The following is a 109,894-nucleotide window of genomic DNA, read 5'->3' as shown; positions in this document are numbered from 1 at the left end:
CGCCTACCGGCGACTCAGCCTGCCCAACGAGAAGCAGCTGATGGGCTCGGGCCTCTACTACGGCGCTGGCGCCAGCGAGGCGCCACTGGCGCGCGGGCAGCACGTGTTCATCGTCGGCGGTGGCAACTCGGCCGGCCAGGCAGCGATGCATTTCGCGCCGCACGCGAGCCGCGTCAGTATGGTGATCCGGGACGCATCGCTGAAGGGCACCCTGTCGCGCTACCTGATCGACCGCATCACAGCCAGTCCCAACATCGAGGTCCTTGCGCGCACGGAGGTGAGTGCGCTGCACGGCAACACCGGGCTGCGCGAGATCACGCTGCGCGACCTCGCCACCGGCGCCGAACGTCGCGTCCCAGCGCAATGGCTCTTCGTTTGCATCGGCGGCGAGCCGCAGACCCATTGGGCGGAATCGATCGGCATGGTGCGCGACGAGGCTGGCTATATCGTCACGGGTCCCGATTTGCTGCGACGCGGACAGCACCCGCCGCGGTGGCCGCTGGACCGCGACCCGTATTTCCTCGAGACCAGCATCCCGGGCGTGTTCGCTGCCGGCGACGTCCGGCACAACGCGGTGCGCCGCTGCGCATCGGCGGTAGGCGAAGGGGCGATGGCCGTGGCCTTCGTGCACCGCTTTCTCGACGCCGGCTGAGCGGCGCCTGTTCAGGGGCGGTCGGGATCCCTTGGCTCACGCGCATCGATGTCATCGTGCGCATCGGGCGATTCGATCCTGTCGTCGCGCTCGCGCAGCAGCCAGTACACGATGCCCAGCACCAGGGTCGCGCCGGCCAGTGCGGCTACCGTCTCCGGCTCGGTGGACTTCGTGTCGAGGATGATGAACTTGCGGCTGAGCGCCAGCAGGGCGATCAGCACCACCGTCTTGACCTGAACGATGCCGTTGTGTCGCAGCGCGACGCGGACGATCGAGTGGTTGAACTCCAGCGCGATCAGGAGTGTCATCACCATCCCGAACAGGCTCTGGAACACCTCGTGGTCCAACGGATCGAGTGCGCCGGTCAGAAGCAGCGGCACCACGTGCACCAGCAGCTGGACCAGCGCCAGCGCGACCAGCACCGCGATGATGAATCCGAGCGCGAAGGCGACGAGGTGCTCGAAACGCTCGTTGATTGTCATCAGCGGCCAATAGCGCCGTGTCTCGCGCAGGAACCAGGGCTTGCGTCGCGATGCCATCGGGGACCTCCTCGCTGCTGAGTGCAGGCGATTGTGCCGTGCCGGCGCCGCCCGCGTGGGCCCGCAGCTGCCTTCACCCCAGAAGCAGGACACGAACCGCAGGCCTCAGGAAGACGCGGCGCAGCTTCAGTTCCTATGCTCGACCCATCACATCCCCAACCTGCACTCTCAAGGAGGCCCCATGATGAAGATACTTCCCCTCGTCGTCGCGCTCGCTCTCGCCGCGTGCGCACAGACCGATACCAGCACCTCATCGATGGACACGGCCGATGTGCCCGCTATCCTCACGGGCGCCATGGAAGTTCCCCCGGTGCAGACGACGTCCACCGGCCGGGCGCTGATCCTCGTCGCCGACGACGGCACCGTTAGCGGCATCGTCGAAGCACCTGGCATGGACGGCGCGACGGCCCTCATCGAAGACGACGCGGACGCCGCCGTACCAGTGGTCGTCATGCTGATGCCGGTGGCCGACGGTCGCTGGGAGGTTCCCGCCAACACGCGCCTCACGCCGGCGCAGATATCGCACCACAAGGCCGGCAAGCTCCACGCCAACGTGCGCTCCAAGGCGCACCCGAAGGGCGAGGTCCGCGCGCAGCTCAAGAGCAAGCCCGCCGCCGGCGCGACCAGCGCGGCCACAAAGTGAGCAGCAGCGGCCAGGAGCAATGACATGGACGGCTATCAATCCATTCTGGTTCACATGGACGCCTCGCCGCGCTGCGCGGAGCGGCTCGCGATGGCGCGCAGGATCGCGCCGGCCCACGGTGCTGCGGCGACCCTCGTCGCGCTGCTGGCGATCGAGCCGCGCATGCTGCCCTTGCCGCTGCGCGTCGATATCGAGGCCCTGACCGTGCCGATCGTGCCCCAGATCGACCCCGAGCATCGCGAGGCCGCCCGCACCCTGTTCGACGAGGCCCTGGCCTCCGGCGATCCGGCGATGACCTGGGCCGAGGTGCCGGGCGATCCGCCCGTCTGGGGCACCGCGCAGGCCTCGCTCTATGTCGATCTGATGGTGCTGGGCCAGCATGACCCCGAAGACCCGCGAACGCAGGACGTGCCGAGGGACTTCGTGGAATCGGTGGTGATGGAAAGCGGCAAGCCGGCCCTGGTGATCCCCTATGCCGGGCGTTATCCGGCCGTCGGCCAGAACGTGCTGATCGCATGGAAGCCCACGCGCGAATGCGCCCGCGCCGTCGCCGGCGCGCTGCCGCTGATGCGGCGCGCCAAACGCGTGCACGTGGTGTCCTGGGGACCGGACAACTACGGCCCGGCGGAAACCACCTTCGGCATCGTGCGCGCGCTGCGCTGGCACGGTATCGAGGCATCCGCGAACCGGTACCCCGACGAGCCGGACAAGCTGGGCGAGATGCTGCTGTCACATGCCGCGGACCAGGCCAGCGATCTGCTGGTGATGGGCTGCTACGGCCACCACCGCATCCACGAACTGCTGCTCGGCGGCGTGACGCGGACCGTGCTGCGCTCGATGACGCTGCCGGTGTTGATGGCGCATTGAAGGCAGGAGGCCATATGTCAGCAGTGATCCATGCAGGCGAACGCGATTTCGAATCGGCGCTCGCCGCGCAACAGCAGCCGGTGCTGGTTGATTTTTCGGCCTCCTGGTGCGGACCGTGCAAAGCCATGGCGCCGGCGCTGGAGTCCTTCGCCGAGCGCCGGCGTCAGGATCTGGCCGTCGTCAAGGTCGACATCGACGAGGCGCCGTCCATTGCGGCGAAGTATGCGATCCGCTCGGTGCCCACGCTGATGCTGTTCCATCAGGGCCAGAAGCTGGCCATGCAGCCCGGGATGATGAGCGAGGCGCAGCTCGCGGACTTCGTGGACCGGCATCTGCCCCGTAAAACTTCGGTGGTGCGACAGGATCCGACGCGCCCGCAGATCGACCTGGACTGGTGACAAACCTGCGGCGCCGCGTGGCGGGCCGTCAGGACGCTTCCTTGCGCGCACGAAGTTCGCTGAGGAATTGTTCCGCAGGTGTGAAGAATGGGTTCTCGTGCAGTACGCCACCGAGGATGACGACGGGGTGCGTGCGCAGGACGTCTGCCATCAGCGCCGCACCGGTCTTCGAAAGGTCGTACATGCACACCACGGTGTCGCGCCCTTCCGGCACGACGTCGTTGAGGCGGGCTTCGTACTCGAGGAAGTCTTCCACGCCCGGCCAGTCGTCGCCGGCCCATTCGGCGTGTCCGGTGATGCGCGAGATCGGGGTCTGCAGATCACCGGAGATATGCTGCTGGACGAAGCTGAGCATGCGGGCCACGTCGAAGTGCCCGTCGCGCAGGTACATGTCGAACACCGAGTGGACCTCGAGTTTCCCCTCGCGCTCCTTCTGCGCGACGTCGATGCCGGCTGCGTAGAGCTGCTGCAGGTGTTCATCGCGAAGCGACTGGTCGACAATCTGGCAGGCCCGATCGCCACGCTCGAGCCCATCCTTGATGAAGGGCATCATGATGCGGTTTTCCTCCTCGGCGTTGCGGAAGAAGGCACAGATGTGGCGGTACTTGCCCAGTGTCGAGCCTGCGATTTCGATGGCGACCTGTTCGCCCTGACTGGGCGACGCAGCCACGAGGCCTGTGAAGCTTGAATCCATGATGTCTTGTCCAGGTTGCTTCGACACTGCCAACGTACGCCAAATGGGGCGCCGGCGCGAGCGGTCGCGCGCGCATCCTCGAAATCCTTTAGCAAGATTCTGTAAAAGAAGTGCAATTGCTGACTGTCGATCCGTGCCACGCTCGCTGCTTGCCTTCGACTCGTAGACCATGGATGAAACTGCCGTCGAAATCCGCCGCCTTCGGGACTGCATCAGCGGGCTGATGAGCCTATTCGCGCTGCCGTCCCTATGGGACAGCCGCGATCCGATGGCGGTCCTCCGGACGGTGCTCGAAATCCTGGCGCGCATGCTGGACCTGGACTTGGCGTACGCGCGGCTGGACGAGGGTGCAGTGCTGCCGGCGCTGGAGTTGGCTCGCAGTGAGCATCTGCCCGACATTGCACGACGCGCAGACGAGGTCGGTGCAGTCATAGAGCCGTGGCTACTGGCACAGCACCCCGGCGTGCCCTATGCCGTGCCGAATCCGTTCCAGCAAGGCGAACTCCGCGTCACGCACCTGTGGCTCGGCGTGAGGAAAGAGTTCGGGCTGGTGCTGGCCGCTTCCCGGCGTCCCGAATTCCCGAGCTCGACCGAAACGCTGCTGCTGCGAGTGGCCGTGAACCAGGCGGTCGTCGAACTTCAGCGCGCACAGCTGGCCACCACCCGACAGCGCGCCGAGGCCGCGGAACGGCTCAACGACGAGATCAAGGCGCACAACGCCTACCTGCGCCAGGAAACCGAAGAGCCTTGGGGCGAGATCGTCGGTCGCAGCAAGTCCCTCGCGCAGGCACTGACGCTGGTGGCGCGCGTTGCACCGACGAATGCATGCGTCCTCGTCCAGGGCGAGACGGGGACCGGCAAGGAGCTGATCGCGCATGCCATCCACCGGCTCAGCCGCCGCCGGCAATACCCCTTCGTCCGGCTCAACTGCGCCGCCATCCCCACCGGGCTGATCGAAGCCGAATTGTTCGGACATGAAAAAGGCGCCTTCACCGGAGCCGTCAGCAAGCGCATCGGGCGCTTCGAACTGGCCGACAAGGGCACCATCTTCCTCGACGAAGTCGGCGAGATTCCGCTCGAGCTGCAGGCCAAGCTGTTGCGCGTGCTGCAGGAGCACGAATTCGAACGTCTGGGAAGCACCCACACGCAGAAGACCGACGTGCGTCTGATCGCGGCGTCCAACCGCGACCTCGCGCAGATGGTCGCCGCCCGCACCTTCCGCGACGATCTCTACTACCGCTTGAAGGTATTCCCGATCGAGACGCCGCCATTGCGCCATCGCGTGGACGACATCCCCGTGCTTGCCAAGCACTTTCTGCAGGTTCACGCGCGTGCCAACAACCGCTCGATCACGACCATCGCCCCGGAAAGCCTCGCGGCCCTCAGCCGGTATTCCTGGCCGGGCAACGTGCGTGAACTGTCGAACTTCATTGAGCGCTGCGTGATCCTCACGCAAGGCGCCACGCTGGAAGTCCCGGTCGGCGAATTGAAGCCTCGCCCCGATGCGGAAGATGCCTCGGACGAAAGTCTCGAACGCATGGAGCGCCAGCACATCCTGCGGGCCCTGGAAGAATGCAACGGAGTCATCGCCGGCCCCGCCGGTGCAGCCGCCAGGCTGGGCATGAAGCGCACCTCGCTGCAATACAGGATGCAGAAGCTCGGTATCGCGCGCCGTTGACCGCGCTGCCGGAAGGCCGGCAGCGGTGACGGAGGGCCGGCAGCCACGTGCCGGCACGCGAGTCGCGCGAGCGCGGCCCGGCTCGCCCAAACCCTTGTCACGCCTCGTGATTCTGCAAGGCGGCAATTCGTTCGCCCGCCGTCGCGGCACCGGCACGCCCTATGCAAATGAACAGCATGCCTGCCGCCCGGCAGCGCAAGCAAGCTGATGCAGAAAGGCGCCCCCCATGCTTACAGGAACCCATGCCGGAAGCGACGGTTTGTCGAGCGTCCATGCGCCGATGCGACCGTCTTTACCATCTCCAGGAAGCCGGAGCGATCCGGTCATGCGCATCGCCTATCTAGGCACAGCGGACCTCGGCAGCGTGCGCACACGCGATTCTCTCGACATCCTCGTGCCGAAGGAAACCGCGAATCTGTTCACCACCCATCGCATGGAGGCCGCGCGCGACCGAACCGCTTACGTCCGTGCGCCGCTGGTCACTATTGTTCCGCCGGCGCTCCCTCATGCGCTCGCAGACAGGCCCGGCCCCAACACGCTCATCCTCAGCATCGCAGAGCCCTTCTTCAGCGAGACGGCCCGTGCCGCGCTGGGCAGCGACGAGCCGAGCTTTGTCGAACCCCATGCAGCGGCCGATTCGCTGATCCGCGAAGTCGCAGACGCCGTCGTCCGGGAGTTCCCGAGCCTGGACCGGCTGACGGCGAGCTTCCTGAACGCATTGGCCGCCCTGCTGGCTGCGCACGTCGCCAGGAACTACTTGGCCGCGGCACCTGTAAAGGCCATGTCCAACGGCGGATTGGCGGCCCACAAGATGCGCTGCGTCCGCAACTTCATTGCCGAGCATCTGGGCGAGACGATCCGCGTCGAACAGCTGGCCGCTGCAGTGCATCTGAGCCCCTTTCATTTCGCGCGGATGTTCAAGCAAGCGACGGGACAGTCGCCGCACCTGCATCTCCTTCTGCAGCGCATCGAGCGCGCCAAGGAGCTCCTGGCCGGCACCGACTCGCCGATCATCGAAGTGGCTGCCGATGTGGGCTTTCGCACCCAAGGCCACTTCACCGACGTCTTTCATCGCTACACCGGGTTCACGCCGAAGGTATTCCGGCTGAACGCGCGCGAGGCGTCGAGCCGGGCCCATTGATCCATCAGGAGACAGCCATGACCAATGAGACTTCCATGCACGAAGCCGTCGCGTTCGAGCTCCGCTTCCGGTCGCTGTACCAGCAGGGCCGCGCGCTCGCGTTTCCCTGCGATTGCGAGGGCCATGTCGACCTCGATCGTTTCAGCGAGCGCGTCAGGAACAACTATCTGTACGCAAGGGCAATGCTCGGGCGGGAGTACGCGTGGCCGCGGGTCGCGCTTTGCGATTCGGAGAGCCGGTGCAGAAGTTGAAGTACTTCGACTCGCGACGGCACCGAGGCGTCATGGCTTGCGCAGCTTTGGCTCCATGCCCATAACGATTGCGCATGCGCCCATCCCTCCCAACGGATGGCGCCGCTGCGGGCTCAATCCTAAGATCGTCTCCGCCTTTTGCACTTAGGAGACCGAATGAAAGAGTACCGCATGCGGATCGACGACTACACGCCCGAGCAGATGGACAAGCGCGTGGCGCGCTTCGACAAGCTCAAGTATCCGCCGACCCGCTATCACGACAGCCAGTTGCCGGGACACGCGCGCAAGAACTATCTCGTAGTGGGCACCGGCCTGATCGCCGAAGGCGCCACCGACCCGTGGTCGGCCATTCCGGTTGCGGAGGGTTTCCAGATGTCGTACATCAAGGCGGTGCCCGGCAACGGCCCCATGCTGCACAACCACGACACCAATGAAACATTCATCTGCCTGGAAGGCAAGTGGAAGGTGATCTGGGGCCGCCACCAGGAAAACTCGGTGCTGCTGGACAAGTACGACGTCTGCTCGGTGCCGCCCTTCGTGCCGCGCCGCTTCGAATGCGTCGAGCCGCAGGCAGGCCATGAGGAAGGATTGCTGCAGTCCATCCAGTCGGGCGACCGCGCGGAAGTCGAGTGGGTCTGACCCGACCGTCCTAACCGGCCGTCGCGATACCGCCCGCCGCGGCCAGTTCCTCCGCCACCGATCGCACGAGCTGGCGCAGCCACTGGTGCGGCGGGTTCTGCTGCATCCGCTCGTGCCAGTACATGCCGATGCGGACGTCGTCCAGCGGCACCGGCGGCGGCAGCATCTTCAATCCCAACAGAGGCGCGAACACCCGCGCGATCCCCTCCGGCACGGTGGCCAGGAAGTCGGTGCGCGACACCACCGCCGGCACCGCGATGGCCGAGGGCAGCCAGACGCCGACGCTGCGCTGCCGCTTCACCGCTTCGAGCGCCGCCTCCACGGCCGCCTCGATCGACGAGCCGCCCCGTCCGAGCTTGTGGCATGCATGGGGCCAGTGCAGGAAGTCCTCCAGCGTCAGCTTGTCGCCCACGGGATGCGACCCCGACGCGATCACGGTCAGCTTCTGGCTCCATAGCGCACTCGAGCGCAGCCCTTCGGGGGCCGTGCGCGTGAAGCTGAGGAGCAGGTCGATCTCGCCTTCCTCGAGGGCCTGGCGCGCCCGCAACAGGTCGGGGATCCGAACGCGCAACTGAACGCCGGGCGCGATCCGCCGTACGGCGGAGATCAGCCGCGGCAGCAGCATGAAGGAGACGGATTCGCTGGCCGCGACTTCGAAGGCGAGCTCGGCGCTCGCCGGGTCGAAGGGCTGCTCGGCGGCCAACGCCCGGTCGATGAGGTCGACGGCCGTTCGCATCGACTCCGCGAGCTCGCGCGCGCGGTCTGTAGGCACCATGCCCTTCTCGGTGCGCACCAGCAGGGGGTCGTTGAAGATATCGCGCAGCCGGCGCAGCACCGAGCTCATGGCCGGCTGCGTCGATCCCATTCGCTCCGCCGCCTTGGTGACATGCGCCTCCTCGACCAGCGCCCGCAGGCAGCGCAGCAGGTAGATGTCGAGGTGTTTGTCGGGCATGGCAGGGTCGAGGCGCGCCACGGTCATCGACCGCTGCTGGCGGCCGGCGATTCTAGCTGTCATGCTTGCGCGGCCCGTGCGGGTCGCGCCGCCCCGCTCAGGACGCTGGCGCCCAGGGATCGGGGGCTCGGCAGAGAAAGTCGGTCGCCACGTCGACCACCGTCAGCCGGGTCGCACTCATCGCATCCTGCAGCGCCCCCTGCAGCTGTCCCGGCTCGGTCACGCGCACGCCGTTGGCGCCGAAGGAGCGCGCGATCGCCGCGAAATCGGTGGGCTCGAAGGCGGCGAGGGCGCGCACCTGCTCGATCGGCATGCCCTTGGCCACCATGTTGCAGGCGTCCTGGCCGAAACCCGAATTGTTGTTGATCACCACGGTGATCGGCAGGTCGTAGCGCAGGGCCGTTTCGATCTCGGCCATGTGATAGTAGAACGCGCCATCGCCGTTGAAGCACACGACCTTGCGGTCGGGCGCCGCGCACTTGGCGCCCAGCGCCGCGGGGAAGGACCAGCCCAGAGAACCGGCCGCGCGCAGGTAGGTCTGGCGGGCCTTGTACTCGATGTGCGTGCAGCTCCAGATCGCCGAGTAGCCGGTGTCGGCCACCAGGATGCCGTCGTCGGGCAGCACGTCGCCGATCTCGGCGCACAGCCGTTCCACGCGGATCGGTGTCTCGCCGCTGGTCTGCATCGCAGACACTTCGCGGCGCCAGGCCTGCATGGCCAGCTCGGCCTGCCGTGCGAAGCCTTCGTCCGAGCGGTAATTCTCGAGCAGCGGCGCGAGCGCCTCCACGGCGAGGCGCGGGTCGCCGATCACCGGCACCGCGTTCGGATAGACGCGCCCGGCTTCGGTGGCATCGGCATCGATTTGCACCAGGCCCTGGCGGGCGGCCGGGATGCGCCAGGCATGCGTGTTCTGGTCGCTGAGCTGAGCGCCCACCACCAACACCAGATCGGCTTCGTGCACCACGCGGTTGGTGACAGCCATGCCGTAGCTGCCGACCGTCCCGATGGCCAGCGGGTGCGTCGTCGCAATGATGGCGCGTGCGCCCACCGTGGTCGCCACCGGCGCGCCCAGCTGGCTTGCCAGCGCCAGGATGGCAGGGCCGGCGCCGGCCGCGAGCGCATCGCTGCCGGCGACGATGACCACCTTGCGCGCACCGCGGATCGCCGCTGCCGCTCTTTCGAGCTGATGGGCCGCGGCGGCTTGCACCGGCCGTGTGATGCCCTTGAGAAGATCGGCCGGGACGTTGGCATCGTCCAGCAACGACGGCTCCAGGTATTCGGCCATCAGGCCTGCCACGTCCAGGTGCACGGGGCGCGGCACGCCGGCCAGCGCAGTGCGCCAGGCATTCGCCAGCAGACGGGGCAGATCCTCTGCGCGGGTGACGTTGCCCGAATGACGGGTGACCGCGGAGAACGCCTTGGCGTGGTCGATCTCCTGGTAGGGGTTGCGGTCCTGGTCCGCCACCGGTTTGCGGCCGGTTATCGCGATCAGCGGCGTGCGTGCGAGCCACGCGTCCTGCAGGCCGGCGGCCAGGTTGGCCGCGCCCACCGACTGCGCCCAGCACAGGCCCGGCTTGCCCGCCACGCGGGCGTAGCCGTCGGCCATGTACGCCGCGGCCTTTTCCGTGTGCGGCAGGATGGTCCGCACGCCCATGCGGCGCAGCTCGTTGAGCGTGTCGCGCAGGATGGCTTCAAGGAAGAAGACGTGGCTGACGCCGGCGTTGGCGATCTGTTCGGCCATCCACGTCGAGGCTTTCTTGCCTGGCGTGGCGGCGTTCTGCGGTACTTGGACCTGTGATGGGTTTGTCATGGCTTGCTTTGCTTGGGTGTGCGGTAGTCCACGCCCGGCAGGCGAGCTGCGTGGGCGGCATGCGGGAGGGCGGAGGGTGCGCGGCTCAAGGGCGCGCGCAGGGAGCGGAAGCGGCGGCTACTCCGCCTTGATGTTGGCGGAGGTGATCAGCTTGCCCCACTTCTGGGCGTCCTTCTTCACCATCGCCTCGAAGTCCTGGCCGTTGCCGGAGAGCGGCACCATGCCGCGGGCGGTGACCTGCTTGCGGAAAGCCGGGTTCTCCATCACTTCGCGCAAGGCCTTGGTCAGCTTGTCGGCGATGGCCGGCGGCAGGCCCGCCGGCGCGACGATACCGGCCCAGGACGAGGCCTCGAAGCCTTGAACGCCCTGCTCCGCGATGGTTGGGGTCTTGGCCTCCGTTTCCAGCCGTGTCAGCTCGGACACGCCGAGACCGATGACCTTGCCGCTGTTGACGTATTCGAGGATCGAGGGACCGGAACCGAAGGTGAAGGTGACCTCGCCCGAAAGCACCGCCACGGCAGCCGGGCCCGTGCCCCGATAGGCGACGTGCGTCATCTGGGTGCCGGTGGCATGAGCGAGCAGAGCGCCGGCCAGGTGCGTGCTGTTGCCGATGCCGGCCGAGCTGTAGGTGACGTGGCCGGGTTGCGCCTTGGCCTTGGCGATCAGCTCCGGCAGGGTCTTCACGCCTGCAGAGGAAGAGACCGCGAGGAACAGCGGGAACTTCACCATCGGGCCGATATACGTGAAGTCCTTGGCCGGATCGTAGGGAACGCTTCCCATCAGCGTGGGATTCACGTCGAAGGGGCCGGACGGCACGGTGCCGAGGGTGTAGCCGTCGGGCTTGGCCTGCTTCAGCAGGTTCATGCCGATCGTGCCGTTGGCGCCGCCCTTGTTGTCCACCACCACGCTGACCTTGAGCTTTTCCTCCAGCTGCTTGGCCACCAGGCGGCTGATGCTGTCGTTGCCGCCGCCGGGCGCGTAGGGAACGATCAGGCGGATCGGCTGCGACGGCCAGTTGGCGGCGGCGAGCGTGCTCGCGAACGCGAGGGCAAGGGCCGTGACGGTCTTCTTGGTTTGCATGGGTTTGTCTTCCGGACTCGGGCAAAAAAGGGGCTCGGCGGCCGGCGGGAGTGGGCTGCGCCGGGCGCATCGGGTGGGGCCGAAGTATCAGAGCTTCATTCGGCTTTCGCCATGTCTGCGCGCTTATGCGCACATGGGGTCAGAACATGTCGAATCCCATCGCTGGGGCTCAACAATCGGAGCATGACAGCCTCTCAAGCAACTGCCCCTCATTCCGAAGCCGTCGAACAGCGGCGCTGGATCGATGTCGCCGACCGGCGGGTCCCCGCCGTGGTTTGGACGCCCACGCAGCACGCCGGCCGCCGGCCGCTGGTCCTGATGGGCCATGGTGGCAGCGGCCACAAGACTTCGCAGCTGGTGCTCGATGCGGCGTTGCCGCTGGTGCGCCTGCACGGCTTCGTGGTCGCCGCAATCGACGGACCGGTGCACGGGGAACGCCGGGCCAGCCCGGCCGATGGCGAACAGGTCCGCAGTGAATTCCGGGCGCTCTGGGCCGAGGGGGGCTCCGTGGAACCCATGGTCGCCGACTGGCGCGCTACGTTGGACGAACTGTGCCGCATGCCCGAGGTCGATCCCGCTGCGATCGGCTGGTACGGGATTTCGATGGGCACGGCGTACGGGCTTCCCTTCGTGGCGGCCGAGCCCCGCATCCGGGCCGCGGTGCTGGGCATGTGGGGCACCAGCCGGATCAACAGCCGGCGTCTGGTGGACGACGCCCGCCGCGTGTCGATTCCGGTACTGTTCCAGCAGAAGCAGGACGACGAGTTCTTCACGCCCGAAGGACAGGTGGAGATCTACGAAGCGCTGGCGAGCCCGGAGAAACAGCTGGCCGTGTACCAGGGCGGGCACGTCGACCCATCGGGGTTGCAGCTGTTCGACTTGATCGAGTTCCTCGCGACGCGACTGCAGCATCCGCATGGGCGACAGCAACCATTCCCAGTCGTATACGGCAACTCCCCGCAGGGCAGTCCACGCTGAGCGCCGGCAGCTTCTCATCGAAACAGTGCCCGCCTTGAAGGGCTTGCGTGCCAAAATCGTCCGGCGCCTTCTGCACATGGAGCAGCCTGGTTGGGTGACTCCGCTTCAGGCGGAGCCATGAAGCTATACGAACGCTGTGCGAACGAAATTGCCGAACTGATCCGCACCGGCATGCTGCGGCCCGGCGACCGCCTGCCCTCCGTGCGGGCCACGAGCGCCGCGCGCGGCCTCAGCCGCAGCACTGTCTTCGAGGCTTACTACCTGCTGGAAGCGCGCGGCCTGATCGAGGCGCGCCCCCGCTCCGGGTATTACGTGAAGCCAGGCCTCGCCCCCGCCAAGCTGCAGGCGCCGGCGGATTCGAGGTCCGATGGAAGAGCCAGGAGCGTGGACATCGGCCAGCTCGTCTTCGAGCTGCTGGGTCCCATGGCGCGCCGCGAATTCGCTCCGCTCGGCTCGGCCTTCCTGAGTCCATCGCTGTGCCCGCTCACGCGACTCGCGCGGCACCTCTGGACCGAGATGCGCGACTTCGATCCTTGGCGCCTGATCGAGGACCTGGCGCACGGCAACGAGGCGCTGCGCCGCCACATTGGGCTGCGGTACGCGATGGACGGCATCGCCGTCGAGGCCACGGAGCTGGTGCTGACCAATGGCGGTTTGGAAGGAATGAACTTGAGCCTGCAGGCAGTCACGCAGCCCGGGGACGTCGTCGTGGTGGAGTCGCCCACCTTCTACGCGGCGCTGCAGGCGCTCGAGCGCCTGCATCTGCGCTCGCTTGAGGTTGCGACCTCGCCGTCCCAGGGCATCGACATCGACGCGCTGGCCGCGGCACTCGAACGCCAGCGCGTCGCGGCTTGCTGGCTCATGACCAGCTTCCAGAATCCTCTGGGCAGTTCGATGCCCGAGGATCGCAAGAAAGCGCTGGTCGCCCTGCTCGCGAAGCATGCGATTCCGCTGATCGAGGACGACGTCTATGCTGAACTCTATTTCGGCGCGAAGAAGCCACTGCCGGCCAAGGCCTTCGACACCGAAGGCCTGGTAATGAATTGCGGTTCCTTCTCCAAGTGTCTGGCGCCCGGCTACCGCGTCGGCTGGGTGGCGGGCGGACGCTTTGCAGCGAAGATCGAGCAGATGCGTCTTATGTACACGCTCTCGCCGGCCATCCCTGCGGAGGCCGCCATCGCGGCCTACCTCGACCAGGGCGGCTACGACCGGCACCTGCGGCGCATGCGCAAGGCGCTAGCCGGCTACCTGGCCGTGGCCATTGAGGCCGTGCAGACGCACTTCCCCGCCGGCACGCGCATGACGGTGCCGGATGGCGGCTATTTCTTATGGCTCGAACTGCCCATCGCCGTTGACACGATCGAACTGCACGCGCTCGCGAGAGAACGCGGTATCAGCCTGTCGCCGGGGCCGCTGTTTTCTGCCGCCAGGCGCTTCAAGAACTGCGTGCGGCTGAATTACGGCCATGGCGGCGACCCGCGCTTTGTGCCCGCATTGAAGACCGTCGGCGCACTCGCGACGCAGTGTGTGGCGAGTTGTGATGCGTTGGCAGACGGACGGCACTGAAGCAAAAACTCCATTCTCCGATCGGCGCCCTCCTCGTCATCGACTTGATCCGCTCGTCCGGAATGCCCAACTCGCGTGCCGCTGGGCTCTGCCTTCCCGAGCCCCTTGCCGCGGGCGACGCTGGCCGGCTACAAGGCTGCCGCGATGGACGCCGTCCGCGAGTGCTTCTCGCGAGCGACGCGCGCCTCCAGCCCGGAAGGCGGCTATTTCCTGTGGCTTCAGCTGCCGAGAAGCGTTGACGCGCTGGCGCTGCATCGGCTCGCGCTCGCATGCAACATCACCCTGGCACCGGGACAGATCTTCTCGACCGACCGGTGCTTCACGCATTGCGTACGCATCAACTTTGGCGATGGCGCGGACCCACGCTTCGCTTCGGCACTGCGTACTGTCGGCGAATTGGTGACTCAACTTTCCACAAACTGATTCGTAGTCCTGACGCTGCATCGTGGCCCGGTCAAGTTCGCACGAACTGACACTGTTCGGCGCAGATTGGACTGCCGACAATCGATCTCATTGACCCGGGCCGACTGAGCGCATTTGTGCGGCACGTGGCCGCTACGACAGTCGCGGGTATGGAAGTTCCAAATGAAAACATCCGAGATGCTCGAGATCGAACGGGCTCTTCACGCGATCGAACTGATACTCGATGGGCGCTACGGCGACCATGAGTTCGCCCCATGGTCTGGCCCCACTAATCTTGGTGAATTGCCAGCGCCGGCGAAGGAGACGGCAATCCGCAGGGTCGAGGAAGCCAATAACGCGTCACGGGAGCGCTCAGCGATACACTTTTGCCTGACGTCCTCGGCCATGCTGCTGAAGGTGACGCAGCGCCTCATGCACGAGCCGGCCTACCTCTCGCCAAAGGATCGCGCGCAGCGCCTGCGCCTGCTGGTCGATGAAATCCGTGCCGCAGCGGGGGCTGCGTACCGCGCTGCGCTGATATTGGTCGGCGAGGATCCAAGCTTGCCGTGGCGCATAGATGGCGAGATCCCGACCGCGTAAGCGAGAAAGGCTGAAGCGAGGGGCGAATCGGCGTTCACAAGCCAGCGAAGCTGGCTGGCAAGCTGCTGCTCCATCCGATCGGAATCGACCACGTCCACAGGCCGTTCCCTCCACGATCAAGAATTTGTTGAGGTGCGAGCGTGCCGGTCCAAGAAGGCTCCAACCATGCAGCCGGATGGAGACGTCCCGAGCCATTGACGCCCATCGCGCCTCGCAAGGAGCCCAAGAAGGTAGCCGATCGCGCCCAGACCGCAAAGGATCCGTGGCCGTGAGGATAGAACGAGCAGGACCTGTCTTTCTTCGTCGCACACGCCCAAGCTGCGCCGAAGCTCGCGGCGCCGGCGTGATCCGTTGGCCACGATCTTGAGACGAGGGATCTCCAAACCCGTCGTCATGACGCGACGAAAGTGCACCGCGCGTTCAGGATACTCACAAGTCAAAGGCCGTTTCCACATGGCCTCGGCCTACAGCGGACGCCCTGAATCATTCCAACAATTCCAGCCTCGCGACGCGTCTATGCTCCGTTCCAGCTGACCGTGACCTGTGAGAGGTCCCCTTCAGGGACCGGTCGCCATCCCAGCCACCCCAACTGTGCCTGACTTGCCCCGTTTCCACGGACGGTTTTATGGCTTGAATCTCAAGCGTGGATTATTGATGCCGTGGGATTGCCCACGGCGTCGGTCGGCGCTTGCGCGGCCGGCGGTACCTGCGCAAGAACTAGAACATGGGCAAAACCATGGGCAGCCGCGGTCCGCGTTCTACCGGCGGGCAGGAACCCAAACAAAAAGCCCCTGTGGCAGGGGCTGCTACAGGGGCTTGTGTTTGGCGGAGTGGACGGGACTCGAACCCGCGACCCCCGGCGTGACAGGCCGGTATTCTAACCAACTGAACTACCACTCCTGGTAGGCTGCGTTCGCTCGGATAGAGCCAAGTGCTGCCGACTTGTGCCTTCTTCACTTGCGTGAAAACTGGCGACCCTACGGGGATTCGAACCCCGGTAGCCACCGTGAAAGGGTGGTGTCCTAGGCCTCTAGACGATAGGGTCGTAAACCTAAGAACCGCGTTGCGATCAACGCTTGGTTGTCTCGACTTCCAGATGGTGGAGGTAAGCGGGATCGAACCGCTGACCTCTTGCATGCCATGCAAGCGCTCTCCCAGCTGAGCTATACCCCCTGTGGGCGTCGAGCCTCGAATTATAGCGTCGAAATTTCATGCCTCTGTAGCCGCTTCAAAATTTCTTCACGAGAGAAGAGTGCGAGCACGGCATCGAGCGACGGCGTCTGCGCCGTGCCCATCACGAGCACGCGCACGGGCATGGCCAGCGCTGGCATCTTGAGGCCCTGCGCAGCCAGCACTTCCTTGATCGCCGCGGTGATCGATGCCTTGTCCCACGCCACGGTGGCGAGCTTGTCGGCCAGCGCGGCAATCGCGGGGCGAACGGCATCGGTCAGATGCTGCGCACGATCGGCGTCGCTGGGCTGCACGTCCGCGTAGAAGGCGGCCGCCCAATTGGCCAAGGTCACCGTCGTGTCGCAGCGGTCTTTGAACAGCGCGCAGATCGCCGCAAGCCTGTCGTCGGACTCGATGCCGCGCTTGTGCAATTGCGCGGCAACGAGCAGCGCAAGCTCCGCATCAGGCTTGGCCTTGATGTACTGCGCGTTCACCCATGCGAGCTTGGCTGCATCCCACTGCGCGGGGCTCTTCGACAGATGCGTGCCGTCGAACCACGCCACCATCTGCTCGCGCGTGAACAGCTCTTCGTCGCCATGACTCCAGCCCAGCCGTGCGAGGTAGTTGAGCATCGCCTCGGGCAGGTAGCCGCCCTCCTCGTAGGCCGTGACGCTGACGGCACCGCGGCGCTTCGAGAGCTTTTGCCCGTCCTCGCCGAGGATCACGGGCACATGGCCGAACTGCGGCAACGGCGCGCCGAGCGCGCGGAAGATGTTGATTTGCCAGGGCGTGTTGTTGATGTGCTCGTCGCCGCGGAACACATGCGAGATGCCCATGTCCCAGTCGTCCACCACCACCGCGAAGTTGTACGTCGGCACACCGTCGGCGCGCACGATGATGAGGTCGTCGATTTCCCGGTTGTTGATGGTGATCGGGCCCTTGACGAGGTCGTCCCAGCTCACGTCGCCATCTGGCGGATTGCAGAAGCGGATCACCGGCGGCACGCCTTCCGGAACAGGCGGCAGTACCTTGCCCTGCGCAGGGCGCCAGCGGCCGTCGTAGAGCGCCTTCTCGCCGCGCGCGCGCTGCGCCTCCTTCATGGCGTCGAGCTCGGCGGGCGTGCAGTAGCAGCGGTAGGCCGTGCCGGCGGCCAGCATCTGCTCGACGACTTCGCGGTATCTGTCGAGCCGCTGCATCTGGTAGACCGGACCCTCGTCATAGTCCAGCCCCAGCCAGTGCATGGAGGCGAGGATCTGCTCGACCGACTCCTGCGTGGAGCGGGCGACGTCGGTGTCCTCGATGCGCAGCACGAACTGGCCGCCGTGGTGGCGCGCATAGGCCCACGAGTAGAGCGCGGTGCGAGCCGTGCCGAGGTGGAGGAAGCCCGTGGGGGACGGCGCGATGCGGGTGCGAACAGTCATGGAGTCAGGTTCAGGTGCGTAGCGTGTCCAGGCCGCGCAAGAGGTCGGCCTGGATATCGTCGATATGGTCGAGGCCGACCGCGACTCGAACCAGGCCCTGGCCGATGCCGGCGGCCTGGCGCTGTTCTTCGCTGAGTCGGCCGTGCGAGGTGGTGGCCGGGTGGGTAATAGTGGTCTTGGTGTCGCCGAGGTTGGCGGTGATCGACAGCACGCGCGTGCTGTCGATCACATGGAAGGCGTTGGCGCGCGCTGCCTCGGGCGTATCGCCCTGCACATCGAAGGAGACCACCGCCCCGCCCTGCCCCGACTGCTGGCGCATAGCGAGTGCGTGCTGCGGATGCGAAGCCAGGCCGGGGTAGTACACGCGCTTTACCGCAGGCTGCGTCTCCAACCACTTCGCCAATGCAAGGCCGCCAGCGCAATGGGCCTGCATGCGGATGCCCAGGGTCTCGAGCCCCTTGAGGACGACCCAGGCATTGAAGGGCGACAGCGCCATGCCGGCAGTGCGCACCACGGTCGCGAACACGTCGATGAGCTTCTGCGAGCCGCAGATGGCGCCCGCCAGTACGCGGCCCTGGCCTTCGAGGTACTTGGTACCCGAGTGGATGACGAGGTCGGCGCCGAACTCGACAGGCCGCTGCAGGGCCGGCGAGCAGAAGCAGTTGTCGACCGCCAACAGCGCGCCCGCGCCGTGCGCCAGGTCGGCCAGCGCACGGATGTCGCACACATCGGTCAGCGGATTGGTCGGCGTCTCGGCAAACAGGAGCTTCGTGTTGGGCCGAATCGCCGACTTCCATTCGGCCACGTCGGTCTGCGAGACGAAGGTAGTCTCCACGCCGAATTTCCCGAAGTCGCGCCCGATCAGGTTGAGCGTGGAGCCGAACACCGAGCGCGAGCACACCACATGGTCGCCGGCCTTGAGCAGCCCCATGCACATCATGAGGATCGCGCCCATGCCGCTGGCAGCGCCGATTGCCGCCTCGGTGCCCTCGAGCGCGGCAAGCCGCCGCTCGAAGCTGGCCACCGTGGGGTTCGAGGTGCGGGTGTAGGTGAAGCCTTCCTCGGTGCCCGCGAAGCGCCGCGCCGAGGTTTCGGCGTCGGGCTGCACGAAGCTGCTGGTGAGAAACAGCGCCTCCGAGTTCTCGCCGTACTGGCTTCGCTCGAGCGCGGCACGCACGGCGAGTGTGTCGCGGTGCAGCCCGGGGGGAAGGGATCGGTCGGTCACGATGGTTCTCTTCAGCTCAGGTTGGGGAGCGCGAGACGCGACGAGTCCTCGTCGTTCTCTTCGATACGGGGACGGTTGCCGTTCATGCGGATGATGGCCTCGGTGTCGATGTCGCCCGTCACGTAGACGCCGTCGAAGCATGATGCATCGAAGCCGTCGAGCTTCGGCCCGCGGCCCGGCGACGCCTTGAGAACGGCGCGCTTCATGCCCTCGACGTCCTGGTAGATCAGCGCATCGCACCCGATCAGCTCGCGGATTTCCTCGACCGTGCGATCGTGGGCGACCAGCTCGTCCTTGGTCGGCATGTCGATGCCGTAGACGTTCGGGTAGCGCACCGGCGGCGCCGCGCTCGCCAGATAGACCTTGCGCGCGCCGGCTTCGCGCGCCATCTGCACGATCTCGCGGCTGGTCGTGCCGCGCACGATCGAATCGTCGACGAGCAGCACGTTGCGCCCCTTGAACTCGCTGCCGATGACATTGAGCTTCTGGCGCACCGACCTCTTGCGCACGCCCTGACCCGGCATGATGAAGGTGCGCCCGACGTAGCGGTTCTTCACGAAGCCTTCGCGGTAAGGAATGCCCAGAAGATGGGCCAGCTGTGTCGCGCTCGGGCGGCTCGATTCGGGAATGGGGATGATCACGTCGATCTCGTTCGGCGGCACGGTGGAGATCACGCGCTGGGCCAGCGTCTCGCCGAGGTTGAGCCGCGCCTGGTAGACCGAGATGCCGTCCAGCACCGAATCGGGACGCGCAAGATACACGAACTCGAACATGCAGGGATTGAGGCTCGGCGACTCGGCGCACTGCTGCACATGCAGTTGGCCCTGAAGGTCGATGAACACCGCCTCGCCCGGCGCCACGTAGCGCTCGAAGACATGGCCCGAGCCCTCGAGCGCCACCGTCTCGCTGGCAACCATATAAGTGCCGTCGGCGCCACGTCCGATGGCCAGCGGCCGGATTCCGTACGGGTCGCGAAAGGCAAGCAGGCCATGGCCGGCGATCAGCGACACCACGGCATAGGAGCCGCGCACACGCCGGTGCACGTTGCGCACAGCGGCGAACAGAGTCTCGGAGTTGAGCATGCCGCCGCGGGTGGAGCGGTCGATCTCGTGCGCGAGTACGTTGAGCAGCACCTCGGAGTCGCTGTCGGTGTTGGTGTGGCGGTGGTCGGTGGAAAACAGCTCGGCACGCAGTGCGTGCGCATTGGTGAGATTGCCGTTGTGCACCAGCACGATCCCGAAGGGCGCGTTCACATAGAAGGGCTGGGCCTCTTCTTCGCTGAATGCGTTGCCGGCGGTCGGGTAGCGCACCTGCCCCAGGCCCACGCTGCCCGGCAGGGCCCGCATGTTGCGCGTACGGAACACGTCGCGCACCATGCCCTTGGCCTTGTGCATGAAGAACTTGCGCTCCAGCAGCGTGACGATGCCGGCCGCGTCCTGGCCGCGGTGCTGCAGCAGCAGGAGCGCGTCATAGAGCAGCTGGTTGACGGGTGCGTTGCTGACAACGCCGACGATTCCACACATATGAAGCGATCCTTCTCGACTCAGGGCAGGTAGCTTGCCAATTTTTCAGGCAGCGCGGGTTTCAGGCCCTGCAATGCCGCATCCAGAACAGTGGCGCTGCGCGACTCCTGCCACCAGGCCGCGTCGCTCAGCGCGAGCAAATGAACCACGACCGCAGTGGCCAGCAACGCGACCCCGCCGCGCGCCAGGCCGAAGACAGCGCCCAACAGGCGATCCACGGGCCCAAGCCCCACGGCAGTGATCAGCTTGCGCATGAGGGCGGCCACCAGCCCCACGCCGAAAACCACCCCCACGAAGACCAGCGCGAAACCAGCCGCATAGCGCCAGTTGCCCGCCGGATCACCGAAGGGCAGCCAGGCGCCCACGTCGGCCGCGAACCACTGCGCGCAGAAGAAGGCGGCCACCCAGGCTGCCAGCAGGATCACCTCGTACACCAATCCACGCACCAGACCGAAAACCATCGACACCGCCAGCAGCGCGATGGCGATCCAGTCCAGGGCAGCCACGTCCGCCTACAAGCTGAGGACGGCAGCCGACAAAGACAAGCCCTTGGCCTTGCCTGCCGCCTTGTCCGCCTCGGCGCGCGTACCGAAGGGGCCGATGCGCACACGCGTGCGCTCGCCCCCGGCCGTCTTCGTGACACTGGTGTAGGTCTTGAGCCCCGCCTTCTCCAGCGTATGCCGGACCTCGCGCGCCTTGTCGGCATCGGCGAAGGCGCCGACCTGGACCACGAAACGGCCGTTGTCGTCCGCCGCGGCGGTGGGCTTGGCAGCCGCGGAGGCAGTGGATTTGCCATCGAGCAGGGCACGCGCCCGGGCAGCATCCTCCGCGACCCTGGCATCGGACTTCGCTTCCGCCCTGGCATCGACCTTGGACTCGGGCTTTGGCTTGGGTTCCGGCTTGGGTTCCGGCTTGGATTCCGGCTTGGATTCAGTCTTGGTTTCGGGCCTGGCTTCCGCCACCCGCGGCGACTTGGTCTCGAGCGGCGGCGCGGAGGGTGCGGGCCTGGGCGCCGGGACTTCCGTGCCGTCCGACATCTCGGTGATCATCTCGCCGCCCGAGGGCTTTGCAGTCACGGGCGGGTTCGCGGGGGGCGCGGCCGTGGACGGTGAAGGCGCGGGCGCCGCAGGCAGGGGCAGGGGCTTGGTCTTGTTGCGATCAGGGATCTCGATCGGGATGTCGACCGACACAGGCCGCGGCTGGGTGTCGAACAGGAGCGGGAAGCCAACGACGCCGACCAGCACCAGCACCGCTGCGCCCACGAGCCGGTGCCGCGCACGCCGGCGCATCGCCTCGACGCTCTCGGCAGGGAGCGCCGCGAGGCCCGTGTTTCGCCCTTCGTTGGCCTGCGGACCGCGGGTGCGGAACTGGAAGAACGCCATGAAATTCGATTCCCTGATGGAGTGCAGCGTGAGTAGAAGAGGCGCCGGAAATCAGGCCAATCAGGAGTCCGGCGACAAGTGCCGGGCCCGCAGACGAGGTGTTCCGTGCTCGAGCACACCACCCACAGTGAAGAACGATCCGAAGACGACGATTCTATCAGCGGGGTCCGCGCGATCGATGGCCGCTTGCAGCGCCTCCATCGGGGCGGGGTGCATGGTGGCCGAGGCATCGCCGCGTGTGTTCTGCGCCTGCCATCGCGCCAGCAGGTCGGCGGCCTTGGCGGCGCGCGCGGTCGGCAGGTCGGTGAAGTACCAGCGGTCGATCAGCGGTCCGATGCGCTCGAACATCGCCGCCAGGTCCTTGTCCGCCATCACACCGAACACGCCGTGCGTGGTCGGATAGAAGCCCATGGCATCGAGGTTCTCGGCCAACGCTGCCACTGCGTGCGGGTTGTGCGCCACGTCGAGCACCAGCGCGGGCTCGCCCGGCACGATCTGGAAGCGCCCCGGAAGCTCGACGGAGGCCAGTCCGGTGCGCAGCGCCTGCGCGGTCACCGGCAGCCGCTGCCGCAGCGACTCCAGCGCGGCCAGCACGCCGGCCGCATTGACGAGTTGGTTGGCGCCACGCAGCGCCGGGTAGGCCAGTCCGCTGTAGCGCCGCCCGCGGCCGCTCCATCCCCACTGTTGCTTGTCGCCGGAGACATTGAAGTCGCGCCCCACGCGCCAGAGGTCGGCGCCGATGGCGTTGGCATGCTCGATGACGCTTTGCGGCGGGACTGGATCGCTGACGATCGCCGGGCGGCCGGCGCGCATGATGCCGGCCTTCTCGAAGCCGATGCTTTCGCGGTCGGGGCCGAGGAACTCCATGTGGTCGAGATCGATGCTGGTGATGATGGCGCAATCCGCATCGATCACGTTGACCGCGTCCAACCGCCCGCCCAAGCCGACCTCGAGGATCGCGACATCGGGCTTGCTCGCCACGATGCACAAAAGGATGGCGAGCGTGGTGAACTCGAAGTAGGTCAGCGCCATTTCGCCGCGCGCCCGCTCGACGGCTTCGAAGTGCTCGGCCAGCGCTTCGGCGGCCACCGCTTCGCCCGAAAGCCGCAACCGCTCCTCGAAGCGCACCAGGTGGGGCGATGTGAACACCGCGGTGCGGTAGCCCGCATGCATGAGGATGGACTCCAGCATCGCGCAGGTCGAACCCTTGCCGTTGGTTCCGGCGACCGTGATCACAGGGCAGTCGAAGGCGAGGCCGAGCTTGCCGGCCATAGCGCGAACGCGCTCGAGCCCGAGCTCGATGTTCTTGGGGTGCAGGCGCTCGGCGTGAGCGAGCCAGTCGGCGAGGCTTTTCATGGAGCCCGGAATTGTCGCCCACTCGCCGCACGGGCATCATCGCAGGATGACTACGCTCTATGGCATCACCAACTGCGACACTGTCAAGCGCGCCCGCGCCTGGCTCGACGAACATGGCATCGCCTACCGTTTCCACGATTTCAAGAAGGAGGGCGTGCCCGAGGCCGAGCTCGACGAGTGGCTGCGCGCGCCGGGCTGGGAAGCCCTGGTCAACCGCCGCGGCACCACGTGGCGCCGGCTGGACGAGGCGACGCGCGCCTCGGTGGTCGATACCGCCTCCGCCCGTGCCGCCTTGCTGGCCAATCCCAGCCTGGTCAAGCGTCCAGTGGTCAACTGGGGCCAGCGAGCCGGCGTTACGACGGGATTCGACGCCGCCGAATGGAAAAGCCGCGCCATGTAAACGGTTGAACCCGGGCTGGCGGATCGCGTCGAACCGGGTTCAGACGGGCTTTGCGCCCACCTCAGGAGTTTTTGACATGCGCACGCAAAAAGCCATCCGCAACACCATCGCCCTTTCGCTCCTGGCTGCCCTTGCCGGCGCCGCGGGCCTTGCCCAGGCCGAGCAGGTCTGGGCCCGGGTGATATCGGCCACCCCTTCCCACGAAACGACCGGCAACACGCGCTACAACGTGACCTACGAGTACGGCGGCCGGCACTACACCACGGTCACCGACACCCGCCCTGGCTCCAGCATCCCGATCGAGGTCGGCGACTATGGCGTCGCAACCCCCTCGCCGGTGGCACCGCAGCCGCAGCTCGCCCAGCGTCCCATCGACAGCAACGAAGGCGACCAACCCGACTGGAACCGCGTGACACCCGAGCCAGGGGTGGTCATCTCGGGCGGCGGCGCACCGGTCTATGGTCAGCCAGCACCGCTCTATGCGCCGGCCCCGGTCTACTACCCGGCACCCGTCTATGTCGCACCGTCCTACTACCCGGCACCCTATGTCTATCCGCCAGTGGGCATCTCGCTCAACCTCGGCTATTCGCGCGGATGGGGTGGCGGCTGGCGCGGATACCACGGCCGCTGGCGCTGAGCGCAGGCGCGGAGGGCCTGTGCGCAAAGCCTAAAATCACGGGCTTTCCTCTCCGCAGCGCTAGGTCCTCCCTTCCAATGACGACAACCACCGAATCTCTCCGCAACGCCACGGTCGCAACCCAGGCCAATGTGTATTTCGACGGCAAATGCGTGAGCCACAGCCTCACGCTGGCCGATGGCAGCAAGAAGTCGGTGGGCGTGATCCTGCCCTCCACCCTCACCTTCAGCACCGGCGCACCCGAGACGATGGAAGGCACGGCCGGGCGCTGCGAGTACCTGCTGTCCGGCAGCAGCGAGTGGGTGGCCTCGGGCGCCGGCGAAAAGTTCAGCGTGCCCGGCAATTCCAGCTTCCAGATCCGAGTGAGCGGCGAGCCGTACAGCTACATCTGCCATTTCGGCTGAACCCGGGATTCGAACCATGTCCACCATTCTTCAGAACATTCCCGCCGGCCAGAAGGTCGGCATCGCCTTCTCCGGCGGCCTGGACACCAGCGCTGCGCTGCACTGGATGCGCAACAAGGGCGCCATCCCCTACGCCTACACGGCCAACCTGGGCCAGCCCGACGAGCCCGACTACGACGAGATTCCGCGCAAGGCGATGCTCTACGGCGCCGAGAAGGCCCGGCTCGTCGATTGCCGCACCCAGCTCGCCGCCGAAGGGCTCGCCGCACTGCAGGCCGGCGCGTTTCACGTGACCACCGCCGGGCTCACCTACTTCAACACCACGCCGCTGGGCCGCGCCGTCACCGGCACCATGCTGGTCGCGGCCATGAAGGAGGACGACGTCAACATCTGGGGCGACGGCAGCACCTACAAGGGCAATGACATCGAGCGGTTCTACCGCTACGGCCTGCTCACCAACCCGGGGTTGAAGATCTACAAGCCCTGGCTGGACCAGGCCTTCATCGACGAGCTGGGCGGCCGCGCGGAAATGTCGGCCTTCATGCAGAAGGCCGGCTTCGCCTACAAGATGTCGGCCGAGAAGGCCTACTCCACCGACTCCAACATGCTCGGCGCCACGCACGAGGCCAAGGACCTGGAGCACCTGAACAGCGGCATGAAGATCGTGCAGCCGATCATGGGCGTCGCCTTCTGGAAGGACGAGGTGGAGGTGAAGCGCGAGGAAATCACCGTGCGCTTCGTCGAAGGCCGCCCGGTCGCGATCAACGGTGTGGAATACCACAGCCTGGTCGAGTTGCTGCTGGAAGCCAACCGCGTGGGCGGCCGGCACGGCCTCGGCATGAGCGACCAGATCGAGAACCGCATCATCGAGGCGAAGAGCCGCGGCATCTACGAGGCCCCGGGACTGGCTTTGCTCTTCATTGCCTACGAACGCCTCGTCACCGGCATCCACAACGAGGACACCATCGAGCAGTACCGCGACCACGGCCGCCGCCTGGGCCGCCTGCTCTACCAGGGACGCTGGTTCGATCCGCAGGCCATCATGCTGCGCGAGACGGCCCAGCGCTGGGTGGCGCGCGCGGTCACCGGCGAGGTCACCATCGAGCTGCGCCGCGGCAACGACTACTCGATCCTGAACACCGAATCGCCGAACCTCACCTACAAGCCCGAGCGCCTCACCATGGAAAAGGGCGAGTCGAGCTTTTCGCCGGCCGACCGCATCGGCCAGCTCACCATGCGCAACCTCGATATCGTGGACACGCGCGAGAAGCTGGGCATCTACACGCAGGTGGGCCTGCTCTCCGCGGGCCAGGGTGCTTCGCTCCCGCAGTTGAAGAACGACACGGACTGAAGCTGGCTTGCCGGGCCGCTGAACCCTTCGTTTCCCTTACACGACCACCGGCTCTGGCTCCAGCCGGATGCCGAATCGCTCGTAGACACTGGTCTGGATCGCCTTGGCCAAGGTCATGACCTCGCCGCCGGTCGCCGGGTGCGCGGCGCCGCCGCGGTTGACCAGCACCAGCGCCTGCCTCTCGTAGACGCCAGCGTTGCCAACGCTCTTGCCTTTCCAGCCGCAGGCGTCGATCAGCCAGCCGGCGGCCAGCTTGATGCTGCCGTCGGCCATCGGGTAGTGCACGATCTTCGGGTCGCGCGCGATGATGTCGGCGCATTGCTCCGGAGTGACGGTCGGATTCTTGAAGAAGCTGCCGGCATTGCCGAGCACCCGCCAGTCGGGCAGCTTGGCGCTGCGGATGGCGCAGATCCAGTCGAAGATCTCCGTCGCGCTGGGCGTGGAATTGCCGGTCTCGGCCATCTTGCGTTCCAGGTCGAGGTAGCCCAGCACGGGCTTCCAGGGCCGCGGCAGTCGGAAGCGCACCCGCGTGATCAGCGCCCGACCAGCCAGCCCGAAGTCGTTGGTGCCGCTCGCCGCGTGCTTGAACACCGAGTCGCGATAGCCGAAGGCGCATTGGGCCGCATCGAGGGTGAAGGCCCGGCCGGTCTCGAGGTCGATGGCGTCCAGCGACTCGAAGCGGTCCTGCAGTTCCACCCCATAGGCGCCGATGTTCTGCACTGGCGCCCCGCCGATGGTGCCCGGAATCAACGCCATGTTCTCCAGGCCGGGCACGTCCTGCTCGAGCATCCAGCGCACCGTGTCGTGCCAGATCTCGCCGGCGCCGGCCTCGACGATCCAGGCGCGCGGCGTCTCTTCGACCAGCCGGCGACCCTTGATCTCGACTTTCAGCACCAGCGGCTTGACGTCGCCGGTCAGCACGATGTTGCTGCCGCCGCCGAGCACGAACTTGGGCGCGCCACGCCAGGCCTCGTCGGCGAGCAGCGCGCCCACGTCGGCGTCGCTCGCGATGCGCACCAGGTGCTGGGCACGCGCGACGATACCGAAGCTGTTGTGCTGCTGCAGTGGTACGTTGTTCTCCACGATCATGGGAGAATTGTCGCATTCACACCGTGTGATTCAGAGGAGAGTCCATGCCGTCTTTCGATACCGTCTGCGAACCCAATCTGCCCGAGGTCAAGAATGCCGTGGAGAACACGGCCAAGGAGATCGCCACGCGATTCGACTTCAAGGGAACCGCGGCCTCGGTCGAGCTCAAGGACAAGGAAATCACGCTTGTCGGCGATGCCGAATTCCAGCTCGTGCAGGTCGAAGACATCCTGCGCAACAAGCTCACCAAGCGCAGCGTGGATGTGCGCTTTCTCGACAAGGGCGATGTTCAGAAAATCGGCGGCGACAAGGTCAAGCAGGTGATCAAGGTCAAGAACGGCATCGAGAGCGAAACGGCCAAGAAGATCCAGCGCCTGATCAAGGACAGCAAGCTCAAGGTGCAGGCCGCGATCCAGGGCGACGCGGTGCGGGTGACCGGCGCCAAGCGCGACGACCTGCAGGCGGCGATGGCGCTGATCAAGAAGGACGTGCCCGATATGCCGCTGTCCTTCAACAACTTCCGCGACTGAGCGCCCGATGAAGGCGCTACTCCTCCCGATGCTGCTGGCGGCGGCATGCGGGTTCGTGCACGCCCAATCCGTGATGCTGACCGGCACCATCGGCAGCCGCGCCATCCTGGTCGTCGACGGGAGCGCGCCCAAAACGGTGGCCGTGGGCGAGACCTTCCAGGGCGTGAAGCTGCTGTCGATGACACCCGAGCAGGCCACGGTGGAAGCCGGCGGCAAGCGCGTGGCGCTGCGCATGGACCAGCCAGTCAGCATCGGCGGTAGCGGCGCGGGCGGCGGGGGCACGCGGATCGTGCTGCCGGCGTCGAGCGGCGGGCATTTCATGACGCAGGGCGCGATCAACGGGCGCAGCGTCAACTTCATGCTCGACACCGGCGCCACGACCGTTGCTCTCTCGTCGGCCGACGCGCAGCGCATCGGGCTCGATTTCAGCAAGGGGCGGCCGGTTCGCATGAACACCGCGAACGGCACCGCGCAGGGCTACCTCGTGCGCCTGAATTCCGTGCGGGTCGGCGACGTCGAGGTCTACGACGTCGAGGCGATCGTGTCGCAGCAGCCCATGCCCTACGTGCTGCTGGGCAACAGCTTCATCAGCCGCTTCTCGATGCGGCGCGACGCGGACCAGATGGTCCTCGAAAAGCGGTTCTGAGCTCCCGAGCTACGCCGCGGCGGCGGTGACGACGATCTCGATCTTGTAGGCCGCATTGGCCATTGCCGCCTGCACGGTGGCGCGCGGGGGCGTGTTTCCGGCGGGAATCCACGCATCCCACACCTCGTTCATCGCCGCGATGTCGCCGATGTCGGCCAGGAAGATCTGCGTCATGAGAATGCGCGACTTGTCGCTGCCGGCCTCCGCCAGAAGGCGGTCCACCATCGCCAGCACCTGCGCGGTCTGGCCGCGGATGTCCTGCGCGGTGTCGTCGGGCACCTGGCCCGCGAGGTAGATGGTGCCGTTGTGGACGGCCGTCTCGGACAGTCGGGGTCCGACGTGAAAGCGCTGAATGCTTGCCATGCTTGAAATCACTCCTGTGTCCTGGCCTTGGAGCCCAGCCGGGACTCCTTGCCGGCCGCGAGCCGGCGAATGTTTTCCCGGTGCCGCCAGATCAGCAGCAGGCTGATCGCGATCAGCGCGAGCAGCACCTCGCGCGAGAGCGGCCACGCAACGCCGCCGCCGATCAGGTAGTAGGCTGGCGCGAAGAACGCCGCCACGATCGAGGCCAGCGAGGAATAGCGGAAAAAGACGGCGATGATCAGCCAGGTGGTGCCGGTGGCAAGCCCCAGCAGCCACTCGATGCCCAGCAGCGCTCCGGCCGCCGTGGCCACGCCCTTGCCGCCCTGAAAGCCGAAGAACACCGGGTACAGGTGCCCGAGAAAGGCCGCCAGTCCCGCCAGGGCCGCGGTGTCCGGCCCCATGCCGTAAGGCTCGCCCAGGCGATGGATCAGGAAAACAGGCAGCCAGCCCTTGACCGCATCCAGCAGCAGCGTCGCGAGCGCCGCCCCCTTGTTCCCGGAGCGCAGCACATTGGTCGCGCCGGGGTTCTTGCTGCCGTAGCTGCGGGGGTCGGCCATGCCGAGCGCCTTGCTGACGATGACGGCAAAGGACAGCGAGCCCAGCAGGTAGGACAGGACGATCGCGATCAACGAAGGCAGATAGGAACTCACGGTGTCTCCAGACGGTCCGGGCGGGCGATGTGCCGTGCGGATCGGCCGGCTATTCTGCCAGCGCGCACTGCACCGACGTCGCGCCGAGCAGCTTCACGCAGACCTGCGGGTCGACACCCACCAGGTAGCCGCGCCGCCCGCCGTTGATGACGATCCTCGGCAGCTCGAGGATGGTCGACTCGATGTAGACCGGCATGGCGCGCCGCGTCGCGAAGGGCGAGGTGCCGCCCACCAGGTAGCCGCTGTGCCGGTTGGCGACCTCGGGCTTGCAGGGCATCACCGACTTGGCGCCGATCTGCCGCGCCAGGTTCTTGGTCGAGACCGTTCGGTTGCCGTGCATGAGGACGATCAATGGCTTGGCGTCCTGGTCCTCCATGACCAGCGTCTTGACCACGGTGAACGGATCCAGGCCCAGCACCTCGGCGCTGTGCTGGGCGCCACCGTGCTCCAGGTACTCGTAGGGATGCTCGGTGAAAACGACGCCGTTCGCCCGCAGCAGCTGGGTGGCGGGGGTTTCGCTCACGTGGGATTTCCTGCTCATTGGATTACCTTCGCCTTCGCCTTCGGCTGGGCTGCGGCTGTCCCCCGCAACAGCCAGTCGGGCGCTCACGCGCAAGCGCGGCGCGTGCTCAGATCGCGGGGTCCCGCATCTCCCAGCGCAGCTTGTCTACCTCCGCCAGTACCTCAGGCGGCAGCCGCTTGTCCCAGGCGTCGAGGTTCTCCTCGAGCTGCGCCAGTGAAGTCACGCCGATGATGGTGCTCGCCACCTGCCACTTGCCGTAGCAGAAGGCCAGCGCGAACTGGGTCGCCGTCATGCCGATCTCGCGCGCGAGGGCGTTGTAGCGGCGGGCAGCCTCCAGGGACTCGGGACGGCCCCAGCGCTGCTTGCGGACCGATTCGTAGCGCGCGATGCGCGCGCCCTGCGGCGCACCGGGCCCGGTGATGCCGCTCTCGTCGTACTTGCCGGTCAGCAGGCCGAAGCCGAGTGGCGAGTAGGCCAGCAGCGAGACGCCGAGCCGATGCATCGTTTCATCCAGTCCGTTCTCGACCCCGCGGCTCAGGAGGTTGTAGACGTTCTGCACCGTGGCCACCCGCGGCAGGCCATGCTGCTCGGCCACGCGCACGAACTCGTGCACGCCATAGGGTGTCTCGTTCGACAGGCCGATGGCACGCACCTTGCCCGCCTTTACCAGGCCGGCCAGCGCCTCGAGCTGCTCGAGGATGGAGGTGCTCGACGCCTCGCGCGCCGGGTCGTAGTACATGTTGCCGAAGGCGGGCACATGACGCTCGGGCCAGTGGATCTGGTAAAGGTCGATCACGTCCGTCTTCAGGCGGCGGAGGCTGCCTTCGCAGGAGGCCACGATGTCGGCCGCAGTCATGCCGCTGCCTTCACGCACCCACGGCATGCCGCGCGAAGGACCGGCCACCTTGGTGGCGAGCACGATCCTGTCGCGCATGCCGGGATTGTTCGCGAACCAGCGTCCAATGATGGCCTCGGTCGCGCCGAAGGTCTCCGCACGGGCGGGCACGGCATACATCTCGGCCGTGTCGATGAAGTCGATGCCGCGTTCGAGCGAGCGGGCGAGAATGGCGTGGGCGGTGGACTCGTCCACTTGCTCGCCGAAGGTCATGGTCCCGAGGCAGATAGGCGTGACGTGCAGATCGCTCCGCCCGAGTTGGATTTTTTGCATGCGATGAATGCTACCGGCTGCCGCCCGAGGCCGCTGTCCGCTGCTGGACTGCGGCTCCCAGGCCCGGTCCGTATCATCGATCGGCCATGTACAAAGTCCTCCACCCTTCCCGCAGCGAGTTCGTTCCCATCCGCAATCTTCGCTACCACGTCCGCACCTGGGGCACGCCTTCTCCGGCGCGCCCTCCCCTGGTGCTGCTGCACGGCTGGATGGATGTGGCCGCATCCTGGCAGTTCGTGGTCGACGCGCTGGCGGAAGAGCGCCATGTGATCGCCCCCGACTGGCGCGGCTTCGGCTTGACCGAGGGCGGCGCCGTCGACAACTACTGGATGCCCGACTACCTCGCCGATCTCGACTGGTTGCTCGACCACTACGCTGGCGACACGCCTGTCGACCTGGTCGGTCACAGCATGGGCGGCAACATCGCGATGCAGTACGGCGGGGTTCGGCCGCAGCGGCTGCGCCGCCTGGTCAATCTCGAGGGCTTCGGAATGCCGCCCCTGGAGCCAGCCGAGGCGCCCGGCCGCTACGGCAAGTGGATCGACCAGCTCAAGCGGCTGCACCGCGGAGAGATGGCGCTGGCCAGCTACACCAGCGTCGACGGAGTGGCGCGGCGGCTGATGAAGACCAACCCGCGCCTCTCGCAGGACAAGGCCGGCTGGCTTGCCGCGCACTGGTCCGTGGCGCGCTCCCAGGCCGAGGATGGCGAGCGCTGGGAGATCCTGGGCGACCCGGCGCACAAGATCATCAACGCCAATCTGTTCCGTGTCGACGAAGCACTGGCGCTCTACGCTGCCATCCAGGCCCCGGTGTTGGCCGTGGTGGCTTCCGACGACAGCCTGGGCCACTGGTGGAAGGGCCGCTACACCCTGGCCGACTTCCAGGAGCGCCTGAAATCCGTGCGCAACGTTCGCCTTGAACGGGTGGAGGAAGCGGGCCACATGCTGCACCACGACCAGCCGGCGCGAGTCGCGGCACTCATCGAGGCATTCATGGCAAATGAAGGGCCTTGACGGCCGTGAGAAAATGCCCGGTTTACCCCGAACACCGTCAGGATTCCCCATGGATGCAGAGCAAATCAACCAAATCGGCGCAACCCTCGCAGACCTGAGCACCAGGACGGTCGATCTACGGAGGTATCTTTGACTACGATGCCAAAGCCGAACGTCTGAGGACGGTCAACGCATCCCTCGAAGACCCGACCGTCTGGAACGACCCGAAGAAAGCCCAGGAGCTGGGCAGGGAAAAGAAGGCGCTCGACGACGTGGTCGTCACGCTCGACCGGCTCACCAGCGGGCTGTCGGACAACACCGAGCTCTACGAGATGTCGAAGGAAGAAGGCGACATGGATGGCCTGCAGGCCATCGCGGACGATGCCGCCAAGCTCGAGGAAGACATCAAGCAACTCGAGTTCCGCCGGATGTTCAACAACCCGGCCGACCCGCTGAACGCCTTCGTCGACATCCAGGCCGGCGCCGGCGGCACCGAGGCCTGCGACTGGGCCAGCATGCTGCTGCGGCAGTACCTGAAATACGCCGAGCGCAAGGGCTTCAAGACCCAGATCGAGGACGAGACTCCTGGCGACACCGCAGGCATCAAGGGCGCCACCATCAAGGTCGAGGGCGAGTACGCCTTCGGCCTGCTGCGCACCGAGACCGGCGTGCACCGCCTGGTGCGCAAATCGCCCTTCGACTCTTCGGGCGGCCGCCACACCAGCTTCGCCAGCATCTTCGTCTACCCGGAGATCGATGACTCGATCGAGATCGAGATCAACCCCGCGGACGTGCGGGTGGACACCTACCGCGCGAGCGGCGCAGGCGGCCAGCACATCAACAAGACCGACTCGGCGGTGCGCCTCACGCACATTCCCACCGGCATCGTGGTGCAGTGTCAGGACGGCCGCAGCCAGCACAGCAACCGCGACGTCGCCTGGAAGCGCCTGCGCTCGCGGCTGTACGACCACGAGATGCGCAAGCGCCAGGAAGAACAGCAGAAGCTGGAAGACAGCAAGACAGACGTCGGCTGGGGCCACCAGATCCGCAGCTACGTGCTGGACAACAGCCGCATCAAGGACCTGCGCACCAACGTCGAGATCTCTGCCACCCAGAAGGTACTCGATGGCGACCTCGATGCCTTCATCGAAGCCTCGCTCAAGCAAGGCGTCTGAAAAAATCCATGGAGACACCTGATGTCGATGCTCATGCGTGATGCCCAAGCCGAACCTGTCGCGATCCGCCGCGAGGACTACCGCGCTCCTGCTTACTGGATCGACACCGTCGACCTGACCTTCGACCTCGACCCGGCCAAGACCCGCGTGCTCAACCGCATGCGCCTGCGCCGCAACCCGGACGTCGCGCCCGAGCCACTGCGCCTGGACGGCGACGAGCTGAACCTCGCGCGCGTGCTGGTCGACGGCCAGGGTGCCTCCTTCCGCATCGAGGCCGACCAGCTGGTGATCGACAACCTGCCCGAGGCCTTCCAGCTCGAGCTCTTCACCACCTGCGCGCCCTCGAAGAACACCAAGCTCATGGGCCTGTTCGTGAGCGAGAACACCTTCTTCACCCAGTGCGAGGCCGAGGGCTTTCGCCGCATCACGTACTTCCTCGACCGGCCCGACGTGATGGCGAGCTACACGGTGACGATCCGCGCCGCCAAGGCTGCCTACCCGGTGCTGTTGTCGAACGGCAACCTGGTCGAGGAGGGTGAACTCCCGGAGGGCCGCCATTTCGCCAAGTGGGTCGACCCGTTCCGCAAGCCCAGCTACCTTTTTGCGCTGGTGGCCGGCAAGCTCGTGGCGCGCGAGCAGCGCATCAGGGCCCGCAATGGCAAGGAGCACCTGCTGCAGGTCTACGTGCGCGCCGGCGACCTCGACAAGACCGAGCACGCGATGAACTCGCTGGTCAACTCCGTGATGTGGGACGAGGCCCGTTTCGGACTGCCGCTGGACCTGGACCGCTTCATGATCGTCGCCACCAGCGACTTCAACATGGGCGCCATGGAGAACAAGGGCCTGAACATCTTCAATACGAAGTACGTCCTGGCCAACCAGGCCACTGCCACCGACGCCGACTACAGCAACATCGAGAGCGTGGTCGGCCACGAGTACTTCCACAACTGGACCGGCGACCGCGTGACCTGCCGGGACTGGTTCCAGCTTTCACTCAAGGAAGGCCTCACGGTCTTTCGCGATCAGGAGTTCAGCCAGGACCTGTGCGCCGATGCCTCCGCGCGCGCCGTCAAGCGCATCGAGGACGTGCGCGTCCTGCGCACCGCCCAGTTCCCCGAGGACGCCGGCCCGATGGCGCACCCCGTTCGGCCGGACAGCTACATCGAGATCAGCAACTTCTACACCGTCACCATCTACGAGAAGGGTGCCGAGGTGGTGCGCATGATGCAGACGCTGGTGGGCCGGCAGGGATTCGCACGCGGCATGACGCTGTACTTCGAGCGCCATGACGGCCAGGCCGTGACCTGCGACCACTTCGCGCAGGCCATCGCCGATGCGAACCCCGATTCGGAGCTGGCGCGTCTCTTGCCGCAATTCAAGCGCTGGTACAGCCAGGCCGGCACGCCGCGGCTGGCCGCGCACGGCGTGTACGACGCCGCCGAACGCACCTACACGCTGAGCTTCGTTCAGAGCTGCCCACCCACGCCGGGCCAGCCCTTCAAGGAACCCTTCGTGATCCCGGTCAACCTCGGCCTGCTCGGCCCGGACGGGCGCGAGCTGCCGCTGCAGCTGGCCGGCGAGGAAGCCCCGGGCGCGGGCACGCGCACCCTGGTGCTGACGCGCGCGGACGAGCAGTTCACTTTCATCCACGTCGATGCCGAGCCGGTGCCGTCGATCCTGCGTGGCTTCAGCGCGCCAGTGATCCTGGATTACGAGTACAGCGATGCCCAACTGCTCGCGCTCATGGCGCACGACGCCGATCCTTTCAATCGCTGGGAGGCCGCTCAACGGCTGGCGTTGCGCGCCGCGATCAAGGCAATTCACGCGCCGGTCGCCGGTGCCATCGAAGCGCCGCTCGACGAAGCTTGCCTCGAAGCCATGCGCCGCGTGCTCCGCGACCCCGGGCTCGACGCCGCCTTCAAGGAGCTGGTGCTCACGCTGCCCTCGGAAACCTACATCGCCGAGCAGTTGGAGATGGTCGATCCGCAGCGCGTGCACCTCGTGCGCGAGGCCATGCGCGCCCAGCTCGCCGCCGGCCTCTTCGCCGATTGGGAGCAGGCGTACGAGGAGCACCGCGACACCGGCCCGTACAGCCCCGACCCGCGCTCCTCCGGCCGCCGAGCGCTGAGCGGCCTCGCCCTTTCCTACCTCTGCCTGGCAGCGCGCGCGAAGGGCGACACGGTCTGGCCCGGCAGGACGCTGCAGCGCTTCAAGGATGCCGGCAACATGACCGACCGCTTCAACGCGCTCCAGGCACTGGTGTCCTCGGGCCACGCCCTGGCGGCGCAGGCCCTGGCGCGCTTCCACGCGATCTTCAAGGACGAGGCGCTGGTCATCGACAAGTGGTTCTCGCTGCAGGCCGGCGCGCCCGACCGCGGCGGGGACATCCTGCCGTTGGTCAAGCAGCTGATGAAGCACCCCGACTTCTCGCTCAAGAACCCGAATCGCGCGCGCAGCGTGATCTTCAGCTACTGCAACGCCAACCCGGGTGCGCTGCACCGCCCCGATGCGGCAGGCTACGTGTTCTGGAGCGATCGCGTAATCGAACTCGATGCCATCAACCCGCAAGTCGCCGCGCGCCTGGCGCGCGCGCTCGACCGCTGGAGCAAGCTGGCCGAGCCTTACCGCAGCGCCGCGCGCGAAGCCATCATGCGCGTGGCGGCCAAGCCCGATCTCAGCAAGGACACGCACGAGGTCGTCACCCGCGCACTCGCTGGATAAGTCATCCCGAATCGACAGGTTCCCTCTGGAGTCATTGAATGCCCAATAATGTTTCGCTCACCCGCTACCTCATCGAACAGCAGCGCGCCGACGGCCTGATCCCCGGCCAGCTGCGCCTTCTGCTCGAAGTGGTGGCACGTGCCTGCAAGAGCATCAGCCAGGCCGTCAACAAGGGTGCGCTGGGCAACGTGCTCGGCTCGGCCGAGAGCGAGAACGTGCAGGGCGAAGTCCAGAAGAAGCTCGACATCATCGCCAACGAGGTCCTGATCGAGGCCAACGAATGGGGCGGCCACCTGGCTGCCATGGCCAGCGAGGAGATGGACAGCATCTACGTGGTGCCCAACCGCTACCCCCAGGGCGAGTACCTGCTGCTGTTCGACCCGTTGGACGGCTCCAGCAACATCGACGTCAACGTCAGCATCGGCACCATCTTCAGCGTGCTGAAGAAGCCCGAGGGCTCGCCCGGTGTGCAGGAGTCCGACTTCCTGCAGGCCGGCAGCAAGCAGGTCGCGGCCGGCTACTGCATCTATGGCCCGCAAACCACGCTGGTGCTGACCGTGGGCAGCGGCGTGGCGATGTTCACGCTGGACCGCGAGCAGGGTTCGTTCATGCTCACGCAGGAGGACATCCAGATCCCGGCCGACAGCAAGGAGTTCGCCGTCAACATGAGCAACATGCGGCACTGGGACGCCCCGGTAAAGCGCTACATCGACGAATGCCTGGCCGGCAAGGACGGCCCGCGCGGCAAGGACTTCAACATGCGCTGGATCGCCAGCATGGTGGCCGACGTGCATCGCATCCTGATGCGCGGCGGCGTCTTCCTGTACCCCTGGGACAAGCGCGAACCCGAGAAGGCCGGGAAGCTGCGCCTGATGTACGAGGCCAATCCCATGAGCTGGCTGGTCGAGCAGGCCGGCGGCGCCGCCACCAATGGCCGCCGACGCATCCTCGACCTGGAGCCCGCCAAGCTGCACGAGCGGGTGGCTGTGGTCTTGGGATCGAAGAACGAGGTCGAGCGGCTGACCGGGTATCACGAGCCGCTATAATCGCGGGCTTAGCCGGTGTAGCTCAGTCGGTAGAGCAGCTCATTCGTAATGAGAAGGTCGGGTGTTCGATTCATCTCTCCGGCACCATTTCATGCGGGAAACCGCGATAGTAATTAGTAACCGAAACTAGCTGATGTCATTTTTGATGACAGTCAGTTTTTCAGAAGCCTCCCCTGCGGAGGCTTTTTTTCGTCGCCGTACTTGAACCGCTCACGTGCTGCCCTTACGTTACTGGTTCCAAAACAACTCCGTACGGAGGAGGAGAAAACTATGGCAACAGGAAACTCTTTCAAGCTTGGCGAACGCGTCCAGCTGAACGTGGGTGGCCCCACGATGTCCGTCAAGCGCATCACGACCGGTACGCCGCCGAATTACGAATGCCAGTGGTTTGCGGGCAAGAAGCTGGACAGTGGAATCTTTGCCCCTGAGCAGCTGGTTCGAGTTACGGACGACGACGCTGCGTAAGGCGACACAGATCATGGCAACAGCAGCACCCACATTCAAGATCGGCGACACTGTGAGGCTCAAATCGGGCGGCCCTGAGATGACCGTCAATAGCGTGCCCGACCACTACAACTCGCATTACAACTGCCAATGGTTTGCTGGCAAGAAGCTCGAATCGGGCGGATTTCAGCCAGCGGCGATTGAGCTTGTCGAGAAAGAGTAACCGTGAAGGCTGACGAAGTCGCACAGTGGATGCTTGCGCAGGTCGAGAAGGACGGCTGCATCTATCAAGACGATGTGGTTGATCACTTGGTCAAGGCCAAGGCTGACGACCTGCTTCGAGAGAACGCGGACGGCAATCTTGTAATCGGCAAAGCCGTTCTGGATGCGTTCAAGAAGATCACAGAGACGACCGTTGTGTGGGTCCGCTCTGAGTTCTACTGGCGCTGGCGAGTAGCTGAAGACGAACCAGGCCGCGAAGCCCGAGGATGAAAAAAGGCTCCACACAGGAGCCTTTTTCTTTGGTTACTTGCTTGCCTGCTTGAGTAGCTTTTCGGCTTGCCTGAACAGGACAACGTTCTCACCCTGCCCTGCCTTCGCGTCTTCCTTCTTGATGTTGTACTCCTCAGCCAAAGCTGCTTGGAACTTCATCAGCAACTGGACGGCACTGAGCGTTTCCTTGATCACATTGATCTGGTCCTTGCGACGACAAACAGCATCACGGTCACGTAGGTCACCAACAGGCACCAATGTCAGACCGGCCAGTGCAGACACCTGCGAGAGCAGAACGGCTGGCAAATCAGATGAGGACAGGTGCTTGGGTCTGAAGCTCCCGGCTGGAAAAAATCGACAAATACTTCGTTCTTATTTGAAAACCAATTTGCGAACCGTGACTTTTTGCGTATGTTCTACGCATGGACTTCGATCTCAACGCAGCAATCACATCCCTGGCACCTCTGCTTGCCATCCTTGCTTCATGGCTGCTCAACCGTCACAGGAAGCCGCAGACGGCCAGTCAGCCAGTTGTGATCGTCGTCACCCAGCCTACAGCTTTGAGAAGGAAGCGGTCGATAGCTAAAACCAAACAGGAACCTCCATCGCTGACGCATACTGTGGATTCATACAGTAGTGAGCGAACGATGAAGGACGTGGAGTTTTTTCAGTGGTACATCCCAGACAGGTTGACCGGTAAGCCGTACTTCTCGCGATGGAAGATGAGCGAGGACCACGCACAGAAGATGTACCCGGGCTGCAAGAAGGAACCGGCGACACGCGAAGTTCGGTTCATCGCCACGACTGAGGAAGAGCGGATCGACTTCGCTACGTCTGCGCACTCGAAGATCAAGCCTGGGAATGCAGGCCGTGACCCAAGCTGAGGACATTCCCGGCAGGTGATGACACCACTGAACATGCGGCGCATCTCATTAGGGTAACGTAACCCTATTGATTCCCCTGGTAAACTGCGGACAGTTTGACGGCCACAAGGCCTTCGTAATGAGAAGGTCGGGTGTTCGATTCATCTCTCCGGCACCAACATAGAAAAGGCCCGGATGCCATTAAAAATGGCATCCGGGCTTTTTTCTTTGGTGATGTGAGGGCCGATGCGGTCTTCGCGAGAATCCTCGCCTGCGATCAAGCCAGCCCTTGCACTTTCCGTGAGCTACCGGACCGAGAGTGCGGCCATCACGTACTGCAATGATGGTGTCGGGTCACTCCGCCGAGATTCCCGCCTCCTTGACGACCTTGCCCCATTTGGCGAGATCGGACTTGATGAGAGCGGCGTACTCCTGCGGCGTCCCGCCCTGGATCTCGATGCCGGCAGCTTCCAGCTTGCTTCGCACGTCAGGCAATTTAAGCGCCGCATTGATCTCGGCATTGAGCTTCGCGACGATCGCCTTGGGCGTGCCGGCGGGCGCCAGGAACCCCCCGTTGGTGTTGGCGTCGTAACCTTTGAGCCCCTGCTCTTCTGCTGTCGGCACGTCCGGCAACGAGGATATCCGCTTGCGGGTCGACACGGCAATTGCACGGACGTTGCCGCCTTTCACCTGCGACTGGATCGCGCTGATGGTGTCGATATAAAGGGCGGTGCGCCCAGCGATCAGGTCGGGTTGGGCCGCCGCCGAGCCCTTGTAGGGAACGAGCAGCATCTGCGTGCCGCTCGCCATGCGGAACATCTCAGCCGCCATTTCCTGGGCGCTGCCGCGGCCGGAGGTGGCGACCTTGGCGTCGTTCGGATTGGCCTTCATCCAGGCGATGAACTCGGGCAGCGTCTTGGCCGGAATTTGCGGATAGATGGCGAACACCAGCGGCACTTCGTGCGTGTAGACGATGGGCTCGAAGCTTTTCTCCGGGTCCCATCCAAGGTTCTTGAACAGGAACTTGTTAGTGTTGTGGCTACCGCCCACGATGCCGATCGTATAGCCATCAGGCGCCGACTTGGCGAGCGCGTCGGTGCCGAGATTGTTGGATGCACCGGGGCGGTTATCGACGACCACGGGCTGACCCAGCGAGGCCGCCAACTTGTCTCCGACCACGCGCGCAATGGTGTCGATGGCGCCGCCTGGCGGGGCCGGCACGATGATCTTGATCGCGCGATTCGGATAGGCCTGGGCTGACGCGAGGGTCGGCGCCACGGCCAGGGCCGCCGCGACGGCCATAAGCTTGAACAGGGAAGTCAATTGCATGTGAGTCTCCTTTTTGGGTGGATCGATCCGCTCAGCCGCGCCCGATGAAAGGCATGGTGCTGGCCATGATGGTCATGTTCAGGATGTTGGCTTCCAGCGGCATCGCCGCGATATGCCGGACAGCGTTGGCGACGTGGATCGCCTCCATCATGGGTTCGGCAGCGACGCTGCCATTGGCCTGCAGCACTCCGCGCGTCATGCGCTCGGACAGCTCGGTCAACGCGTTGCCGACGTCGATCTGGCTGGCCACGATGTTGAATGCGCGGCCGTCCAGTGCCAGGGCCTTGGTGATTCCCGTCACCGCGTGCTTGCTGGCTGTGTAGGGTGCCGTAAAGGGGCGCGGCGTGTGCGCCGAGATCGAACCGTTGTTGATGATGCGCCCGCCTTGCGGCGACTGGCGGCGCATCAAACCGAAGGCCGCGCGTGCGCACAGGAACACGCCCGTGACGTTGGTGTCCATCACGCCGAACCATTTTTCCAGCGGCAGTTCGTCGATCGGGACGGCAGGAGCGTTGACGCCAGCGTTGTTGAACAGCAGATCCAGTCGGCCATGGGTGCGCTCGACGGTGGCGAACAACGCATCGACGCTGTCTGGCACGGTGACGTCGGTAGGCACGGCGAGTGCCGATTGCCCGCGCGCTTCGGCCTCAGTCGCTAACGCCTGCAGCGGCTCGGCGCGACGGCCTGCCAGCACGACGGACCAGCCGTCGTTCAACAAGCCGAGCGTCACGGCGCGGCCGATGCCACTGCCGGCACCGGTGACCAGTGCGATTTTTCGGGGGACGGTTGTCGTCAAGATGTGTCTCCTGTCATGTCTGTCGATGCATGTTCAAAGGGGTCGGCCCTCGCGGCCGGACATGCAGAACTCAGGTTGTCAGGCTCAGTGCCGGACGCTCGCCCGCCAGGGCGCTGGCGACGCTGTCGAGCACCATCTGGCCCATGGCCGTCCTGGTCTCCCAAGTGGCGCTGGCGCGGTGGGCCTGGAGCGTGACGCGGTCCGACTGGCGCAGCAATGCGGGAACGCGTGGTTCATCGACAAACACGTCCAGGCCGGCCCCGGCAATGCCCCCCTTGGCGAGCGCCTGCGTCAGGTCGGCCTCGTTGACCAGGCGGCCACGGGCGACGTTCACCAGGAAGCCGCGGGGACCCAGCGCTTCGAGCACGGCTGCATCGACGATGCCTTCAGCCTTGTCCGCAGCCGCGCAGAGAACCAGCGCATCGGAGTCGCGCGCGAGGTCGACCAGAGACGGCACGAAGCGGTGCGCGACACCGTCCATCGGATGCAGGTCGGTGTAGCTGATCGGACAGCCGAAGGCCGCCGCCCGGAGCGCGACGGCGCGCCCCACCCGCCCCAGGCCGACGATGCCCAGGCGCATGCCGCTGAAGCGCCGGGCCAGGGGAATGGCGCTGGGCTGGGGGCGAAGCTCCCACTGCCCATCGCGCACGAAGCGGTCGCCGGCGCACAGGTTTCTGCACGCGGCGATAAGGAGCCCGATGGCCAGATCCGCCACGTCTTCGGTCAACGCGCCGAGCGTCGCGGTGACGGGCAGGCGACGCTCCCGGCAGTACGCCAGATCGACTGCGTCGGTGCCGACGCCGTTGATCGCCACCACCTTGAGCCCCGGCAATTGCTCGAGCATCGCCCGCGAGATTCCGGTGTGGCCGCCGGTGATCACCGCTTCGATCGAGCCTCCATGTTGGCGCAGCCAGGCCTCGTGGTCAGACAGCTCGAAGAGCCTGTGCACCGTGTAAAGCGATGCGAGCTTGTCGTTGATCGCAGGGATCAGGATCGGATTGAGTTGCAGGACCTGGGATTTCATGCAAATGGGCTTTCGGAATGAGCGCATGTTAGAAATGGATTGATAAATAGGTCAATATTGATGTATAAAATCAATATATAAACTACCCCGCTTGGCATGCCTTCCTGGATTTCGATGGACGAGGTGTGCAGCCTCCTGGGGGTGCGTCCCCAGACGGTTTACGCTTACGTGAGCCGCGGCAAGATCGAGGTCATGACGGATCCCGCCGACTCTCGCCGCAGCCTGTATCGCGCCGAGGATGCGTCGGGGCTGGCCAGACGCAAGAAGGCCGGCCGCAAACACGAGACGCTCGCCGTCAATGCGTTGTTCGGTTCCGAACCCAGCATTCCAACAGCGCTTTGCGCCTTCTTCCGCGGTCGCCTCTATTACCGCGGACAGGACGCGGTGAGCATGGCCGCCGCCGCCAATCTGGAAGAAGTGGCCCGTCTGTTGTGGGATGCGGAGCAACCCGTTGACTTTTCTTCCCCTGCGGCGCTTCCGTCCCCGGGCTCAGGCAAGCCTGGGCGCGGTGTTGCGTTCGCTTCGCTCGCCGCTCTGGCTGCGACCGGACATTCCACCCGTGGACGCCTGACGCGGGTGCTGCACGGCGAGGCTCAGAGTCTGGTGGGTCAACTGGCGAATGCGTTCGGCGCGCGGCACGGCGCCAAGCCCTTGCACCTGCGCTTTGCCCAAGGATGGAAGCAATCGGCCAAGGTGGCTGAGTTGCTGAGAACGGCTATGGTGTTGCTGGCCGATCACGAACTCACCAGTTCTGCGTTCGTCTCGCGCATCGCGGCATCAACGGGCGCCTCGTTGCCGGCCTGCGTGCTGGCCGGGTTGACGACGCTTTCGGGCCCACTGCATGGCGACGCCTCCGGCCAGGTGGCGGCGCTGTTCAGCGAGGTGGAAAGGCTCGGCGAAGACCGCGTGTTGGCCCACTACCTGTCGACCGGCTTGCCTTTGCCGGGATTTGGTCATCCGCTCTATCCAGACGGGGACCCGCGTGCGGCCGCTTTGCTGGCGCTGTTCGAACCCCCGCCGGTGATTGCGCGCTTCATCCACAAGGCGACGCAACTCACCGGCCTGAATCCCAACATCGACGTAGCCCTGGCCGGCCTGGTTGCACACCATCGGCTGCCCACAGATGCCGCTTTCGGTCTGTTCGCCACGGCGCGCAGTGTCGGGTTGCTCGCGCACAGCCTGGAGCAACTCGGCGTCGGTCAGGTCATCCGGCCCCGCGGGCGCTATGTGGGTCCGGCGCCTGAGGCATCGCATGGCAGCGTGCCCTGACGAGTCCATCTCATTGCTACTCTCCGGTCCTTCTGCAGCCCGAGAAAAGTTCGATTCGCTCGCCAGGCATCTGCCCGCTCTATGAATTCGTCTCCGACCAAGCTTCTCCGAACGCCGGGCATGTCACTCCACCGGCAGCTTTATATCGCTCTGCGCGCCAATATCCTGAACAGGACTTGGCCAGCTGGAAGCGCACTGCCGACAGAGGATGCCATGAGCGCGGAGTTCAACGTCTCTCGCGTCACCGTCCGGCGCGCACTTGCGGACCTTGCCGCGGATGCTCTCGTCGTTCGACGGCATGGCGTTGGCACCTTCGTGAGCGACAACATCGCTCTGCCGCGTCCGAATGCGACGCTGACGATGCTCGAAGAACTTCGAATCGCCGCCGGCGAAACGGATGTCCGGGTCCTCCGTCTTCGCCGGTTGTCATGTGGTCCCCCAGGCGGGGCCGCGTCAGGAACAGCGACCCGGCTTCACCCAACTCCAGCGGGTCGAGATCCGTCACCGAGCCCGACACCGAGCCGAGTTGACCACCAGCCCGCGCCTGCGTGTGCAACGAAAGCTCGAGCGCGGCGTGGTCGGCCATCCCTTGGGGATGATGCGCGTGAAGGCGAAGCCACACGCCGATGCGATGCAGCCGCAGCTGCACTTCGAGACGCTGAGCTTTCCCCGAAAGGCCCGACCCCTCACGGCGGGTGACGTGTTCGTGCCGAACGAAAGTGCGTGACCTGATGTCCTTGCGCGAGGGTACTTCCCGGTGCAACCTTGTCGGCACACGACAGGTTGGCATTGCCTCCGCGGACTCCTTGAGCGCAAAGCGCGCGGTCCCCAAGGTCTTCGGTCGGGATCAAAGGGCTTCCATGGTCCTCGCGTCCAATCAGATGCCCGGCATCCTTGCGGCCGAAGAGCCAGAACATCATCGGGGTGAGATTGGTGTCCAGCAGCGTCGGGCTGATCAGCGGGCCCGGACCCGGTTCTGCCCGAACCGCACGCCTCCCCTATCCACCGCAAAGCTTGGCAATGACAGCACGCAGGCGTACCGGAGCAACCGGTTTGTAGAGCAACGGCAGGCCATGCTGGCGGACAAAGCGCGCCGTTTGCAACGACGTGTCGCCCGACACGAGCACGGCCGGCAGACCGGGCCTGTAGCGGCTACGTATGCGGGCCACGATCTCCGTGCCCAGTTCGCCGGCATCGAGCCGGAGGTCGGAGATGACCAGGTCGGGCAAGACGGCCTCGTGCGCGAGCACGGCGTCGGCCTGGGACCCCGTGAGCGCCGACATCACGTGGCATCCCCAGCGCTCCAGGAGTTTTCGCGTTCCCTCGAGGATCAATGCGTCGTCGTCGATCAACAGCACCCGAAGGCCATCGAAGCGAGCGCCGGTCGAGTCGTCCGGCGGCTGGACCTGCGCCGACACCGATAGCTCCTGGCGCGCCTCGCTCAAGGGCACGCGCAACGAGAACCTCGAACCTCTGCCCGGTACGGATCGAAGCTGCACGGGGCATCCCAGCAGTTGGGTACAGCTGCGGACGATGGCCAAGCCCAAGCCGAGCGCGCCCTGGTCGCCCTCGCTCCTCTCGATCCGGTAGAACTCGCGGAAGACGGCTTCCTGGTGCTCGGCGGGAATGCCGATTCCGCTGTCCCAGACTTCAAGCCGTACATCCCGGCCCGACGGACGGCAAGCGACGATCACACCGCCCTTGTCGGTATATCGCAGCGCATTGGAAACGAGGTTGGTCATGACGCGCTCCAGCAGCGCCGGGTCGCTGTAGACGGTCAATGGCGACGACGCGACGACGAAGCGAACGTTCTTCTGCCGCGCGGCGAGCCCGAACGCCGAGCGCAGCCTTGCAAGCAGCGGCTCCAGTGGAAAGGCCATGAAGTTCGGGGCGATCATCCCCGTCTCCAGTCTCGACATGATCAAGATCGAATCGAGCAGCGACTGCGTGGAATGGAGCGCGGACTCCATGTGATCCAGGACTGGATACACGTGCTTGGGCAGCTTCGCGCACTTGAGATCGTCGATGAACAGCCCCAATGCGTGCATCGGCTGCCGAAGGTCGTGGCTCACGGCCGCCATGAAGCGGGATTTCGCGTGGCTCACACGTTCCGCCTCGCTTTTCTGTGCGGCAAGCGCGGCAAGCTCATGCACCCGTTCCTCGCGTTGCTTGTGGACCGTCAGATCCGTCAGGATCGCCAGCGTCCCGGCGTGCGCGCCATCCAGACCCGTCATCGGATAGAGCGACTCCATCACGGAGACGGTGCTCCCATCAGCGCGTCTGAGGGCAGCGCCACGCTCCTCTTGCGGGTCCTTGGCGGGCACGATCGACGATGCCTCACGCACCAGCATGTCGTCCAGTCGGCGTCCCAGGAGCTCCGTCGCCTCGGCCCCGAGCAGACTCGCTGCCCGCCTGTTGCAGAACGAGATCGCGCCGTCGGCGGCCAGCATGAGGACGCCGTCGCGGCCCGTGTCCAGCATCTGCCTAAAACGCTCCTCGCTGCCGCGCAGATGCGCCGCCGCACGTTCGCGCGAGCTGACGTCCTCGCCCAGGCCGCGGTACCCTGCGAACGCCCCGTTGTCGAAAACCGGCACGCCGCTGATGCTGATGTGCAAAGCCTCCGCACCGTCGCTCGCATGCCGGAATACGAAGTCCTGAAAGGGCTGCCTGCTCGCCAATGCCGAATGAAGCGTCGCCCAGGCTGCGACTGCGCCACCCGAAGCAGCCTCGTGCCAGCCACGGCCCAGCAACGCCGCAGGGTCGACGCCCGACTTCTCCAGCAACCCGTCGGAAAGATAGGTCAGCCGATGCTCGGTGTCCTGCTCCCAGTACCAGTCCGACGAGAGTTCGGCCAGGCTGCGAAAGCGCGCTTCGCTCACTCGGAGCCTGGTCTCGTTGTGCTTGCGCTCGCGCGCGTACTCCAGCGTCTTGACCAGGAGGCGGCCGGACAGGTCCTGCTTGACCAGGAAGTCCTGCGCGCCCGCCTTCACCGCTGCGAGCGCCACGGCCCGGTCCTCGTTCCCCGTCAACACGATGATGGGCAACAGCGCGTCGTGGCTCTGGATCCTGAAGAGCGTTTCAAGTCCGAAGCTGTCGGGCAGGGACAGGTCCAGCACGACCATGTCGGGTCGCTGCTCGACGATGCGCTGCAGGGCTTCGGCCAGCGTGCGTGCGTCGCGCATCCGGAAACCTTCACGGCCCACCTCGTCGATCAGCAGCTCCCGGATCAGTCGCGCGTCGCCGGGGTTGTCCTCGACCAGCAGGATGTCTTGCGCGAGTCCTTGCATGCGGATCTTGCTGCTATGGCTCGTCGGTGCGGGGCGGCAGCGACACGACTGACAACCAGAAGCGATCGATGGACCGGATCATCTCGAGGAAACTGTCGAAGTTCAGGGGATCCTTCGTGATGTAGCAGTTGGCGTGCAGCTCGTAGCAGCGAAGGATGTCCTCCTCGTCCTTCGACGTGCTCAGGATCACCGTCGGAATGCGGCGCAACCGAGGGTGTGCCTTGATGTTGGCAAGGACTTCGCGGCCATCGAGCCGCGGCAGATTGAGATCGAGGAGGATCAGGTCGGGCCTCGGCGAACCTGCATGCTCGTTGCGGCGATGCAGGTAGTCAAGCGCTTCGACGCCATCCTTGACCCAGTGCAGATTGCAAAGAACTTGGCACTCCTTCAAGGCTTCCAGCGTCAACCGCATGTCCGCAGGGTTGTCTTCCACCAGCAGGATCTGCGCCATCTTGGGGACAATGCCCGTACTCACCTGCAATCACTCCTTCTCACGTGCGTGCGCAGGTTCGCCATGGCGCATCCCCCCGCGGATTTTGATTATGGCGGCACCGCGCCACATAAGGCACATCACAAGCGAGCGAAGCGGGCCGCGTCTAGTGGAAAAATTATCAAAGGGTGCTAGCATGAACTCAGCCACGGCGGTGCGAGTCTCGACCCATCCAGATTGCCAGCGCGGCGCATTCGTATTACCAAAAGCATGATCTCCGAAAAGAGGACGCTTGAGCGTTCGTCGATCTCCGCCTCCGAAGCGGAGCACATGGCGGGCGGCGACGAACTCAAGATCCTGGTGGCCGACGATCATCATCTCGTCAGGGAAGGGCTCAAGCTGACGCTGCTCCAGATCGATGCTCGCACCCAGGTTCTGGAGGCAAGCACACTGGCCGAGGCCATCGATGCATTCCATGCCAGCCCGGACTTCGACCTGGTCCTGCTGGACCTCAACATGCCCGGTGCCGCAGGCCTGTCGGGTCTGGACACGTTCCTCGTGCAATGTCCAGCAGCACGCCTGGTCGTTGTCTCAGGCACTTACGACATGAAGACGGTCCAGACGGCCATCCAGAAGGGCGCACTCGGCTTCATCCCGAAGATGTCTGGCAAGCGGATTGTCCTGAGTGCGCTGCGCTTCATCCTGGACGGCGGGATCTACGTACCGCCGGAGTCATTCATTTCCGACAGTTCGCTTCAGGAAGGTGATGGCCTCTTACGCGCCACTCCCGCCTTTTCGACCAAGGCTGCCGCCAAGGGGCTGACCAATCGGCAGATCGATGTCCTCCGCGAACTCCTCGAAGGCAACTCCAACAAGCAGATCTGCCGCAACCTCAATCTCGCCATGGGAACCGTCAAGGCGCACGTTGCCGCGGTTCTGTCCGCGCTCAACGTCAACACGCGCGCAGAAGCCATCGCTGCCGCGGACCGACAGGGCCTTCGCCAGCTGCTGGAGCCACCTTCAAGCGGCATGCCCGCGACGCATGTCGGCGACCTGTCCGGCGGCGTGATGCGCAAGTAGCCGGTACAGCCGCAATCAACCAAACTTCTGCGTGGCCGTCTTGAGCGTGTCGCCGCGCTCCTTCACCATGGAGGCGCACATGTTGACCGTGAGGTTGTTCTGATTGACTTCATTGGTGTAGTAGAGCAACTGGGCGGCGTCCACATCTTTACCGGTCTTGATCTCCGCGAGAACCGCCTTGAGATCCTTCTCGGACGTGATGATGGCCGGCATCAACATGTCTTCCAGACTACCGAGGCTGACACCCTCGCCGCTCTTCGGCATTTCAAAAGCCATAGTTCGCTCCGTTAGTTGATCGTCCTCGACGGGAATGGCTCAACTGCCATTCACCCTATCGACTCAGTAACACGGCGTGTGCCTTGGTTCCTCACCTGACTGTCGTTGTACAGCGCCGGCGCGGGGCATCAGCTCCAGCACGGTCGCAGCGGCTCCAACAGCGGCAAGGGCCGCTTCTACGCGCCGGTAGGTCTCGCGGTCATGAAGCTGCCGTCTCGCAAGCGCGCAGGCGTTCTGCATTGCGCCCAGCCTGTCTCGCAGTTCCGCGCGGTACTGCCCGCTCGCGTCGTCGCACAGGCGCCGCTCCACGTCGAAGCCGGGTTGCTCTTCTTGCAGTGTCATGCTTTGCCTGCCTTTCAAGGCCCGTAACGGAAACGAGTGCCGTCGGAAAGAACGATCTCCCCGTCGCGCATGGAGACCACCGTATTGCCCGCGAGGGCACCGCCAGGCGCAATGCGCTGCCCACTGGTCGTCACGATGTAGGGGAAGGGACCACCAATGACGGCGGCGACGTTCGCTGCGACCGCATCCCGTTCTGGCTCCACATGTGCACTGATCTTGAGCGTGCTGCCGTAGCGCCGAGTGAAATCCAGGAAGAGCGCCTCCCAGATTCGCGTCTGCGCGGGGCTGAGGACGGCTCGCAGCTCAAGTGCCGGTTCCGTTGCCGTCACCCTGAACTTCCCGTCGAGCCCGGCCTCGCGCAAGCGGTCCATGAAGCGCTCTCGGATCTGCTCCGGCCGCAGGATGTCGAATTCGATCGGCTCCAAGGCGGCGAGCTCACCACGAGCCCGTTCCGGAAAGGCCGCGGCCTCCTCGTCGCTTGAAGCCGACCCCAGAATCCGCAATACGTCGCCGGCCCCCGGCTCCATGCGCAGCTCGAGCCGACCTGGCGAATGCTGGGTCTGCACGAAGCGCTTGACGGCATCGAGCCTTTCAGCGTCCAGCATCACCTTGATCGCTACGGGCATTTCGAGCATCGATACGCTATCTCGCAGCCTTTGCAAGTCCTTGCCGGTCCGGAGCCTGCCTTCTACTGCCCACCCCCCGTCCTCTGTCCGCCTCACCACCAGCGCACCCTTGGGAAAGCTCTTGAGCACCTCAGCCACCGCCGAGGCATTTTCCGCCTCTGTGGCAACAGGTCTGGCCTCTGGATCCAACGAGCCCGTCGAGTCCGCAACCGGGCTGGCAATCGCCTCCGCGGGCCGCTGCATGGCCGCAAACACGGCCACGCCAATGAGCAGGACAGCCGCGCCATATACAGCATACCGACGCGCTTCGGCGTATTTGAGCGATTGAACGCCGGCACTCGGCGAAGGCGCGGGTGGATGCACGTCCGGTGTGGGCGCGGCGCCGTCATCGAGATCTTCACCTTCCTCTTCGGCCGCCGAGCCCCTCGACACGCTGCGCATCTGCAGCGCTTCGTCGGCCGGCCATTCGTCGCCCACCGACGCGGCAGTGAGCTTGACGAGCCCGAACTGCAGCACAGTGCCCAATGGCAGCGGTTCCGGCCCGGCCTCCTCTCCAGCCAAGGTCAGGACCCGCCCATCCAAAGTCTCGACGGAAATGCCGCTTGCATCGACGCTGATCCGCGCGTGTTCCTGTGCGACTTGCGCGCCTCCCAGAACAATGGCGCACGTGTCTGCCGCTCCGATCGTGTACCCATGTCCGGGCTGCAGCGGAAGGCGCGCGCCTGACTGGGGTCCATGCAGCACGCGCAGTTCGATGGCATCGCCGAGCTCCGTGTTCTCGCCGCTCATAGCGCAGCCTCCGCGCCACGCGGTGCGGCATTTGCCCGGTTGGCGGCGTTCACGTCGAGATCCTCGCCAATGGCTGAATGTTGATGTCTTGCGTCAACTCCTGGTAGGACAGCACCGCGAGATCGCCGGCATCCTGTTCGAGCAGCTTGCGTACGTAGCGGCGGATGTCCATCGAGGTGAGCAGAACCGGCTTCTGTGTCGCAGTCGAGGTATCGCCCACCACCGACTTCACCGCGGCCACGATCTTCTTGCTGGCCGCGGGCTCCAGCGCAAGGTAGGAGCCGCCCGACGTCTGGCGGATGGCGGTGCGCACCTGGTCCTCGATCGCCGGGGATAACAGGTACGCGGGCAGCATGTTCTGACCGGCAGAGAACTTGTGGCTGATGAATCTCTTGAGTGCCATGCGAACGTATTCCGCGAGGAGGACAGGATCCTTCTCCTTCTGTCCCCAGTCGACCAGCGCTTCCATGACGGCCCGGACATTCCGGATCGAGATCTCCTCCGACACGATGCGCTGGAGAATCTCGGCGATCTTGTGGATCGGCATGACCCGCGCCACCTCTTTCGCGAGTTCGGGAAACTTCGACTCCATTTCCGTGAGGATCGCGCGCGTCTCCTGGATGCCCACGAACTCGGCCGCATGCTTTCGCAGCACATAGGCGATGTGATAGCTCAGCATCTGGGTGGGCTCGAGAAAAGGGATGCCCGCCTTCGTCATCGTCGGGCCGAGACTCGCCGGAGACCAGATCGACTCCAGGTTCGGCAGGAACTTGGCTTCCTTCTCGAACGGGATCTGCAACGCGGTGAGATTCTCGGGCGACTCGCGCACCAGCAGATGCTCGGGCCGCAGCCGCCCTTGCGACACCGGCACCTCGCCCACGAGGATGGCATAGGCTTCCCCCTGCAGTTGCTCGTTGAAGCGCAACTGCAATCCCGGAAATACGACGCCGAGGTCGTAGTACAGCGCACGGCGAATTTTGATCAGTTCCTCGTTGAGCACGCCGGCCGAGAACACCTGCTCCAGTTGTGCACTCACATCGACCATGAGAGGCACGGTCGGCTGGAAGGTCTCCGGCCCCGCGTCCTTCCTGCCGCCCGCCGGGCTGCCGGCCGCACCTGACAGGTTGACGGCCGGGACTGTCGTGGTGTTCCCCGACGCATCCACCGTCTGCGTTTCCCCTTTGAAGAGCGTGTAGCCCACCACGCCCAGCATTGCCGCCAACACCAGGAACGTGAACGTGGGCATGCCCGGGATCAGCCCGAAGCCGATCATCACGGCGGTTCCGATCATCAGCGCCTTGGGCTGGGAAAGGAGCTGCGCGCCGACGTCTCGGCCCACGTTGGACGGGCCTTCGTCGGTGGTGACTCGAGTGACGATCATGCCGGCCGCCACGGAGATGAAGAGGGCCGGGATCTGGGCGATCAGGCCGTCGCCGATGGTGAGGATGGAGTACACGCGCATCGCGTCGGACGCCGTCATGCCTTTCTGCAATGTGCCAATCAGGATGCCGCCGAGCAGGTTCACGCAGACGATGATGAGCCCCGCGATGGCATCGCCCTTGACGAACTTCATCGCTCCATCCATGGAGCCATACAGCTGGCTCTCCTTCTCGACCAGCCCGCGCCGCCGGCGGGCCTCGTTCATGTCGATCGCGTTCGCACGCATGTCGCCGTCAATGGACATCTGCTTGCCCGGCATGGCGTCGAGGGAGAACCGGGCACCCACTTCCGCGACCCGCTCGGCGCCCTTGGTGATCACGACGAACTGGACGATCGTGAGAATCAGGAAGACGACCAGGCCGACCACCAGATTGCCGCCCACCACGAAGTTGCCGAAGGTGTAGATGATGTGTCCCGCGTCGCCGTTCAGCAGAATGAGACGAGTCGTCGCGATCCCTATGCCCAGGCGGAACAGGGTCGTGACCAGCAGCACTGACGGAAACGACGAGAAGGCCAGCGGGCTGGGCAGGTACATGGCCACCATCAGCAGGATGGCCGAGATGCACATATTCACCGCAATCAGCGCATCCACCAGCCAGGTCGGCAGCGGCAGGATCATCATGAAGATGATGCAGACGATCAGCGCCGCCATGATGAGGTCGTTGCGGTCGACCAGCAGCTGCACGAGCCGCCGCACCCATTGAGACATCTTCATCGCGCGGCCCTCTTCGAGGTGCGTTGTTCGGTCGAACGGCGCTCCATGAAATTCTCGAACGCCTGCTCGGCTTCGCCATGGCGGCCCTGGGCAGCGAGGGCCTGGCCCTGAAGCAGATCCAGCACGGGTGATGGCTCGCCTTCGTCGCGCAGCCGGTCGACCACGCGCTCGGACTCGCGCGGCTGACCGGCCTGCGTCGCGGCATGTGCCAGCGCGAGCGATGCGCGCCGGTCGTCCGGCTGGAGCGCGCAGACTGCACGCAGCAATGCGAGAGCGCTGTCCGGCCGGCCATGCCGCAGGTAAAGCTGGCTCAGCAGCTGCAGCACATCCAGTGATTCGTCATGGCGCTGCGTCACGGTCATCCCGCCACCAATGCAAGCCGGTACTGCTGGAGCAGCCCGAACAGTTCGCTCTGGTCATCGAGCACGGCCACCGCTCGCTGGAAGAGCCTTGCGTTGCGCGAATCGCGTTCCGCAGCCGCCTGCAGGCGCTTGCGCGCGGCATCCACCGCCTGCCAGAAACGGTGAGGCAGCAGCAACGACGCTTCGGAGAGCTCGGGCGCCACCTGGCTCCAGAGATAGTCTTGCAGGTTGGGAAGCGCAAACAGCTGGTCCAGGAGTGACTTCTGTGGAGCTGAAGCCGGCCACAGTTCACCGGCCGGCAACTGCTCGGCCTGAGCCCCCCGGACGATGAGGTCGATGCCGCTGTCGAACTTGAAAGGGCTGTTGCCAGAGCGCTGGACACTCATGGCATGCTCCCTGCGCGCGCCACGCGCTCATGAAACCTGAACAAGGCATGCACCGCTTCCTCCAAGGTGCTGTGCAGGAATGAAGACCTCGCGATGCGCAGCGTCGCCACGAGCTGGTCGTTATCCAGCGCGACCTGCGGCGCGTCACCCAGGCTGACGCGGAAGTCGGCGCATTGCAGCGCCGCGCGCACCGCCATGTTCTGCGGCTGCGGCAAAGGCGCCTGGACCATCACGAGTACTTCATCGCCGCCGCTGCGTGCCAGATCGATCATCGTGAGCTGACGCTCCCCTTCCATCAGAAAGCTGAGACAGCCTTGATCGTCCAGTTGCAATCCCGGCGTTCCGACCGACTGGCCGAACGAATCGATGGCGTGATCGACCCAATCCATCATTTCTCCTCGTTTCGGCTCTCTGATTCGAGCCGGGCCTCTTCCTGCTCGATCGCCTCGTCCAGCGCCGCTTGCACGGCATCCAGCGTTGCCAGTCGGATCTGGCGGTCGTCGAATGCCTGCTCCGGCAGGTCTGCCAGGACCCGCTTCAAACCAGTCAGGAAAACGATCGACGGCACCCCTTCAGGCAACCCGCAGTCCTTCGTCAGCCGGTCGAAGTGGCGAGGCATCGGCGTCCCCGTGTCGAGAATGTCCAGAACGCCGTCGATCAGCCGCGTCATGTCGATGGCCGACCGATTGCTCATGAGGTGGCTAACAACTCGATGGAGCGATCCACCTCGCCCCTCAGCTCGCCGAGGCGGTCAAGAAACGAGTGGACTTTGTAGATCCGCTGCAGCTTCGAGTTGAGATCACCCAGGTAAGTGTTGTCGACGCCACGCTTCAGCATCTCCCGCATCTCTACACCCAGGCTCAAGATGAAGTTGCGCACGGTTCCTTCGAACGTTTCAGAAGACGTTGCGCCGGAAGGATGGCCTCGAAGTATGGAGCGCAGCAGCTGGATCCAGGTACGTACTCCATTCTCTTTCTTCACCACCTCATCGACAAAGGTCGACAGGAATGCCAGTGGATCGGGCTGCTTCGCCGCCAGGTCGGCTAACCTGAAAAAGCTGACTTCGCGCGTGTCGCTGCCACTTTCGAGCTCCTGGATCTCATCCTGGATGACTGCACGAAGAGTCTTGCGATCTTCGATCCGAGATGGAATCCCTTGCAGGCCGGCGAGCAAATCCATCAACGCGGACTGGTCGCGACCGAGGCCTCGGATCTTGGCGAACAAGTCTTTGGGATCTCCGAGTTCGCTGCCGGGCAATGCGGACTTCAGCAGATCGACGAGTTCTTCCGGGTCCTCGGTTTCCCACACCAGTTCGGCGAACCGCTTCGAGTCGCCGAATTCTTCATCGAGCAGCGGGGCACGGCCGCTGCCCTCCTCCACTTCATCGTCCAGCCCGGACAGCGCCAGGTACAGCGCCGCAATGCCCTCCTTGGCGCCGCCCTTCGGTCTGCGCAGGATCGCGACGGCCTGCTGCGTCGCACGCCGCAGCTTGGTCCCAATCGTCTGCGCGCGTTGCAGCACTTCGGTCCGGGGCATCGGCTGGATGGTTGGCAGCGCGATTCCGGAACGTTGGCCCAGCGACCGCGACGGATCGCGCTTGCGATGCACATTGGCTTCGACAATCTTTTCCGCGAGACGTGCCGGCGCCGGCACGCGCCTGGCGGAAGCACCCATGATCCGCCCGTGCGCCGACGTGTTGTTGTCCGAGTGCGGTGTGAAGTGCGATGTGGGATTCGCGTGAGACGTGACTCTGCTGATTTCGGCCATGACTTGCCCGTGTCGGGATGGAGTGCTTGCGGTAAGTACCACCGATCGTGCCGCAGTTCCACAGCAACAGGGCGCGTGAAATGACCGTCCGGTGGCTTCGGCCATTGGACCGTGGATAGGCCGCGTACGGGCACAGCGAAGGCCTACGACGGCCTAGTCCATCAGCCCCATGGAAAGTGCAACCGTCTGCAAGCAGACTGCATCACATGGTTCATCGGGTCGGCGACTCTCTCGATCCGTTTGCCACACACCAGGCTGTGATCCAGGTCACACGAGGCGCACGGGCCGCAATGCGGAACGGGCACAACTCGCAAGCCGCATTCGATCCCGCTATCGCCCTTTGCCTAGATTGGCCTTCCATGACGCACGTCATACCGATACACGAACGCCCGAGTCCGATCCGGTTCGACAAAGTCGGTGGAGCGGAATCGCCCCCGGCCTCGCCGCGGCCGCCCATTGACACGCAGGACAAGGAGAAGCTGTTCCGGGATTTGATCAGGGACTACGGCGCTGCCCTGCACTACTTCGTGCTGCGGCGCGTCGGCAACCAGACGGATGCGGAAGAAGTCGCACAGCAGGCACTGGTGGAAGCGGCAGTGAGCCTCACGGCCTACCGCGGCGAAGCCGAGATTTCCACCTGGACCTTCGGCATCGCCACCAACCTGATCCGCAATCACCTCAACCGTTCGCCCCAGCGCCGCTATGTCTTCGAGTCCGCCGACGTCCTCGAGGAGCAGGAAGATCCGAGCGGCAACCCGTTCGACCTGCTGGCACGCCGCCAGGCCATGAACATTGTCGCCTGCAAGCTGGATGAGCTGCCTGCCGGCATGGCCGAGGCACTCATCCTGGTCTGCGTGGAAGGCCTGTCGTACGAGGACACCGCACTGCAGCTCGGCGTCCCGGTGGGAACAGTTCGCAGCCGCATATCGCGGGCCCGCGCCGCAATCCGCGCCCTCCTGCGTGAAGCGGGCTGCGACGGGTATCCCTGAAGGGCCCTCGTGGACACGATACGAGGCCTGCTGCGCATCAAGAGCATTCGCGAGGAAGGGCGCGAGCGGGAACTGCGAAGGGCCAGGCATGACCTGGAACACGCGGCGCAGGCGCTGCGCGAGGCCAGGCAGACGCATGAAACCCGCCAGCAGGAACACCGGGAACGCGAGGAAGCCATGTACCGCGATGTGCTGTCGCGCGCCATCGTCGTGCGCGAGCTGGATGACGTGCATGCCGAGATCATCTCAATGAAGCAGATCGAGCAAGAGGACGAGCGAGCCGTCGAACAGGCGGAAGAGGAACGCAAGCAACGGCGCGATGCCATGGATGCGGCCACCGCGGCATGGCGCACGGCAGCCCAGGCATGCGACAAGTTCCGCGACCTGCATCACCGGGCCGTCGCACAGCAGCTGGAAGAAGAAGAGCAGCAGGCAGCTCTTGAGCTCGAGGAGCATCCCGTGCGCGCCGGCACCCGCGGATTCGCGGACCTGGCCGGAGAGCTCTGAGGCATGACCCGCAAGTCCCGCCAGGTCGATCTCGGCCCCATGTACCTTCCCGTGGGCGAAGACACCGGCTTCCCGATCGAGCGGATGGGCCTCGCCGGCGAGGCAGATCGCTTCGCCGCCCTCCTCGACGCCGCTCCCCGCGGCACAGACGACAGGCTCGCGCGCTCTGCCATGTCGGCGGATGACGGCGCTTCGGTCTCGGACCTCGCAGATCACGTGCAATCCGTGTGGGAGCGCGACTCGGGCGGTGACGACACCGAGGTGCGCGTGACCCCCGGCAAGGACGTATCGCCCCACACGACGCTGCGGCTGCAGGTGCGGTCCGGCACGCTGCACGTCGACATCCACTGCGACGCGTCGGCGAATCCGGCCTGGTTCATCCCCCGCCTGCCGTCGCTCGCGAGGGACCTTGCCTCGCGCCTGCAGCGTCCGATCGGCGTCGCGCTCTTCGGGCCGGATGAAGCCCGGATCGCCCACTTCGAGGCGTCGGGGAGCGGTGCGTGAGCGATGCAAGCCTGGCCACCGCGCGGCCTCTCGAGCTGCCCGCGATTGCACGCGACACGCTGAGCGCTCGCAACGTGCTGTGCCGGCGCCGCCGCGCAGTGCGCGCGAGCTGGAACGGCCAGGAATGGTCGTTCGGACTGCGATTGCGCCAGGCGGCCACGGCCGATCCAGCTTGGTACGTGGAATGCGACTGGGGCGGTGCCCGCCTCTTCATCGCGTTGCCGGAGTTCGCTGCGCAAGAGCTTTCGGCCGGGCTGCTCGATATGAATGTCGATGCCCCCTGGCCACCAGAACTGATCCTCGCGTGCCTCGAAGGCGCCTTCGGAGACCTCTCGTCCTCGATCGAGCGAACCACGCGCAAGCACGTCCAGTTGCTGGGCGTGGCACGCCATGTGCCGCAAGCGGATTGCTTCGAGCGGTGTGCCTGGCAGGCCTGGACCGATGACATCCGCCTCGACGGCGAGCTTCTGCTGGATGCGGCGGCCCTGCGCTACCTGTCCGCTGCACTCAAGGAACACCCCGTCGAGCCCGACAGCAGCCCATGGCAAGGCCTCGCCGTGCGGGCAAGCCTGCTCGTGGGCTGGGTGGACCTCTCTCGCGAAGCGGTCGCGCAGCTCGCGCGGCGCGACGTCATCGTGCTCGACGAAAGCCTGATCTCACCTGACGGCCACATCATCCTGCAACTGGGGCCAGGCGTCGGGTTGCGCTGCGAGCTCCGCGGCCAGCTACTGCAAGTCATTCAAGGAGTGCATGAAATCATGTTGGAACCCGACGATGCGGACGAGAGCGCGGCCGGAATTCTCGACGGCGTTCCCGTCCGCCTGACCTTCGACCTCGGCGACCGCGAGATCGCCCTCGCTGAACTGCAAACGCTGCAACCCGGGTACCTCTTCAACCTCGGACGCGATCCCCGCGGCAGCGTGAACATCCGGGCCAACGGCCGGCTGATCGGCGAAGGGGAACTGGTCGATATCGAGGGACGCATCGGCGTGTGCGTACTGCGCCTCGGCGCGGAAGTCCAGGCGCCATGATCAACCTCGACCCCATCGTCCTTGCATTCACGCTGGGCCTGGTGGCGCTGGTTCCCCTGATCGTTGTCACGACCACGTCGTTCCTGAAGATCTCGATCGTGCTGTCGCTCGTTCGCAATGCGCTCGGGGTGCAGCAAGCGCCTCCGAACATCGCCCTGTACTCACTGGCGCTGATGCTGACGGTCTTCATCATGACCCCGGTGGGCTACGACATGGCCGAATCCTTCGAATCCCAGCCGACTCCCACCGCCAACCTGCCCGCGCTGCTCAACGCGGCCAAGGCTGGCGCCGAGCCGATGCGCAAGTTTCTCCTCGCCAACAGCAAGCCGGAGCAGCGCGAATTCTTCCTGAGCCAGGCCAAGCGCATGTGGCCGCCCAAGGTCGCCGACGCAGCGCGGCACGACGACCTCGTCATCCTGGTGCCGGGCTTCGTGGTGACCGAGCTGACGGCTGCCTTCGAGATCGGCTTCCTTCTCTTCCTCCCTTTCATCGTGATCGACCTGGTGATATCCAACATTCTCATGGCCATGGGAATGATGATGGTCTCGCCCGTGACGATCTCGCTGCCCTTGAAGCTGTTTCTGTTTGTCATGGTGGACGGCTGGTCGCGCCTGCTGCATGGCCTCGTCATGACCTATCGCTTCTGAAGGGCGCACATGGAAGTCGTCGACATTGTTTCTCACGCAGTGCGAGCGCTCCTGCTGGTGCTCTGGCTCTCGCTTCCGCCCATCGTCGTAGCCTCGGTGGTCGGCACGTTGTTCAGCCTGGTGCAGGCGCTCACGCAGATCCAGGAGCAAACGCTCTCATTTGCGATCAAGCTTGTCGCCGTCGGTTTGACACTGTTCCTCACGGCACGCTGGGTCGGCGGCGAGATCTTCAACTACACGATCACGCTGTTCGACGCCATCCCCCTCGTCGCGCGCTAGTCGGCCATGGACATCTACCATGCGCCCCTTCAGTTCATCGCGACCTTCGGCTATGCCATGCCGCGGATCCTCGGCATCTTCTCGATCGTGCCGCTGCTCAGCCGCGAAGCATTGCCGACCATGCTGCGGGTCGGGGTGTCGGGCTGCTTCGCGATGCTGCTCATGCCCGGCCTGGCGGAAGGCGCCGCGCAGAACAGGGAAGTCCATGAGACGGCATTCATCGTGATGCGGGAGGCGCTGCTGGGCACGCTCATCGGCTTCGTGCTGGCCCTCCCCTTCTGGGCCGTCGAAGCCATGGGGGACATCATCGACACCCAGCGCGGCACGAACCTCAGCCAGACGCTCAACCCACTGACCGGCCACGAGACCTCGCCGCTCGGCCAGCTCTTCAACCAGGCCATCGTGACCTTCGCCTTCGTCACCGGCGGCTTCCTGCTCGTGCTCTCCGTGATGTACGACAGCTTCGTGCTGTGGCCGGTGTTTCAGCCATGGCCCGCGCCCGCGGCGGAAGCCGCGTCCGTGCTGCTGGAGCAACTCGACAAGCTGATGCGGCTGATGCTGCTGTTGGGCGCCCCCGTGATCTTCGCGATGCTGCTGTGCGAAAGCGGTCTTGCGCTGGTCAGCCGCTTCGTGCCTCAACTGCAGGTGTTCTTTCTCGCGATGCCCATCAAGAGTGGCGTGGCCATGGTGGTCCTGGCGATCTATGCGCCCATCCTCTTCGATGTTGCGCACTCCACACTGCGCGAGACGTACGCCCAGGCGCTGCGCACGGCAAGCGAGATCTTTCCCGCGGCGAGGCCCCGATGAGCGAAAAGACCGAGCGCCCCACCGACCACAAGATCCGCCAGGCGCGGGAAGAGGGGCAGATCGCCAAGAGCAAGGACTTCACCGAAGTCGTGATGATGGGCGCGCTCGTCGGCTACACGCTCGCCGCTGGGGGCGACATCTTCAAGGCGTTCGCCGAGATGATCGCGGTGACCGGCCAGTTGGCGGGGCAGGACTTCCGCTCGGCACTCGCGGTCGCAACCACGTCCCTGCTTCGGTCGGGGGTTGCCATCCTGCTGCCCTATCTCCTGATTGTCATTGTCGTCGGCATCGTCGTCGAAGCGGCGCAGACCGGAATGCTCATCTCCTTCAAGGCACTGATCCCCAAGCCCGACAAGATGAATCCGCTCGCCAACCTGAAGCAGATGTTCAGCATGAAGAGCCTGGTGGAGTTCCTGAAGTCGGTCTTCAAGGTCTTCATCCTGTCCTTCATCGTCTATTTCGTCGTTCGCGATTCCCTGGAAACCATGGTCAAGCTGCCGCTGGCCGGCATCGCCGAGTCGGGCGCCGTGCTGAGCGAAATGATGTGGATCCTGTTCAAGTGCACCTTCATTGCATTTGCCGCGATCGCTGTTCTCGACCTGGTGTGGCAGCGTTACAGCTACATCAAGGGACTAATGATGTCCGTGGAGGAGATCAAGCAGGAGCACAAGCAGATGGAAGGCGACCCGCACATGAAGGGTCACCGCAAGGAGCTTGCCAAGGAGATCGCCATGGGCGAGGCCGTGGGCCACACCAAGGAGGCCAGCGTGCTCGTGACCAACCCGACCCACCTGGCCATCGCGCTGTACTACGAGAGCGGGGAAACGCCCTTGCCGGTCGTGGTGGCCAAGGGCCGGGGCGTGGTCGCCGAAGCGATGAAGCGCGCCGCCGCCGAGGTGGGCGTTCCGATCATGCAGAACGTTCCACTCGCGCGAGGCCTGATGCGCCGCGCGGACCTTTACCAGTACATCCCGTCGGAGTTCATCGAGCCGGTTGCGCAGGTCCTTCTGGCCGTGCGCAGGCTCAAGGAGGAACTCGCCTGGGAGACGCAGGAGCTGCGCAATGATTTCTAGCCGTTCGCACGCCGGCCTCGCCGGCTATCTCCTGCGCAACCGGATCGATCCGGGGCCGGCCCGCTCCGACGGAGCAGTGGCGTTGTTGTTCGACGGCAATGCCCGCGTGTTGCTGCATCCGGGCGCGCGTGGCGACATCGTCGTGGAGACCCAGCTCTGCCTGCTCTCCTCCAACGCAGCCAACGACGACGAGCGGATGCTGTCCGCGCTGCAGGCTGCAGCGACACGGCCATTGGAGGAGGCGGCCCGGCTGGTCCTCACGCCCGATCAGGACCGGCTCGTGCTGCAGGTCTGCGTGCCCGCCGACGCATCCGCCGACCAGTTCGAGCTGACCTTGGCGCACTTCCTCGACGCAGTCAATGACTGGCGCGCGCGATTCGGAACGCTCTGAGGTCCAGGAAATGAGAGCGCCTTCTCACCCACGCCTGTGCAAGCTCGTGTGCCGCTGCGTCATCGCCGTGGCGCTTCTGTGCGCCGCGGCCGAGTCCTTCGGTGCCGTGGCGCCGCAAGCCCTCACGTCGATCCCTTGGCCGGACAGCCCCTTCACCTTGATCAACAGTGGCCAGCGCCCCGACAAGATGCTGACGAGCTTCACACAGGCTTTCGGCCTGCGGCTCCAGCTGGATGAGCCGCTGCCCGACGAAGCAGCGACGGTGGTCGGGCGCATGAGCGCAGCCAATCCGACCGAGTTCCTCAACCAGCTGGCGGCCACCTATGGCTTGATGTGGTACCACTACAGCGGCACCCTCTACGTGGCACGCGCCGCATCGCGGCAGGCGCGCGTGCTCTCCAACAAGGGATTGAGCGCGCAGACCCTTCGCCGGGTGATGGCCGAGATGGGCCTCCTCGAATCCAAGTTCGGCTGGAGCGAGATCGAGGAGACCGGGTTCATCATGGTCTCCGGCCCGAAGTCGTACGTCGAGCGCATCGAAGCGGCGATCAATGCGCTGCCCGAACAGCGTCCGGAGCAGCAGATCCAGGTGTACCGGCTGCGTTACGCTGCCGTTGACGACCGGGTGATCTCGTACCGGGACAAGCAGATCTCGACCCCTGGCGTGGCGACCGTGCTGCGCAACCTCATCGCCGGGGGCGCAAGCATCGGCGCGAGCACCGAGATCGTCGACCTGGCCGCGCCGCTGCGCACCGAGACCAAGGCCGCCACCGACACCGCGGGCGAATCGAACCGTCCCGAGCCCCGGCGGGCGACCGCATTTGCGGGAGCCGGCGCCCCCCGCGTGGGACCTGTCATCCAGGCAGATCCGAGGCTGAACGCCATCATCGTGAAGGACAGGCCGCAGAACGCACCCATCTACCAGGCCCTGATCGACTTCCTGGACGTTCCCAGCAGCCTGATCGAGATCGAGGCCATGATCGTGGACGTGAATTCCGAGAACATGTCGGAACTGGGGATCGACTGGAGCGCGGGGATCGGCAAGCTGGCTGCGGCCTCGCAGGGAGGACTGATCACCTTGTCCGGCGGCAGTGCCCCGAGCGGCGCGACGGCGGTCACGAACACTGCCAATTTCATCCTCGCCAGCATCCGCGCGATGGAAGGCAAGGGCACGGCCAGGGTCGTGTCGCGCCCCTCCATCCTGACGCAGGACAACATGGGCGCGCTCATCGACCTGGCGGACACGTTCTACATCCAGACCACCGGCGAGCGTGTGGCGCAGGTCACCCCGGTGACCGTCGGCGTGACGCTGCGCGTCACGCCCCGGGTCGTGGGGGTCGCCGACAAGCGCACGGTCCAGCTGGTCGTCGACATCGAAGATGGCGGAATCCAGGATCTCCGCGTCGGAAACCTCCCCACCGTCCGGCGCAGCACCATCAGCACGCAGGCCTTGGTGGGCGAATCGCAAAGTCTCGTCATCGGCGGCTTGAACACCGAATTCAAAAGTCAGGACCGCGATTCCGTGCCGGTGCTTGGCGACGTGCCCGTCCTGGGCACCCTGTTCAGCCACTCCAAGGCAACCCACCGCAAGCAGGAGCGGCTGTTCCTGATCACGCCCCGCGTGGTAGCCATCGGGGATACGCGTCCCGCCGTGCCACGCAAAGAGACCTCGCCCGCCGGCGAGCCTTCCACACAGGAGATGCAATGAGCGCAGCGCCGAGCCGCCCCAAGCAAGCTCGCGTCCCCTCAAGGGGCAGCGATGACACGAACGACAAAGCCTGGAGGTCGACATGAGCGCCTTGCAAGCAGCCATCGGCAACGCGCGCGGCACGGACTCGGACGCACACATCGCCCGTGCACTGATGTCGGTGACTGAAACCACGTCGGCGTCGGAATCCGAGACCGGGATCGCGATGGCATTGCAATCCGCCACCCAGTTCGGAAATGTCTGGCCCTACCTGATCCTCGCACTGCGAAGGAACCGCCGGCTCGACCGCAAGCGAATCACGCAGGCCCTCTCGCGCCTGTGGGCGGAATCAACCGTGGCCTGGGACGCCGACAGCCTGCGCGGCGTCGCCCGCGTTGCCCACGCCTGCTTCGATGTCAGCCTCGCCATGAGGGCGCTCCACGCCTTGCGCGAACTGAATGGACCGGCGATGTTCGACCTCCTTCTGGAAGCCAGTTGCCGCGCTGCGTGCGGGGACCTGGAACAGGCACTTTCCCTGTCGAAGACAGTGCTGGCACGCGCTCCCAACAACATGGTGGCGCTCGGCCTGCACAAGGGATGGACACAGCGCCTGCAGGGCTGGCGCGGGCCTTGGCAGGCACCCATCGCCGGCCAGGATGGCCTGCATCTGGAACCCTTGCATGCGGAGCATGCGCCGGCGCTGGCCTGGCAATATCGCGACCCGGCCATTGCCGCCAAGACCATGCTGCCCCCGCTGGAGGAGCCGAGCGCGGCAAGGGACTGGATTGAGCACAGGCTGTCCGATCGCCATGTGGTCCCCTACGCGCTGCTGCATCGCGAGCACGGCTTCATCGGCTCCGTGGAAATCACCATCAGCGGCACCGAGGCGTTTCTCTGCATCTGGATAGGCACGGACTGGCAAAGGCAAGGATTCGGACGCCGGATGGTCGCCATGGCCTGCGAGCACGCGTTCCGGTGCGGCATCAAGACCATGCTCACTGCCGCCTACGACAGCAATGCGGCCTCGCTGCGCACCTTGCGCGGCTGCGGCTTCGCCGACGTGAACATCCGGGCTGAGCCGCCGGACCACGATCGCACCTTCCTCTACCTGACCGCGCACCCGTTCGACCAGGACGAGATCGCGCGCCGCCTCATCCGATTCTCGGTCAACGCCGAGACGGGCTTGATATTCCCGGTGCCCGCATCCAACGACGAGAGCGCCGCGCCTGCAATCCAGCTGCAACAAGAAGCATGAAGGAAGTTCGATGACCGACAGGATCGACAAAAAGGACAAGCATCAACCGCCTGCCCTGATCAAGGCGCGCCCCAATGCGATGGCGCATGACTTCGAGGCGTTCGACAGAAATCGCTTCGAGGCCCTGTTGCAAGGTGCAGGCGACATGACCGACACGATGCCGGAACCAACCGCGCTCGCCCGTTCACCCTTGACACCGCGCCCCAATGCAGTGCCAGCGGACGATCCTCAGGCGGAGCCGCAGGACGAAGCGACGGCGAGCACGGCGCGGCCGACGGCCGACGCAGTGGCGTTGCCGTCGCCGGAGGACCATCCCAGCGGCTCCCCCAAAGCCGTGTCCGACGGCCCGACCGAAGAGGCGGAGGAAGAGCATGAGCTCAACAGGATGCAGGCGGCGCCGGGCGCTCAGGCGACGCTGACATCGCTCGACCCTCGCGTTCTCGACGTGCAGCGCAAGCGCAAGCTGCAGATGCAAATGAAGATGCACGAGGACGCCGCCAGGACCCTGGCACAAGCGCAGGCGCCCGCAGCGCCGGCGCAGCAGCTGCCGCCGCCGTCGGGCACCGTCCCCGACGGCAAGGCATCCTCGGCCCTGCGTGCCGATGAAATCGGCGCCGTCCGCAAGGCGGACCTGGCAGCGCCGACCGCGCCCGCATCGCCATTGCCATCACCTTCGCCTTCGCCCTCGCAGGAGATGCCGGAGATGACAGAGCTCACGGAGATAGATGCGCTTTCCCCGGCGCCCGAGCAAGACGAAAGCACGCAGCAGCACCGGCATCACCAGTCGCAACGACAGGAGATCGTGGCTGCGGAAGCAGGCGCCGCCCAGGTCGTGCAACAGCAGATCCTCGCACAGCGGAACATGCCCGAGTCCCTCCCTCTGCACTTGCTCGAATCCATCTAAACAGACCGGGAACCGGATCGCGTCTGCGGGTACGTATCTGTGACGGACCACATTCGGCCGACCTGCCCCGAATCGGAGATATCAATGGACCCAAACTACCGCGAAGTCACGCTCCCCAACACCAGTACGGTCTGGGGCATGGAAAAGGCGGGACCCGATGACGATGGCAGCTACGAAGGCGCCTACTCGATGCGCGTCGGCATCTACGAAGTTGCCAAGCGCATGGTCGGTGCCCAGAAGGAGCTCAACGGCTATTCGGCGGAGGTCGAATGGGATGCCCACGCACTGACGACCATCGAAACGCTGTCGAGCAAGATCCAGGACTGGGCCACGACGCCCCCCAACGCGCAGGATCTTCTGATGCTGTACGGCTCTACCCTCATCCAGGGCACGCCAGACCAGATCAAGATGACCTTCGGAACCGTCCTGCCCGAGGCGTATGTCACCCAGGGGTACACCACGACCAACTACAGCGTCGTGAAGGTCGACATGGAAGACATCAAGCGCGTTCCCCCCGAGTATCCCAACTGGAATCCATCGGAAAGCGGCGCAGGCATCTATGCGCGGCCGGACGGCACGTATTTCAGCTTGTGCTATGCCCCTTCGAATCCGCCGCCGGCTCTGAAGCCGGATCCGAACTGGGACATGAAATACACGTGGCAAGAGTGGGACATCGACTTCAAGCAGACGAACATCACCTGGGCGAGTAACTTCAAGACGCTGCTTCCCACCTGGATCGACTCACTCAGCGCAGTCAAGAAGGATCTCACCACGCAGTCTCAAACACAGGTGGGATATCTACAGGACATCACGGAGCAGTACGACCGCATGTTCGGGCTCCTGCAAGGCTTGATCGACTCGATGAAGAAGGTCCTGGAAACCCTTCTCAGCAAGCAGTAGACGTGCCATCCGTCTGCCTTCTTTCCTGTTCTCAGTCCACACAGTCCATCGCAATTCACCGCCATGAGCAAATCCGACCTTCCCGATATCAAGGCAGCCATCGCCCAGGCGCGAAACCTGGTCGAAAAGGCTCGCGAGACTCTCGGCAATGCCAATCGATTTTTCGCCGATCAGGGCTTCGACGAAGAGAAGTGCCGGCAGGAGCTGCGCCGGCTCGGCGGCGAAGACGCAGTCAAGAAGGCCCAGGCGGAAGTCGAGGAGAAGCTCCGCGCGATCGAAGACGAAGTCCAGCGAAACAAGGCGCCCGGCAAGGCCAAACCCATTGTCAGGCGCGTTGCTCTTCGGGGCGACCGGATCTGACCCCACCCACACAACAGCAGGAAGGATGAAACTCTCATGACGATCAACGCACTCAGTGCAGCCATCGGCAAAGCCGACATCGCCAACGGCGACGATCCGTTGGTCATCTACCAGGCCCTGCAGGCGCTTCGCTGCGGAATCATGTCCAAGGCATTGAGCAGCACCGTCGAAGCGACCGCCGCCGACATGCGGCGCGCGATGCGGGTCCGCCAGTTCGACGACCTGGCGTCGCGCCTCCAGGCACTGCCCGACACGCCAGGCGGAAAGAGCAAGGTACTCGCTTCCTTCTCCGCCGGCGCAGCGGGGGCGCCCTCCCAGCAGATGCCGGACGGCACCGTCATCGCCGACCTGGATGCGCTCGAAGACTTCGGCTTGACGCTGCCGAAGGAGACCTGGCTGTACACCTACGAAACATCGACGGCCGCTGGCAAAGGTTCGTCTCCCGTCCTCACGTCGCCGCAGGACATTGCGAAGATCCGGACCGACTGCCCGCTCGCCTACACCCAGGACGGTATCGACTACTACGCGCGAAAGACCGGTGAGGGCAAGGATGAGAAGACGACCTACCTTGCCGTCTACCAGAGTGAAGGGGCTTATTGCGCCAAGGACTCGGACATCTCGGACCTGAGCTCCGACCTCGAAACCCGACTCGACGACGCAACCGTGCTGTTGACCACGCAGTCCGCGCGGCTGAGCGGACTCTCCGGCGAGCTGATGCGCGACATCCAGCAGGACCGCCCGCTGATGAAGTTGGCGAGGGATCAGCAAGAGCACCATGACGACCGCCATGTCGAAGCGTTTCTGGATCGGTTGCAAGACACGCCATCCAGTCCATCCGATGCACGAAAAGGATAAGGCGCCATGAAGACCGAGGCTCAGCTTAGATACGAGGCATACCTCAACGGCACGGAACCGGTGGTGGACTCCATGCGTAAAGCGGCGCGATCCTACGTGCTGTTGGCAGTCGCGCTGGGCAAGGTCTTGTCCTCGCAAACACTCAGGGTCAAGGCAGTCGCGGACGACATGACCAGGGATCACGACTACATGTCCACGTTGAACGAGGTGGTCCAGCTTGCGGGCCCTGCTGCTGCCGGGACTGGCAATCAGTACGTAGTGTTCACCGGTAGCACGGAAAAGGAAAGAGAAGACTTCAGAGCCGCTTTTCTCCTGGCCGCGAAGATGGACGGCACGCCTCCGAACTACTCGAACTACAGCAATACGGCTCCTGGCAAGTACGAGTGGCGCATGACTGTCGAAGAATGCGGCACGGCACTCAAGAACCTGCAGTTCGACGTGGACGACCTCAACAGCTTGTCGCAGCAGGAGCAGATGGCGCTCAATACGCTGATGACCAATCTCAACAACTGCGTGGAGGCGGCCACCGCGGGGACGCAGAAGGCGGGCACCCAGGCGCAGTCTGCGAACCGTTCGTTTGCCTGATGATGCGATTCGATCCCGAACGATTCGATCCGGAGATGATCGAGCCGCTGCTGGAGCACCTGGCCTCCGGCCAGACGCTCGGTGCGCTGCTCGATCATTCGCCCGAGGCCCAGAAGGCCATGTATCACCTCGGCTACACCAGCTACACGCAGGGAAAGTACACCGAGGCCATGCGCTTCTTTGGCTTTCTGGTGATCTGCGACCACTGGGACCGCCGCTACCACATGGGCATGGCGGCCTGCCTGCAAATGCAGCAGCAGCATGCGGAGGCCCTCAAGTACTACGGCATCGCTTCGATGCTGGACCTCACCGACCCCGCGCCGGTGATGCATATCGCCGAGTGCCACCTGGCGCGCGGCGAGCGGCCACAGGCGCGCAAGGCCCTGGAATACGCCATCGTCCAGGCGCGCGGGCATGCCCACCACAACCACCACGTCCCCCGGCTCGATGCCATGCTGGCTCTGCTGGACGCACGTGCTCCCGAACCGACCGCCAATACTTCTCCAAGGAACTGAGCCATGGGCAAAGTCAAAGCTGACACTTCTCCTCCCCCTCTCGCAAACCTCACCGGCCTGTGGGGAGAGTTCGGCCTGCCATCCGCCAGCATCAAGCCGCCGCTGCTGGCCCGGTCGGATGTACCGGCAAAGGGCGCTGCGTGGATGCGGTGCGTGACGCCACCCAGGCTGGATGCGCCGGACTTCGATTTCGACAGCCTCGCGTCCTATGTAACGGCATTGCGAACGACCATCACAGCGCTCCAAACCGAGGTCTCTCTCGAGACGATCGAGAACAACAAGCAGCAGAAGAAGGCCGACTTCCAAAAGGCGGAGGATCAGCAGAAAGTGGCTGACCAGAAGGCCAAGGATGCGGCGGAGGTGGCCAAGAAGGCGATGGTTCTCGAGTGGCTGTCCGCGGTCGCGGCAGTCATCGGCTCCGTTCTGGCCGCAATAGGCGCCTCGGTGATCACCGGCGGTCTCGCGGCCGGCATTGCCATTGTCGGGGTCATGATGGCCGTGCAGACCCTGACCAACACGGCCATCAAGCAGGCGCAGATGGACGGGCACAAGATCACCACGACGGATGCATTGGGCAAGGAGCACAACCTCAGTCTCTCCTGGGGGCTCGCCGTCGACATGGCACAAGCGAAAGACATCAAGGACGGCAACATCCTGCGCAACGACGGCAAGGGCCACGTCATCGATGCCAACGGCAAGATCATGACCAAGGAACAATTGGCGGACGCGGCCGACAAGAACCCCTTCCTCAGGATCAGGACGGAGGAGGAATTGGGGAAAGAAAGACTGGGTATCACGCTGTTCATCGAGATCGGGATCGCTGTCGCCATGATCGGCTGCGGCGTCAGGTCGATGGTGACGGCCGGAAAGAATGCCGCTGAAGCGGTCGAGAAGAGCACGAAGTCTGTCCGCCTGGGAATCGAGGCCAGCCAGAAGACTTGGGAGCGATTCGGCCGCTGGTCAGAGGGCCTCTCGGCCGCCACCGAGGTTGTGGGTGGCATTAGCGATGCCGCCAAAGGTGGCATCGACATCCGCGTTGCGGAACTGCAACTCGAAAGCTCGAATGCCAGCACGGAGCAATTCTTCTACGAGAAGAAGATGAAGGTCGCCATGACGGTGATGCACGACCTGCAAGAGATTTGCAAGAACCAGATGCACAGCTTCAACGATACCTACGAAGCCATGAGTCAGCAGGTGAAGGATCTCGACGACCTGCGCGTCTCGATCTCGCGAAATATCAACAAGACCGCAGCGGCAGCTTGACAAGGAGAAGCAACAATGACCTACGCCCTTATCTACTCCCTCCCCGGCAGGAACTACGCGGTCGACCCCGCCACGATCTCGGACGCCGACCAGCTGAAGATGGCCAAGCTTGCCGCGAGCGGCACCATGGCCGACCTCGAGGACTTCGTCAGCATCCTGTCGCGCTATCCGGCCACGGCATACCAGGTCCTGCCGCCCACCCCCTTGAAGCCCGAGGGCCCGTTCGGCGCGCTGAACCCGGACATCCTTGACGCGCTCGGCATCGACATCGCTGGCCTCATTCAGATGGCCATGTTGATCTGCATGGAAGTGGAACGCGAGATGCGCCAGATGGGCCTGGAGTTGAGCCAGAGCCAGGTGGAGCAGATGGTGGCCAAGGCCCTTGAAGAGAAATTGAACGGAGAGCAGACGAACAAGGCGCAGTTCAACGCCGCCCTCGCGGGCGCCATCGCCTCGATCGTGACAGGTGCAGCCGGCGGGGCCGCAGGTATTGCGAGCTTTGTCAAGATGGGGCAAGGCGAAAAGCTTACCGCCAGCGCCAGGCGGGACCAGGACAAGCTGAAGCAAGATGCGGCCGATTTGGCGAAGCGCCGCGGCGACAGCGACAAGACCTTCGACAACACGTCGAAGGAGATCGAGACCCGGAAGACGAATCTCGAGCACCTGGAGAGCGAAAACAAGCAGACCAAGGAAGAAATCACCGAGCTCCGCGACAAGATCCTGAGCGACAAGAACGACCAGACGAAGTGCGCCGCGGACGATGCCGTCAAGACGCGGCTACAGCGCAAGGAAGAGGAACTGGACGCCGCCAAGCAGGAAGAGAAGGAAACCGCGAAGGCGTTGAAGGAGCTGGATGACTCAGATGGCGCGACGGCCCCGGATGGCGTCGATGTGGACTTCTACCGGTCACACCTTCAAAACCAACATGCGCTTCAGAAGGATGAAGTCGACGATCTGCAGGTCGAGCGCGACACGATGCTCGGCACAGCGGCAAGGGACAATCCTGCCGCCGCAGCGCCGTTTCTGCAGCGCGACCGCGACGCGGCTCGAGCCGATCTCGCATCGAAGGAGCGGGAGAAGACCGCACTCGAGGAGACCTTGGCCGATGTCAGCGCCAGCAAGGAGCGCCTGATCGAGCAAAGAGACGAACTCAACCTGCGGGGCAGCAACGGCGAGAAGGTCAGGCAGAGCGAATACGATCGCCTCGACACCGAAGCGAGCACTCTTGACGCCCGGGAGACGAAGGCCAGGCGAGAGCTGGTTGCCAAGAACGCGGAGATCGCGTCACTGAAGGTCAAGCAAGCTGGTATAGAAGGCAAGTTGGACGGACTCATACCTCCGGCGGCAAAGGCCGAGCGGCAAGAACTCCTTGACGACGTGGACCTGCGCACCGCAAAGGTCGAGTCGCTCAAGGACAAGAAGGCCGACCTGGAGCGCGAGATCGAAAGCAACAGGCTGGAAATCATCGCCACCGAAAGGCAAATCGCAGATGGACTACCCGGGCCGCATCTCGCCGCCGCAACAGCCAAGCTGACATCGCTAAAGCAGCAAAAGAAGGAGTTGGACGAAGCGCTGCCGGAGACGGAACTCAACCTCAAGCAGGAGAACGCTGCCCTGCAGGCAAAGCGCATCGAACTCGATTCCAACGACCTCCAGAAGCTAGAGGCCGCCGAGACCCGCCTGAAGGAGCAGGATTCCGAGATCGAGGCCGGCAGGTACGAGGTCAACAAGCAGGAAGCCGAGCTCACGGCCACCCAGCAGAAGGAAAACGCCGCATTTGACGCGGAAGACAAGCGGATCGAGGACGGGATGAGGGCGGCAGAGGACAAGCTCAACGCCGCGAGGTCCAAGACGGAGGAAGCAGCAGCCTGGCGCACGGGCCTGGATGCCATCGGCAAGGTATTGGCGGGTTTCACAAACCTGGGTCAAAGCGTGCTCACGCTGCAGGCCGACGACCTGCGCACACTCGGGCAGTACCTCGCCAGGCAATTCGAGATCCTGCAGGTCGGGCAAGGCATCTACAGCTCGTTCGCCGACAACATGAAGTCCTCCATCGACGAGACGAGGCAGACCTTCTTCGGGATGCTGAACGAAGCAGCCAAGGCGAACCAGGCCATCGCGCAGAGATGCTGATCGAAGCAACCCAGGCGAATGTGAATTGCAGATGACCTCTCTTCATTCAGGCGCCGAACGCGCGCCAAACGTGCCCGCCGCGCCCGATGCACCGGGCAACCTGGATACGCTCCTGCGCGACCTGCAGGAGCGCGTCCGAACTGTGACGCAGCGCCTCTCGGAGCCACAGCTCAACAGCATCTATTCCGCCGCGTACAACCTGCTGCAGCAAGGGGCTCCCGATCGCGCCGCCCGCATGTTCGACATGCTCATCGGTCTGCGGCCCGACCGGGCTCGGTACTGGCATGCCGCCGGCATCTGCCGCCGGCGCCAGGAGGAGTTTGCGATTGCCGTCGAGGCCTTCGGCCGGGCCTTCGAGCTCGATCCCGCCTTCCTCGACTGCGGCCTCATGCAGGCCGAGTCGATGCTGCTCATGCAACGCAGGGCCGAGGCTGCGCAAGTGCTGGACCGGGTCGAGGCCATGGCGCGGGAACAAGGCAACGGGCCCGCGATGGCGCGTGCCGAAGGCCTGCGGGAACTGATCAAGGGCCCCAAGGCATGACTGCTGCCGCCGCCTTTCCGCTGAACCGCGAGGATCTGCAGTTGCTCGCGCAGATCGGCTTCTTCGCGGCGCAATCGAACCAGCAGGGCGCGGCGGCCGCCCTCTTTTCGGCTCTGCGCGTGGTGCGGTCCGACGCGGTGCTGCCCCTGATCGGACTCGCACTGGCCGACATGGGGGCCGGCCGTCCCGCGCAGGCGGCGAAATTCCTGCGGGACGAAGCGCTGCGCAAGCACCCTGGCGACCCGGAGCTCTGCGCCTTCCTGGGCTTGGCCCTGATCCAAGCCGGTCGTGGAACCGAGGCCCGCAGCGTGCTGCTGCCGATGGTCGATCGCGAGCGCGGCGCGGGCAACGGCGACCAGCCCTACGTGCGCATGGCACTCGGGCTGCTGCACCCCGACAACTCCGTGCCGGCACCGACCGCGGTGCGGGCCCATCGTCACGAAGCCCAGAACGCGAGGAATGCAGCATGAACGGTGAGATCATCTCCATGATGGCGCAAGGCGCACTTCCAGCCGCGCGGCTCGACGAGCCCGTGTTGGGGGCCGCGCCCGCCGCGGATGTCGCGCGCTTTGCCGACGCGATGGGTTCGCGCACGGCGCCCGAGCCCATGCTCTCGGGCGTGGCCGGCGTCGAACCGGGCTCCTTCTTCGATTCGATACGGCTCGTCGGGCAGAACTACACGCAGATGTCGGCCGAAATGAAGAGTGTCCTCGGCAAAGGGGCGGCGCACGTCGATTCGTTCGATCTGATCAAGCTGCAGCTCCAGATGATCGATACCTCGCTGCTGGTAGACCTGGTCAGCAGGACCGTCCAGAAGGCCACACAGCACGTCGACCAGTTGACGAAGCTGCAATAGGGCCGGCATGCACCCGATCCTGCGCACGCTGACGTGCACCTGTCTGGCCTTGGTTCTGGCCGGATGCGAAGGCACTGTCCAGCTCTTTGCCAACATGAGCGAGCGCGATGCGAACGAGGTGCTCGCTTCGCTGAAGGAAGTGGGCATCGACGCCCGCAAGCTCCCGGGGAAGGAAGGCGTCAACCTCGAGGTCGACCAGCCATCCGTGGCGCGCGCCATCGCGTACCTGAATGCCGAAGGCCTGCCGCGCGAGCGTCGCAGCAACATGGGGGACGTCTTCCGAAAGGAGGGGCTCATCTCTTCGCCGCTGGAGGAACGGGCGCGCTATCTGTGGGCGCTCTCGCAGGAGCTGTCGGAGACGATCTCGCAGATCGACGGCATTGTTCGCGCACGGGTCCATGTCGTCCTGCCCGAACGCAGCGCCGGCAGCGACCCGGCCATGCCTTCGTCGGCCGCGGTGTTCGTGAAGTACCGCCGCGGCTTCAACCTGGACGATGCCACGCCTCAGATCCGCCGCCTGGTTGCCAGCAGCATCCCGGGCCTGCAAGCCGACAAGGTGACGGTGGTGCTCGTCGCGACGGGGCCGCGGGCAGTCAACGGCAACGCCATTGGAAGCGGCAATGGCGCTCCACAGCGAGCGGCCGCACCCGCCGCCTCGAGCGGCAGCGGCATCAAAGCGGCCGCGGTCAACGGCAGCCATGGCATTTTCTCGAACTGGTGGTTTTCTCTGGCCGGCGCTGGAGCCCTGGCTGCGTCTGTTCTTGCGGCGGCTGCAGTTCTGGCACGGCGCGGCCGGCGCGCGGGGAGCACTCCCGCGGAAGAAGCACCGACCGAGTCCCCCGGAGCGGATCCGAAATGACGACGCCTGACGCTTCCCAGCTCCGAGGGCGGCCGGGCAGGGAGTTTGCCGAGATGCGACTGTTGATGCACGAGTTCGACCATTGGCCGGCCGAGTACATGGACCCGTCGCGCCGCGACCCGTTCACCCCGTCACCGGTGCCTGCCACGCTTTGGAACAACCCGCGCGCGCGGCGGCACCTGTCGCATCACATCACGCGCACGCTGGATCTGCGGCCATGCATTGCGAAGCGTCCGGGCCCCGAGTGGCCTGTCGCCTTGCTCAAGGCAGACGCACTGCGCCAGTTGGCCCTGCATGTCGCCGCGGTCGCCTCATCCGTGCAAGTACGGCGCAGCCTGCTGCGCGAGGACGTGGTGGCTTGGCGCGAATGGCTCACCCCCGCACCCTTCGAGTTCGCACAGCGCACGGCGAGCCTGCTGCCGCTGAGGCCGGGTGCGGCACAGGAGATCGACCGCACCCTCTCGGCAGAGTCGGTGGGGTTGCGCTGGCTGGCGCGTGCCGCGCAGACCTGGCCCGACCCTGTGGCACAGCGCTTTCTACTGAAGATGCCGCCCGGTGATGCCGACAGCCCGTGCGGCGCCGAACCGAATGCTGCGATGCGCCTCGCGTCGTCCGTCCTGTCCATCGTGGAGCCCCGCTGGTGTTCATTGCTCGCGAAGAATCTCCACTGAGCCGGCTCGACGCCGCCGGCAAGGTCGTCAAGGCCAAGGACTTCTGGGCTTACAAGGAAGCCAGGGAGGCTGTCGACGAAGCGCTGCGCCGCAAGGAGGAGATCCTCCTTTCGGCGCAGGAAGCCTACCGCGCCGAGCGCGAGCGCGGCTATCGGGAAGGCAACGAATCGGCCCGCCTGGAGCAGAGCGGCAACATCGTCGAGATCGTGTCGCAGACGGCACAGTACTACGGCCGCGTCGAGACCGAGATGGTCGACCTCGTGCTGGACGCAGTCCGCAAGGTCGTGAGCGACTTCAGCGACCGCGACCGTGTCTCGACCGTCGTGCGCAACTGCATCGACCTGGTGCGCACCCAGAAGAACTTGAGCCTGAGCGTGCATCCCTCGCAAGTCGACCACGTGCGCGGCGAGCTCGAAGCACTGCGGCGCCAATTCCCCTCGGTCGCACAGATCGATGTGCACCCGGACACGAAGATCGCCATGGACGCATGCATTGTCGAATCCGACATCGGCATTGTCGAAGCGAGCCTTGCCGGCCAGATGGAGACATTGCGCGAAACGCTTGTGGGCGTGTTCGCGCCCAAGCCCGAACTCGAAGCCGAAACCGACCTCATGCCCACCGAGCCCGCCCCCGACGCATCGGGGGCTCCGTGAGCGCCGACCGCCCTGGCCCTTTGTTCCGCCTGCCCGCGGCTCGCACGCCCGGGCAGCTGGACTACATCGCGCGAACACTGCGCGGCGCGGTCGCCCAGACCGCCACGGTCAAGATCCGCGGTCGCGTCGTGCAGGTGGTGGGCACCATCATCAAGGCGGTGGTGCCGACCGTTCGGATGGGCGAAGTCTGCCTGCTGCGCAATCCGGGCGACGACCTGGAGGTGCAGGCCGAAGTGGTGGGCTTCTCCAAGGGAATTGCGCTGCTCGTGCCGTCCACCGGCACGCAAGGCATCTCCGGGGACACAGAAGTCTTCCCGACCGGGCGCGAACAGATGGTCCCCGTCGGCAACGGGCTTCTCGGCCGGGTGCTGGACGGGCTGGGCCAGCCGCTCGACGCCGCGCAGAAAGGGCCGCTGCTCGTCAGCAAGCAATACCCGGTCTACGGCCCTGCCCCGGACCCGCTGAAACGCCGCATGATCACCGAGGCGCTTCCGCTGGGCGTGCGTGCGCTGGACGGCCTGCTGACCTGCGGCGAAGGCCAGCGCATGGGCATCTTCGCGGCGGCGGGCGGGGGCAAGTCCACGCTGATGGGCATGCTGGTCAAGGGCGCGGACGTGGATGTCACGGTCGTCGCGCTGATCGGCGAACGGGGTCGCGAGGTGCGCGAATTCCTGGAGCGCGAGCTCGGGCCCGAGGGCATGGCGCGTGCCGTGATCGTCTGCGCCACCTCCGACAAGTCTTCGATGGAGCGCGCCCGCGCGGCTTACGTGGCCACCGCCGTCGCGGAGTACTTCCGCGACCAGGGCCTGCGGGTCTTGCTGCTGATGGATTCAGTCACGCGCTTCGCGCGCGCACAGCGCGAGATCGGGCTGGCGGCCGGCGAGCCGCCCACCCGCCGCGGCTTCCCGCCCAGCGTATTCGCGACGCTGCCGCAGCTGATGGAGCGCGCGGGCACCAACGACAAGGGCTCGATCACCGCGATGTATACGGTGCTCGTGGAAGGCGACGACATGACCGAGCCCGTGGCCGACGAAACGCGCTCGATCCTCGACGGCCACATCATCCTCTCGCGCAAGTTGGGCTCAGCCAACCACTACCCGGCAATCGACGTGCTGGCTTCCGCGTCGCGGGTGATGAATGCCCTGATCACACCCGAGCACAAGGCCGCCGCCGGCAAGGTGCGCGAACTCATGGCCAAGTACCAGGACATCGAGCTGCTGCTGAAAGTGGGGGAATACAAGAAGGGCGCGGACCGCGTCGCAGACCTGGCCATCGAACGGCACGATGCAATCCGGGACTTCCTGCGCCAACCGACGGACGAGCACACCGACTTCGGCGAGATGCTGAAGCGGCTGAAGGCGCTGGCGCCATCTTCCTGACCCAGGCGCCACCCCGCACCAGCAACGTGCAAAAGCGCGGGAACCGTGCAATGGCTCGCGTTACACAAGATTGCGCAAGATTTGAACCTCGGGATCCGGGGCGCCTTGCGGAGGCGGAGCTATCTGCTCCATCCATCGACACAGCATCTCTCACAAGGAGTCCCCGTATGTCCCAAGCAAGAAGCGCCTGGCGCGCACAGTTCATCGACCTCGCACTCGAACTGCGGCGGCAGGCCGGCAAACCTGCCGCTAGCTTTCAGGATGCACCCGACGCGCCCATCGGGATGAAGTTCCACCTCGACGGCGTGCTGTTCCACGTGACGCACCTGGACGGAACCGGCACTGCAGGCGACCGCTTCCTGTTGCGGTGCCACTTCGGCCCTCTCGTGATGGACCAGGTCGACGATGCGCTCGAGAAGGCGCTTTCGCTGAACCTGGGGATGGCACGTTCCAGGTCCGGGGTGCTGGGCATCGACGAATCCGTCGATCATCTGGTCTACAGCTGCTTCGTCTCATTGCGCGGTGCGACACACGAAAGCATCTCGGAAACACTTGGGGAATTGGCCCTGCTCGCGCATGAATGGCGTGCGGCGCATGCCGTCATGCTCCATTGATCTGCCTGTACATCCAACAGCAACACCATAACAAAGCGGAGACCGCGTGAACCCTGACCCCGAACTTGCTCGCGCTGCGCGCGATCATCTGATCGCGATGCTGACTTTTCTGCCAGGCCGTCTTGGCGTTCGCTGGCCTCCAGAGGGCACCAACTGGCCCGACGGGCCCGCCTGGCGCGCAGCGGAGAACCTCGCAGTGACCCTGCGCGTCGGCGAGCGCGAATTCACCTTCGTGCACTCGCTGGAGCCCGAGCGCAGCGCGATGCTGGTTGTCGAATCGCGCTGCGAGATGGTTCCGGCGGCATCGAAGACGGAGTGCTATCGCAAGCTGCTGGCGATGAACTACAGGAACGTCACCAAGTCCGGCGGTGTCTGCGCGCTCGACGCTTCGACGAAGACTGTCATCCACAGTTCGGCGTATCGGCTCGATGCGCTCGATGTCGACAACCTGGTCGCGGCGATGGCCGAGACGGCTCAGCAAATGATGCCGTGGTGGGAAGATTTCTCTCTCACCTCCGATTCGCGCCCCCCTTTGAATGAATACGCACTAGTTCCACATATCTAAGGAGACGACAACAATGAACCCACTCGGCAACCCCGTTCGCATCGGATTCTTAACTGCATCTCACGCATCAGAGTCTGACGATGACTTGCCACTCGATATCGACTTCGAGCTCAGCACTGTCCGCATTGAAGATGAAGAAGAAGTTGCGCCCACTTCGCATATCCCTCTGCCCCCTCCCGGTATCACCGTTCCACGCGCACCTGCCACGCCTGCGTCTCTTCAGACCGACTTGAACACCGAACTGTGCCATTGGTCGACAAAATACAGCAACGACACAGCTTTCAAGAAGAAGATCGACCAATACGTCGAGTTCCGGGCGCAAGTGATGGAACTCAAGGGCCAAGGCGTGAGTTCCGAGAATCCGGACGAAGACCCGCTGGAGCCGCTCTACCAGAAGCTGGGGACGATGCTCGCGGAGGCGTTCGGCATGGTGGACCCCGAGACGAAAGACTGGACGCAGGAGGTCAAAGACGCCGCCAGCAAAGGAGGAGCGGAGTACGCGAGACCTTCTGTCAAGTCGTTCATGTGGACGCAGTTGCCGACCATCGCCAAGTCGACGATCAATCTGTACACGCGAATCTTTTGTGGAGAGCAGACTGCATCGACCGTCAAGCGAGTCATGAACTTCGCCTATCCCTTTGTGCAGGCGCCGATTTCTATCTGGGCAGCGCAGAACAACGGGTACGAGCAAAGCGAGGCCGTTCAGCTTCAGAAGCGCGAGAATCCGGAATGGTCTCCGAACGTGGAGTCTTCCAAGATTCTGAATGAAGACGGCACACTTGGCGAACTGCGAGCCATGCGCCACGTCCTTGAGGATCTGGGGCAACTGAGAGAGGTGGACGCTCTCATCAAAGAGAGGAATCCGATCAAGCTCGAACAGAAGAGAAGTCATCTCGTTGGGCAGACGCTGCGGGCCCGAGCCACGCTGCTGGAGCAGCTCACACACGTAACCAAGGCTCTGGGCAAATCCCAGGAATCGGGCACTTCGCCTCCTCTCAACGATATCGAGAAGAAGATCCTCAACGAGGACTTGACTCTGGAACAGAGGATAGCAGAGCTTTCGCGAGTCACGACTGGCCGCGCTGCGCTTCCTGGCCTGGCGAGGCTGGAAGCCAAACGCCTGCTGCGCCAGCTCGCGGGCTGGAATATGCTGCATGAGGAACTCGACACCGCGATCGAGTCGGTGAAGGCAGGCGCTCCATACGAAAGCATCAGGGTGCGCAAGGCCGTGGTAGACACGGATTTCGAACGCGCGAAAGTCACCCGCTATGTCATGCTGAATGTCCTGAGCCACCAGGCCATCGTGCGCGACATCAGAACGGCCTTCTATGCCGGGGCAACCGTTACCCAGGTAAGCCTTCAGCTCGCGGAGTATTTAACCGGGTACGAGGGCACAGTGGCGGGCGACGCCATGCAGGTGATCACGAGCCTCGTCCAGACACTCTACTATGTCTGGAAGTATCCGGATGCCACCGGCAAGGACGCCCTGAACAAGTTCGCGACGCAATGGCAGATCATCGCGATGACCGGCACCGGCAACCTCATCGGGAAAGACGGCGAGTTCGACGCGGCGAAATTGGACAAGATGGTCACCGGCAAGTTGAATACACGGCTGGGTGCTTTCGGTTCCCTGCTCGGGTCCGATCAAACGGTTTACGGGCAAGCAGTTCTAGGCTGGCTGGTGGATCCGAGGACAGTGGACGACGATGAGGCGGAGAAGGTCGAGGTTGGAGGCAAGAAAATACCCTGCACGTATGCAGCCCTCGCAGACAGATTTGGCAAGCTGAAGCCGCCTGCCGAGCGGACAGCCTTTATCGACGCAATCGCGGCGCAGCGGCCGCTGGCCCCGGGGGTCAAGGAAAAAATCGACCGCAATCTTCAGCTCTACGAAGAGAACGCGGCCAACGTGGAAAACAAGGGCGATGCGTCGAAGCTGCTGGGCGATGACAGCACCTTGCCCCCGACATCTCAGGATGTGCTCCGCGGCTCGCTCGAGCAGGTTGCCGATTCGGGCAATGCCACGAGTGGAAACGACAAGCTCGACCGCGAGCTCTTCAAGCGCGCGGGCAAGGTCGAGCAGCTCGGCGAACTGCCGAGCCAGGCATCACAGAAGCTCGGCCAGGCATTCGCGTGGTTTGTTGCGGGAACGAGCGGCTTTCTCGTGCTCAAGTCGATCTTCAGCCTGGGCGTGCAGGCGCTTATTTCTGCGGGGGAGCTGACTGAGGGAGGCGCCGAAGAACTTGCAGGCTGGATTCTCGGCGGCAAGATCGCTGGCAACACTGTTGCGCTGGCCGGGCTGGTGTTCCAGCTCGGCTTCAACCATGGGTACCAGGACTACATCGCGAGGAAGGCCTTGCTGCGCCAGAATGCCGGCGGAGGGGTATCCATCGTCAACGCCCCTCCGCCCAGCCTCCGTGGCTCGCTACTGCAGGAGTTCATGGTCTCCGTTGGGTTCGAAGACGCAAGGGTTGAGGAGATCACGGGCTATGAAACATTGGTCGGCAAGCCGATCCCCAAGGAGGACTGGCCGCCCAAGCTTAAATTCTTGCGCAGGGCAAAGCTGACGGAGGCGATGTGGGACCAGATGTTCGCCGTTGACGTGAAGTCGTCCTGGGTCAAGAACTTCTTCGAGGAGCACGGGACGCTGGAGGGCAAGACCGGCGAAGAGCTCGAGGAGGCCATCCGCGAAAACCTCGCCGCAATCAAGAAGTTGCGCGCCGATTCGGACGGCACCGGGTCGAGCAGCGATGACGTGGTTATCGAGGTTCTCGAGCCAAGACCGAAGATTGCCATTCCGATACTCAACCTGAATCCGGTGGAGGGCGGTGGGAACGCAGGACCACCTTCAGAGGATGAACAGCGAAAGCCGCTCTCACCGAGGAGCTTCAGGGCGAAGAGGATCGACGAGCTCAAGACAACGGCCGCACGGAAGGAAGGTATTCTGGCGAAGCCGCGCCCCGACTGGGGTCGCACTGGAGAAAGCAGGATCGAGCGTCACATCGTCCGTGACCCAGACCATCTCGCGCGCATCGACGATGACGATCAACGCGAAGACGATGCGAGGATCGATTTCGTCGGCGGGCTTTCGAATCAGGAGACGCGGATCAAAAAGCCCTCGAAGCTGATGAAAGAGCTCCCTTGGGAGAAGTCTCGGCTGGGGCCTTATGTCGCAAGGACGGAGAATGGCTTCTACCTCTCTCCCGATCCAAACATGCACGCAAGCCCGATCCAGGCTTTCAGCATTCCTGACGAGAATGGCGAAGGCTTGGTGCACCTCTCCGACCGCGAGCACCCCTCCTTGGCAGTCAGCTCTATGCTGCAACTGGATCTCGGTCGCAACAAGAACTGGAGCACATTGGCCACTGATGGCGAGTTTGCGCGATTCTTTCACCAGCATCTGCACAACCAACCCCAACCAGAGCTGCGTCTCGCAGAGATGCGGATGCAGGATCTGGCCACCTTTACTCAGCAGATGGCGCTGGAAAACCCGGAAGCCCATTGGTACCCGATGACGACCACGACGGTCCGTTACATTCCCGATGCCGATCCGCCCATCAGGTCTGACAAGGCCCCTCCGCCTGCGCTGCGGGCCGGACAGTCCTTCGGGTTGTCATACGACAGTCCGGACTTTCTCGGCAACCCGGTTCAAAGTTCGGTGCTCCTGTCGTACGACCAGCGGACTGGCTTCTATTCGATCATTGCCCCGACCTCGAGAGAGCCCATCGCCACGAAGGCCAGGGAGCCGATGGGCGCACTTCAAGACTTCATGGAAATGCTCGGAACAGCGCGCCACAATCTGCAGGATACGAGTTTCACGGTTCTCTATCACGTGCCGCCCGAACACCACGGAGAAGATAACAAGGAGGTTCGACAGAGAGTCAACGATGAAGAAGGCGACGCGGAGGCCCTGGCATGGACCTGGATCGCACACCACGACGGAAATGCTTTCAAGGCCAAGGGAGATATTGAGCAAGCATGCAAGATGCTCGAGGAGGAGAACTCGTATCTGCTCTGGGACGCCTATTTCGAAGGTTGGCCTACGGAAAAAATTGCCAGGTCGGTGGCGGCCAACCGCAAAGCGATTGAACGCTTGGGCGGTGCATACGCTCACCTGGTGGCAGGGCTGGACCGGCTAGCTATCTAGCCTTGCCGCTGGGAGTCCTTGCGCACTGGATGAGCTCATGAGTTGGTTCGGGGCTGGGGCTTCGGCAGATGAATGGCAAATGTCGCCCCCTGCCCCGGCCCCGAGGCCACGGAGATGCGCCCTCCGTGCCGCTCCACCACCTTCTTGCAGATCGCCAGGCCGATCCCCGTTCCCTCCGAATGGTCCCGCGGATGAAGCTTCTGGAAGATCATGAAGATCCTCTGAAAATACTGCGGCTCGATGCCGATGCCGTTGTCGCGGACCTCGACAATCCACTCCGCGCCTTCGTCTCTTGCCGAAACACTCACCAGCGGCGCCACGCCTTCCGTCCGGTATCTCAGCGCATTACCGACCAGGTTCTGGAACACCTGGGTCATCTCCGCCTTGTCGCCCGGTACCGTGGGAAGCGGCTCGCGATGGACCGTGGCGTTTGAACTCCGCAGGGCCGGCGCCAGGTTCGCGAGCGCATCGTCGAGCGCGCGGTCCAGCGGGACAGGTTGCCTGACCAGCTCGCGCCGCCCAATCCTCGAATAGAGCAGCAGCGCATCCATCAACGCTTTCATGCGCTGCACCCCTCCCACGATGTACGCCATGAAGTCTCGGGCGTCGCCGTCGAACTGGTGCGCAAAACGCCGTTCGAGCAACTGGATGTAGCTCGCCACCGTCCGCAGGGGTTCTGAAAGATCGTGGGACGTGATGTAGGCGAACTGCTCCAGCTCCTGATTGGACCGCGTCAGCGCCTCGACCTTCGACCGGATTTCAGCCTCGGCTTCCAGCATTCTCGCCATCGCCCTCTTCTGTTCGCTGATGTCGCGCAGCGTGGCCACGATCACCCACCGGCCGGCCTGCTGGATCGCCTTGCGCCTGGCTTCGCAGATGCAGGTGCGGCCGTCCGACTGTTGCACCAACAGCTCGGAGGTCTGCGTCAGCGGCGCCTGGGCGATGACCTGGTCGTACAGCCTGCCGAGATCGTCCAGGCTTCCGAGCGACGGGCTCGTCTCGTTGGGCCGCTGCTTCAGGAGCGCCTCCCGCGTCACCCCGAGCAGCGTGGATGCGCCCTGGTTGACCTCGAGGTACGTCATCGAGGCTCGATCGATCAGGAAGACGGCATCGTCGCTCAGGTCGAGTGCGGAAGCGAGACGCTCCATGCGCGCCTGTTCCTGCAACCGGGCGGCAGGGTCGTGCAAGACATCGGGGCCGGCGGCGGGCGCGGAACGCTGATGGGGGTCGGGATTCATGGCAGAGCCTTAGCATAGCGCTCGACCTCTGGCCTAGTCCCGAAGCCGGAGTGCGCGAGCAACTCGCGCCTGTATGATGGCCGTGTCCTCCGCCACGGCACGCACCCGGCCAACCCATGGACGACCCTACCGAGATCGCAGAAACGCCTCCAGGCTCCAGAGTCGAATTGCTCGATTGGGCAAGGGCTTCGCTGGAACATAGCAGCGAAGGCATCGAGGTCGTGGATCGCCTCTCGCTGCGCCTGGTCGATCTCAACGCTGCTGCCGCGAAGCGCATGGGGCGCGCGCGGGACGCACTCCTTGGAACACCGCCGTGGTCCCATATGGAAGGCGGCACGCAATCCTCCTACGAAGCCCTCTTCGACGAGGTCATCAAGGCATTCCCGCGGTCGCTGCCAAGCGAGCAGCGCTATCGGCTGTCCGATGGCTCGTTCATGGATGCGGAAGTCACCCACACTGCCTTGCGAATTCGCGACAGGTGGCTGATGGTCGTCGCGACGCGCGACATCACTGCTCGGAAGATGCAGCAGGCCCGCTCGACATTGCTTTCCCGGGCATTCGACGCGAGCCACGATTGCATGCTCGTCGTGGATCGCGAGAGCATGCGCCATGTCGAGTGCAACGAGTCGGTCTGCCGCTATCACGGCATGACGCGCCATGACCTTCTGCAGGTTCCGCCATGGACGCTCTGGTCGGACGGCCGCACGCGCGACGACCTGGAGCGCGAGTATGACGACGCGATCTCCGTGTCACCGCTTCCACGCCGGCGCATAGCACCCACCGCCAGATCGCGCGCGGGTAGCCAGGGCGTGATGGAAGAGCAGCAGCAGGCCATCCTTGTGGACGGCCGGTGGATGCTGGTCATCACCACCCGGGAGGTCCGCGAAGATGCCGTTGGGCGGCAAGTCGCCGAGCTCACGCGGTCGAACGATGAACTCAGGCAGTTTGCGTATGTGACCTCGCACGACCTCTTCGAGCCGCTGCGCATGATGAGCAGCTATTCGGAACTGCTGCGGCGCCGCTATGGCGACCAGCTCGACAGCGACGCCCGGGATTTCATCGGGTACATCGTCGGCGGTGCCGATCGCATGAAGCGCTTGATCGACGACTTGCTGCTGTACTCGAGGGTGGATCGTTCCACCATTCCCATGGAGCAGATTCGCCTGGATCACGTTCTCGACGATGCGCTGGCCAATCTTGCGAACGCGGTCGAGCGATCGGGCGCTGTGGTCGAACGCGGGCCTCTGCCGGAGGTGACCGGCGAGCCCTCCAGCCTGACGCAGGTTTTCCAGAACCTCATCGGCAACGCCATCAAGTTCACCGCCCCGGGCGTTGCCCCCCGCGTTCGCGTGTCTGCATCCGAGGACGAGCTGAACTGGATCGTGTCCGTCAACGACAACGGGATCGGCATCGCGCCCGAGTATTTCGGGCGCATCTTCGTCATCTTTCAGAGGCTCCACGCGCAGGACCTCTACGAAGGCACTGGAATCGGCTTGACCATCTGCAAGAAGGTGGTCGAGAGGCACGGTGGCCGGATCGCGGTCGAGTCCGCTCCTGGACACGGCACGACCTTCAGCGTCCACCTTCCCAAGACCGCCGCGTAGGCGCGCAGACTCAGTTCGCCGTCGCGAGCTCGACCTGGTCCGGGCGGGCTCGACTGTCCTCGCCATCCCAACGCTTGGAAGCCGTCAGCCCCCATAGCGCTCATTCAGCAGCGCAAGCAAGTCTCTTCTCGAAGCACTCGACTTCCTTTGGACCAGGGCGGCACGCCAGTCCAGGCACGCCTCACGCAAGTGCGCCAGTGCGGACGGCCAAGTGAGTGGAAGAAGATTCATGAGTTCAGGCAGGTCCTTCACAGCAGGGGTATAGGGCGAGAACAGGAGCAGCAGGGCCATCAGCTGTGAAGCCTCTGGGTTTCTCTCAGACCCGTGCGATGCCGCGATCCAATTCCGCGCTTGGCTAAACAGGTTGACACCGTAGTCGATCTTCAAATTCGTGGCGAATTCGGCCATCTCTTCATAGGAATCTCTTTCCGCCAACGCGCGCATCGTAAGCTGTTGCGGGATCAGCACGAGCGTCTTCACTGCGGCCACAAATGCAACCGGGTCCAGATCCAAGGGCTCCTCCGACGACAAGGCGCGAGTCATCGCGAGTTCGTCGACGAAATGGCGACCACCTTCTGGAATTTCTGGAATCTCGCGCGCCAATTTCTGTTGGATCGAAGACCCCACCAAGCGTGCCCTGACCGCGTCAAGATCAAAGGTCTGGATCTGCGGAGATGGCTGCGGCTGCGGCAGCTGCCGCAGTTGCGACTTCGGGAACGTCGAGTAGTGCAGGCGGGTCAGATCCGCTGGCGACATGTTGCCGGCGAATGGCCACTGGCGCTTGCCAGGCCGAGTGCCAACTTCCGGGGGCTTGTTTGAAGACAGAGAACCAATCTCGAGCGGCTCATACCGATCATTTCGCTCAGACGTCTTCAACCATTTGTTCATGAATGATGGAAGCGCCGGCTGGGACTCGAACCCGGCTTGGTCATTGTCGATGACGCCAGGTCCGTAGGGATCGACGGCATGGTACACATCACATTCCTCATCCGGGGCTGGTTGAGATGCGAATTGCCGCTGCCGCATCTGATGATGCAACGCAGTCGGCACATGCACTTGCGAACGCACCGTGTTGTGCATGGGCAATTCTGATGGAAATCCAGAAGGGCACTGCCCGTGCACTGGCACGACATGCTGGATATGGGGCAGAGGGGTCGGTTGGAGACGTGCCAGAACGGGTCCACCGTGATGGGAAATTTCCACAGGCTCACCCGCGGCTGGAATGCCCGAGATGCCCGGGACGGGCAGTGGCTGGTGACCCATGCTGAAAGCGCGCTGCGCTCTATCATTCTTTGGACTGCTCATGGATGCTCTTTCGATCAGGAAGAGACCGGAGACTCGACGCCGCCATCCTGCGGCACCAGCATGCGCCGCCACAGGCGATGCCGCTCGGCATGGGCGTTCAGCTCCAGGCCCAGCGTGACCTGATCGAGCGCCGCACGGGGCCAGGTCTCCGACAGGAAGACCTCGCGTGACTCCGGACTCACGGTGAGCGCGCACACAGCTTGCTTCTGCACGGGATGGGGCAGCACGTGCGACCACGCCTCCGTGCACTCGGAAAGCCAGGCGACTTCCTGCATCGATCCCGGCACGCTGTAGAGAGTGACCTCCTCGCGGCTTTCGTCTTCCTGAAGATGGATCAGGACATCGCTGCCGACGAGCAGCGTGCGAGGTGTATGGACCAAGGGGCCAGCCTGCGCATCGGGAAGGCGGCCCAACAAGGATTCGATAGCGGACATGAGGCGGCGGAGCGACTCCGCAACGCGGTCATCGTCCTCTGGGTTGTTGTTTGTTGTGAGTACCCCTCGCAGACTTACAGTTCCGATTTCCCACTAAGGGATTGCCCGCACTCCTGCGACGCGGGGGCCTTCTGTCCGGCGCAGGCAAAGGAGTTCGATCTCAGTCCTCCCACGGCAGCATGATCGTCACGACCGGCTCACCCCGATCCCCCGCATGCATCTGCATCACCAGGCGAACGCGCCGGGACCGTGTGTCGCTCCCCTCCTGCGGCACGCGTTGCACCGCAAAGAGGCGGCGCGCGCCCCGGCCAGCGGCGGCCGCCAATCCTGCGAGCCAAAGCACGTCCCACAGCCTCCCTGCCTCGCCCTGCCCCGGGGCCTTGGCCTTCGCTGCCTCGTCGGCCCATTCGACGCAGTCGATCCACGCTGCTCGCGTCATGGCAACCGGCACGAGGAAACCTGCCAGGCTCGCCGGCTTGCTCACGTCCATCAGTTCGGCATCGGCGATCATCTGTTCGCGGCTGTAGCTGTGAATGATTTCGGCGTGGCTGCCATCATCGGCGTCGGTCGTGTGCATCGAAAGCTCCCTGTTCCTGAAGTGGTGATGCGCCGAATCTACGGATCGCAGGATTTGCGACAACTAGTGAGGATTACCGGGGACAAGAAGCGAAAGTGCGGAGATGATGCGGCCGGGAGCCGTTGCGCCGCTGGGCGCCGGCTCCGTACAAAATATCAGTCAGGGGGCAGACGCACATGGACGTTTTATTGATCGAGGACCAACCGGTCGTTTCGGAGGCAACCGCAGACAAGATTTCTCGCGATGCCCGTGTAGGCGCTATCGAGACCTGCAATACGGCGGACCAGGCGCTGAAAGCGTTGCGATGGCAACCGGAGCGCTGGGGCTTGATCTTCCTGGATCTGGACGTGCCCGGCGCTGTCGGCCTGTCGCTTGCCATGGAGATCAAGCGGCGCGGCAAGGCCCCGATCACCTGCATCCTCACTGGCTCGCAGCGCCCCGACTACATCGCCCAGATCGACGCCGAGGGCTTCCTGGGCTACATCCTGAAGGCGATGGAAGTGGACGCGCTGGTCCGCGCGCTGGACGCAGCCCTCGCGGGCAACAGGGTGTTCCCTGCCACGTCGAGCCCCAGCGCGGACGTGCCACGCCTGACGGTCCGGCAGACGCAATGTCTGCAACTCGTCAGCGAAGGCAAGTCCAGCAAGCAGATCGCACAGATCCTGAGCCTGCACGCCGGGACGGTCAACTATCACCTCGAATCCGCCATGGACGCTTTGGGCGTGAACGCCCGTGCGCATGCGGTGCAGCGCGCGCTCCAGTTCGGATTGGTAACCCTGAGCAGAGTGCATCCATGAGCGCGATCGCAGATGCGGCCGCGACGGCACAGGGGTCGTCCGCGAACACGGCAGAACCAGCAGAGCAGCAACGGACGCGCCTGCTCCTCACGGTGAGCCCCGCTCACAAGCACCTCGCAATGCGAGCGTTCGCGATGCAACAGGTCGTCAACTGGACGACGGTCATCGGGTTGCTCGCGATCCACTATTCCTACCCGATCATGTCGCCCGACGCTCTTTGGCGTTGGGCTTGCATCTTTCTCGCTACCTGGCTGCTGCGGATACTGATGATCGCCCCGCTCCGACGGCTTGCGCCCTCCGCGGTCGAGCGGTCGGCGCTCCTCAAGAGCCTGCCGCTGGCTAGCGGCCTGATCGGCAGCACCTTCTGGGTCTGGACCACGCAACTGTTCATCGGACCCGAACTGTCGATGCGGGAGTTGATGCTGTTCGTCGGATTCCTGGCGATCTCGATCTCGATGACGGGCATGTGGCCGGTGACGCCAGTTACCTCGCTGGTCTACTACCTGCTTCTGTGGTCGGGCTTTTCATGTGCGCTCTGGACGAACGCGACGGCATCCTTGCCCGCGATTGCCGTGCTGAACGTCTGCGTGGCGTCAGTGATCTGGCTCAATGTGTTCGTGTCGATAAGGCAAGTGAATGCTCAGCTCGCGCGCGGTGCCGAGCTCGATCGGGCCTTGTGCGAACTGCAAAGATCCAATGCGCAACTCGAAGCGTTGAAGAACACGGCCTGGAGAACGCTCGAAACCCGATCCGTGTTTTTCTCGGAGGCCAGTCACGATCTTCGACAACAACTACACGCGGCGAAGCTGTGGGTTTCATCGGCCATGGCGGCGACAAGAGACGGAGCCGACGCGGCGCGCCCGCTGGAACGTCTGGGGCAGGAGCTCAACGCCTTGCAGATCTACATTGACCGGGTGCTCGACTTCGCTCGCATCGAAGCATTGGATGTGGGCGTGCAGCTCGAACGGACGAGCATCCAGTCGTTGTTCCAGAAGTTGGGCTTGAGCTTCGAGGATGCCTTGGCACGGGGAGAGAGGACTTTGCGTTTCCGCAGGGCATCCTTTGTTGTCCGCACGGACGCCTCCATGCTCCTGCGCATCCTCGAGAACCTGGTGTCGAACGCTCTCAAATACACGCGCGGGGGCGTCCTGGTCTGCGCACGGCGACGACGTGCCTGCTTGGCATTGCAGGTTTGGGACCAGGGGCCCGGGATCAAGCCCGGTGCGCGCCAACGGATCTTCGAAGCCTTCCATCGAGAGGATGAGCCTGATGACAAAAGAAGCCACAAAGGCTCGGGGCTGGGTCTCGCCATCGTCAAGCGGTTCGCCGATCGTCTAGGCTACGCAGTGGAAGTCAGCTCTGAACTTGGGAAAGGAGCCTGCTTCACTCTGCTGATTCCGATCGACTATGCCGAGCCCATCGTTGTCACTGACCACCGGGCTTGATAGCGAGTCGACATGTTCCCGTCGCCTGTGCGTAGATGGCGTCGTCGGGACCGTACATGCTAGCCTCGGCAAAGACGTCTTGTTCGTCAGTACGCGTGAGCTTGGCTTCGACACGAATGCGAGGGATCTTGAGGGTTAGAAACTTCAGATAGCGAACTTCCAACACCGTGGTCGAATACACATGACCGGCTGGCAACGAGGACAAGACGGCACATCCGATCGCTGAATCCAGGATCGAACTCATCCATCCACCGTGAATGGTGCCCATTGGATTCAGCTGGCTGCGCGCAGTCGCCCCCTGAAAGAGGGCGTAGCCATGCTCCACCTTTATCGCGCAGTAGTTCAGCGATTCCGCGCATTCGGCATAGGGCAGCGTTCCGTTCATCATTTCCGTCATGATCTCCAGCCCGGATTTGCCCTCAAGCTGCTCAAGTCGCGGAACGCCCGTCCCCGGCCCCGCCCGGAGCATCCGATGCGCATTGTTTTCGTCGGCAATCCAGCGCTCAAGCCTTTCGTCTGGTGTCATGTGATCCCCCGGGAATTTGATGTCTTGATTGCCCCGACACGCGATCGGGGCCGCGAATGGTAATCCGAAGCGCCGATGCCCCGTTTTCATTCAACAATAGCGCGTGCCCCGCTGACGGAGGCGCGATTTCGGGAGCCGAAGCGCCCCCTCTGGACTACTTCACCATCGCGGACCGAAGCCCCGCTGCAGGTTTCGATTAGCGGCCGATCCGCACTGAAAGCATGTCCTTTCCTATCGCTGCATCGTAGGCCTTGGTCGTACGCACGACCTGGTGAATGCGGTCTTGATCGGAGACCGTCAGTCGCTGGCGAGTGTCGGTTCTCCCTCCCGAATCACCGATGGTGCGCCACCGCCCCACCACGGCTGCGCTTCGCCCCGCCGCGCCGGAAGAACGCAACCCAGTCGCTGCGCGCCCGCGCGGCATCCCACCCAGGCAGGTCGTCGGCCTGCGTCACCAGCCGCAAGGCATCGGCGCTGGGCAGCGCCTTCGAGCTGTAGAGAAAGCGCAGCTGGCACTCGCCCATGGCGATCGCGTCGCCGTTCTGTAGCGAATGCTCCCAGACGCGCTCGTTATTGACGAAAGTGCCGTTGAAGCTCTCCAGATCGGTCAGCACGAAGCGGTCGCCGCTCCAGTGGATCGAGGCGTGGCGCCGGCTCACGCCCAGGCTGTCGATCTGCACGCCGCATTCAGGATCGCGCCCGATGAGGGTGACCTGGCCCTCGATGTTGACTTGCCTGACACTGCCGTGCCTGGCGAGGATGATGAGTCTGGACATGGTGTTCTTGATGCTCTTGTTTGATTGAATCTGAGTGCTTTTCGGCTCAGTCCTGCGCTTCTTGAAGGGCGCGGAGCAAACATGCGTATTAATATTTCTCGCTTATTGCGACGGCTTGCGCGGTCGCGCTCATGCGTTGGCGCTTGGCCAGGTCTCGTAGCGCTGCGCCTGCTGCGGCGGACGTTCCTTGTCCTCGGCCTTCGCGGCCAGGCGCCTCTCGGTCATCCAGGCGACCACGATCTGGACATAGGCCTGCCGCCAGACCTTTTTCGACATTGCATGATCGACACCGGCCATGACCCGGTGGGTCACGGAACGCGCGTACTTGAAGGCGGCGAGGTAGTTCTCGATGACCGGGTGCGGAACGATGATGTCGTTCTCCGATTCGACGATGAGCACGTCGCCGAAGAAGTCTTCGCAGGCGGCCAGCGCGCGGTTCTTCTCGGGCTCGATGGTGGTCTGGCGGTACAGCGTCAAGTCATCGCCGTTGAGCCGCCGTTTCGGCTGCTCCCAGTTCTCGTCGCGGTAGATGGCGGGCACACGCAGGCCCAGCCAGCGTACCGGGCGCAGCGAGCTCAGCACCGCCGCAAGGTAGCCGCCGTAGCTGCTGCCGATGACGGCGACCGCCTGTGGGTCCACCGCGGGATGGCCGACCAGCGTGTCGTAGGCGGCCAGTACATCGCGCAGGTTGTCCTCGCGCGTGACAGCCTCACGCTGTGCGACGTGGCGGGCGTGGCCGCGCAGGTCGAATGTCAGGCAGATGCAGCCCAGGGCCGCGAGCTCGTGGGCCAGTGCGATGTCCTGCTGCTGGCTGCCGTCCCAGCCGTGCACCAGCAGCACGCCAGGCACCATGGTGGAGGCGGCGACCAGCGTGCCGGCGATGCGCACGCCGTCGACGGGGATGTCGATCAATGCATGGCGAGTGGGCATCAGGTGTCAGGGCTCGACCACGGTGTACTTCGTGATCGGGCCGACACTCGCATCCACGCCGCTGAAGTACACGCACGCATTGGGCGGCGGCATGACGCCGTCGCCGTAGACCTCGAAGCAGGAGGCATTGACCGCACGGCGCTCCGGCTGCTCTTCGAACACCTCGAGCGCCGCGATTTCCGCGCCACTCGCGCCGCCCACGCGCCAGGACTGCTCCAGCACACCGGAGCACCAGCGACCCCCGCTGCTCTCGCCCTGCGCCACGTCGTAGTTGATGCGCGAGGCGAAGAACCCCGGGAACGCAGCGCCCACCGCACGGTGCAGGCTGCGCGCCTGCTCCACGGCGAGGCGGATCTCCTCGGGAAAGCTCAGTTCGAGCAGCGCATCGAAGTCGCCGCGCGCGACCGTGAGATCCGAGCCGCCATAGACCTTCTCGCCCTGGTTGTCGCTGGTCAGGCGCTGGCAGCCGTAGTAGCTCGCGATGGCACGCCCCACATGCACCTGGCCGACACTGAAGGTCACGGGCTGCTCCAGGTTCTCTTCCAGCACCAGCCCGTGCTCGGCGATTTCCGCCGCGTCCATGGCCGCGATGCATGCCTCCAGCGACTGACGGTCGCGCACGACCTGCTGGCCGCGGCCACCGGTCGCACGCACGGGCTTGACCCGCACGGCGCCATGCTCCAGCAGACGCATGCCGGCGCGGCTCGCATCGTCGTGCGCAAAAACGGAGAAGCCCTGCAGCACCGCATGGGCAACCTGGCTGGCGAAGCCGTGGCTCCATCCGGGCGGTGCCGCCGCGGCCGGATCGATCAGCGGGTGCACCAGCGCCTTCGTGAGCACGAAGGGATAGGGCACCACGCCGCCGAACAGGGCGTGATGGCTCGCGATCCCGAGTGAACTGGGCAGCGTGTCGCCGACCAGCGTGTCGCTGGGCACGAAGTACACCGGCGCCGGATAGGTCCGCGCGTTGTCGTACTCGCCCTCGAAGCGGGACTTCTTGAGCCGGGCCAACCGCCAGGCGAGCTGGGCGCGGGTTGCGCGCTCGTGCTCGCTGGCGTATGCGTGGTGGTCCGCCGTCAGCGCGACCACCGTTCCTTCGAGGCCGGGCTCCGCGAGCTCGGTTCCTTCACCGGCGAGTGTCTGGGCTCCACCGGGCAGCGCGCTGAAAATGGGTGTGTCCATGGCGACCATGCTGGGCGATTGCGCGGCAGAAATCAAACATTGCCGCACCGGTGGCGGCGTTTTCCTACACGGCGGCTACAGAAGATCCTTGAGCTTTGCCCGCAACCGGCCGATGGCCTGGCTGTGGAGCTGGCAGACGCGCGACTGGCTGACCTCGAGGATGGCGCCGATCTCGCGCAGGTTGAGCTCTTCCTCGTAATACAGGTTGAGCAGCAGCCGGTCGCGTTCGGGGAGCTCGGCGATGGCCGCCACCAGCTGGTGGCGAAAGCCGCTCTCCATCAGCTGCGCCAGCGGATCGTCGCTGGCGCCGCCACGCTCGCCGCGCGCGTCGCTCGCATGGCGGTCCAGGAAAGGGCTGTCGCCCTCCCCGTCCTGCGAGAAGTCCTCGACGTAGAGCAACTGGCAGCCCTGGATCTCCTGCAGCAGTCCCTGGTAGGCGTCCAGGGTCATCTTCAGCTCCTTGGCGATTTCGCCTTCGGTGGGCGCGCGTCCCAGCCGGTGCTCCAGGACCTGCATGGCGCCCTCGACCTTGCGCGCCGACTGCCGCAGGCCGCGCGATCCCCAGTCGTTGGCGCGCAGTTCGTCGAGCATGGCGCCGCGGATGCGCTGGCTGGCAAAGGTCTCGAACTGCGCGCCGCGGTTGTCCTGGTAGCGCGTCGACGCATCGAGCAGGCCGATCATGCCGGCCTGGATGAGGTCGTCGAGCTCCACGCAGGCGGGCAGCTTGGCCAGCATCTGCAGCGCCATGCGCCGCACCATGGGCTGGTGCTGCTTGAGCAGATGGGTCTTTTCAATGGTTCCCTGTGCGGTGTACACGGTGGTCCTTTTTCCTTCTCCTGGTGCCGCGGCCTCAGCAGGCCTCGGCGGTGTTCATGCCCTGCACCCCGGGCGCAGGCAGCGGCGCCAGGCTCGTGCCCGGGCGCCAGGGCCACTGGCCCATCTCATCGGCGATGCGGCGGAAGTCAGCCGCCGCCGGGCTGGCGGGATAAGCCTCGACCACGGTGCGGCCGAGCCGCACGGCGGCGCACGCATGGGTCTCGGCTCGCACGCACCCGGCCGGCTGCAGCGAGACGGCGAGGTAGCGGCTGCCGGCCTGGGCCAGGTTGTGCGCCACCTGCTGCGCCGCCCCAGGCTCGGCCACGCCGTTGACCAGGAAGCGCAGCTGGCGCAGCGCATGCGCGTAGTGCAGCCGCTTGATGCCCGCGTAGGTGGCGGTGATGGAGGCCGCGTGCGGCTGCATCACCAGCACCAGCTCATCAGCCGCCTGCGCCAGGGCGGAGAGGCGGCCTTCGCCGTCGAGCGCGGCATCGACCAGGATCACGTCGCCTTCCCACAGCGTGCGCGGGTCGGGACTGCCGGCCGGCGTGCGCGGCACGGCTGGCAGCACGTAGACGCCGCAAGCCACGCGCGAGGCGGCCCCCTGCAGGGTGAGGCGGCGGCTGGCCACGTCGGCCAGCGTGCCCAGCGGATCGACGGCCCAGTGCGCCGAGACGGAGCCCGGCTCGGTGCCATGCTCGTCAAGCAGCAGCACCTCCCTGCCCTGGTACGCCAGGGCAGCGGCCAGGTTCATCGCCACAGTGGTGACGCCCAGCCCGCGCCCCATGCTGGCAAAGGCGAACACCCGGGTGCGCGTCTGTGCCAGCAGGCGCCGCAGTCCATCCGCCTGGTCCAGTACCAATTTGCTCACAGCGCGACCTCCGCGCTGCGCGCTGCAGTGCTGTTCGCCTTCGGAGCGGCCGTTCGGCTCATGTACCCAGCGCCTCCAGCAACAGGAACATCTTGGCCACGCCCTCGTAGAGCACGTTGCCCGAGGGCGCGCGGTCGGGCCGCAGGCGCCGGCCGGTCAGCTGGCTCAGCAGCGAACGGGTGCGGCCCGCCCATTCGCCTTGCGCGTGCAGCAGGCGCCACACGGTGGTGCTCGCCTGCCCGGCAATCAGCACGCGCTTCATCATGTGCGGATCGCCCAACTCGCCCATGCCGCCCACCAGTTGCAGGCCCTGGCGGATCAGCCGGAAGCAAGGCTCGGCTTCCGCGGCCCAGGTCTGCCACTGCGCAAGCTGTGCCGCATCGACCTCGCTGCCGATGTTCGACAGCAGATAGCCCTGCGCCAGGATCTTGCGGCTCTTCGGCTCCATCACGCGCGTCACGACACAGCGCAGCGCAGGCAGCCCGTGCTCGCCGCGCAGCAGCACCTCGGCGTGGGCTTCGGCCTGCAGCGCGGGCTTGCCCTTGAAGCGCACGGGGTGCGCCTCGCCGAACGACAGTGCCAGGCGGGCCAGCGTGCCGCGGCCGCCCGCCGCGTCGACGATGGCGGTCGAGCCCGGCGCACGCGCCAGCCACGCGAGTCCGCGGGTTTGGAGCTCGCCCATGAATTCGATGGCGGGCAGGCGCGGCAACACATGCACCACCGGCTTGCCGAAGTCCTGCTGCGCCACCCACTGCAGCGGGCGCAGCCCGGCCCTGCGCGCCGCAGCGGCAGGCGCGGCGCCTGCACCGGCGGTGGAGAGCCACTGGTTCGGCGCGGCCAGCGGCCCGCCGTCACGATCCGACAGCAGCAAGCTGCTCTCGCATCCGTAAGCATCGCCGCCCTCGTTCGACTTCAGGCCGAGCTGCCCGCCGAGCGCCAGCACATGGCGATCGCAGCCGGTGGCGACCTCGCTCCACGCATGGGCCTTGAGCGACTGCAGCACGGTCTTGTGCAGCACGTTCTCGTCGGACGCCATGCGCCACAGCTCGCGCGCCGCGTCGAAGCCCAGGTCGGCATCGGCCAGCGCCTTGGCGGCCCAGGCCACCTCCTGCGCGTCATGGGCCATGGCATGGATCAGCTGCTGGTACTTCAAACGCAGGCGCTCGGTCTCGGCCTGCGCCTGCGCCACTTCCGACGCGTCCTCCGCGTCGGCAGGCCTGTCCTGCAGGTCGCTTTCGCCGGGCACGAAGAGCGCGCTCGGCGCCTTGGCCTGGAACACGCTGTCGACCAGGGCGAAGCGGTCGGCCGGCGCGAGGTTTTCCGGCACCTTCTGGCCGCTGGAAACGTAATGCACCGGCAACCGATGGCGGATCACGGTGTCGATCAGCGCACCGGGGTGCGTGGCCTCGTCCACCTTGGTGAAGATGCAGCCTGCCAGCGCGTTGCCGTTGCTCGCATCACCGTGCCGATAGGCATGCACCACCTCGTTGAGCGTGTCGCCATGGCTGGCCGCGTTGAGCAGCAGCAGCCGCTTCACCGGCCGCGGGCTGCTGCCGAGCATGGCGATCTGCTCCGAGACGGCGCGGTCGCGCTGGCTCATGCCGACGGTGTCGATGAGCACCATGTGCTTGTTGCGCAGGTCGTTGAGCACCAGTTGCAGGTCGGTCGCGTCCTTCACCGCGTAGACCGGCACGTTGAGGATCTGACCGTAGATGCGCAACTGCTCGTAGGCGCCGATGCGATAGCTGTCGGTGGTCACGAGTGCCAGCTTGTCCGCGCCGAAGCGCATCACGCAGCGTGCCGCGAGCTTGGCGGTGGTGGTGGTCTTGCCGACGCCCGTGGGGCCCATCAGCGCATAGACGCCACCCTGGGCCAGCAGCGCATCCTCGTCTTCCATGACCGGCACGGTACGAACCAGCTCCGAGCGCACGAAGGCCATGCCCTGGGCGTAGCTCTGGTTGGCCGGCAGGTGCTCCAGCATGGCCTTGGCCAGGCGGGCACTGAAGCCGGCGCCCAGCAGCGTGTGCAGCAGGCGTCCGCGCATCGGGTCCCGGCGCTGGCGGTCGTTCCACACGACGGTGGCCAGTTGTTCCTCGATCATCCCGCGCATGGAGTGCAGCTCGCTGAGCACCGGGTCGGCGTGCAGCTTGGCGGCAGCCGGGGCTTCACTCGCCGGTGCGAAGGCCGTGGCGGGCGCAGCGGGCAGGGCCTGCTGCAGCAGCGGGGTGACGGGCACCGCCGGACGCGAGGGCAATGAAGGCATGAAGGGCATCGGCGGCATCGACGGCATCGACGGCACCGGCATCGGCGCAGGCATTGCGGCGGTGGCCATTGGTGCAGACGCCGCAACCAACGACGCGGGCGCGGGCTTCTCGGCGGACGACGCCCGCACATCGACCGCGGCGGACGACGCCGGCGTCGCGGCAGGCACCGCATGCTCCGCGACCTGTTCCATTTCCTCCGGCGCCATGGCGACGATCTCGACGCCGTCGGCGACGACGCGATTGGTCAGCACCATCGCCTCCGAACCCAGGGCTTCGCGGGCGAGCCGCAGGGCTTCGCGGCTGGTGGCCGCGACGAACTTGCGTGCGGCACTGCGCACGTCCGTGATGATGTTCAAACTCTTCCTCCGATGGTGGCGGTGATCTTGATGCGGCGGGAATCAGGGATCTCGGCATGCGAGAGCACCTTGAGCTGCGGCAGGCTGCGCCGCAGGAAGCGAGAAAGCAGCACGCGCAGCGAGTGCTGCACGACCAGGACCGGCACAAGCCCCATCTGCTCCTGGCGCGCGATGGCCGCCTGCGTCTGCGTGAGCAGGTTGTCGGCCAGGCCCGGCTCGATGCCGCTGTTGTTGGTCATGGCCTGCTGCAGCACGCCATCGAGCGTGGCGTCGAGTCCGACGATCTGCAGCTCGGCGTCGCCCGGGAACAGCTGCTGCACGATGGCGCGGCCCAGCGCCAGGCGCGTGAGCGAGGTCAGCTCGGTGGCGTCCTTGACGGCCGGCGCATGCTCGGCCATCACGTCGAGGATGGTGCGCATATCGCGGATCGGCACTTCTTCCTCGAGCAGGTTCTGCAGCACCTTGTGCAGCGTGCTCAGCGAGAGCACCTTGGGCACCAGGTCCTCCGTCAACTTGGGCGCGGTCTTGCCGACCTGGTCCAGCAGCTGCTGCACTTCCTGGCGGCCCAGCAGCTCGGCGGCATGCATCTGGATCAGGTGGTTGAGGTGCGTGGCCATCACCGTGCAGGCATCGACGACCGTGTAGCCGAGGACCTGCGCCTGCTGGCGCTGGGCGGCGTCGATCCACACCGCGGGCAGGCCGAAGGCCGGGTCCTGCGTCGGCGTGCCCGGCAGCGTGCCCGTGACCTGGCCGGGATTGATCGCCATCCATTGGTTCGGGTAGGCCTCGCCGCGCCCGATCTCCACGCCCTTGAGGCGGATGACGTAGCTGTTGGGCTGGATCTCGAGGTTGTCGCGAATGTGCACCACCGGCACGAGGAAGCCCAGCTCCTGCGCGATCTTCTTGCGGATGCTCTTGATGCGGCCCAGCAGTTCACCCTGCTGCGACTGGTCCACCAGCGGGATCAACCGGTAGCCGACTTCCATGCCCAGCGGGTCGACCAGCGCCACGTCGTCCCAGGTGGCTTCGGCCCCCTCGGGTGCCGGCGCGGAGGCAGCGGCATTGGAAGCCGCTGCCTGCTCGGCCGCCTTCTGCGGCGCGCGCAGCAGCAGCCGGCGGCCCAACCAGGCCAGCCCGCCCGCGATCAGCAGGAAGGCCAGGTTCGGCATGCCGGGGATCATGCCCATCAGGCCGATGATCGCGGCCGTGAGGAACAGCACCTGCGGATTGGAGAAGAGCTGGCCGGTGAGCTGTCGCCCCACGTCTTCGTCAGTGGTCACGCGCGAGACGATCACGCCGGCCGCGGTCGAGATCACCAGCGCCGGAATCTGCGCCACCAGGCCGTCGCCGATGGCCAGCAGCGTGTAGGTCGTGCCGGCGGTCGAGAAGTCGAGCCCGTGCTGCACCACGCCCACCACCAGGCCGCCGATGATGTTGATGACCATGATCAGCAGCCCCGCGATGGCGTCGCCGCGCACGAACTTGCTGGCACCGTCCATGGAGCCGTAGAAGTCGGCTTCCTGCGCGACCTCGGTGCGCCGCTTGCGCGCCACGTCCTCGCCGATCAGCCCGGCGTTCAGATCGGCGTCGATTGCCATCTGCTTGCCGGGCATCGCGTCGAGCATGAAGCGCGCGCCGACCTCGGCAATGCGGCCCGCGCCCTTGGTGATGACCATGAAGTTGATCAGCACCAGGATGATGAAGACCATCACGCCAACCGCAAAGTTGCCGCCCACCAGGAAATGCCCGAAGGCCTCGATCACCTTGCCGGCCGCGTCCGGGCCGGTGTGGCCGTGCATCAGCACCACGCGGGTGGAGGCCACGTTCAGCGACAGGCGCAGCAGCGTGGAGAACAGCAGCACCGCCGGGAAGGCTGCGAAGTCCAGCGCCTTCATGGTGTACATGCTCACCAGCAGCACCATCACCGACATCGCGATGTTGAAGGTGAACAGCAGGTCCAGCAGGAAGGCCGGCAGCGGCAGCACCATCATGCTCAGGATCATGATGATGAGAATGGGGCCGGCCAGGCCCTTCATGTGAGCGCCCGAGAGGCTCTGCGGCGGCAGCCGCAGGAAGGTGGCTATCGCGTTCATGCGGCTTGCAAGTTGTATTCGAGTTCCTGCGGAATGGGCAGATCGCCCGGCGTGCGTGGCGCCTCGCCGCCCTCGGCCTGCCAGCGCTTGAGCCTGTAGACCCAGGCCAGCACCTCGGCCACCGCGGTGTAGAGGCCGGCGGGAATCTCGTCGCCCAGGCGGGTGTTCTTGTAGAGCGCGCGCGTGAGCGGCGGCGCCTCGAGGATCGCGACCTTGTTCTCACGGGCGAGATCGCGGATGCGCTCGGCCACGGCATCCGTGCCCTTGGCCACGACGCGCGGCGCGCGCATGTCGCCGTCGACGTACCTGAGCGCGACCGCGAAATGGGTGGGATTGGTGACCACGATGTCGGCCTTGGGCACCTCGGACATCATGCGGCGCCTGGCCATCTGCTGTTGCTGGCGGCGGATCTGCGCCTTGATGTGCGGATCGCCTTCGCTCTCCTTGTGCTCCTGGCGCAGGTCCTCGCGCGACATGCGCAGCTTGCGGTAGTAGCTCCACAGCTGCCAGGGCACGTCGACCAGCGCGATCAGCAGCAGCGCGGCGGTGATGAGCGCGCAGTTGTGCGCCACCAGCATGATCATCTGCGGCAGCGCGGCGCGCTCGGACTGGGCCATCAGCGCGTTGACCTCGTCCATGTCGCCCATGATCACCATCCAGGCCACGCCGCCGATCAGCAGCGACTTGGCCAGTGCCTTGAACAGCTCGGCCAGCGACTGGGTCGAGAACAGGCGCTTGACGCCCGCGATGGGATCGAGCTTGCCGAACTTGGGGCCCAGCGCCTGGGTCGAGAACAGCCAGCCGCCGAGCATCAGCGGCGCCACCAGCGCGGCCAGGACGAGCATGCCCATCAGCGGCGCGGTGGCGATCAACGCCTGCATCGCGAGCAGCCCGGCCTGCGTCAGCATGAAGGAAGTGTCGAAGGCCGCCGCACGCTCGAAGCGCAGGCCGTGGCTGAACGTCGCCTGGAAATGCCGGCCCAGCGGCCCGGACAGCGCCCACAGGCCGGCGACCGCCGTACCGAGCAGAACAAAGGTGACCAGCTCGCGGGAGCGGGCCACGTTGCCTTCTTCGCGCGCCTTCTCGAGGCGCCGCGGCGAGGCGGGTTCTGTCTTTTCGAGATCGCTTTCTTCAGCCATTCATGCTCCGGGAGAGCATCGGCGAACATCGCCGAGTCGTGGCTGATTATTGGATTCGGACCCTCGAAACAATCCTTCGATCAGGGCCCGGATTGCCCTCCAACTCGGGCCTTAGAACCCCAGGCTTTCGAGCAGATCGTCGACTTGTGCCTGGTCCGTCACCGCCTCTGGGTTGTCGGCCTTGATCTGCGGCCCATTCATCAGGCCGTTGGCCTGGACCAGGGCGAGCTCCGGCCGCTTCTCCATCGGCGAGTTGTCGATCAGCACCTGCAGCAGCTGGGTCTCGACGTCGTTGACCACTTCCATCATCTTCTTGATGACCTGGCCCGTCAGGTCCTGGAAGTCCTGCGCCATCATGATTTCCATCAACTGGGTGTTGATGGCGCTGGCGCGCTCCGGCACCTGCTGCAGGTAGCCGCGCGTGTCCATCACCAGGCCGCGCGCCTGGTCCAGCTCGATCGGGTTGGCGAACCACTGGTCCCAGCGCCCGCTCAGTTCCTTCGCTCCGCTCGACAACGCCTCCTGCATCGGCTGCGCGGCATCGATCGCGTTCAGCGCGCGGTGCGCGGCACGTTCCGTCATGGTGGCCACGTAGTTGAGGCGGTCGCGCGCATCGGGAATGGCCTGCGCCGCGCGCTCGACCTGCTTGTCGAGACCCAGCTCGCGCAGGCCTTCGCGCAGTTGCCGCGTCAGCTGGCCGATGCGGCCGAGGAGCTCTTCGTGCGTGTTGCCTTTTTCCGCGGCTTCCGGCGTGCTGGCGCTCATCTCAAACGCTCTCTTTCTGGATCTTCTCGAAGATCTTGTTGAGCTTTTCCTCGAGCGTGGCAGCGGTGAAGGGCTTGACCACATAGCCGTTCGCCCCGGCCTGCGCCGCGGCAATGATGTTCTCCTTCTTCGCCTCGGCCGTGACCATCAGCACCGGCAGCTTGGCCAGGTCCGGGTCGGCGCGAATGGCCTTCAACATGGTCAGGCCGTCCATGTTGGGCATGTTCCAGTCCGACACGACAAAGCCGAAGTCGCCGCCGCGCAGCTTCTCGATGCCGGCGGCACCGTCCTCGGCCTCGTCGACGTTGAGGAACTCCAGCTCCTTCAACAGGTTGCGCACGATGCGGCGCATGGTCGGGAAGTCATCCACAACCAAAATTTTGATGCTCTTGTCGATCACGATTTCTCCAGCTTCGATGGTTCAGATTCAAACCGGCGTCACACACGGTTGGTGCGTTCGCCGAAGGTGCGCAGGTGCGCGAGCACCCGGCGGCTCATCTCGTTCAGGGGCGCCACCTCGTCGACAGCACCCAGCAGCACGGCCTCGCGGGGCATGCCGTAGACCACGCAGCTCGCCTCGTCCTGCGACAGCGTGTGGGCGCCGGCCTGCTTCATGCGCAGCAGGCCCTCGGCGCCGTCGCGGCCCATGCCGGTGAGGATCATCCCGATCGCGTTCTTGCCCGCGTGCCGGGCCGCCGAGTCGAAGAGCACGTCGATCGAGGGCCGGTGCCGGTTCACCGGCGGCTCCTGGTTGAGCTGGGCCACGTAGTTGGCGCCGCTGCGGCCCAGCGCGAGGTGCCAGCCGCCCGGCGCGATGTAGGCATAGCCCGGCAGCACGCGCTCGCCCTGCTCGGCCTCTTTCACGTGGATGCGGCACAGCCCGTCCAGCCGCTGCGCGAAGGAGCGCGTGAATCCGGGCGGCATGTGCTGCGCGATCAGCACCGCCGGTGCGTCGGGCGGCAGCGGCTGCAGCACCTCGCGGATGGCCTCGGTCCCGCCGGTGGAGGCGCCGATGATGATCAGCTTTTCGGTCGAGAGCAGCGGACTTCGCAGCAGCGGCTCGTGGGGGGTCTCGGCGGCCAGCCGCGCCGCAGCCGGGCGGCTCGGCAGCAGCCGCGCCTGCGCGGCGGCGCGGATCTTGCCGGCAATGTGCTCGGTGTACTGGATCAGGCCGTCGCGCACCCCCAGCCGCGGCTTGGTGACGAAGTCAATCGCGCCCAGCTCCAGCGCGCGCAGCGCGATCTCGGAGCCGCGCTCGGTCAGCGACGACACCATCACGACCGGCATCGGCCGCAGGCGCATCAGCTTCTCGAGGAACTCGAGGCCGTCCATGCGCGGCATCTCGACGTCCAGCGTCAGCACGTCGGGGTTGGTCTGCTTGATGAGGTCGCGCGCCACCAGCGGGTCGGCGGCGGTGCCGACGACCGTCATGTCGTTCTGGCTGTTGATGAGCTCGGTCATCACGCTGCGGATCAGCGCGGAATCGTCGACGCACAGGACCTTGATTTTCTTCACGACAGGCAACTCCCCTTGCTCTTGTTGACGGCGGCGAGCTTGCGCAGCAGCTCGCCCTCCTCGCGCTGCACGGATTGCACGTCGACCTGGGCCCGCAGCTTGCGCACCACCGCCTTGCCGCTGTGCGGCAACAGGCACACGCGGCGGGCATGCGGGCCGCGAAGGTCCTGGGCCGCGACGGTGATCCGCTCGGTTTCCAGGTAGCGCAGCACGAAGTCGGCGTTGCGATCGCCGATGTTCAGGGTGGTCATGTTGGCGAGTACCGCGGCGCCGCCGAAGACCTTGGCCTGCAGGCGGTCGCGCCGTGCGCCGGCGCGAAGCAGCTCCCGGATCAGCACGTCCATGGCGTAGGCGCCGTAGCGCATCGACTCGGCCTGGCCGCGGGTGCCCGGCTCGCCGTCTTCCGGCAGCATGAAGTGGTTCATGCCGGCCACGCCGGCGTCGCGGTCGATGAGGCAGGCAGCCACGCAGGAGCCCAGGACCGTGGTCATTACCGTGTCGACGGCGGTGACGTAGTACTCCGAGGGCAGGAGCTTGACAGCCATGCGGTCGAAGTCTCGGTCGAAGTAGTGGTGGCTGGCGATCGCGCCGGGAACTGCTGCGCTCATGGCGAAGGCTCCGGTCTTGCTTCCTCTACCTCTCGGGGAGGGTTGGGCCTTGCTCCATCTCCCTCCGGGAGGGGGTTGGGGTGAGGGCACCGGGCGCTTAATTCGTACCTTGCGCTTGTGTTGAGGCCGGAGCCGGGGCGTCGTCCCGGCAGCCGAGTCACTTTCTTTTGCTTCGCCAAAAGAAAGTAACCAAAGAAAAGGCGACCCCACTGGCCGCGACCCTCCGCTTCGCTACGGGCAACCTGCGGTGCTCGCTTTTCGCGGGGTCCGCGCAAACTCGCTTCGCTCAAACACGCGCGGCCCTGATCCGCGAAAAGCTCCGCTCCTCGGCGCGGCCAGAGGGGATTTGAACTCCAACGCGCCATGGCGCGTCCTTGTGTGGAATGCAGTTGGGCGTGAGCTCCTGGTCCTCGCTCGCGCTCATGCTCGCGCATACGCTCATAGTCACACACGCGCACACGCCCATGCTCGTGCTCGTGCTCGTGCTCGTGCTCGTGCTCGTGCTCGTGCTCGTGCTCGTGCGCATGTACTGCCACACGCGCACGCTCTTGCACTTCTTCCAGGCCTCGCGCAGCGAGGCTGTTGTTGGCCGAGCGAAGCAATGGCCCGAGCGGTCCCCCCTCCCCTCTGCGCGTGCCGAGGAGCGGAGCTTTTCGCGGATAAGGGCCGCGCGTGTTTGAGCGAAGCGAGTTTGCGCGGACCCCGCGAAAAGCGAGCACCGCAGGTTGCCCGCAGCGAAGCGGAGGGACACGCGCAGTGGGGTCGCCTTTTCTTTGGTTACTTTCTTTTGGCGAAGCAAAAGAAAGTGACTCGGCCGCCGGGACGAACCCCCGGCTCCGGCCTCCAACCAAGCGCAACGTACAAACAGAAAGCAAAGTGCCCTCACCCCACCCCTCTCCCAAACGGAGAGGAAGCAAGACAGAAGCGCCTTCGAACCGCCACGAATCACTCATGGCCTCACCTTCCGATTCACCTCATAGACCGTCTGCCCAATGGCCTTGAAGCTCGGACTCACCAGCGAGGCATTCTCCGAGTGCCCCGCAAACAGCAGCCCCTGCGCCTTGAGCAGCGGCTCGAAGCGATCGAGGATGCGCCTTTGCGTCGGCTTGTCGAAATAGATCATCACGTTGCGGCAGAAGATCGCGTCCACCGCCTCCTTCACCGGCCACACCGGGTCCAGCAGGTTGAGCCGCTCGAACCGCACCATCGCCGCGAGCTCAGGCCGCACCCGCACCTTGCCCGCATTGGCGCCCGTGCCTTTGTTGAAGAAGCGGCGCAGCCGCTCGGCCGGCAGGCTCTTGATCTGCTCCAGCGTGAAGACGCCGGTCGAGGCCTTGGCCAGCACCGCCGTGTCGATGTCCGTGGCGATCACGCGGGCCGTGCCGGCGCGCTCGCCCAGGGCCTCGACCAGCGTGATGGCGATCGAGTACGGCTCCTCGCCCGTCGATGCCGCTGCGCACCAGACGGTGACCGGCTGCTTGCAGCGCCTGGCATGCTCCGCCAGCACCGGGAAATGGTGCGGCTCTCGGAAGAAAGAGGTCAGGTTGGTGGTCAGCGAATTGATGAAGGCCTGCCACTCCTCGCCGTCATGGCTGGACTCCAGCATCTCGAGGTAGCGCGAGAACTCGGGCAGCCGCAGTTCGCGCAGACGGCGCGACAGCCGGCTGTAGACCATCTGGCGCTTCTGCTCGCCCAGGGCGATGCCCGCACGGCGATGGATCAGCGTGCGGACCTTCGCAAAATCGTGGTCGGTGAAGAGGAATTCGGAGTTCACGAGCGACGCCGGGGTTGGGCTTTCAATGTACATAGCGGATGTCTTTTTCAATGTGGCGATCAAGCGCCCGAAAGCCCTGCTACTCGCTTCAGCTCAGGCCGCCTCGGCGGGGCCGAGGTCCTGGGCCCAGGCGAGCGCCGACAGGTGCGCGGCGTTGACCTGTTCCGCGCTCATGAAGAGCGCCTCTGCCATGCTTGCGGCGCGCGCGCCGTCTTCCTCGCAGCTCTCGGCCAGCGCCAGAAAGGGCCCGTAGGCACCTTCGCGTGTCAGGATCGCCTGCTCGACGGCCTCGCTGAGCTGAACCTTGCCGAGCACCTCCCGCACAGGCACGCCGAGCAGCCTGTCGATGAGCGAGAACATGCCCACCACGAAGAGGTTGTCGGCGTCCGATGCCGGCAGCATGCCCCTGCCCATCAGCTCGACGAAGCGGCCCCGCAGCACGGCCTTCTTCATCAGGAAGGGCGGGCTGGCCTTGACATTGCTCATGGCCAGCAGCACCGAGAGCCAGCGGAACAGCGGCGCGTAGCCGAGCATGGTCACGGCATGCCGCAGCGAGTGGATCTCGACACCTGCGCCGATGGCCGGCGAGTTGATGTAGCGCAGCAGCCGATAGGTCAGCGCGGCGTCGCGCTTGAGCACGGCCTCGATCTCGCGCACGTCCTGGTTGCGCTGGATCATCTGCATCAGCTGCACGATCAGCATCGCCTCCGGCTGCATGGCGCCTTCGCCGGGCACGGCGAGCGCGTCGGTCCGCAGGTGCCGCCCATCGACGAACACCTCCAGGCGCTGCGCCGCGGCCGCCTCGAAGTCGTTCCATTCGTCCATGCGCGTGACGATCAGCTGCAACGGCGGCCGGCCCGGAAGCGCCTCGCTGCGCAGCCGCCTCACCAGCGCACGGTCGCCTGCACCCACGTCGAAGTGGGTCACGAGGCTGCACAGTTCCTCTTCCTGCGGCAACGCGTCGGCGCCGCACAGCATGAAGCCGAAGCCCTGCTCCCGCAGGAACAACACGATGGCACGCAGCTCCTCGTTCATCAGCAGATCGGGCTCGACACACAGCACGACGTTCTCGGGCGGCAGGAGCTGCAGTTCGCCGGCCACGATCGACTCGGCGGAAACGTCGATGAACAGCAAGGTGCGTCCGAGGGCCCATCCGGTCCTGGGGCTGTTGAGATGCGTCCCGGCGCAGGTCATCAGCGCCCTGAACTGCGCGAGGGCATCCGCAGCGTTGTCCGGCGAGGCCGCGCGCCATGCGAGCCGATAGCCCACGACGCGCTTGCCCGCGTCGAGCAGTTGGGCGTAGGTCACATAGCCGCTGGCGTCGCGTTCGGCAGCGGCAAGCGCCTGGCCGGACGCGGGGACGTTGCCGGATTTATGCCGCCGGAATAGGTCGAAGCGCATGGCGTGGGTCTCTGGTGCTCTCAGGCTGCGATTGCGTCCATCCTCGAGGCACCCGCCAACGCAGCGGCACTGGCTGCCTGGGCCCGCTGGATGCGCGGCATGGCGCCGACGTCGATGATGAAAGCCACGCTGCCGTCGCCCAGGATGGTTGCCGCGGAGATGCCGGGCACCTTGCGGTAGTTGGTCTCGAGGTTCTTCACCACCACCTGGTGCTGGCCGAGCAGCTCGTCGACCAGCAGCGCGAAGCGCGTGTCGTCTGCTTGCACGATCACCAGGATGCCCTGCGTGGGCTGGGTCTGCGCGCCGGCCACGTCGAACACGCGGTGCAGCTCGATGAGCGGCAGGTATTCGCCGCGCACCTTGATCACGTGGCCGTCGGCGGTGATCGAATGCAGGTGCTCCCCCAGGGGCTGCAGCGACTCGATGACATAGCTCAGCGGCAGGATGTAGGCCTCTTCGCCGACCTTGACCGACATGCCGTTGAGGATGGCGAGCGTCAGCGGCAGCACGATGCGGGTCGTGGTGCCGCGGCCTTCGCGAGAGCTGATCTCGACGTGGCCACCCATCTCCTGGATGTTGCGCTTGACCACGTCCATGCCGACGCCGCGGCCCGAGATGTCGGTGATCTGCTCGGCAGTGGAAAAGCCCGGCGCGAAGATCAGCTGCCACACCTCGTCGTCGGGCATGCCGTCGCTGACCGCAATGCCCTGCTGCTGCGCCTTGGCCAGGATCTTGCCGCGGTTGAGTCCGGCTCCGTCGTCGCTGACCTCGATCACGATGTTGCCGCCGTGGTGCTGGGCCGACAGCAGCAGCTGCCCGGTGGCGTCCTTGCCCTTGGCCAGGCGCTGCTCGGGCGTCTCGATGCCGTGGTCCAGGCTGTTGCGCACCAGGTGGGTGAGCGGATCCACGATGCGCTCGATCAGGCCCTTGTCGAGCTCGGTCTCCTTGCCGTAGGTGTCGAGCCGGACCTGCTTGCCCAGCTTGGCGCTGACGTCGCGGATCAAGCGCGGGAAGCGGCTGAACACGTAGTCCATCGGCATCATGCGGATGGACATCACCGACTCCTGCAGGTCGCGCGCATTCCGCTCCAGGTGGCCGAGGCCGCTCAGGAAGCGCTCGTAGGCCACGGGGTCGAGCATGGTCGCGGCCTGGGTCAGCATCGATTGCGTGATCACGAGCTCGCCCACCAGGTTGATGAGCTGGTCGACCTTCTCCACATCGACGCGGATCGAGCTCGACTCCTTGGCGTTCGCCGCGGCGGCGGCCTGAACGGTGGGCGCGGCCGGGGCAGCCTGAGCGCCCGACACGCCGGCAACCGGCGCTGCCTTCGGCGTCGCGGCCGGTGCCTGCGCGATGGGAGCCGCAGCGGGTTCGGGTGCGGCCGCCTCGCGCGTGATGTCGATCTGCGATTCGTCGATGACGAAGCAGCACACGGCAATGATGTCGTCGGGGCTGCAGGTGGTCTCGAGCAGCGTCGTCAACTGGTCGCCGCTGCGCGTGCGCGACAGCAGCTTGCCCAGGTTGCCGAGTTCGCCCGCGAGCAGCTCGCACTCGCTGTCGGACAAGCCCGAGAAGCGGACGCGCAGTGCGCCTTGCGGCACGGGCTCGGCGGTCGCGGCGGCCACCGGGGCCGGCGCGGGCGCAATGGTCGGGGCCGGCACCGCCGCCTCGGCGGCGCCGTTCTCCAGCGCCAGTTGTTGCAGCACGGCGCAGATCTGCGCCACCCTCTCAGGCTCCGGTTCTTTGCCCGCCTGGTAGGCCGTCAGTTGTTCTTGCAAGGCGTCCTTCGTTTCCAAAAAAGCATCGATCATGGGAGCGCTGAGGCTCAGTTGGCCGTGGCGCGCGCGGTCCAGGAGTGTTTCCAGCAGGTGCGTGGTGTCGGTCAGGGCAGTGAAGCCGAACGTGGCCGCGCCGCCCTTGATGGAGTGCGCCGCGCGGAAGATGGCATTGAGCTGCTCGGCATCGGGCGTGGCGACATCGAGTTCGAGCAGCAGCTGCTCCATCTCCGCCAGCAGCTCGACGGCCTCGACGAAAAATGCTTGTGTGAATTGACTGAGGTCCATGTGGGTGCTCCTTGATCCGGCTTCTGCGGGCCGGGCTAGTTCTGCTGCGGCGGCGCCTTGTACGCCGTCAGCTTGACGTTCTCGACGCGCAGGGGCGCAGGCCCTTGCAGCCGGCTGGCGCGCGTGGCACCGCCGGCCACGTCGCCGCCGTTCTCGCGCTCGATCTGCTGCTGCGTGCGGTGGTTGAGCACGATGATGCTGATGCGGCGGTTGATCGGGTTGCGCGGCTCGGCCTTGTCGAGGTGCATGCTGTCGGCCAGGCCGACCACGCGCATCACCTTGTCCTCCGCCATGCCGCCCATCACCAGCTCGCGGCGCGAGGCGTTGGCGCGATCGGCCGACAGCTCCCAATTGCCGTAGGAACGGTCGCCGTTGGTGTAGACGATGGCGTCGGTATGGCCGGACAGCGTGATCTTGTTGGGCAGCTCCATGAGCACGGGCCCGATTTCGCGAAGGATGCCGCGCACGTGCGGCAGCAGCCGGGCACTGGCCAGGTCGAACATCGGGCGGTTCTCGTTGTCCACGATCTGCAGGCGCAGGCCTTCGGTGGTGATGTCGATCAGGATCTGCGAGCGGAACTGCTTGAAGACGGGGCTGTTCTCGATCAGGTCGTCCAGCCGCTTCTTCATGCTGGTCAGGCGGTCCGCATCGGCTTCGTCTTCCATGTCGGCCTGGGCCAGGCGGACCTCGCCGTCGACCTGGGTGGTCGGATCCATGCCGCCGCCGGGAATGACGCTGCTGCTGGTGCCGCTCTTGTCGCCACCGTTCATCGCCACCTTCAGCGGCATGCGGAAATGCTCGGCGATGCCCTCTCGCTGCTTGGGCGAGGCATTGGAGAGCAGCCACATCACGAGGAAGAAGGCCATCATCGCCGTCATGAAATCGGCATAGGCGATCTTCCAGCCGCCGCCATGATGCCCGCCGCCGCCGTCACCCGCGACGCGCTTGACGATGATGCGGCCCTTGTCTGCGCTCATGCTCCTACCCTTGCCATATCAGTGCTCCACCATGCTTCGCACCGCCCGCAACGCCCGCAACGCACGAACCCGCGCCCGCGATTCGGGAAACACCGCGGAACCGGCTTTGCCGGGCCGCTGGTGTTGCCCCCGGTGAGGGGGTGGGCGGCCACACGAAGTGGGCCAACCTGGGGGAGAGCTTCATTTCTGCGCCTTGACTTCGCGCACATGGCTGTCGAGCTCGGTGAACGTCGGCCGCTCGGTCGAGAACAGCACCTTGCGGCCGAACTCCACCGCCAGCTGCGGCGCGTAGCCGTTGAGGCTGGCCAGCAGCGTGACCTTGGCGCACTGGTACATCTTCATGGCCTCGGCCACCTTCTGTTCGATCAGCGAAGCCAGCGGCGACACGAAGCCGTAGGCCAGCAGCACGCCGAGAAAAGTGCCGACCATCGCATGGGCGATCAGCGCGCCCATTTCCGCAGGCGGCAGGTCGGCCGAGCCCAGCGCATGGACCACGCCCATGACCGCGGCCACGATGCCCAGCGCGGGCAGCGCGTCGGCGATGCGCGAGAGGCTGTGGCTGGGGACCTCGGCCTCATGCTTGATGGTCTCGATTTCGTGGTCCATCAACGCCTCGATCTCGAAGGCGTCGGTGTTGCCGCTGATCACCAGACGCAGGTAGTCGCAGAGGAACTCCATCATGTTGGGGTCGCCCAGGATGTCCGGATAGCGCGCGAAGATCTCGCTCGAGGCGGGCGCCTCGACATCGGATTCGAGCTTCATCATTCCTTCCTTGCGAGCCTTGGCCAGCAGCTCGTAGAGCAGCGCGAGCAGGTCCATGTAGAGCTGCCGGTTGTGCTTGGAGGAACGCAGGAGCAGCGGCAGCTCCTTGATGGTGGCCTTGATGGTCTTGCCGTTGTTGCCGGCGATGAAGGCGCCGAGGGCGGCACCGCCGATCATCAGCAGCTCCACCGGCTGGAACAGTACGCCGAAGTGGCCGCCCATCAAGGCATAGCCGCCGAAGACGGCCCCCACCACTACCAGATACCCGACCAGAACCAGCACGCGCTTCCCCTTTTGCCCGCCAAAGGCATCGATCCAGTGCCTGCCGTC

The 109,894-nt window shown here is 65.2% G+C and carries 116 protein-coding genes, 4 tRNA genes and 2 pseudogenes (2 of these 122 cut by a window edge); 64 read left to right on the top strand and 58 right to left on the bottom strand.

What is annotated here, in order from left to right; translation table 11 throughout:
- Nucleotides 1–652: the 3' portion of an NAD(P)/FAD-dependent oxidoreductase gene (locus G3W89_RS09695; protein WP_162573881.1), read on the top strand. The gene continues 629 nt to the left of window position 1, outside the view; the window shows 652 of its 1,281 coding nt (coding positions 630–1,281); its start codon lies off the left edge, out of view; the stop codon is at nt 650–652.
- Nucleotides 653–663: 11 nt separating this feature from the next.
- Here the strand turns inward: G3W89_RS09695 and G3W89_RS09690 are convergent, their stop codons facing one another.
- Nucleotides 664–1,191 (bottom strand): phosphate-starvation-inducible PsiE family protein, encoded by a 528-nt coding sequence (locus G3W89_RS09690; protein WP_197893544.1) that lies wholly within the window; start codon nt 1,189–1,191, stop codon nt 664–666.
- 181 nt (nt 1,192–1,372) lie between these two features.
- On the opposite strand from G3W89_RS09690, the gene G3W89_RS09685 reads away from it, so the two are divergent.
- Genes G3W89_RS09685 through trxA form a run of 3 tightly spaced genes read left to right on the top strand, consistent with a single transcriptional unit; the run spans nt 1,373 to nt 3,099 of the window.
- Nucleotides 1,373–1,834 carry a CHRD domain-containing protein gene (locus G3W89_RS09685; RefSeq protein ID WP_162573880.1) on the top strand — a complete coding sequence of 154 codons (462 nt, stop codon included), beginning with the start codon at nt 1,373–1,375 and terminating at the stop codon, nt 1,832–1,834.
- Between the two features lie 24 nt (nt 1,835–1,858).
- The gene (locus G3W89_RS09680; protein ID WP_162573879.1) at nt 1,859–2,701 is read left to right on the top strand and encodes a universal stress protein; all 843 of its coding nucleotides are present in this window, start codon (nt 1,859–1,861) and stop codon (nt 2,699–2,701) included.
- A gap of 23 nt (nt 2,702–2,724) precedes the next feature.
- Nucleotides 2,725–3,099: a thioredoxin gene (gene trxA, locus G3W89_RS09675; protein WP_162573878.1), complete on the top strand. Its 375-nt coding sequence runs from the start codon at nt 2,725–2,727 to the stop codon at nt 3,097–3,099.
- Between the two features lie 28 nt (nt 3,100–3,127).
- Here the strand turns inward: trxA and G3W89_RS09670 are convergent, their stop codons facing one another.
- A complete protein-coding gene (locus G3W89_RS09670; RefSeq protein WP_162573877.1) occupies nt 3,128–3,793 on the bottom strand; it encodes an MEDS domain-containing protein in 666 nt (221 codons plus the stop codon).
- Between the two features lie 169 nt (nt 3,794–3,962).
- Between G3W89_RS09670 and G3W89_RS09665 the strand changes: the two genes are divergently transcribed.
- The 4 genes from G3W89_RS09665 (at nt 3,963) to G3W89_RS09650 (ending at nt 7,502) form a co-directional block, all read left to right on the top strand.
- Complete coding sequence (locus G3W89_RS09665) at nt 3,963–5,471, top strand: sigma-54 interaction domain-containing protein (RefSeq protein WP_162573876.1); 1,509 nt, start codon at nt 3,963–3,965, stop codon at nt 5,469–5,471.
- A gap of 325 nt (nt 5,472–5,796) precedes the next feature.
- Nucleotides 5,797–6,612, top strand: coding sequence for a helix-turn-helix transcriptional regulator (locus G3W89_RS09660; RefSeq protein ID WP_162573875.1), 816 nt, complete (start codon nt 5,797–5,799; stop codon nt 6,610–6,612).
- A gap of 17 nt (nt 6,613–6,629) precedes the next feature.
- Nucleotides 6,630–6,863, top strand: a complete 234-nt coding sequence (locus tag G3W89_RS09655; RefSeq protein ID WP_162573874.1) for a hypothetical protein — start codon at nt 6,630–6,632, stop codon at nt 6,861–6,863.
- A 156-nt stretch (nt 6,864–7,019) separates the two neighbouring features.
- Nucleotides 7,020–7,502: a hypothetical protein gene (locus tag G3W89_RS09650; protein WP_162573873.1), complete on the top strand. Its 483-nt coding sequence runs from the start codon at nt 7,020–7,022 to the stop codon at nt 7,500–7,502.
- A gap of 10 nt (nt 7,503–7,512) precedes the next feature.
- Here G3W89_RS09650 and G3W89_RS09645 read toward each other — a convergent pair whose 3' ends face one another.
- From G3W89_RS09645 to G3W89_RS09635, 3 genes are all read right to left on the bottom strand, one after another.
- Nucleotides 7,513–8,517: a LysR family transcriptional regulator gene (locus G3W89_RS09645; RefSeq protein ID WP_162573872.1), complete on the bottom strand. Its 1,005-nt coding sequence runs from the start codon at nt 8,515–8,517 to the stop codon at nt 7,513–7,515.
- A 34-nt stretch (nt 8,518–8,551) separates the two neighbouring features.
- The gene (locus tag G3W89_RS09640) at nt 8,552–10,264 is read right to left on the bottom strand and encodes a thiamine pyrophosphate-binding protein (protein ID WP_162573871.1); all 1,713 of its coding nucleotides are present in this window, start codon (nt 10,262–10,264) and stop codon (nt 8,552–8,554) included.
- Nucleotides 10,265–10,381: 117 nt separating this feature from the next.
- A complete protein-coding gene (locus G3W89_RS09635; protein WP_162573870.1) occupies nt 10,382–11,344 on the bottom strand; it encodes a Bug family tripartite tricarboxylate transporter substrate binding protein in 963 nt (320 codons plus the stop codon).
- A gap of 183 nt (nt 11,345–11,527) precedes the next feature.
- Here G3W89_RS09635 and G3W89_RS09630 point away from each other — a divergent pair, with 183 nt between their 5' ends.
- The 4 genes from G3W89_RS09630 (at nt 11,528) to G3W89_RS09615 (ending at nt 14,890) form a co-directional block, all read left to right on the top strand.
- Entirely contained in the window at nt 11,528–12,322 is a 795-nt protein-coding gene (locus G3W89_RS09630) for an alpha/beta hydrolase (RefSeq protein WP_162573869.1), read from the top strand.
- 117 nt (nt 12,323–12,439) lie between these two features.
- On the top strand, nt 12,440–13,888 hold the full coding sequence (locus G3W89_RS09625) for an aminotransferase-like domain-containing protein (RefSeq protein ID WP_162573868.1): 1,449 nt from the start codon (nt 12,440–12,442) through the stop codon (nt 13,886–13,888).
- Between the two features lie 144 nt (nt 13,889–14,032).
- Nucleotides 14,033–14,311 (top strand): hypothetical protein, encoded by a 279-nt coding sequence (locus G3W89_RS33485; RefSeq protein WP_162573867.1) that lies wholly within the window; start codon nt 14,033–14,035, stop codon nt 14,309–14,311.
- Between the two features lie 162 nt (nt 14,312–14,473).
- Nucleotides 14,474–14,890 carry a hypothetical protein gene (locus tag G3W89_RS09615; protein ID WP_162573866.1) on the top strand — a complete coding sequence of 139 codons (417 nt, stop codon included), beginning with the start codon at nt 14,474–14,476 and terminating at the stop codon, nt 14,888–14,890.
- 823 nt (nt 14,891–15,713) lie between these two features.
- Here the strand turns inward: G3W89_RS09615 and G3W89_RS09610 are convergent.
- The 9 genes from G3W89_RS09610 to folC form a co-directional block, all read right to left on the bottom strand.
- Nucleotides 15,714–15,790: transfer RNA gene (locus G3W89_RS09610), tRNA-Asp, on the bottom strand.
- Nucleotides 15,791–15,859: 69 nt separating this feature from the next.
- A tRNA-Glu gene (locus G3W89_RS09605) sits at nt 15,860–15,935 on the bottom strand.
- A 52-nt stretch (nt 15,936–15,987) separates the two neighbouring features.
- A tRNA-Ala gene (locus tag G3W89_RS09600) sits at nt 15,988–16,063 on the bottom strand.
- Nucleotides 16,064–16,083: 20 nt separating this feature from the next.
- Nucleotides 16,084–17,481 carry a glutamate--tRNA ligase gene (gene gltX, locus G3W89_RS09595; RefSeq protein WP_162573865.1) on the bottom strand — a complete coding sequence of 466 codons (1,398 nt, stop codon included), beginning with the start codon at nt 17,479–17,481 and terminating at the stop codon, nt 16,084–16,086.
- Between the two features lie 10 nt (nt 17,482–17,491).
- The gene (locus G3W89_RS09590) at nt 17,492–18,706 is read right to left on the bottom strand and encodes an O-succinylhomoserine sulfhydrylase (protein ID WP_162573864.1); all 1,215 of its coding nucleotides are present in this window, start codon (nt 18,704–18,706) and stop codon (nt 17,492–17,494) included.
- 11 nt (nt 18,707–18,717) lie between these two features.
- A complete protein-coding gene (gene purF / locus G3W89_RS09585) occupies nt 18,718–20,229 on the bottom strand; it encodes an amidophosphoribosyltransferase (protein ID WP_162573863.1) in 1,512 nt (503 codons plus the stop codon).
- 20 nt (nt 20,230–20,249) lie between these two features.
- The gene (locus tag G3W89_RS09580; RefSeq protein WP_162573862.1) at nt 20,250–20,735 is read right to left on the bottom strand and encodes a CvpA family protein; all 486 of its coding nucleotides are present in this window, start codon (nt 20,733–20,735) and stop codon (nt 20,250–20,252) included.
- Between the two features lie 6 nt (nt 20,736–20,741).
- Nucleotides 20,742–21,611 (bottom strand): SPOR domain-containing protein, encoded by an 870-nt coding sequence (locus tag G3W89_RS09575; RefSeq protein WP_162573861.1) that lies wholly within the window; start codon nt 21,609–21,611, stop codon nt 20,742–20,744.
- A gap of 60 nt (nt 21,612–21,671) precedes the next feature.
- Nucleotides 21,672–22,967 (bottom strand): bifunctional tetrahydrofolate synthase/dihydrofolate synthase, encoded by a 1,296-nt coding sequence (folC, locus tag G3W89_RS09570; protein WP_443083162.1) that lies wholly within the window; start codon nt 22,965–22,967, stop codon nt 21,672–21,674.
- Between the two features lie 46 nt (nt 22,968–23,013).
- Here folC and G3W89_RS09565 point away from each other — a divergent pair, with 46 nt between their 5' ends.
- The 4 genes from G3W89_RS09565 to argG all read left to right on the top strand — a co-directional run bounded on the left by G3W89_RS09565 (nt 23,014) and on the right by argG (nt 25,759).
- Nucleotides 23,014–23,367, top strand: coding sequence for an ArsC family reductase (locus tag G3W89_RS09565; RefSeq protein WP_162573860.1), 354 nt, complete (start codon nt 23,014–23,016; stop codon nt 23,365–23,367).
- A 76-nt stretch (nt 23,368–23,443) separates the two neighbouring features.
- Nucleotides 23,444–24,004 (top strand): hypothetical protein, encoded by a 561-nt coding sequence (locus tag G3W89_RS09560; protein ID WP_162573859.1) that lies wholly within the window; start codon nt 23,444–23,446, stop codon nt 24,002–24,004.
- 77 nt (nt 24,005–24,081) lie between these two features.
- Nucleotides 24,082–24,408: a pyrimidine/purine nucleoside phosphorylase gene (ppnP, locus tag G3W89_RS09555; protein WP_162573858.1), complete on the top strand. Its 327-nt coding sequence runs from the start codon at nt 24,082–24,084 to the stop codon at nt 24,406–24,408.
- Nucleotides 24,409–24,424: 16 nt separating this feature from the next.
- A complete protein-coding gene (gene argG, locus G3W89_RS09550) occupies nt 24,425–25,759 on the top strand; it encodes an argininosuccinate synthase (protein ID WP_162573857.1) in 1,335 nt (444 codons plus the stop codon).
- A gap of 36 nt (nt 25,760–25,795) precedes the next feature.
- Here argG and murB read toward each other — a convergent pair whose 3' ends face one another.
- The gene (gene murB, locus G3W89_RS09545; protein WP_162573856.1) at nt 25,796–26,848 is read right to left on the bottom strand and encodes a UDP-N-acetylmuramate dehydrogenase; all 1,053 of its coding nucleotides are present in this window, start codon (nt 26,846–26,848) and stop codon (nt 25,796–25,798) included.
- A 44-nt stretch (nt 26,849–26,892) separates the two neighbouring features.
- On the opposite strand from murB, the gene G3W89_RS09540 reads away from it, so the two are divergent.
- Both G3W89_RS09540 and G3W89_RS09535 read left to right on the top strand, forming a co-directional pair.
- Nucleotides 26,893–27,378 carry a YajQ family cyclic di-GMP-binding protein gene (locus G3W89_RS09540; RefSeq protein WP_162573855.1) on the top strand — a complete coding sequence of 162 codons (486 nt, stop codon included), beginning with the start codon at nt 26,893–26,895 and terminating at the stop codon, nt 27,376–27,378.
- 7 nt (nt 27,379–27,385) lie between these two features.
- Nucleotides 27,386–28,024: a retropepsin-like aspartic protease family protein gene (locus tag G3W89_RS09535; RefSeq protein ID WP_162573854.1), complete on the top strand. Its 639-nt coding sequence runs from the start codon at nt 27,386–27,388 to the stop codon at nt 28,022–28,024.
- Nucleotides 28,025–28,033: 9 nt separating this feature from the next.
- Here the strand turns inward: G3W89_RS09535 and G3W89_RS09530 are convergent, their stop codons facing one another.
- From G3W89_RS09530 to G3W89_RS09515, 4 genes are all read right to left on the bottom strand, one after another.
- Nucleotides 28,034–28,387: a RidA family protein gene (locus G3W89_RS09530; protein ID WP_162573853.1), complete on the bottom strand. Its 354-nt coding sequence runs from the start codon at nt 28,385–28,387 to the stop codon at nt 28,034–28,036.
- Between the two features lie 8 nt (nt 28,388–28,395).
- Nucleotides 28,396–29,037 carry a glycerol-3-phosphate 1-O-acyltransferase PlsY gene (gene plsY, locus G3W89_RS09525; protein WP_162573852.1) on the bottom strand — a complete coding sequence of 214 codons (642 nt, stop codon included), beginning with the start codon at nt 29,035–29,037 and terminating at the stop codon, nt 28,396–28,398.
- A gap of 49 nt (nt 29,038–29,086) precedes the next feature.
- The gene (locus tag G3W89_RS09520; protein ID WP_162573851.1) at nt 29,087–29,578 is read right to left on the bottom strand and encodes an aminoacyl-tRNA deacylase; all 492 of its coding nucleotides are present in this window, start codon (nt 29,576–29,578) and stop codon (nt 29,087–29,089) included.
- An 88-nt stretch (nt 29,579–29,666) separates the two neighbouring features.
- Nucleotides 29,667–30,728: an aldo/keto reductase gene (locus G3W89_RS09515; protein WP_162573850.1), complete on the bottom strand. Its 1,062-nt coding sequence runs from the start codon at nt 30,726–30,728 to the stop codon at nt 29,667–29,669.
- Between the two features lie 86 nt (nt 30,729–30,814).
- Here G3W89_RS09515 and G3W89_RS09510 point away from each other — a divergent pair, with 86 nt between their 5' ends.
- From G3W89_RS09510 to G3W89_RS09475, 8 genes are all read left to right on the top strand, one after another.
- Nucleotides 30,815–31,741 carry an alpha/beta fold hydrolase gene (locus G3W89_RS09510; protein WP_162573849.1) on the top strand — a complete coding sequence of 309 codons (927 nt, stop codon included), beginning with the start codon at nt 30,815–30,817 and terminating at the stop codon, nt 31,739–31,741.
- A gap of 49 nt (nt 31,742–31,790) precedes the next feature.
- Nucleotides 31,791–32,895, top strand: a protein-coding gene (gene prfB / locus G3W89_RS09505; protein WP_162573848.1) for a peptide chain release factor 2 whose coding sequence is annotated in 2 segments (ribosomal slippage) — nt 31,791–31,871 and nt 31,873–32,895 — 1,104 coding nt in all. Because the reading frame shifts where the segments join, the coding sequence is not laid out codon by codon here.
- Nucleotides 32,896–32,922: 27 nt separating this feature from the next.
- The gene (gene pepN, locus G3W89_RS09500) at nt 32,923–35,616 is read left to right on the top strand and encodes an aminopeptidase N (RefSeq protein WP_162577406.1); all 2,694 of its coding nucleotides are present in this window, start codon (nt 32,923–32,925) and stop codon (nt 35,614–35,616) included.
- A gap of 38 nt (nt 35,617–35,654) precedes the next feature.
- Nucleotides 35,655–36,662: a class 1 fructose-bisphosphatase gene (locus G3W89_RS09495; protein WP_162573847.1), complete on the top strand. Its 1,008-nt coding sequence runs from the start codon at nt 35,655–35,657 to the stop codon at nt 36,660–36,662.
- 11 nt (nt 36,663–36,673) lie between these two features.
- Nucleotides 36,674–36,749 (top strand) — tRNA-Thr (locus G3W89_RS09490).
- Nucleotides 36,750–36,932: 183 nt separating this feature from the next.
- Complete coding sequence (locus tag G3W89_RS09485; RefSeq protein WP_162573846.1) at nt 36,933–37,127, top strand: YodC family protein; 195 nt, start codon at nt 36,933–36,935, stop codon at nt 37,125–37,127.
- A 13-nt stretch (nt 37,128–37,140) separates the two neighbouring features.
- Nucleotides 37,141–37,329 carry a YodC family protein gene (locus tag G3W89_RS09480; protein ID WP_162573845.1) on the top strand — a complete coding sequence of 63 codons (189 nt, stop codon included), beginning with the start codon at nt 37,141–37,143 and terminating at the stop codon, nt 37,327–37,329.
- Between the two features lie 2 nt (nt 37,330–37,331).
- Nucleotides 37,332–37,598 (top strand): DUF6953 family protein, encoded by a 267-nt coding sequence (locus tag G3W89_RS09475; RefSeq protein WP_174258247.1) that lies wholly within the window; start codon nt 37,332–37,334, stop codon nt 37,596–37,598.
- Between the two features lie 33 nt (nt 37,599–37,631).
- On the opposite strand, the gene G3W89_RS09470 is transcribed toward G3W89_RS09475, so the two are convergent.
- Complete coding sequence (locus G3W89_RS09470) at nt 37,632–37,880, bottom strand: hypothetical protein (protein ID WP_162573844.1); 249 nt, start codon at nt 37,878–37,880, stop codon at nt 37,632–37,634.
- A 140-nt stretch (nt 37,881–38,020) separates the two neighbouring features.
- Here G3W89_RS09470 and G3W89_RS09465 point away from each other — a divergent pair, with 140 nt between their 5' ends.
- Nucleotides 38,021–38,482, top strand: a complete 462-nt coding sequence (locus G3W89_RS09465; protein WP_162573843.1) for a hypothetical protein — start codon at nt 38,021–38,023, stop codon at nt 38,480–38,482.
- 333 nt (nt 38,483–38,815) lie between these two features.
- Here the strand turns inward: G3W89_RS09465 and G3W89_RS09460 are convergent, their stop codons facing one another.
- The 3 genes from G3W89_RS09460 to G3W89_RS09450 all read right to left on the bottom strand — a co-directional run bounded on the left by G3W89_RS09460 (nt 38,816) and on the right by G3W89_RS09450 (nt 41,610).
- Nucleotides 38,816–39,790, bottom strand: coding sequence for a Bug family tripartite tricarboxylate transporter substrate binding protein (locus tag G3W89_RS09460; protein WP_162573842.1), 975 nt, complete (start codon nt 39,788–39,790; stop codon nt 38,816–38,818).
- Between the two features lie 31 nt (nt 39,791–39,821).
- The gene (locus tag G3W89_RS09455) at nt 39,822–40,586 is read right to left on the bottom strand and encodes an SDR family oxidoreductase (RefSeq protein WP_162573841.1); all 765 of its coding nucleotides are present in this window, start codon (nt 40,584–40,586) and stop codon (nt 39,822–39,824) included.
- 70 nt (nt 40,587–40,656) lie between these two features.
- The gene (locus G3W89_RS09450; protein ID WP_162573840.1) at nt 40,657–41,610 is read right to left on the bottom strand and encodes a 2-hydroxyacid dehydrogenase; all 954 of its coding nucleotides are present in this window, start codon (nt 41,608–41,610) and stop codon (nt 40,657–40,659) included.
- Between the two features lie 114 nt (nt 41,611–41,724).
- On the opposite strand from G3W89_RS09450, the gene G3W89_RS09445 reads away from it, so the two are divergent.
- Nucleotides 41,725–42,879 (top strand): citrate synthase family protein, encoded by a 1,155-nt coding sequence (locus G3W89_RS09445; RefSeq protein WP_232076433.1) that lies wholly within the window; start codon nt 41,725–41,727, stop codon nt 42,877–42,879.
- Between the two features lie 81 nt (nt 42,880–42,960).
- Nucleotides 42,961–43,185 (top strand): annotated as a pseudogene (locus G3W89_RS33655) (GntR family transcriptional regulator); the annotation flags it as partial.
- Between the two features lie 112 nt (nt 43,186–43,297).
- On the opposite strand, the pseudogene G3W89_RS33250 reads toward G3W89_RS33655, so the two are convergent.
- Nucleotides 43,298–43,455: pseudogene (locus G3W89_RS33250) on the bottom strand (quinone oxidoreductase family protein); the annotation flags it as partial.
- On the opposite strand from G3W89_RS33250, the gene G3W89_RS33245 reads away from it, so the two are divergent.
- Nucleotides 43,406–43,606, top strand: a complete 201-nt coding sequence (locus tag G3W89_RS33245) for a hypothetical protein (RefSeq protein WP_162572176.1) — start codon at nt 43,406–43,408, stop codon at nt 43,604–43,606. The pseudogene G3W89_RS33250 and the gene G3W89_RS33245 sit on opposite strands and share 50 nt — an antisense overlap.
- A gap of 271 nt (nt 43,607–43,877) precedes the next feature.
- On the opposite strand, the gene G3W89_RS09430 is transcribed toward G3W89_RS33245, so the two are convergent.
- Both G3W89_RS09430 and G3W89_RS09425 read right to left on the bottom strand, forming a co-directional pair.
- Nucleotides 43,878–46,166, bottom strand: a complete 2,289-nt coding sequence (locus tag G3W89_RS09430; RefSeq protein ID WP_162573838.1) for a response regulator — start codon at nt 46,164–46,166, stop codon at nt 43,878–43,880.
- A 13-nt stretch (nt 46,167–46,179) separates the two neighbouring features.
- The gene (locus tag G3W89_RS09425) at nt 46,180–46,617 is read right to left on the bottom strand and encodes a response regulator (protein ID WP_162577404.1); all 438 of its coding nucleotides are present in this window, start codon (nt 46,615–46,617) and stop codon (nt 46,180–46,182) included.
- A 249-nt stretch (nt 46,618–46,866) separates the two neighbouring features.
- Between G3W89_RS09425 and G3W89_RS09420 the strand changes: the two genes are divergently transcribed.
- Nucleotides 46,867–47,676: a response regulator gene (locus G3W89_RS09420; protein WP_162573837.1), complete on the top strand. Its 810-nt coding sequence runs from the start codon at nt 46,867–46,869 to the stop codon at nt 47,674–47,676.
- A 15-nt stretch (nt 47,677–47,691) separates the two neighbouring features.
- Here the strand turns inward: G3W89_RS09420 and G3W89_RS09415 are convergent, their stop codons facing one another.
- The 9 genes from G3W89_RS09415 to G3W89_RS09375 all read right to left on the bottom strand — a co-directional run bounded on the left by G3W89_RS09415 (nt 47,692) and on the right by G3W89_RS09375 (nt 54,379).
- Entirely contained in the window at nt 47,692–47,952 is a 261-nt protein-coding gene (locus G3W89_RS09415) for a hypothetical protein (protein WP_162573836.1), read from the bottom strand.
- A 63-nt stretch (nt 47,953–48,015) separates the two neighbouring features.
- Complete coding sequence (locus G3W89_RS09410; protein WP_162573835.1) at nt 48,016–48,294, bottom strand: hypothetical protein; 279 nt, start codon at nt 48,292–48,294, stop codon at nt 48,016–48,018.
- A gap of 14 nt (nt 48,295–48,308) precedes the next feature.
- The gene (locus tag G3W89_RS09405) at nt 48,309–49,709 is read right to left on the bottom strand and encodes an FHA domain-containing protein (protein ID WP_162573834.1); all 1,401 of its coding nucleotides are present in this window, start codon (nt 49,707–49,709) and stop codon (nt 48,309–48,311) included.
- 49 nt (nt 49,710–49,758) lie between these two features.
- Complete coding sequence (gene sctV / locus G3W89_RS09400; protein ID WP_443083201.1) at nt 49,759–51,858, bottom strand: type III secretion system export apparatus subunit SctV; 2,100 nt, start codon at nt 51,856–51,858, stop codon at nt 49,759–49,761.
- Nucleotides 51,859–51,860: 2 nt separating this feature from the next.
- Nucleotides 51,861–52,226, bottom strand: coding sequence for a tetratricopeptide repeat protein (locus G3W89_RS09395; protein ID WP_162573832.1), 366 nt, complete (start codon nt 52,224–52,226; stop codon nt 51,861–51,863).
- The gene (locus G3W89_RS09390; protein WP_162573831.1) at nt 52,223–52,612 is read right to left on the bottom strand and encodes a hypothetical protein; all 390 of its coding nucleotides are present in this window, start codon (nt 52,610–52,612) and stop codon (nt 52,223–52,225) included. Before G3W89_RS09390 ends, G3W89_RS09395 begins: the two co-directional genes overlap by 4 nt.
- Nucleotides 52,609–53,004, bottom strand: coding sequence for a hypothetical protein (locus G3W89_RS09385; RefSeq protein ID WP_162573830.1), 396 nt, complete (start codon nt 53,002–53,004; stop codon nt 52,609–52,611). The genes G3W89_RS09390 and G3W89_RS09385 overlap by 4 nt, the downstream gene beginning before the upstream one ends.
- Nucleotides 53,001–53,282 (bottom strand): TyeA family type III secretion system gatekeeper subunit, encoded by a 282-nt coding sequence (locus tag G3W89_RS09380; protein WP_162573829.1) that lies wholly within the window; start codon nt 53,280–53,282, stop codon nt 53,001–53,003. Before G3W89_RS09380 ends, G3W89_RS09385 begins: the two co-directional genes overlap by 4 nt.
- Nucleotides 53,283–53,302: 20 nt before the next feature.
- Complete coding sequence (locus G3W89_RS09375; RefSeq protein WP_162573828.1) at nt 53,303–54,379, bottom strand: hypothetical protein; 1,077 nt, start codon at nt 54,377–54,379, stop codon at nt 53,303–53,305.
- A 359-nt stretch (nt 54,380–54,738) separates the two neighbouring features.
- Here G3W89_RS09375 and G3W89_RS09370 point away from each other — a divergent pair, with 359 nt between their 5' ends.
- From G3W89_RS09370 to G3W89_RS09230, 29 genes are all read left to right on the top strand, one after another.
- Nucleotides 54,739–55,368 carry an RNA polymerase sigma factor gene (locus G3W89_RS09370; protein WP_162573827.1) on the top strand — a complete coding sequence of 210 codons (630 nt, stop codon included), beginning with the start codon at nt 54,739–54,741 and terminating at the stop codon, nt 55,366–55,368.
- A 9-nt stretch (nt 55,369–55,377) separates the two neighbouring features.
- Nucleotides 55,378–55,875: a type III secretion system stalk subunit SctO gene (sctO, locus tag G3W89_RS09365; RefSeq protein WP_162573826.1), complete on the top strand. Its 498-nt coding sequence runs from the start codon at nt 55,378–55,380 to the stop codon at nt 55,873–55,875.
- A gap of 3 nt (nt 55,876–55,878) precedes the next feature.
- The gene (locus G3W89_RS09360) at nt 55,879–56,379 is read left to right on the top strand and encodes a hypothetical protein (RefSeq protein ID WP_162573825.1); all 501 of its coding nucleotides are present in this window, start codon (nt 55,879–55,881) and stop codon (nt 56,377–56,379) included.
- The gene (gene sctQ / locus G3W89_RS09355; protein ID WP_162573824.1) at nt 56,376–57,410 is read left to right on the top strand and encodes a type III secretion system cytoplasmic ring protein SctQ; all 1,035 of its coding nucleotides are present in this window, start codon (nt 56,376–56,378) and stop codon (nt 57,408–57,410) included. The genes G3W89_RS09360 and sctQ overlap by 4 nt, the downstream gene beginning before the upstream one ends.
- On the top strand, nt 57,407–58,057 hold the full coding sequence (sctR, locus tag G3W89_RS09350) for a type III secretion system export apparatus subunit SctR (protein ID WP_162573823.1): 651 nt from the start codon (nt 57,407–57,409) through the stop codon (nt 58,055–58,057). Before sctQ ends, sctR begins: the two co-directional genes overlap by 4 nt.
- 9 nt (nt 58,058–58,066) lie before the next feature.
- Nucleotides 58,067–58,336, top strand: coding sequence for a type III secretion system export apparatus subunit SctS (gene sctS, locus G3W89_RS09345; RefSeq protein ID WP_162573822.1), 270 nt, complete (start codon nt 58,067–58,069; stop codon nt 58,334–58,336).
- Nucleotides 58,337–58,342: 6 nt separating this feature from the next.
- Nucleotides 58,343–59,143, top strand: coding sequence for a type III secretion system export apparatus subunit SctT (sctT, locus tag G3W89_RS09340; RefSeq protein WP_162573821.1), 801 nt, complete (start codon nt 58,343–58,345; stop codon nt 59,141–59,143).
- Nucleotides 59,140–60,216, top strand: a complete 1,077-nt coding sequence (gene sctU / locus G3W89_RS09335; protein WP_162573820.1) for a type III secretion system export apparatus subunit SctU — start codon at nt 59,140–59,142, stop codon at nt 60,214–60,216. The genes sctT and sctU overlap by 4 nt, the downstream gene beginning before the upstream one ends.
- Complete coding sequence (locus tag G3W89_RS09330) at nt 60,206–60,607, top strand: CesT family type III secretion system chaperone (RefSeq protein WP_162573819.1); 402 nt, start codon at nt 60,206–60,208, stop codon at nt 60,605–60,607. The genes sctU and G3W89_RS09330 overlap by 11 nt, the downstream gene beginning before the upstream one ends.
- 10 nt (nt 60,608–60,617) lie before the next feature.
- A complete protein-coding gene (gene sctC, locus G3W89_RS09325; RefSeq protein ID WP_162573818.1) occupies nt 60,618–62,315 on the top strand; it encodes a type III secretion system outer membrane ring subunit SctC in 1,698 nt (565 codons plus the stop codon).
- Nucleotides 62,316–62,397: 82 nt separating this feature from the next.
- A complete protein-coding gene (locus G3W89_RS09320; RefSeq protein ID WP_162573817.1) occupies nt 62,398–63,549 on the top strand; it encodes a GNAT family N-acetyltransferase in 1,152 nt (383 codons plus the stop codon).
- Between the two features lie 10 nt (nt 63,550–63,559).
- Entirely contained in the window at nt 63,560–64,453 is an 894-nt protein-coding gene (locus G3W89_RS09315; protein WP_162573816.1) for a hypothetical protein, read from the top strand.
- A gap of 84 nt (nt 64,454–64,537) precedes the next feature.
- The gene (locus G3W89_RS09310) at nt 64,538–65,353 is read left to right on the top strand and encodes a hypothetical protein (protein WP_162573815.1); all 816 of its coding nucleotides are present in this window, start codon (nt 64,538–64,540) and stop codon (nt 65,351–65,353) included.
- 63 nt (nt 65,354–65,416) lie between these two features.
- Nucleotides 65,417–65,713, top strand: a complete 297-nt coding sequence (locus G3W89_RS09305) for a sugar porter family MFS transporter (protein WP_162573814.1) — start codon at nt 65,417–65,419, stop codon at nt 65,711–65,713.
- 36 nt (nt 65,714–65,749) lie between these two features.
- Nucleotides 65,750–66,568 carry a hypothetical protein gene (locus G3W89_RS09300; protein WP_162573813.1) on the top strand — a complete coding sequence of 273 codons (819 nt, stop codon included), beginning with the start codon at nt 65,750–65,752 and terminating at the stop codon, nt 66,566–66,568.
- 6 nt (nt 66,569–66,574) lie between these two features.
- The gene (locus tag G3W89_RS09295) at nt 66,575–67,153 is read left to right on the top strand and encodes a hypothetical protein (RefSeq protein WP_162573812.1); all 579 of its coding nucleotides are present in this window, start codon (nt 66,575–66,577) and stop codon (nt 67,151–67,153) included.
- Nucleotides 67,153–67,668: a SycD/LcrH family type III secretion system chaperone gene (locus tag G3W89_RS09290; protein WP_162573811.1), complete on the top strand. Its 516-nt coding sequence runs from the start codon at nt 67,153–67,155 to the stop codon at nt 67,666–67,668. Before G3W89_RS09295 ends, G3W89_RS09290 begins: the two co-directional genes overlap by 1 nt.
- A gap of 3 nt (nt 67,669–67,671) precedes the next feature.
- On the top strand, nt 67,672–68,931 hold the full coding sequence (locus G3W89_RS09285) for a hypothetical protein (protein WP_162573810.1): 1,260 nt from the start codon (nt 67,672–67,674) through the stop codon (nt 68,929–68,931).
- A 15-nt stretch (nt 68,932–68,946) separates the two neighbouring features.
- A complete protein-coding gene (locus G3W89_RS09280) occupies nt 68,947–71,064 on the top strand; it encodes a hypothetical protein (RefSeq protein ID WP_162573809.1) in 2,118 nt (705 codons plus the stop codon).
- Between the two features lie 31 nt (nt 71,065–71,095).
- Complete coding sequence (locus tag G3W89_RS09275) at nt 71,096–71,605, top strand: hypothetical protein (protein ID WP_162573808.1); 510 nt, start codon at nt 71,096–71,098, stop codon at nt 71,603–71,605.
- Nucleotides 71,602–72,075, top strand: coding sequence for a tetratricopeptide repeat protein (locus G3W89_RS09270; RefSeq protein ID WP_162573807.1), 474 nt, complete (start codon nt 71,602–71,604; stop codon nt 72,073–72,075). Before G3W89_RS09275 ends, G3W89_RS09270 begins: the two co-directional genes overlap by 4 nt.
- Complete coding sequence (locus G3W89_RS09265) at nt 72,072–72,461, top strand: EscI/YscI/HrpB family type III secretion system inner rod protein (RefSeq protein WP_162573806.1); 390 nt, start codon at nt 72,072–72,074, stop codon at nt 72,459–72,461. Before G3W89_RS09270 ends, G3W89_RS09265 begins: the two co-directional genes overlap by 4 nt.
- 7 nt (nt 72,462–72,468) lie before the next feature.
- Nucleotides 72,469–73,320 (top strand): type III secretion system inner membrane ring lipoprotein SctJ, encoded by an 852-nt coding sequence (gene sctJ, locus G3W89_RS09260; RefSeq protein WP_162573805.1) that lies wholly within the window; start codon nt 72,469–72,471, stop codon nt 73,318–73,320.
- Nucleotides 73,317–73,991: a SctK family type III secretion system sorting platform protein gene (locus G3W89_RS09255; RefSeq protein WP_162573804.1), complete on the top strand. Its 675-nt coding sequence runs from the start codon at nt 73,317–73,319 to the stop codon at nt 73,989–73,991. Before sctJ ends, G3W89_RS09255 begins: the two co-directional genes overlap by 4 nt.
- Nucleotides 73,961–74,644 (top strand): HrpE/YscL family type III secretion apparatus protein, encoded by a 684-nt coding sequence (locus tag G3W89_RS33240; RefSeq protein ID WP_162573803.1) that lies wholly within the window; start codon nt 73,961–73,963, stop codon nt 74,642–74,644. Before G3W89_RS09255 ends, G3W89_RS33240 begins: the two co-directional genes overlap by 31 nt.
- 29 nt (nt 74,645–74,673) lie before the next feature.
- Complete coding sequence (gene sctN / locus G3W89_RS09245; RefSeq protein WP_443083200.1) at nt 74,674–76,023, top strand: type III secretion system ATPase SctN; 1,350 nt, start codon at nt 74,674–74,676, stop codon at nt 76,021–76,023.
- A 167-nt stretch (nt 76,024–76,190) separates the two neighbouring features.
- Nucleotides 76,191–76,637: a CesT family type III secretion system chaperone gene (locus tag G3W89_RS09240; RefSeq protein ID WP_162573801.1), complete on the top strand. Its 447-nt coding sequence runs from the start codon at nt 76,191–76,193 to the stop codon at nt 76,635–76,637.
- Nucleotides 76,638–76,683: 46 nt separating this feature from the next.
- Nucleotides 76,684–77,202 (top strand): CesT family type III secretion system chaperone, encoded by a 519-nt coding sequence (locus G3W89_RS09235; protein WP_162573800.1) that lies wholly within the window; start codon nt 76,684–76,686, stop codon nt 77,200–77,202.
- Nucleotides 77,203–77,215: 13 nt separating this feature from the next.
- Complete coding sequence (locus tag G3W89_RS09230; RefSeq protein ID WP_162573799.1) at nt 77,216–81,346, top strand: hypothetical protein; 4,131 nt, start codon at nt 77,216–77,218, stop codon at nt 81,344–81,346.
- Nucleotides 81,347–81,381: 35 nt separating this feature from the next.
- On the opposite strand, the gene G3W89_RS09225 is transcribed toward G3W89_RS09230, so the two are convergent.
- On the bottom strand, nt 81,382–82,584 hold the full coding sequence (locus tag G3W89_RS09225) for a sensor histidine kinase (protein WP_162573798.1): 1,203 nt from the start codon (nt 82,582–82,584) through the stop codon (nt 81,382–81,384).
- Between the two features lie 116 nt (nt 82,585–82,700).
- On the opposite strand from G3W89_RS09225, the gene G3W89_RS09220 reads away from it, so the two are divergent.
- Nucleotides 82,701–84,188, top strand: coding sequence for a sensor histidine kinase (locus tag G3W89_RS09220; RefSeq protein WP_162573797.1), 1,488 nt, complete (start codon nt 82,701–82,703; stop codon nt 84,186–84,188).
- Between the two features lie 84 nt (nt 84,189–84,272).
- On the opposite strand, the gene G3W89_RS09215 is transcribed toward G3W89_RS09220, so the two are convergent.
- From G3W89_RS09215 to G3W89_RS09205, 3 genes are all read right to left on the bottom strand, one after another.
- Nucleotides 84,273–85,268 carry a hypothetical protein gene (locus tag G3W89_RS09215; RefSeq protein ID WP_162573796.1) on the bottom strand — a complete coding sequence of 332 codons (996 nt, stop codon included), beginning with the start codon at nt 85,266–85,268 and terminating at the stop codon, nt 84,273–84,275.
- 239 nt (nt 85,269–85,507) lie between these two features.
- A complete protein-coding gene (locus G3W89_RS09210) occupies nt 85,508–85,873 on the bottom strand; it encodes a hypothetical protein (protein ID WP_162573795.1) in 366 nt (121 codons plus the stop codon).
- Nucleotides 85,874–86,087: 214 nt separating this feature from the next.
- On the bottom strand, nt 86,088–86,504 hold the full coding sequence (locus G3W89_RS09205; RefSeq protein WP_162573794.1) for a DUF6573 family protein: 417 nt from the start codon (nt 86,502–86,504) through the stop codon (nt 86,088–86,090).
- A gap of 176 nt (nt 86,505–86,680) precedes the next feature.
- Between G3W89_RS09205 and G3W89_RS09200 the strand changes: the two genes are divergently transcribed.
- Together G3W89_RS09200 and G3W89_RS09195 are read left to right on the top strand one after the other, a co-directional pair.
- Complete coding sequence (locus G3W89_RS09200; RefSeq protein WP_162573793.1) at nt 86,681–87,301, top strand: response regulator transcription factor; 621 nt, start codon at nt 86,681–86,683, stop codon at nt 87,299–87,301.
- Complete coding sequence (locus G3W89_RS09195; RefSeq protein ID WP_162573792.1) at nt 87,298–88,746, top strand: sensor histidine kinase; 1,449 nt, start codon at nt 87,298–87,300, stop codon at nt 88,744–88,746. Before G3W89_RS09200 ends, G3W89_RS09195 begins: the two co-directional genes overlap by 4 nt.
- Here G3W89_RS09195 and G3W89_RS09190 read toward each other — a convergent pair.
- From G3W89_RS09190 to cheD, 13 genes are all read right to left on the bottom strand, one after another.
- Entirely contained in the window at nt 88,727–89,272 is a 546-nt protein-coding gene (locus tag G3W89_RS09190; protein ID WP_162573791.1) for a PaaI family thioesterase, read from the bottom strand. The two genes, G3W89_RS09195 and G3W89_RS09190, sit on opposite strands and share 20 nt — an antisense overlap.
- Nucleotides 89,273–89,604: 332 nt before the next feature.
- Nucleotides 89,605–90,048: an FHA domain-containing protein gene (locus tag G3W89_RS09185; RefSeq protein WP_162573790.1), complete on the bottom strand. Its 444-nt coding sequence runs from the start codon at nt 90,046–90,048 to the stop codon at nt 89,605–89,607.
- Nucleotides 90,049–90,177: 129 nt separating this feature from the next.
- Entirely contained in the window at nt 90,178–90,978 is an 801-nt protein-coding gene (locus G3W89_RS09180; protein WP_174258246.1) for an alpha/beta hydrolase family protein, read from the bottom strand.
- 6 nt (nt 90,979–90,984) lie between these two features.
- A complete protein-coding gene (locus tag G3W89_RS09175) occupies nt 90,985–92,160 on the bottom strand; it encodes a DUF3182 family protein (protein ID WP_162573789.1) in 1,176 nt (391 codons plus the stop codon).
- A 75-nt stretch (nt 92,161–92,235) separates the two neighbouring features.
- Nucleotides 92,236–92,976: an RNA polymerase sigma factor FliA gene (locus G3W89_RS09170; RefSeq protein WP_162573788.1), complete on the bottom strand. Its 741-nt coding sequence runs from the start codon at nt 92,974–92,976 to the stop codon at nt 92,236–92,238.
- A gap of 34 nt (nt 92,977–93,010) precedes the next feature.
- On the bottom strand, nt 93,011–93,847 hold the full coding sequence (locus G3W89_RS09165) for a MinD/ParA family ATP-binding protein (protein WP_197893542.1): 837 nt from the start codon (nt 93,845–93,847) through the stop codon (nt 93,011–93,013).
- 58 nt (nt 93,848–93,905) lie between these two features.
- Nucleotides 93,906–96,467: a flagellar biosynthesis protein FlhF gene (flhF, locus tag G3W89_RS09160; RefSeq protein WP_162573787.1), complete on the bottom strand. Its 2,562-nt coding sequence runs from the start codon at nt 96,465–96,467 to the stop codon at nt 93,906–93,908.
- Nucleotides 96,464–98,560: a flagellar biosynthesis protein FlhA gene (flhA, locus tag G3W89_RS09155; RefSeq protein ID WP_162573786.1), complete on the bottom strand. Its 2,097-nt coding sequence runs from the start codon at nt 98,558–98,560 to the stop codon at nt 96,464–96,466. The genes flhF and flhA overlap by 4 nt, the downstream gene beginning before the upstream one ends.
- Entirely contained in the window at nt 98,557–99,699 is a 1,143-nt protein-coding gene (gene flhB / locus G3W89_RS09150; protein WP_162573785.1) for a flagellar biosynthesis protein FlhB, read from the bottom strand. The genes flhA and flhB overlap by 4 nt, the downstream gene beginning before the upstream one ends.
- A 111-nt stretch (nt 99,700–99,810) precedes the next feature.
- Nucleotides 99,811–100,464 (bottom strand): protein phosphatase CheZ, encoded by a 654-nt coding sequence (cheZ, locus tag G3W89_RS09145; protein WP_162573784.1) that lies wholly within the window; start codon nt 100,462–100,464, stop codon nt 99,811–99,813.
- Between the two features lies 1 nt (nt 100,465).
- On the bottom strand, nt 100,466–100,864 hold the full coding sequence (gene cheY / locus G3W89_RS09140) for a chemotaxis response regulator CheY (RefSeq protein WP_162573783.1): 399 nt from the start codon (nt 100,862–100,864) through the stop codon (nt 100,466–100,468).
- A 38-nt stretch (nt 100,865–100,902) separates the two neighbouring features.
- On the bottom strand, nt 100,903–101,979 hold the full coding sequence (locus G3W89_RS09135) for a protein-glutamate methylesterase/protein-glutamine glutaminase (RefSeq protein WP_162573782.1): 1,077 nt from the start codon (nt 101,977–101,979) through the stop codon (nt 100,903–100,905).
- Nucleotides 101,976–102,587, bottom strand: a complete 612-nt coding sequence (cheD, locus tag G3W89_RS09130; RefSeq protein WP_162573781.1) for a chemoreceptor glutamine deamidase CheD — start codon at nt 102,585–102,587, stop codon at nt 101,976–101,978. The genes G3W89_RS09135 and cheD overlap by 4 nt, the downstream gene beginning before the upstream one ends.
- Nucleotides 102,588–102,982: 395 nt before the next feature.
- Here cheD and G3W89_RS09125 point away from each other — a divergent pair, with 395 nt between their 5' ends.
- Nucleotides 102,983–103,267 (top strand): hypothetical protein, encoded by a 285-nt coding sequence (locus G3W89_RS09125; RefSeq protein ID WP_162573780.1) that lies wholly within the window; start codon nt 102,983–102,985, stop codon nt 103,265–103,267.
- Nucleotides 103,268–103,536: 269 nt separating this feature from the next.
- On the opposite strand, the gene G3W89_RS09120 is transcribed toward G3W89_RS09125, so the two are convergent.
- From G3W89_RS09120 to flhC, 6 genes are all read right to left on the bottom strand, one after another.
- The gene (locus tag G3W89_RS09120; protein ID WP_162573779.1) at nt 103,537–104,394 is read right to left on the bottom strand and encodes a CheR family methyltransferase; all 858 of its coding nucleotides are present in this window, start codon (nt 104,392–104,394) and stop codon (nt 103,537–103,539) included.
- Nucleotides 104,395–104,454: 60 nt separating this feature from the next.
- A complete protein-coding gene (locus G3W89_RS09115; protein ID WP_162573778.1) occupies nt 104,455–105,762 on the bottom strand; it encodes an EAL and HDOD domain-containing protein in 1,308 nt (435 codons plus the stop codon).
- Nucleotides 105,763–105,782: 20 nt separating this feature from the next.
- A complete protein-coding gene (gene cheA, locus G3W89_RS09110; protein WP_162573777.1) occupies nt 105,783–107,825 on the bottom strand; it encodes a chemotaxis protein CheA in 2,043 nt (680 codons plus the stop codon).
- A gap of 35 nt (nt 107,826–107,860) precedes the next feature.
- The gene (gene motB / locus G3W89_RS09105; protein ID WP_162573776.1) at nt 107,861–108,802 is read right to left on the bottom strand and encodes a flagellar motor protein MotB; all 942 of its coding nucleotides are present in this window, start codon (nt 108,800–108,802) and stop codon (nt 107,861–107,863) included.
- Between the two features lie 180 nt (nt 108,803–108,982).
- Nucleotides 108,983–109,846 carry a flagellar motor stator protein MotA gene (gene motA / locus G3W89_RS09100; RefSeq protein ID WP_162573775.1) on the bottom strand — a complete coding sequence of 288 codons (864 nt, stop codon included), beginning with the start codon at nt 109,844–109,846 and terminating at the stop codon, nt 108,983–108,985.
- A gap of 46 nt (nt 109,847–109,892) precedes the next feature.
- A protein-coding gene (gene flhC, locus G3W89_RS09095) for a flagellar transcriptional regulator FlhC (RefSeq protein WP_162573774.1) crosses the window boundary here: on the bottom strand, nt 109,893–109,894 show a 2-nt sliver of it. It continues 628 nt past the right edge of the window; only 2 of the gene's 630 nt are visible here; its start codon lies off the right edge, out of view — the gene reads right to left on this strand; only part of the stop codon is in view: it crosses the right edge, with 2 bases visible at nt 109,893–109,894.

The organism is Variovorax sp. PBL-H6 (assembly GCF_901827155.1).
Taxonomy (GTDB): domain Bacteria; phylum Pseudomonadota; class Gammaproteobacteria; order Burkholderiales; family Burkholderiaceae_C; genus Variovorax.
Note: the sequence above shows the minus strand (reverse complement) of the source record. Positions and strands in the feature narration are given on the sequence as shown.

What these genes read in the sequence shown, in the direction of transcription:
- G3W89_RS09410 (WP_162573835.1), bottom strand. Translation starts at nt 48,294, where the DNA reads ATGACACTGCAAGAAGAGCAACCCGGCTTCGACGTGGAGCGGCGCCTG.
- G3W89_RS09360 (WP_162573825.1), top strand. Translation starts at nt 55,879, where the DNA reads ATGACCCGCAAGTCCCGCCAGGTCGATCTCGGCCCCATGTACCTTCCC.
- G3W89_RS33485 (WP_162573867.1), top strand. Translation starts at nt 14,033, where the DNA reads ATGGACGCCGTCCGCGAGTGCTTCTCGCGAGCGACGCGCGCCTCCAGC.
- G3W89_RS09295 (WP_162573812.1), top strand. Translation starts at nt 66,575, where the DNA reads ATGAAGACCGAGGCTCAGCTTAGATACGAGGCATACCTCAACGGCACG.
- sctU (WP_162573820.1), top strand. Translation starts at nt 59,140, where the DNA reads ATGAGCGAAAAGACCGAGCGCCCCACCGACCACAAGATCCGCCAGGCG.
- G3W89_RS09680 (WP_162573879.1), top strand. Translation starts at nt 1,859, where the DNA reads ATGGACGGCTATCAATCCATTCTGGTTCACATGGACGCCTCGCCGCGC.
- purF (WP_162573863.1), bottom strand. Translation starts at nt 20,229, where the DNA reads ATGTGTGGAATCGTCGGCGTTGTCAGCAACGCACCCGTCAACCAGCTG.
- flhA (WP_162573786.1), bottom strand. Translation starts at nt 98,560, where the DNA reads ATGAACGCGATAGCCACCTTCCTGCGGCTGCCGCCGCAGAGCCTCTCG.
- G3W89_RS09390 (WP_162573831.1), bottom strand. Translation starts at nt 52,612, where the DNA reads ATGAGTGTCCAGCGCTCTGGCAACAGCCCTTTCAAGTTCGACAGCGGC.
- G3W89_RS09520 (WP_162573851.1), bottom strand. Translation starts at nt 29,578, where the DNA reads ATGAGCAGGAAATCCCACGTGAGCGAAACCCCCGCCACCCAGCTGCTG.
- G3W89_RS09270 (WP_162573807.1), top strand. Translation starts at nt 71,602, where the DNA reads ATGACTGCTGCCGCCGCCTTTCCGCTGAACCGCGAGGATCTGCAGTTG.
- G3W89_RS09290 (WP_162573811.1), top strand. Translation starts at nt 67,153, where the DNA reads ATGATGCGATTCGATCCCGAACGATTCGATCCGGAGATGATCGAGCCG.
- G3W89_RS09115 (WP_162573778.1), bottom strand. Translation starts at nt 105,762, where the DNA reads ATGCGCTTCGACCTATTCCGGCGGCATAAATCCGGCAACGTCCCCGCG.
- G3W89_RS09685 (WP_162573880.1), top strand. Translation starts at nt 1,373, where the DNA reads ATGATGAAGATACTTCCCCTCGTCGTCGCGCTCGCTCTCGCCGCGTGC.
- G3W89_RS09415 (WP_162573836.1), bottom strand. Translation starts at nt 47,952, where the DNA reads ATGGCTTTTGAAATGCCGAAGAGCGGCGAGGGTGTCAGCCTCGGTAGT.
- G3W89_RS09380 (WP_162573829.1), bottom strand. Translation starts at nt 53,282, where the DNA reads ATGACGCGGCTGATCGACGGCGTTCTGGACATTCTCGACACGGGGACG.
- G3W89_RS09375 (WP_162573828.1), bottom strand. Translation starts at nt 54,379, where the DNA reads ATGGCCGAAATCAGCAGAGTCACGTCTCACGCGAATCCCACATCGCAC.
- G3W89_RS09565 (WP_162573860.1), top strand. Translation starts at nt 23,014, where the DNA reads ATGACTACGCTCTATGGCATCACCAACTGCGACACTGTCAAGCGCGCC.
- G3W89_RS09315 (WP_162573816.1), top strand. Translation starts at nt 63,560, where the DNA reads ATGACCGACAGGATCGACAAAAAGGACAAGCATCAACCGCCTGCCCTG.
- G3W89_RS09615 (WP_162573866.1), top strand. Translation starts at nt 14,474, where the DNA reads ATGAAAACATCCGAGATGCTCGAGATCGAACGGGCTCTTCACGCGATC.
- G3W89_RS09255 (WP_162573804.1), top strand. Translation starts at nt 73,317, where the DNA reads ATGACGACGCCTGACGCTTCCCAGCTCCGAGGGCGGCCGGGCAGGGAG.
- cheA (WP_162573777.1), bottom strand. Translation starts at nt 107,825, where the DNA reads ATGGACCTCAGTCAATTCACACAAGCATTTTTCGTCGAGGCCGTCGAG.
- G3W89_RS09650 (WP_162573873.1), top strand. Translation starts at nt 7,020, where the DNA reads ATGAAAGAGTACCGCATGCGGATCGACGACTACACGCCCGAGCAGATG.
- G3W89_RS09495 (WP_162573847.1), top strand. Translation starts at nt 35,655, where the DNA reads ATGCCCAATAATGTTTCGCTCACCCGCTACCTCATCGAACAGCAGCGC.
- G3W89_RS09510 (WP_162573849.1), top strand. Translation starts at nt 30,815, where the DNA reads ATGTACAAAGTCCTCCACCCTTCCCGCAGCGAGTTCGTTCCCATCCGC.
- G3W89_RS09200 (WP_162573793.1), top strand. Translation starts at nt 86,681, where the DNA reads ATGGACGTTTTATTGATCGAGGACCAACCGGTCGTTTCGGAGGCAACC.
- G3W89_RS09405 (WP_162573834.1), bottom strand. Translation starts at nt 49,709, where the DNA reads ATGAGCGGCGAGAACACGGAGCTCGGCGATGCCATCGAACTGCGCGTG.
- flhB (WP_162573785.1), bottom strand. Translation starts at nt 99,699, where the DNA reads ATGGCTGAAGAAAGCGATCTCGAAAAGACAGAACCCGCCTCGCCGCGG.
- G3W89_RS09275 (WP_162573808.1), top strand. Translation starts at nt 71,096, where the DNA reads ATGACCTCTCTTCATTCAGGCGCCGAACGCGCGCCAAACGTGCCCGCC.
- folC (WP_443083162.1), bottom strand. Translation starts at nt 22,967, where the DNA reads ATGAAAAGCCTCGCCGACTGGCTCGCTCACGCCGAGCGCCTGCACCCC.
- sctV (WP_443083201.1), bottom strand. Translation starts at nt 51,858, where the DNA reads ATGTCTCAATGGGTGCGGCGGCTCGTGCAGCTGCTGGTCGACCGCAAC.
- ppnP (WP_162573858.1), top strand. Translation starts at nt 24,082, where the DNA reads ATGACGACAACCACCGAATCTCTCCGCAACGCCACGGTCGCAACCCAG.
- G3W89_RS09660 (WP_162573875.1), top strand. Translation starts at nt 5,797, where the DNA reads ATGCGCATCGCCTATCTAGGCACAGCGGACCTCGGCAGCGTGCGCACA.
- G3W89_RS09320 (WP_162573817.1), top strand. Translation starts at nt 62,398, where the DNA reads ATGAGCGCCTTGCAAGCAGCCATCGGCAACGCGCGCGGCACGGACTCG.
- cheD (WP_162573781.1), bottom strand. Translation starts at nt 102,587, where the DNA reads ATGAGCGCAGCAGTTCCCGGCGCGATCGCCAGCCACCACTACTTCGAC.
- G3W89_RS09485 (WP_162573846.1), top strand. Translation starts at nt 36,933, where the DNA reads ATGGCAACAGGAAACTCTTTCAAGCTTGGCGAACGCGTCCAGCTGAAC.
- G3W89_RS09280 (WP_162573809.1), top strand. Translation starts at nt 68,947, where the DNA reads ATGACCTACGCCCTTATCTACTCCCTCCCCGGCAGGAACTACGCGGTC.
- G3W89_RS09480 (WP_162573845.1), top strand. Translation starts at nt 37,141, where the DNA reads ATGGCAACAGCAGCACCCACATTCAAGATCGGCGACACTGTGAGGCTC.
- G3W89_RS09385 (WP_162573830.1), bottom strand. Translation starts at nt 53,004, where the DNA reads ATGATGGATTGGGTCGATCACGCCATCGATTCGTTCGGCCAGTCGGTC.
- G3W89_RS09425 (WP_162577404.1), bottom strand. Translation starts at nt 46,617, where the DNA reads ATGGCGCAGATCCTGCTGGTGGAAGACAACCCTGCGGACATGCGGTTG.
- G3W89_RS09665 (WP_162573876.1), top strand. Translation starts at nt 3,963, where the DNA reads ATGGATGAAACTGCCGTCGAAATCCGCCGCCTTCGGGACTGCATCAGC.
- sctS (WP_162573822.1), top strand. Translation starts at nt 58,067, where the DNA reads ATGGAAGTCGTCGACATTGTTTCTCACGCAGTGCGAGCGCTCCTGCTG.
- G3W89_RS09185 (WP_162573790.1), bottom strand. Translation starts at nt 90,048, where the DNA reads ATGTCCAGACTCATCATCCTCGCCAGGCACGGCAGTGTCAGGCAAGTC.
- G3W89_RS09310 (WP_162573815.1), top strand. Translation starts at nt 64,538, where the DNA reads ATGGACCCAAACTACCGCGAAGTCACGCTCCCCAACACCAGTACGGTC.
- G3W89_RS09625 (WP_162573868.1), top strand. Translation starts at nt 12,440, where the DNA reads ATGAAGCTATACGAACGCTGTGCGAACGAAATTGCCGAACTGATCCGC.
- G3W89_RS09230 (WP_162573799.1), top strand. Translation starts at nt 77,216, where the DNA reads ATGAACCCACTCGGCAACCCCGTTCGCATCGGATTCTTAACTGCATCT.
- sctJ (WP_162573805.1), top strand. Translation starts at nt 72,469, where the DNA reads ATGCACCCGATCCTGCGCACGCTGACGTGCACCTGTCTGGCCTTGGTT.
- G3W89_RS09430 (WP_162573838.1), bottom strand. Translation starts at nt 46,166, where the DNA reads ATGCAAGGACTCGCGCAAGACATCCTGCTGGTCGAGGACAACCCCGGC.
- G3W89_RS09120 (WP_162573779.1), bottom strand. Translation starts at nt 104,394, where the DNA reads ATGTACATTGAAAGCCCAACCCCGGCGTCGCTCGTGAACTCCGAATTC.
- G3W89_RS09285 (WP_162573810.1), top strand. Translation starts at nt 67,672, where the DNA reads ATGGGCAAAGTCAAAGCTGACACTTCTCCTCCCCCTCTCGCAAACCTC.
- G3W89_RS09220 (WP_162573797.1), top strand. Translation starts at nt 82,701, where the DNA reads ATGGACGACCCTACCGAGATCGCAGAAACGCCTCCAGGCTCCAGAGTC.
- gltX (WP_162573865.1), bottom strand. Translation starts at nt 17,481, where the DNA reads ATGACTGTTCGCACCCGCATCGCGCCGTCCCCCACGGGCTTCCTCCAC.
- G3W89_RS09575 (WP_162573861.1), bottom strand. Translation starts at nt 21,611, where the DNA reads ATGGCGTTCTTCCAGTTCCGCACCCGCGGTCCGCAGGCCAACGAAGGG.
- G3W89_RS09225 (WP_162573798.1), bottom strand. Translation starts at nt 82,584, where the DNA reads ATGAATCCCGACCCCCATCAGCGTTCCGCGCCCGCCGCCGGCCCCGAT.
- G3W89_RS09205 (WP_162573794.1), bottom strand. Translation starts at nt 86,504, where the DNA reads ATGCACACGACCGACGCCGATGATGGCAGCCACGCCGAAATCATTCAC.
- G3W89_RS09180 (WP_174258246.1), bottom strand. Translation starts at nt 90,978, where the DNA reads ATGCCCACTCGCCATGCATTGATCGACATCCCCGTCGACGGCGTGCGC.
- cheZ (WP_162573784.1), bottom strand. Translation starts at nt 100,464, where the DNA reads ATGAGCGCCAGCACGCCGGAAGCCGCGGAAAAAGGCAACACGCACGAA.
- G3W89_RS09530 (WP_162573853.1), bottom strand. Translation starts at nt 28,387, where the DNA reads ATGGCAAGCATTCAGCGCTTTCACGTCGGACCCCGACTGTCCGAGACG.
- G3W89_RS09420 (WP_162573837.1), top strand. Translation starts at nt 46,867, where the DNA reads ATGATCTCCGAAAAGAGGACGCTTGAGCGTTCGTCGATCTCCGCCTCC.
- sctT (WP_162573821.1), top strand. Translation starts at nt 58,343, where the DNA reads ATGGACATCTACCATGCGCCCCTTCAGTTCATCGCGACCTTCGGCTAT.
- G3W89_RS09215 (WP_162573796.1), bottom strand. Translation starts at nt 85,268, where the DNA reads ATGCACAACACGGTGCGTTCGCAAGTGCATGTGCCGACTGCGTTGCAT.
- G3W89_RS09640 (WP_162573871.1), bottom strand. Translation starts at nt 10,264, where the DNA reads ATGACAAACCCATCACAGGTCCAAGTACCGCAGAACGCCGCCACGCCA.
- G3W89_RS09655 (WP_162573874.1), top strand. Translation starts at nt 6,630, where the DNA reads ATGACCAATGAGACTTCCATGCACGAAGCCGTCGCGTTCGAGCTCCGC.
- G3W89_RS09330 (WP_162573819.1), top strand. Translation starts at nt 60,206, where the DNA reads ATGATTTCTAGCCGTTCGCACGCCGGCCTCGCCGGCTATCTCCTGCGC.
- G3W89_RS09465 (WP_162573843.1), top strand. Translation starts at nt 38,021, where the DNA reads ATGGACTTCGATCTCAACGCAGCAATCACATCCCTGGCACCTCTGCTT.
- G3W89_RS09240 (WP_162573801.1), top strand. Translation starts at nt 76,191, where the DNA reads ATGTCCCAAGCAAGAAGCGCCTGGCGCGCACAGTTCATCGACCTCGCA.
- G3W89_RS09450 (WP_162573840.1), bottom strand. Translation starts at nt 41,610, where the DNA reads ATGAAATCCCAGGTCCTGCAACTCAATCCGATCCTGATCCCTGCGATC.
- G3W89_RS09540 (WP_162573855.1), top strand. Translation starts at nt 26,893, where the DNA reads ATGCCGTCTTTCGATACCGTCTGCGAACCCAATCTGCCCGAGGTCAAG.
- sctR (WP_162573823.1), top strand. Translation starts at nt 57,407, where the DNA reads ATGATCAACCTCGACCCCATCGTCCTTGCATTCACGCTGGGCCTGGTG.
- G3W89_RS09370 (WP_162573827.1), top strand. Translation starts at nt 54,739, where the DNA reads ATGACGCACGTCATACCGATACACGAACGCCCGAGTCCGATCCGGTTC.
- G3W89_RS09445 (WP_232076433.1), top strand. Translation starts at nt 41,725, where the DNA reads ATGGACGAGGTGTGCAGCCTCCTGGGGGTGCGTCCCCAGACGGTTTAC.
- pepN (WP_162577406.1), top strand. Translation starts at nt 32,923, where the DNA reads ATGCTCATGCGTGATGCCCAAGCCGAACCTGTCGCGATCCGCCGCGAG.
- G3W89_RS09535 (WP_162573854.1), top strand. Translation starts at nt 27,386, where the DNA reads ATGAAGGCGCTACTCCTCCCGATGCTGCTGGCGGCGGCATGCGGGTTC.
- G3W89_RS09460 (WP_162573842.1), bottom strand. Translation starts at nt 39,790, where the DNA reads ATGCAATTGACTTCCCTGTTCAAGCTTATGGCCGTCGCGGCGGCCCTG.
- G3W89_RS09190 (WP_162573791.1), bottom strand. Translation starts at nt 89,272, where the DNA reads ATGACACCAGACGAAAGGCTTGAGCGCTGGATTGCCGACGAAAACAAT.
- G3W89_RS09195 (WP_162573792.1), top strand. Translation starts at nt 87,298, where the DNA reads ATGAGCGCGATCGCAGATGCGGCCGCGACGGCACAGGGGTCGTCCGCG.
- murB (WP_162573856.1), bottom strand. Translation starts at nt 26,848, where the DNA reads ATGATCGTGGAGAACAACGTACCACTGCAGCAGCACAACAGCTTCGGT.
- sctC (WP_162573818.1), top strand. Translation starts at nt 60,618, where the DNA reads ATGAGAGCGCCTTCTCACCCACGCCTGTGCAAGCTCGTGTGCCGCTGC.
- G3W89_RS09300 (WP_162573813.1), top strand. Translation starts at nt 65,750, where the DNA reads ATGACGATCAACGCACTCAGTGCAGCCATCGGCAAAGCCGACATCGCC.
- G3W89_RS09670 (WP_162573877.1), bottom strand. Translation starts at nt 3,793, where the DNA reads ATGGATTCAAGCTTCACAGGCCTCGTGGCTGCGTCGCCCAGTCAGGGC.
- G3W89_RS09265 (WP_162573806.1), top strand. Translation starts at nt 72,072, where the DNA reads ATGAACGGTGAGATCATCTCCATGATGGCGCAAGGCGCACTTCCAGCC.
- G3W89_RS09175 (WP_162573789.1), bottom strand. Translation starts at nt 92,160, where the DNA reads ATGGACACACCCATTTTCAGCGCGCTGCCCGGTGGAGCCCAGACACTC.
- G3W89_RS09395 (WP_162573832.1), bottom strand. Translation starts at nt 52,226, where the DNA reads ATGACCGTGACGCAGCGCCATGACGAATCACTGGATGTGCTGCAGCTG.
- G3W89_RS09635 (WP_162573870.1), bottom strand. Translation starts at nt 11,344, where the DNA reads ATGCAAACCAAGAAGACCGTCACGGCCCTTGCCCTCGCGTTCGCGAGC.
- argG (WP_162573857.1), top strand. Translation starts at nt 24,425, where the DNA reads ATGTCCACCATTCTTCAGAACATTCCCGCCGGCCAGAAGGTCGGCATC.
- G3W89_RS09305 (WP_162573814.1), top strand. Translation starts at nt 65,417, where the DNA reads ATGAGCAAATCCGACCTTCCCGATATCAAGGCAGCCATCGCCCAGGCG.
- G3W89_RS09515 (WP_162573850.1), bottom strand. Translation starts at nt 30,728, where the DNA reads ATGCAAAAAATCCAACTCGGGCGGAGCGATCTGCACGTCACGCCTATC.
- G3W89_RS09630 (WP_162573869.1), top strand. Translation starts at nt 11,528, where the DNA reads ATGACAGCCTCTCAAGCAACTGCCCCTCATTCCGAAGCCGTCGAACAG.
- G3W89_RS09645 (WP_162573872.1), bottom strand. Translation starts at nt 8,517, where the DNA reads ATGACAGCTAGAATCGCCGGCCGCCAGCAGCGGTCGATGACCGTGGCG.
- motB (WP_162573776.1), bottom strand. Translation starts at nt 108,802, where the DNA reads ATGAGCGCAGACAAGGGCCGCATCATCGTCAAGCGCGTCGCGGGTGAC.
- G3W89_RS09560 (WP_162573859.1), top strand. Translation starts at nt 23,444, where the DNA reads ATGCGCACGCAAAAAGCCATCCGCAACACCATCGCCCTTTCGCTCCTG.
- G3W89_RS09690 (WP_197893544.1), bottom strand. Translation starts at nt 1,191, where the DNA reads ATGGCATCGCGACGCAAGCCCTGGTTCCTGCGCGAGACACGGCGCTAT.